This window comes from Solitalea longa (assembly GCF_002920915.1).
Taxonomy (GTDB): Bacteria; Bacteroidota; Bacteroidia; order Sphingobacteriales; family Sphingobacteriaceae; genus Solitalea; species Solitalea longa.
Genome location: NZ_PQVF01000005.1, coordinates 115,344 through 230,686, shown reverse-complemented (window position 1 = coordinate 230,686; position 115,343 = coordinate 115,344). Strand labels below are relative to the sequence as shown.

86 protein-coding genes (2 of these 86 cut by a window edge) are annotated in these 115,343 nt (G+C 38.7%); 41 read left to right on the top strand and 45 right to left on the bottom strand.

From position 1 onward, the window contains the following. The 17 genes from C3K47_RS08455 to C3K47_RS08375 all read left to right on the top strand — a co-directional run. Positions 1-734, top strand: partial view of a 2Fe-2S iron-sulfur cluster-binding protein gene (locus C3K47_RS08455; protein ID WP_103788687.1) — the 3' portion only. 226 nt of this gene lie to the left of the window's left edge; the window shows 734 of its 960 coding nt (coding positions 227-960); its start codon lies beyond the left edge, outside the window; it ends in the stop codon at positions 732-734. Positions 735-814: 80 nt separating this feature from the next. After that, positions 815-1,888 (top strand): NADH-quinone oxidoreductase subunit NuoH, encoded by a 1,074-nt coding sequence (gene nuoH / locus C3K47_RS08450; protein ID WP_103788686.1) that lies wholly within the window; start codon positions 815-817, stop codon positions 1,886-1,888. Between the two features lie 51 nt (positions 1,889-1,939). Further along, positions 1,940-2,437, top strand: a complete 498-nt coding sequence (locus C3K47_RS08445) for a NuoI/complex I 23 kDa subunit family protein (RefSeq protein ID WP_103788685.1) — start codon at positions 1,940-1,942, stop codon at positions 2,435-2,437. Between the two features lie 30 nt (positions 2,438-2,467). Then, positions 2,468-2,971, top strand: coding sequence for an NADH-quinone oxidoreductase subunit J family protein (locus C3K47_RS08440; protein WP_207765261.1), 504 nt, complete (start codon positions 2,468-2,470; stop codon positions 2,969-2,971). A 4-nt stretch (positions 2,972-2,975) separates the two neighbouring features. Continuing rightward, positions 2,976-3,305: an NADH-quinone oxidoreductase subunit NuoK gene (gene nuoK / locus C3K47_RS08435; protein WP_103788684.1), complete on the top strand. Its 330-nt coding sequence runs from the start codon at positions 2,976-2,978 to the stop codon at positions 3,303-3,305. A gap of 60 nt (positions 3,306-3,365) precedes the next feature. Then, on the top strand, positions 3,366-5,270 hold the full coding sequence (gene nuoL, locus C3K47_RS08430; protein ID WP_103788683.1) for an NADH-quinone oxidoreductase subunit L: 1,905 nt from the start codon (positions 3,366-3,368) through the stop codon (positions 5,268-5,270). A 6-nt stretch (positions 5,271-5,276) separates the two neighbouring features. Then, positions 5,277-6,743 (top strand): complex I subunit 4 family protein, encoded by a 1,467-nt coding sequence (locus tag C3K47_RS08425; protein ID WP_103788682.1) that lies wholly within the window; start codon positions 5,277-5,279, stop codon positions 6,741-6,743. Between the two features lie 74 nt (positions 6,744-6,817). Then, positions 6,818-8,185, top strand: coding sequence for an NADH-quinone oxidoreductase subunit N (locus tag C3K47_RS08420; RefSeq protein ID WP_103788681.1), 1,368 nt, complete (start codon positions 6,818-6,820; stop codon positions 8,183-8,185). A gap of 52 nt (positions 8,186-8,237) precedes the next feature. Further along, on the top strand, positions 8,238-8,909 hold the full coding sequence (locus C3K47_RS08415; protein ID WP_103788680.1) for a DedA family protein: 672 nt from the start codon (positions 8,238-8,240) through the stop codon (positions 8,907-8,909). 28 nt (positions 8,910-8,937) lie between these two features. Then, the gene (locus C3K47_RS08410; protein ID WP_103788679.1) at positions 8,938-9,480 is read left to right on the top strand and encodes an inorganic diphosphatase; all 543 of its coding nucleotides are present in this window, start codon (positions 8,938-8,940) and stop codon (positions 9,478-9,480) included. Between the two features lie 5 nt (positions 9,481-9,485). Then, positions 9,486-10,826, top strand: a complete 1,341-nt coding sequence (locus C3K47_RS08405) for a hemolysin family protein (protein ID WP_103788678.1) — start codon at positions 9,486-9,488, stop codon at positions 10,824-10,826. A gap of 29 nt (positions 10,827-10,855) precedes the next feature. Next, positions 10,856-11,557, top strand: coding sequence for a 16S rRNA (uracil(1498)-N(3))-methyltransferase (locus C3K47_RS08400; RefSeq protein WP_103788677.1), 702 nt, complete (start codon positions 10,856-10,858; stop codon positions 11,555-11,557). Positions 11,558-11,603: 46 nt separating this feature from the next. Continuing rightward, positions 11,604-12,329 (top strand): DUF4159 domain-containing protein, encoded by a 726-nt coding sequence (locus C3K47_RS08395; RefSeq protein WP_103788676.1) that lies wholly within the window; start codon positions 11,604-11,606, stop codon positions 12,327-12,329. Between the two features lie 48 nt (positions 12,330-12,377). Next, entirely contained in the window at positions 12,378-12,881 is a 504-nt protein-coding gene (locus tag C3K47_RS08390) for an acetyl-CoA carboxylase biotin carboxyl carrier protein subunit (protein ID WP_103788675.1), read from the top strand. A 479-nt stretch (positions 12,882-13,360) separates the two neighbouring features. Then, positions 13,361-16,324, top strand: a complete 2,964-nt coding sequence (locus C3K47_RS08385; protein ID WP_103788674.1) for a SusC/RagA family TonB-linked outer membrane protein — start codon at positions 13,361-13,363, stop codon at positions 16,322-16,324. Between the two features lie 22 nt (positions 16,325-16,346). Next, the gene (locus C3K47_RS08380; protein ID WP_103788820.1) at positions 16,347-17,738 is read left to right on the top strand and encodes a RagB/SusD family nutrient uptake outer membrane protein; all 1,392 of its coding nucleotides are present in this window, start codon (positions 16,347-16,349) and stop codon (positions 17,736-17,738) included. Positions 17,739-17,854: 116 nt separating this feature from the next. Continuing rightward, positions 17,855-20,371: a M14 family metallopeptidase gene (locus tag C3K47_RS08375; protein ID WP_103788673.1), complete on the top strand. Its 2,517-nt coding sequence runs from the start codon at positions 17,855-17,857 to the stop codon at positions 20,369-20,371. Between the two features lie 76 nt (positions 20,372-20,447). Here C3K47_RS08375 and C3K47_RS08370 read toward each other — a convergent pair whose 3' ends face one another. The 3 genes from C3K47_RS08370 to C3K47_RS08360 form a co-directional block, all read right to left on the bottom strand. Continuing rightward, complete coding sequence (locus C3K47_RS08370; protein ID WP_103788672.1) at positions 20,448-20,810, bottom strand: hypothetical protein; 363 nt, start codon at positions 20,808-20,810, stop codon at positions 20,448-20,450. Positions 20,811-20,994: 184 nt separating this feature from the next. Next, positions 20,995-22,866, bottom strand: a complete 1,872-nt coding sequence (locus C3K47_RS08365; protein ID WP_103788671.1) for a PspC domain-containing protein — start codon at positions 22,864-22,866, stop codon at positions 20,995-20,997. A 10-nt stretch (positions 22,867-22,876) separates the two neighbouring features. Next, positions 22,877-23,269: a PadR family transcriptional regulator gene (locus C3K47_RS08360; RefSeq protein ID WP_103788670.1), complete on the bottom strand. Its 393-nt coding sequence runs from the start codon at positions 23,267-23,269 to the stop codon at positions 22,877-22,879. A gap of 412 nt (positions 23,270-23,681) precedes the next feature. Here C3K47_RS08360 and C3K47_RS08355 point away from each other — a divergent pair, with 412 nt between their 5' ends. The 7 genes from C3K47_RS08355 (at position 23,682) to C3K47_RS08325 (ending at position 39,251) form a co-directional block, all read left to right on the top strand. Next, positions 23,682-26,747 carry a SusC/RagA family TonB-linked outer membrane protein gene (locus C3K47_RS08355; RefSeq protein ID WP_103788669.1) on the top strand — a complete coding sequence of 1,022 codons (3,066 nt, stop codon included), beginning with the start codon at positions 23,682-23,684 and terminating at the stop codon, positions 26,745-26,747. Between the two features lie 34 nt (positions 26,748-26,781). Next, the gene (locus tag C3K47_RS08350; protein ID WP_103788668.1) at positions 26,782-28,314 is read left to right on the top strand and encodes a SusD/RagB family nutrient-binding outer membrane lipoprotein; all 1,533 of its coding nucleotides are present in this window, start codon (positions 26,782-26,784) and stop codon (positions 28,312-28,314) included. Between the two features lie 380 nt (positions 28,315-28,694). Continuing rightward, the gene (locus tag C3K47_RS08345; RefSeq protein WP_103788667.1) at positions 28,695-31,820 is read left to right on the top strand and encodes a SusC/RagA family TonB-linked outer membrane protein; all 3,126 of its coding nucleotides are present in this window, start codon (positions 28,695-28,697) and stop codon (positions 31,818-31,820) included. A gap of 13 nt (positions 31,821-31,833) precedes the next feature. Beyond that, positions 31,834-33,450, top strand: a complete 1,617-nt coding sequence (locus C3K47_RS08340) for a SusD/RagB family nutrient-binding outer membrane lipoprotein (protein ID WP_103788666.1) — start codon at positions 31,834-31,836, stop codon at positions 33,448-33,450. Positions 33,451-34,059: 609 nt separating this feature from the next. Then, complete coding sequence (locus C3K47_RS08335; protein WP_103788665.1) at positions 34,060-37,224, top strand: SusC/RagA family TonB-linked outer membrane protein; 3,165 nt, start codon at positions 34,060-34,062, stop codon at positions 37,222-37,224. A gap of 26 nt (positions 37,225-37,250) precedes the next feature. Beyond that, complete coding sequence (locus C3K47_RS08330) at positions 37,251-38,723, top strand: SusD/RagB family nutrient-binding outer membrane lipoprotein (protein ID WP_103788664.1); 1,473 nt, start codon at positions 37,251-37,253, stop codon at positions 38,721-38,723. Positions 38,724-38,756: 33 nt separating this feature from the next. Beyond that, complete coding sequence (locus tag C3K47_RS08325) at positions 38,757-39,251, top strand: hypothetical protein (protein WP_103788663.1); 495 nt, start codon at positions 38,757-38,759, stop codon at positions 39,249-39,251. 239 nt (positions 39,252-39,490) lie between these two features. Here the strand turns inward: C3K47_RS08325 and groL are convergent, their stop codons facing one another. The 9 genes from groL to C3K47_RS08280 form a co-directional block, all read right to left on the bottom strand. Beyond that, the gene (gene groL, locus C3K47_RS08320; RefSeq protein ID WP_103788662.1) at positions 39,491-41,131 is read right to left on the bottom strand and encodes a chaperonin GroEL; all 1,641 of its coding nucleotides are present in this window, start codon (positions 41,129-41,131) and stop codon (positions 39,491-39,493) included. 117 nt (positions 41,132-41,248) lie between these two features. Further along, the gene (locus C3K47_RS08315) at positions 41,249-41,524 is read right to left on the bottom strand and encodes a co-chaperone GroES (protein ID WP_103788661.1); all 276 of its coding nucleotides are present in this window, start codon (positions 41,522-41,524) and stop codon (positions 41,249-41,251) included. A 198-nt stretch (positions 41,525-41,722) separates the two neighbouring features. Next, positions 41,723-42,619: a DUF6263 family protein gene (locus C3K47_RS08310; protein WP_103788660.1), complete on the bottom strand. Its 897-nt coding sequence runs from the start codon at positions 42,617-42,619 to the stop codon at positions 41,723-41,725. Between the two features lie 46 nt (positions 42,620-42,665). Continuing rightward, positions 42,666-43,166, bottom strand: coding sequence for a hypothetical protein (locus C3K47_RS08305; RefSeq protein WP_103788659.1), 501 nt, complete (start codon positions 43,164-43,166; stop codon positions 42,666-42,668). 104 nt (positions 43,167-43,270) lie between these two features. Next, positions 43,271-43,729, bottom strand: coding sequence for a YciI family protein (locus C3K47_RS08300; RefSeq protein ID WP_103788658.1), 459 nt, complete (start codon positions 43,727-43,729; stop codon positions 43,271-43,273). A 168-nt stretch (positions 43,730-43,897) separates the two neighbouring features. Next, positions 43,898-44,971 (bottom strand): 3-isopropylmalate dehydrogenase, encoded by a 1,074-nt coding sequence (gene leuB, locus C3K47_RS08295; RefSeq protein ID WP_103788657.1) that lies wholly within the window; start codon positions 44,969-44,971, stop codon positions 43,898-43,900. Positions 44,972-45,119: 148 nt separating this feature from the next. Next, positions 45,120-45,716, bottom strand: a complete 597-nt coding sequence (gene leuD, locus C3K47_RS08290; protein WP_103788656.1) for a 3-isopropylmalate dehydratase small subunit — start codon at positions 45,714-45,716, stop codon at positions 45,120-45,122. An 11-nt stretch (positions 45,717-45,727) separates the two neighbouring features. Beyond that, positions 45,728-47,122 (bottom strand): 3-isopropylmalate dehydratase large subunit, encoded by a 1,395-nt coding sequence (leuC, locus tag C3K47_RS08285; protein ID WP_103788655.1) that lies wholly within the window; start codon positions 47,120-47,122, stop codon positions 45,728-45,730. An 87-nt stretch (positions 47,123-47,209) separates the two neighbouring features. Next, positions 47,210-48,376: a 2-isopropylmalate synthase gene (locus tag C3K47_RS08280; protein ID WP_103788654.1), complete on the bottom strand. Its 1,167-nt coding sequence runs from the start codon at positions 48,374-48,376 to the stop codon at positions 47,210-47,212. Between the two features lie 144 nt (positions 48,377-48,520). On the opposite strand from C3K47_RS08280, the gene C3K47_RS08275 reads away from it, so the two are divergent. Then, positions 48,521-50,065 carry a hypothetical protein gene (locus C3K47_RS08275; protein WP_103788653.1) on the top strand — a complete coding sequence of 515 codons (1,545 nt, stop codon included), beginning with the start codon at positions 48,521-48,523 and terminating at the stop codon, positions 50,063-50,065. Between the two features lie 79 nt (positions 50,066-50,144). Here C3K47_RS08275 and C3K47_RS08270 read toward each other — a convergent pair whose 3' ends face one another. The 3 genes from C3K47_RS08270 to C3K47_RS08260 all read right to left on the bottom strand — a co-directional run bounded on the left by C3K47_RS08270 (position 50,145) and on the right by C3K47_RS08260 (position 54,488). Beyond that, positions 50,145-51,056, bottom strand: coding sequence for a carboxypeptidase-like regulatory domain-containing protein (locus C3K47_RS08270; protein ID WP_103788652.1), 912 nt, complete (start codon positions 51,054-51,056; stop codon positions 50,145-50,147). Positions 51,057-51,143: 87 nt separating this feature from the next. Continuing rightward, positions 51,144-53,261, bottom strand: coding sequence for a biosynthetic peptidoglycan transglycosylase (locus tag C3K47_RS08265; RefSeq protein WP_103788651.1), 2,118 nt, complete (start codon positions 53,259-53,261; stop codon positions 51,144-51,146). A 3-nt stretch (positions 53,262-53,264) separates the two neighbouring features. Next, entirely contained in the window at positions 53,265-54,488 is a 1,224-nt protein-coding gene (locus tag C3K47_RS08260) for a phage integrase SAM-like domain-containing protein (protein ID WP_103788650.1), read from the bottom strand. A 98-nt stretch (positions 54,489-54,586) separates the two neighbouring features. Between C3K47_RS08260 and C3K47_RS08255 the strand changes: the two genes are divergently transcribed. The 3 genes from C3K47_RS08255 to C3K47_RS08245 all read left to right on the top strand — a co-directional run bounded on the left by C3K47_RS08255 (position 54,587) and on the right by C3K47_RS08245 (position 56,706). Next, the gene (locus C3K47_RS08255; protein ID WP_103788649.1) at positions 54,587-55,663 is read left to right on the top strand and encodes an Mrp/NBP35 family ATP-binding protein; all 1,077 of its coding nucleotides are present in this window, start codon (positions 54,587-54,589) and stop codon (positions 55,661-55,663) included. Positions 55,664-55,706: 43 nt separating this feature from the next. Continuing rightward, a complete protein-coding gene (locus C3K47_RS08250; protein WP_103788648.1) occupies positions 55,707-55,997 on the top strand; it encodes a NifU family protein in 291 nt (96 codons plus the stop codon). Positions 55,998-56,133: 136 nt separating this feature from the next. Beyond that, positions 56,134-56,706 carry a hypothetical protein gene (locus C3K47_RS08245; RefSeq protein WP_103788647.1) on the top strand — a complete coding sequence of 191 codons (573 nt, stop codon included), beginning with the start codon at positions 56,134-56,136 and terminating at the stop codon, positions 56,704-56,706. Positions 56,707-56,709: 3 nt separating this feature from the next. Here C3K47_RS08245 and lepB read toward each other — a convergent pair whose 3' ends face one another. After that, complete coding sequence (lepB, locus tag C3K47_RS08240) at positions 56,710-57,876, bottom strand: signal peptidase I (protein WP_103788646.1); 1,167 nt, start codon at positions 57,874-57,876, stop codon at positions 56,710-56,712. 109 nt (positions 57,877-57,985) lie between these two features. Between lepB and C3K47_RS08235 the strand changes: the two genes are divergently transcribed. Beyond that, a complete protein-coding gene (locus C3K47_RS08235) occupies positions 57,986-59,263 on the top strand; it encodes a nicotinamide mononucleotide adenylyltransferase (RefSeq protein ID WP_103788645.1) in 1,278 nt (425 codons plus the stop codon). 49 nt (positions 59,264-59,312) lie between these two features. On the opposite strand, the gene C3K47_RS08230 is transcribed toward C3K47_RS08235, so the two are convergent. Both C3K47_RS08230 and C3K47_RS08225 read right to left on the bottom strand, forming a co-directional pair. Next, a complete protein-coding gene (locus tag C3K47_RS08230; RefSeq protein WP_103788644.1) occupies positions 59,313-63,446 on the bottom strand; it encodes a T9SS type B sorting domain-containing protein in 4,134 nt (1,377 codons plus the stop codon). A 128-nt stretch (positions 63,447-63,574) separates the two neighbouring features. Then, entirely contained in the window at positions 63,575-64,723 is a 1,149-nt protein-coding gene (locus C3K47_RS08225) for a galactokinase (protein ID WP_103788819.1), read from the bottom strand. A gap of 65 nt (positions 64,724-64,788) precedes the next feature. On the opposite strand from C3K47_RS08225, the gene C3K47_RS08220 reads away from it, so the two are divergent. Together C3K47_RS08220 and C3K47_RS08215 are read left to right on the top strand one after the other, a co-directional pair. After that, positions 64,789-65,841 carry an aldose epimerase family protein gene (locus tag C3K47_RS08220; RefSeq protein ID WP_103788643.1) on the top strand — a complete coding sequence of 351 codons (1,053 nt, stop codon included), beginning with the start codon at positions 64,789-64,791 and terminating at the stop codon, positions 65,839-65,841. Positions 65,842-66,029: 188 nt separating this feature from the next. Further along, entirely contained in the window at positions 66,030-66,944 is a 915-nt protein-coding gene (locus C3K47_RS08215) for a phosphotransferase (RefSeq protein WP_207765260.1), read from the top strand. A 1-nt stretch (position 66,945) separates the two neighbouring features. Here C3K47_RS08215 and C3K47_RS08210 read toward each other — a convergent pair whose 3' ends face one another. Genes C3K47_RS08210 through C3K47_RS08200 form a run of 3 tightly spaced genes read right to left on the bottom strand, consistent with a single transcriptional unit; the run spans position 66,946 to position 70,190 of the window. After that, entirely contained in the window at positions 66,946-68,022 is a 1,077-nt protein-coding gene (locus C3K47_RS08210; protein ID WP_103788641.1) for a winged helix DNA-binding domain-containing protein, read from the bottom strand. Further along, positions 68,022-68,969 carry a helix-turn-helix transcriptional regulator gene (locus C3K47_RS08205; protein ID WP_103788640.1) on the bottom strand — a complete coding sequence of 316 codons (948 nt, stop codon included), beginning with the start codon at positions 68,967-68,969 and terminating at the stop codon, positions 68,022-68,024. The genes C3K47_RS08210 and C3K47_RS08205 overlap by 1 nt, the downstream gene beginning before the upstream one ends. Before the next feature lie 9 nt (positions 68,970-68,978). Then, positions 68,979-70,190 (bottom strand): helix-turn-helix domain-containing protein, encoded by a 1,212-nt coding sequence (locus C3K47_RS08200; RefSeq protein ID WP_103788639.1) that lies wholly within the window; start codon positions 70,188-70,190, stop codon positions 68,979-68,981. A gap of 91 nt (positions 70,191-70,281) precedes the next feature. On the opposite strand from C3K47_RS08200, the gene C3K47_RS08195 reads away from it, so the two are divergent. The 4 genes from C3K47_RS08195 to C3K47_RS08180 all read left to right on the top strand — a co-directional run bounded on the left by C3K47_RS08195 (position 70,282) and on the right by C3K47_RS08180 (position 76,759). Beyond that, the gene (locus C3K47_RS08195) at positions 70,282-71,739 is read left to right on the top strand and encodes a S41 family peptidase (RefSeq protein WP_103788638.1); all 1,458 of its coding nucleotides are present in this window, start codon (positions 70,282-70,284) and stop codon (positions 71,737-71,739) included. A 297-nt stretch (positions 71,740-72,036) separates the two neighbouring features. Next, positions 72,037-72,732, top strand: coding sequence for a hypothetical protein (locus C3K47_RS08190; RefSeq protein WP_103788637.1), 696 nt, complete (start codon positions 72,037-72,039; stop codon positions 72,730-72,732). A 144-nt stretch (positions 72,733-72,876) separates the two neighbouring features. Beyond that, positions 72,877-75,810, top strand: a complete 2,934-nt coding sequence (locus C3K47_RS08185; protein ID WP_103788636.1) for a DEAD/DEAH box helicase — start codon at positions 72,877-72,879, stop codon at positions 75,808-75,810. A gap of 22 nt (positions 75,811-75,832) precedes the next feature. Further along, on the top strand, positions 75,833-76,759 hold the full coding sequence (locus C3K47_RS08180) for a hypothetical protein (protein WP_103788635.1): 927 nt from the start codon (positions 75,833-75,835) through the stop codon (positions 76,757-76,759). A 4-nt stretch (positions 76,760-76,763) separates the two neighbouring features. Here the strand turns inward: C3K47_RS08180 and C3K47_RS08175 are convergent, their stop codons facing one another. After that, positions 76,764-76,964 carry a YwbE family protein gene (locus C3K47_RS08175; RefSeq protein ID WP_103788634.1) on the bottom strand — a complete coding sequence of 67 codons (201 nt, stop codon included), beginning with the start codon at positions 76,962-76,964 and terminating at the stop codon, positions 76,764-76,766. A 131-nt stretch (positions 76,965-77,095) separates the two neighbouring features. Here C3K47_RS08175 and C3K47_RS08170 point away from each other — a divergent pair, with 131 nt between their 5' ends. Beyond that, complete coding sequence (locus C3K47_RS08170; protein WP_103788633.1) at positions 77,096-78,991, top strand: YfbK domain-containing protein; 1,896 nt, start codon at positions 77,096-77,098, stop codon at positions 78,989-78,991. A 188-nt stretch (positions 78,992-79,179) separates the two neighbouring features. Here C3K47_RS08170 and C3K47_RS08165 read toward each other — a convergent pair whose 3' ends face one another. From C3K47_RS08165 to C3K47_RS08145, 5 genes are all read right to left on the bottom strand, one after another. Beyond that, positions 79,180-80,610: an efflux transporter outer membrane subunit gene (locus C3K47_RS08165; RefSeq protein ID WP_103788632.1), complete on the bottom strand. Its 1,431-nt coding sequence runs from the start codon at positions 80,608-80,610 to the stop codon at positions 79,180-79,182. A gap of 17 nt (positions 80,611-80,627) precedes the next feature. Then, a complete protein-coding gene (locus tag C3K47_RS08160; protein WP_103788631.1) occupies positions 80,628-83,804 on the bottom strand; it encodes an efflux RND transporter permease subunit in 3,177 nt (1,058 codons plus the stop codon). 46 nt (positions 83,805-83,850) lie between these two features. Next, complete coding sequence (locus tag C3K47_RS08155; protein WP_243392519.1) at positions 83,851-85,023, bottom strand: efflux RND transporter periplasmic adaptor subunit; 1,173 nt, start codon at positions 85,021-85,023, stop codon at positions 83,851-83,853. A gap of 326 nt (positions 85,024-85,349) precedes the next feature. Then, positions 85,350-85,808 carry a hypothetical protein gene (locus C3K47_RS08150; RefSeq protein ID WP_103788629.1) on the bottom strand — a complete coding sequence of 153 codons (459 nt, stop codon included), beginning with the start codon at positions 85,806-85,808 and terminating at the stop codon, positions 85,350-85,352. Between the two features lie 88 nt (positions 85,809-85,896). Continuing rightward, positions 85,897-87,453: a helicase HerA-like domain-containing protein gene (locus C3K47_RS08145; RefSeq protein WP_103788628.1), complete on the bottom strand. Its 1,557-nt coding sequence runs from the start codon at positions 87,451-87,453 to the stop codon at positions 85,897-85,899. Positions 87,454-87,541: 88 nt separating this feature from the next. Here C3K47_RS08145 and C3K47_RS08140 point away from each other — a divergent pair, with 88 nt between their 5' ends. Next, a complete protein-coding gene (locus tag C3K47_RS08140; RefSeq protein ID WP_103788627.1) occupies positions 87,542-88,594 on the top strand; it encodes a WD40/YVTN/BNR-like repeat-containing protein in 1,053 nt (350 codons plus the stop codon). A 1-nt stretch (position 88,595) separates the two neighbouring features. Here the strand turns inward: C3K47_RS08140 and C3K47_RS08135 are convergent, their stop codons facing one another. Together C3K47_RS08135 and C3K47_RS08130 are read right to left on the bottom strand one after the other, a co-directional pair. Further along, positions 88,596-88,817 (bottom strand): DUF3820 family protein, encoded by a 222-nt coding sequence (locus C3K47_RS08135; protein ID WP_103788626.1) that lies wholly within the window; start codon positions 88,815-88,817, stop codon positions 88,596-88,598. 119 nt (positions 88,818-88,936) lie between these two features. After that, entirely contained in the window at positions 88,937-89,860 is a 924-nt protein-coding gene (locus C3K47_RS08130) for a hypothetical protein (protein WP_103788625.1), read from the bottom strand. Between the two features lie 306 nt (positions 89,861-90,166). Here C3K47_RS08130 and C3K47_RS08125 point away from each other — a divergent pair, with 306 nt between their 5' ends. After that, the gene (locus C3K47_RS08125) at positions 90,167-91,696 is read left to right on the top strand and encodes a glycoside hydrolase family 10 protein (RefSeq protein WP_103788624.1); all 1,530 of its coding nucleotides are present in this window, start codon (positions 90,167-90,169) and stop codon (positions 91,694-91,696) included. On the opposite strand, the gene C3K47_RS08120 is transcribed toward C3K47_RS08125, so the two are convergent. The 3 genes from C3K47_RS08120 to nagB form a co-directional block, all read right to left on the bottom strand. Next, complete coding sequence (locus tag C3K47_RS08120; RefSeq protein ID WP_103788623.1) at positions 91,689-92,909, bottom strand: carboxypeptidase-like regulatory domain-containing protein; 1,221 nt, start codon at positions 92,907-92,909, stop codon at positions 91,689-91,691. The two genes, C3K47_RS08125 and C3K47_RS08120, sit on opposite strands and share 8 nt — an antisense overlap. Before the next feature lie 109 nt (positions 92,910-93,018). Next, complete coding sequence (locus C3K47_RS08115; protein WP_103788622.1) at positions 93,019-94,149, bottom strand: acyltransferase family protein; 1,131 nt, start codon at positions 94,147-94,149, stop codon at positions 93,019-93,021. Positions 94,150-94,269: 120 nt separating this feature from the next. Beyond that, positions 94,270-96,201, bottom strand: coding sequence for a glucosamine-6-phosphate deaminase (gene nagB, locus C3K47_RS08110; protein ID WP_103788621.1), 1,932 nt, complete (start codon positions 96,199-96,201; stop codon positions 94,270-94,272). A gap of 233 nt (positions 96,202-96,434) precedes the next feature. Between nagB and C3K47_RS08105 the strand changes: the two genes are divergently transcribed. Next, positions 96,435-97,637 carry an anhydro-N-acetylmuramic acid kinase gene (locus C3K47_RS08105; protein WP_103788620.1) on the top strand — a complete coding sequence of 401 codons (1,203 nt, stop codon included), beginning with the start codon at positions 96,435-96,437 and terminating at the stop codon, positions 97,635-97,637. A 68-nt stretch (positions 97,638-97,705) separates the two neighbouring features. On the opposite strand, the gene C3K47_RS08100 is transcribed toward C3K47_RS08105, so the two are convergent. The 4 genes from C3K47_RS08100 to C3K47_RS08080 all read right to left on the bottom strand — a co-directional run bounded on the left by C3K47_RS08100 (position 97,706) and on the right by C3K47_RS08080 (position 106,761). Continuing rightward, entirely contained in the window at positions 97,706-100,195 is a 2,490-nt protein-coding gene (locus C3K47_RS08100) for a zinc-dependent metalloprotease (protein ID WP_165784657.1), read from the bottom strand. A gap of 103 nt (positions 100,196-100,298) precedes the next feature. Then, on the bottom strand, positions 100,299-101,555 hold the full coding sequence (locus C3K47_RS08095; protein WP_103788619.1) for an aspartyl protease family protein: 1,257 nt from the start codon (positions 101,553-101,555) through the stop codon (positions 100,299-100,301). A 273-nt stretch (positions 101,556-101,828) separates the two neighbouring features. Further along, positions 101,829-104,123, bottom strand: a complete 2,295-nt coding sequence (locus C3K47_RS08090; protein WP_243392518.1) for a TonB-dependent receptor — start codon at positions 104,121-104,123, stop codon at positions 101,829-101,831. Between the two features lie 637 nt (positions 104,124-104,760). Further along, positions 104,761-106,761 carry a urocanate hydratase gene (locus C3K47_RS08080; protein ID WP_103788617.1) on the bottom strand — a complete coding sequence of 667 codons (2,001 nt, stop codon included), beginning with the start codon at positions 106,759-106,761 and terminating at the stop codon, positions 104,761-104,763. A gap of 280 nt (positions 106,762-107,041) precedes the next feature. Between C3K47_RS08080 and C3K47_RS08075 the strand changes: the two genes are divergently transcribed. Continuing rightward, entirely contained in the window at positions 107,042-108,988 is a 1,947-nt protein-coding gene (locus C3K47_RS08075; RefSeq protein ID WP_133159352.1) for a hypothetical protein, read from the top strand. A 73-nt stretch (positions 108,989-109,061) separates the two neighbouring features. Here C3K47_RS08075 and C3K47_RS08070 read toward each other — a convergent pair whose 3' ends face one another. Beyond that, positions 109,062-109,259 carry a hypothetical protein gene (locus tag C3K47_RS08070; protein ID WP_103788615.1) on the bottom strand — a complete coding sequence of 66 codons (198 nt, stop codon included), beginning with the start codon at positions 109,257-109,259 and terminating at the stop codon, positions 109,062-109,064. A 95-nt stretch (positions 109,260-109,354) separates the two neighbouring features. On the opposite strand from C3K47_RS08070, the gene C3K47_RS08065 reads away from it, so the two are divergent. After that, positions 109,355-110,242: a LysR family transcriptional regulator gene (locus C3K47_RS08065; protein ID WP_103788614.1), complete on the top strand. Its 888-nt coding sequence runs from the start codon at positions 109,355-109,357 to the stop codon at positions 110,240-110,242. A gap of 15 nt (positions 110,243-110,257) precedes the next feature. On the opposite strand, the gene C3K47_RS08060 is transcribed toward C3K47_RS08065, so the two are convergent. The 8 genes from C3K47_RS08060 to C3K47_RS08025 all read right to left on the bottom strand — a co-directional run. Next, positions 110,258-110,623 (bottom strand): RDD family protein, encoded by a 366-nt coding sequence (locus tag C3K47_RS08060; protein WP_103788613.1) that lies wholly within the window; start codon positions 110,621-110,623, stop codon positions 110,258-110,260. 105 nt (positions 110,624-110,728) lie between these two features. Further along, entirely contained in the window at positions 110,729-111,412 is a 684-nt protein-coding gene (locus tag C3K47_RS08055) for a TIGR00266 family protein (RefSeq protein ID WP_103788612.1), read from the bottom strand. Then, the gene (locus C3K47_RS08050; RefSeq protein ID WP_103788611.1) at positions 111,413-112,129 is read right to left on the bottom strand and encodes a TIGR00266 family protein; all 717 of its coding nucleotides are present in this window, start codon (positions 112,127-112,129) and stop codon (positions 111,413-111,415) included. Between the two features lie 10 nt (positions 112,130-112,139). After that, the gene (locus C3K47_RS08045; RefSeq protein ID WP_103788610.1) at positions 112,140-112,799 is read right to left on the bottom strand and encodes a TIGR00266 family protein; all 660 of its coding nucleotides are present in this window, start codon (positions 112,797-112,799) and stop codon (positions 112,140-112,142) included. Between the two features lie 25 nt (positions 112,800-112,824). Then, positions 112,825-113,973, bottom strand: a complete 1,149-nt coding sequence (locus C3K47_RS08040) for a M48 family metallopeptidase (RefSeq protein WP_103788609.1) — start codon at positions 113,971-113,973, stop codon at positions 112,825-112,827. A 240-nt stretch (positions 113,974-114,213) separates the two neighbouring features. Then, positions 114,214-114,570, bottom strand: a complete 357-nt coding sequence (locus C3K47_RS08035) for a nuclear transport factor 2 family protein (RefSeq protein WP_103788608.1) — start codon at positions 114,568-114,570, stop codon at positions 114,214-114,216. Between the two features lie 11 nt (positions 114,571-114,581). Next, positions 114,582-114,977: a DoxX family protein gene (locus tag C3K47_RS08030; RefSeq protein ID WP_103788607.1), complete on the bottom strand. Its 396-nt coding sequence runs from the start codon at positions 114,975-114,977 to the stop codon at positions 114,582-114,584. A gap of 35 nt (positions 114,978-115,012) precedes the next feature. Next, positions 115,013-115,343 carry the 3' portion of a VOC family protein gene (locus C3K47_RS08025; protein WP_103788606.1) on the bottom strand. It continues 101 nt past the right edge of the window, so 331 of the gene's 432 nt are visible here — the last part of the coding sequence; its start codon lies off the right edge, out of view; the stop codon is at positions 115,013-115,015.

Here is a 115,343-nt window from a genome sequence, read left to right as displayed (position 1 = left end):
GCCGTACAACAGTAATGGACGGAATGGTGGTTCAAAATATCACCTCACCCGAAGTTGTTGAGGCTCGTAAAGGAGTTGTTGAGTTTTTGTTGATCAATCATCCGCTTGATTGTCCGGTATGTGACCAAGCCGGAGAGTGTCATTTGCAAGACCTTTCATTTGAACACGGAAAAGACCAAAGCCGTTACGAATTTAAGCGTCGTACGTTTGAAATGGTTGATATTGGCGATAAGATCAAGTTACACATGAACCGTTGCATCCTTTGCTACCGTTGTGTGTTTACAGCTGATCAGATTACTGACAATCGTGTTCACGGTATATTAGGTCGTGGGGATGCTTCAGAGATTGGAACCTATATCTCAAAAGCTATCGATAATGATTTTTCAGGAAACGTGATTGATGTTTGTCCGGTAGGTGCTTTAACAGATAAAACATTCCGTTTTAAAAACCGTGTTTGGTTTACCAAGCCCGTTGATGCTCATCGCGATTGTGATAAGTGTTGCGGTAAAGTAACCTTATGGTATAAAGGTGAAGAGGTTATTCGTGTAACTGGTCGTAAAGATCAATACGGAGAGGTTGATGAGTTTATCTGTAATACCTGTCGTTTTGACAAAAAGAAAACCAGCGACTGGACGATTGAAGGTCCTACGAAAGTTGACCGCCACTCGGTAATTTCTTCAAACCATTACGACGAGAAAGAGTTATTACCGGTTATCGATAGAAAGATTTTTTAAAGAACACGACTTGCGTAAATGATCAGTAGCAATCAATTATAGGCTAAAGGTTATCTCGCATCGTTCGATATAAAACGAAAATGGAATCAGCATTAATAATAGAAAAGTTTTTATTGATTACAATTGTGTTAGTGGTTAGCCTTGTGGTGGCCATGTACATGACTCTGGTTGAGCGCAGATTTGCAGCTTTCTTCCAGGACCGTTTAGGCCCTAATCGTGCAGGACCTTTTGGTATCCTTCAGCCACTTGCTGATGGTGTTAAGTTGTTTACCAAGGAAGAGATTCTTCCTGAAAATGCCAATAAATTGCTTTTCATCATGGGGCCATCATTGGCCATGTTTACTGCAACCATTAGTTCAGCAGTTATTCCATGGGGACGTGATCTGGTGTTTGGGGATAAAGTTATTTCTCTTCAGGTTGCAGATATTAATGTAGGTCTTTTATACATATTTGGAGTAGTTTCACTAGGAGTATATGGTATGATGGTTGGAGGCTGGGCCTCAAACAACAAATACTCTTTATTAGGTACTATCCGTGCGGCCTCTCAAAGTATCAGTTACGAAATTGCAATGGGTATGGCGATCATAGCCTTGTTAATGGTTACGGGTACCTTAAGTATGCGTGGAATTGTTGATGGACAAGGCTCTACTTTATATGGATTAAAAGGAACGGAAGGTCTTGGATGGAATGTTTTCTATCAGCCGGTGGCTTTCCTGATTTACCTGATCTGCATGTTTGCTGAATGTAACCGCACGCCATTCGATTTACCTGAATGTGAATCGGAACTGGTTGCAGGTTATCACACTGAGCACTCAAGTATGAAATTAGGGTTTTACCTGTTTGCAGAGTATATCAATATGTTCGTATCATCGGCAGTGATATCAGCTTTATTCTTCGGAGGATATAACTTCCCTGGACAAGAAGCCTTGGCAAATGCAGGTGTTGCTTCATATTGGATCACACTTATCGGTGTAGGCGCTTTCTTCTGTAAAATAGCCTTCTTCCTGTTCTTCTTTGTTTGGGTGCGCTGGACAATCCCTCGTTTCCGCTACGATCAGCTGATGCGTTTAGGCTGGAACATGTTAGTGCCTTTGGCAATTGCCAACATCGGAATTACAGGTGTGGTAATGTATTTAACAGGACATATTAACTAATTGAACATCCTCATTTGATCAGTTTGATTAAATGTGAGTATAAAAGATAAAATGGAATCATTAACCAATAGAAAAAAAGTACTTGAGCAAAAACCAATGACCTTTGCAGAAAGGATGTATTTGCCGGCTATTTTGTCGGGGTTGACTATTACGCTTAAGCACTTTTTTAAGAAAAAAGCTACTATTCGATATCCTGAGGTAAAGCGTGAGTACTCTACTAACTTCAGAGGGATTCATTCATTGAAGCGTGACGAAGAAGGACGGGAGCGTTGCACAGCTTGTGGTTTGTGTGCATTATCCTGCCCAGCCGAAGCCATTACAATGATTGCCGCTGAACGTAAGCCAGGAGAAGAGGGTTTATATCGTGAGGAGAAATATGCAGCTACTTACGAGATCAATATGTTACGCTGTATTTTCTGTGGTTTTTGTGAAGAAGCCTGCCCTAAGGAAGCGATCTATCTTGATGGAGATATTCCACCTGCTAGCTTCGACCGTGAGAATTTCGTATATGGTAAGGACAAATTAGTTGAACCTATCCATAAAAAATAACTATTTGATTAAATTCGCGGCGTTTTTATCATGACAATAACTCAATCATTATTTTACTTTCTGGCATTTGTAGCCATTTTCAGCTCACTGCTGGTAGTTACGGCTAAAAATCCCATCCACAGTGTTCTATACCTGATCTTAACATTCTTCACTTTAACGGGTGAGTATATTCTTTTGAATGCCCAGTTTATTGGAATTGTAAATATCATCGTTTATGCAGGCGCAATCATGGTACTGTTCTTATTCGTTATCATGTTGCTTAACCTTAACGTTGAATCCGAGCCTCAGAAAACTAATCTTATGAAATTCATAGGTATTATTACAGGAGGAATAGGATTGGTGGTATTAACAGCAGCTTTGAAAAGCACTGATCCGTCTAACACGGTTGTTATTCAAGAAGTGGATATGGGCTTAGTAAAGAATCTGGGTCAAGTATTATTTAAAGAGTTCCTTTTACCGTTTGAAATTGTATCTATTCTATTCCTTTCGGCAATGGTTGGAGCAGTTCTGCTAGCCAGAAAGGAGACAAAATAAGGATATGGAAAATATAACGAATGCCATTACACTGGTTCCGCTTAATCATTACATTTTATTAAGCTCTATTATTTTCTTCATTGGAATTATAGGAGTGTTGACCCGCAGAAATGCGATTATCGTTTTCATGTCTATTGAGCTGATGTTAAACGCTGTAAACTTATTATTAACAGCTTTTTCAGCGTATCGTGGAGATGCAGCAGGACAAGTATTTGTGTTTTTCATTATGGCGGTGGCTGCAGCAGAGGTTGCTGTAGGTTTGGCCATCATTGTAATGATCTACAGAAATAACAATTCAATTGACATTGACCTGTTAAATAAATTAAAGAATTAAAATTATTTAGGTGGATGATCTATTCATCTAACCAAACAAATACGCAAACTGAACTAAGAAATGACGGAACAATTAGCCTGGCTGATACCTGTACTTCCCTTAATTGGTTTCCTGATCAATGGATTGGGATATAAGAAAAATCCTAAAGGTTTAGTTGGCCTTGTTGGCTGCGCAACTGTTTTAGGATCGTTTATCCTAAGCATTCTGGTGTTTTTTGATATCAAAGCAAACGGTGCAAAAACCATCGATCTTTATGAGTGGATTTCCGTAGGAACATTAAAAATTCCTTTCTCTTTCCTTATCGATCAGTTAACATCAATCATGTTGTTGATCATTACCGGCGTAGGATTTTTAATTCACGTATACTCTACCGGGTATATGCATGATGATGAAGGTTACGGTAAATACTTTGCTTACTTAAACTTGTTCGTATTCTTCATGTTATTGCTTGTTTTGGGCTCTAACTATGTGATCATGTTTATTGGATGGGAAGGCGTAGGTTTATGTTCTTATTTACTGATCGGTTTCTGGTTTAAGAAAACGGAATATGCAAATGCAGCGAAAAAGGCCTTTGTAATGAACCGTATTGGTGACTTAGGATTCCTGATCGGTATTTTCATGTTGTTCTCAACTTTTGGCAGCATTAGTTATGCCGATATATTTCCTCAAGCACAAACCGCAAGCACGGCTGTCTTAACAACGATAACTTTACTGTTATTTGTAGGTGCTATGGGTAAAAGTGCTCAATTGCCTTTATATACTTGGTTACCTGACGCAATGGCCGGTCCAACACCAGTTTCAGCGCTTATCCACGCTGCTACCATGGTTACAGCCGGTATTTATATGATTGCCCGCTCAAACATCTTATATGTATTGTCTCCAATTTCTATGGCTGTAGTAGCAGGTATTGGTTTGGCAACGGCAATTTTTGCAGCGGTGATCGCATTAACTCAAAACGACATTAAGAAAGTATTGGCTTATTCAACAGTAAGCCAGTTAGGTTATATGTTCTTGGGACTGGGTGTTGGTGCCTTCACCGGTGCTTTCTTCCACGTAATGACCCACGCATTTTTCAAAGCATTATTGTTCTTAGGCGCGGGTAGTGTTATTCATGCTATGGGCGGTGAACAGGACATGCGTCAAATGGGTGGTTTAAAGAAACACCTTCCAATTACTTGGTTTACCATGTTAATGGGTACGTTAGCTATTGCCGGAATTCCTCCATTCTCTGGTTTCTTCTCCAAAGATGAGATCTTGGCCCATGCATTCGAAGTAAGTCCTACTATTTGGGCGATTGGTGTTGGGGGCGCTTTATTAACAGCCTTCTACATGTTCCGTATGTTCTTCTTAACCTTTAATGGCAAATTCAGGGGAACTGAAGAGCAACATCATCATTTGCATGAATCTCCAGCTTCGATGACCATTCCTTTAATTGTATTAGCCGTATTATCGGTATTTGGCGGTTTTGTAGGAGTTCCTGAAGCATTACACGGCTCGCATTTGCTTAATGAATATTTATCACCGGTATTTGGTCAATCGACCCAGATTTTAAACGCTGCTCATCATGGTCATTTGTCTCATGAAACTGAGTATGCTTTGATGGGTGCTTCTGTCTTAGGTGTATTAATATCAATTTTCTACGCGTATACTGTTTATGTTAGAAAAGAAGTTGTTCCAGCTGCTGAAACCGCTCCTCGTTCAGGTCTTGAAAAGGCATCTTACAATAAGTTTTATATCGATGAGATTTACAATGCCGTATTCACACGTCCTTTAGATAGTTTGTCACAATTGTTCTATCGAATTCTTGATAAGTCTATTATTGATGGAGTTGTGAATGGTTTCGGCCAATTAACGCAATGGAGCGCGGATAAATTCCGTCGTATTCAAACCGGCTACATCGGAAACTATTTATTTATGATGGTAGTGGGTATTATTTTAATTCTTGTATTTAACTTTTTGTTTTAGAGAGAGATGATCAATTATATTACAGTATTACTGGTTTTATTCCCTCTTCTTGGTTCGGTAATAGTTGCGTTTATCCGCGGTGAACAGGCTAAGAATATTGCTCTTGGATTTTCATTGATTGAGCTGGCGATGGCAATATTAGCCTGGACTAAGTTTGATTACGCTAATCCAGATTCTCAGTTTATTTATAATCAACCTTGGATTGAATCATTGGGCATTCACTTCAAAGTAGGTATGGATGGAATTAGCTTCCTGTTGGTTTTATTAACCACGGTATTGGTTCCATTAATTATTCTTTCTTCGTTTCGTAAAGAGTTCCGTAAACCACACGCGTTGTATGCTTTGATTTTGTTTATGCAAACAGGCTTAGTTGGTGTGTTTACTTCACTTGATGCGTTTTTATTTTATGTAGCATGGGAAGCCGCATTAATTCCTATCTACTTTATCTCAGCTATTTGGGGTGGTGAAGATCGCATTCGTGTTACCTTCAAGTTCTTTGTTTATACCATGTTTGGTAGTTTGTTTATGTTAATAGGAATTATCTACCTGTTCATTCAAACTCCGGGTCATAGTTTTGATATCAATCAGTTTTATCAGGTGGCGCTCGATAAAGGAACGCAATCATGGTTATTCTGGTGCTTCTTTTTAGCTTTCGCTATCAAAATGCCAATTTTCCCTTTCCATACCTGGCAGCCTGATACTTATACTAGCGCTCCAACAGTTGGAACCATGTTGCTATCAGGGATTATGCTGAAAATGGGTATTTATGGAGTGATGCGTTGGTTATTGCCTGTATTGCCGTTAGGCTTAATGCAATGGGGTCAAACAGCCTTAATCTTATCTATCATTGGTGTTGTTTATGCCTCAATTATAGCATTTACTCAAAAAGATATTAAACGATTAATTGCCTATTCTTCAATTGCTCACGTAGGCTTAATCTCCGCAGGGATTTTCGCGTTGAATGTGCAAGGGATGCAAGGTGCCATGATTCAAATGATCAGCCATGGTATTAACGTTGTGGGTTTATTCTTTGTGGTTGAGATCATTTTTGATCGCACGAAAGCTCGTGAAAGTTATTTATTAGGCGGAATCGCTTCGAAAGCACCTGTATTGGCAGCTACCTTCCTGATCATTCTGTTGGGAGCTGTGGCGTTACCATTAACCAACGGTTTTGTGGGTGAGTTTCTTCTTCTAAATAGTATTTATGAGTATGGTGTTTGGTATGCGATTGTTGCCGGGCTAACGATCATTTTCGGTGCAGTTTATATGTTGCGCATGTACGGAAATGTAATGTTTGGAAAAGAAGGAACTGCAAGTGCAAATTTCACTGATGTCATAGGTGCTGAAAAATTGGTATTGTATGCTATTTGTGCAATGGTGATTTTCTTCGGATTTAAGCCGCAATACCTGCTTCATATTTCTGAAGCCTCAGTAAATAATTTACTTGAGATCATTAAACTAAAAATGCAGTAATAATTATTTCATTGATTTAACTGCCCAATTAAATTAAGCAGCTTGAATTAATGCAATCAAAATAATAACAAAGAATGAGTTCAATTATCATTATAGCGATTACCGCGATTGTAGTTCTTTACTTGGGCTTATATAAGGTTAAAAGTGCCTTATTGCCGGTTTCTGTTTTGGGACTTTTGGGTGCTGCCGCATCTCTTGTTTGTGTTTGGGATAAAAATATATCCTATTTCAACGATATGCTGGTGTTTAACAATTATGCTATTGCATTCAGCATCCTTTTAATCGCTACAACCATTCTTATTTTTCTTTTATCAGGCAATTATTTTGAGAAGATCAGTTCGAATGTTGCTGAATACTATACTATTTTGCTGTTCGCATTGTCAGGTGGAGTGGTAATGGTATCGTTCCAGAATATGTCAATGCTTTTCATTGGTATCGAAATTCTGTCGGTTAGCATGTACATCATGGCCGGTATTAAAAAAACGGATAGTGCGTCGAATGAAGCCGCATTGAAGTATTTTTTAATGGGTTCATTCGCAACTGGTATTTTATTGTTTGGTATTGCTTTAATATACGGTGCAACCGGAAGCTTTAACCTGGTGCAAATTGCAGGTAAGGCTTCAGAGCAACCTCTATTATTTTATGCAGGGGTAATTTTCATGCTTATTGCTATGACATTTAAAGTAGGGGTGGCTCCATTCCACTTCTGGACTCCGGATGTTTACCAGGGAGCACCAACTTTAGTTAGCTCCTTCATGTCTACTGTAGTTAAAACAGCTGGATTTGCAGCATTCCTGCGTTTATTTGGATCAGCATTTACATCTGTACCTGCTATCTGGACTGTTACACTTGTAGTAATGGTGGTGCTCACACTTTTGATAGGTAACATTACCGCAGCATTCCAGCAGAATGTAAAACGGATGCTAGCCTATTCAAGTATTTCTCATGCTGGATACATGCTTATAGCTATCTTGTTGTTGGGTCAGGCTTCTCCAAATGCAATTTTAATCTATTCAGTAGCTTATTCAATTGCTTCGGTTGCCTCTTTTGGTGTTATGGTTGCTGTTAAAGAGCAAAAGGGTTCGGATGATCTCTCGGCTTTTAACGGTTTAGGTCGCACTAATCCTGTTTTGGCATTTGTAATGACAGTAGCTCTATGTTCATTGGGTGGTATTCCATTAACAGCAGGCTTTTTTGGTAAGTTTTATATCTTCGGAGTGGCAATTGCCGCTAATTATACATGGTTGATTGCTATTGCAGTTTTGATGGCTGCTGTAGGTATTTATTACTATTTTAAAGTAATAATTGCTATGTATTTAAGGGAGTCAGAAAACAGTGAATCGATTCAATTGAGCCTCGCCTATAAATTTGTTCTTATCTTTTGTATAATGATTACTATCTTGCTAGGAATTGCCCCTGCCTTAATTACAAATATTTTGTAGGTAGTGAGGTAAACCCTTACTTTTATATTATAAAGGAGCGCTTTCAATCATTATGCAGGAAATCCTCGAGTTTTTTAGACATATAATAGATCCTAATTGGATCTTAGCCCAACCGTTTGCATTCTGGATATTGTTGTTTATCATTTTTGCAGAAACAGGTTTATTTGTAGGATTTTTCTTACCTGGCGACTCATTGCTTTTTATTACCGGTTTGCATTTGGCCGAATATCCAATGAAAGCAATTGATAATGTTGAAGTAGGTGTGGTTGCGGTTACTGTTACCGTAATAATAGCCGGTATTTTAGGTAATATGGTCGGGTATTGGTTCGGCGTAAAGGCCGGGCCGTCTTTATTTAAAAAGAAGGACACTTTCTTCTTCAAGCAAAAGCATTTGCATGCCGCAAAGGAGTTTTATGAAAAACGCGGTGCAGGCATGATCGTTCTGGCTCGTTTTCTTCCTATCATTCGTACGTTTGCACCTATTGTTGCCGGAATAGTTCAGATGGATTCTAAAAAGTTTGTTTTTTATAACGTTTTAGGGTGTATTGGCTGGGTGGTATCTATGGTTATGGGTGGTTATTTTTTAGGTCAGGCTTTTCCTTGGCTTCGTAACCATCTCGAAATCATTGTAATTGGTTTAGTGGTAATTACTACTACTCCTGTGATTATAGGATATTTGAAAACAAGAACAAAAGTTAATAGTAGCACCGAAGCTGAAGCTTAATCAAAATTTTAATATATAATAAATTAATATGGGAGTTGATCCGTGGCACTCGGTTGATCCGGGAAGCAAAAGACCGGAACTTGTAGATGCAATTATTGAGATCCCTAAGGGGTCTAAAGCTAAATATGAAGTTGATAAAAAAACAGGGCTGTTGAAATTAGACAGGGTTCTGTTTTCTTCTGTTATGTATCCAGCAAACTATGGATTTATTCCTCAAACGTATTGTGATGATAATGATCCGTTGGATATTTTAGTGCTTTGTTCAGAAGAAGTAATTCCACTTTCAATTATAGAAGCCAAAGTAATTGGCGTTATGCATATGATTGATGGTGATGAGCGTGATGATAAAATTATTGCTGTTGCAAATAATGATATGTCCGTAAATCACATTAACGATTTATCTGAATTGCCTCCGCATACAGAGAAAGAAATTGCAAGATTCTTTTCTGATTATAAAGCGTTGGAACACAAAGACGTAAAAGTGGAGCACTTTTTAGGCAAGCGTTATGCATATAAGGTGATTAACGAAGCTTTAGAGCTTTACGATAAAACTTTTAGGAATAAGAACTAAACCATATGGCGACAGATCCCGTCACGATATTCGATATTTTTCTTATCCTATTTTTGGTATTTCTGAACGGATTTTTCGTTGCAGCCGAGTTTGCAATTGTGAAGGTCCGTTCTTCTCAAATAGACTTAAAGGCCAAAGAGGGGAGCGCCCCTGCAAAAATGGCCAAACATATTATCCGTCATTTAGATGGGTATTTAGCTGCCACACAGTTAGGAATAACCTTAGCCAGTTTAGGCTTAGGTTGGTTTGGTGAAAAAACAATGTCATTAATAACAATTAAGGCATTTAATTTACTAGACATCCATTTTGCAAACCCCGAATTAGTTAGTCATTCAATTGCTGCTCCAGTAGCGTTTTCCGTTATTACAATTTTACATATTGTATTTGGGGAGCTAGCACCAAAATCAATGGCAATTCAGCGACCTATTGCAATCTCAATAGCTATTTCTTACCCACTGCATTTCTTTTACATTGTTGCACGTCCGGTAATATGGTTGTTGAATGGTTTTGCAAATTTGGTTTTAAAGGCGTTTGGAATAAATCCAGCTCATAGCCACGAGGCTCATAGTTCAGAAGAACTTCAATTGATTTTGGAACAAGGAAAACAAAGTGGAGTGCTAGAGGAATCAGAACACGACCTCATCCAAAATGTATTCGACTTCCAGGAACGTATTGTTAAGAATATCATGATTCCGCGTACTCAAATTGCCGCTATTGACATTAGTATGCCACCCGTGGAAGTGGTGAAGACAGTGGTTCATGAAGGGTACACACGATTACCGGTTTACGACAAAACAATTGATAATATTATTGGAATTCTTCACGCCAAAGATGTACTTGCCAAAGTTGCCAATAAGCAAGAAATTGTTTTAAGGGATATGTTGCGCGAGCCACTTTACACTCCTGAATCAAAAAAAATAAGCGATTTGCTTACAGAGCTTCGTCAGCAGAAAAAGCCTATTATGGCTATTGTGCTTGATGAATTTGGTGGTACAGCAGGCATGGTTACACTTGAAGACATAGTTGAAGAACTGGTGGGTGAAATTCAGGATGAGTATGATGAGGAAGTACCTGTAGTTGAGGAAGTAGCCGATAACGAATGGATAGTTAATGCATCTGCGCCTATTACAGACGTGAATGAGTTTCTTCCTAGTGAGTTGCCTGAAGATGATGATTATGATTCAGTGGCCGGATTAATGAACGTTATTTTTGAGCGCATTCCGGATGTTGGCGACAGCATGGATGCTTACGGATATAACTTTACCATACTGAAGAAATCCAACAGAATGGTTGAATCGGTGCGTATTGTAATGCATAGTCAGGAACCCGGTGAACCTAACGTATAGCTTCTGCTTTTAATATTAAAATTTCGCTCATGCATTTGTTCTTTACACCTGATATAATCGGTGATTTTTACCAGTTGAACGAAGAAGAAAGTAAACATTGTGTAAGGGTTTTGCGCCTTGTTAATGGTGATATTATTTACTTGATTGACGGTAAAGGCGGATTTTATAAAACTGAAATTGTTGATGCGCATCCGAAACGATGCGCATTAAAAGTTTTAGAGGTTGAACAACAATATGGCAAGCGTAATTTCTATCTGCATATTGCTATTGCTCCCACAAAAAATATAGAACGGATCGAATGGTTTTTGGAGAAGGTGACTGAAATGGGAGTTGACGAAATTACTCCCATCATCTGCCAACGTTCTGAAAGAAAAGATGTAAAAACAGACCGTCTGAACAAGATCATTATTTCGGCCATGAAGCAAAGCTTAAAGGCCTACCAGCCGAAACTTAATGACAGCATCGATTTTAAACGTTTTATAGTTCAGTCAAACGAAAAAGTAAAATTTATAGCCCATTGTCTCGACACCGATCGTAAATCTCTGGGCCAGTCGTACCATAAAGAAACAGAGGTTCTTGTTTTAATAGGGCCTGAAGGGGATTTTTCGGAAGAGGAGATTACCTTAGCAATGAATAACGGTTTTGCCCCAATTACGCTTGGCGAAAGCCGTCTCCGAACAGAAACTGCCGGAGTAGTTGCTTGCGCCCAGTTGAATTTTATGAATGAATAGGTTATTTTAGGAATCGGAATTTAAATCCGCCCTGAGATCAATATAAATGAACACTAATAACTATACGGCTGCAGTAAATTTTGGGAGAGGACACTCTTTTTCAATTTTCCTCCTAAAGGCATTTCTTTCCTTACTTTTCATCCTGTCTTTCTTTATCCTAACAGCTTTTTTGCCGCCATCCTATAAAATTGCCAGATTGAAATATAACGGCGGCGGCGATTGGTATGGAGACCGCACGGCTTTACCTAATTTGGTTAAATTTTGTAATGATAACATTGGCACTAACTTTTATCCTGATGAAGCTATTGTTGAGCCGGGAAGCGCGGAGCTGTTTAACTACCCTTATGTATTTGTAACCGGGCACGGTAATATTATATTTTCGCAGCAGGAAGCGCAAAATCTTCGGAGCTATTTAGTTGGAGGAGGTTTTCTTCATATATGTGATAATTATGGATTCGATAAGTTTATCCGCTTAGAAATGAAGAAGGTATTTCCAGAGCTCGACTTTGTTGAACTACCTGCCAGTCACCCTATTTTTAATCAGAAATATAAGTTTCCAAACGGGCTGCCTAAAGTGCATGAGCATGAAGGAAAAAGGGCACAGGGATTTGCTTTAATCTACCAGGGGCGTGTAGTTTGCTTCTATGACTTTGAAACGGATTTAGGAAACGGCTGGGAGGATCTGGGTGTTTATTCAGCTGATTCGCCGGAAATTCATCAGAAAGCCTTGCAGATGGGAGCCAATCTGGTTCAATATGCAATGAGCAATTGATCATTATCAATGAATTTTAATTAAGTTTGAGTCCTCATAAACCTTAATATGTATAAAGCCACGGTCAATAAAAAAGAAACATTTTCAGTTTCAACTACTAAGGATACTGTTTTAGTTAAGGATAAAGCACTCAATGTAGATATTAAAGAAATATCGAACGATAACTACCATATTTTAAATGCCGACGGAAAGTCTTTCAATGCCGAAGTACTGGAACATAATGTGGAACTAAAAACAGCAACCGTACTGATTAATGGCAATAAGTATAATATTGAACTAAAGGATAAGTTTGACGAGCTTTTGCATAGCCTTGGTATGGACGCGGGCAGTGCTCATAAAATGAACGATCTTAAAGCACCAATGCCTGGTTTGGTATTGAAGGTTCTGGTAAATGAAGGCGATGAAGTTAAAAAAGATGATGCATTGCTGGTTTTGGAGGCGATGAAGATGGAGAACATTATAAAAGCGTCGGCCGATGGCATTATTAAAACCATAAAAATTAAAGAGAGAGAAACGGTTGAAAAAAATCAGATACTCATCGCCTTTAAATAAATAGATATATCAAAAACTAAAAAGGGTCAATTTCGTCTTTACGAAATTGACCCTTTTTTTATTAAAGGCATTTTTATCCTAGGGATGCTTTTTATGGCAAGGAGAAATAAGTACATAGTAAGTTTAACGATTTAATGCTTTTATAAGCTGTTTGACCCAGAAGTATATCTCTTATAACTGATACAAACGATATCAAGGGCATTTCTATTTCAATTTGAAAGTGCCAACATCTTTTAAGGATAAATTGTAACATTTTAAATAGAAATTCGAGTTGAATCGGCCTGTATTCGGATGTTTTTCACTATTTAATATCGTTTTTTAAAATTTTAGCTTATTTTTTGAGTTAAAATCGTCTAAATTTAAAATATAGTTTTATCTTGTTTTTAGAAATGTCTCTATCATGAAATTGTCGGCTACTGTAAAGACAATTCTAATTTACCTTATGTCTATTAAAACTTGAAAATCCAAAAATTACATATATGAGGAAAGTTTTACTATTTCTACTATTTAATTGCTTTTGCCTATTAGGTTGGGCGCAAATAAAGCAGGTAAGCGGTACGGTTACATCTAAGGAAGATGGTTCACCAGTACCTGGCGCAAATGTTTTAGTGAAAGGGACTTCGAATGGCGCTCAAACAGATGGAAACGGAAAGTTTTCAATTAAAGTTGATGCCTCGGCAACTTTGGTTTTTCAAGCCGTAGGTTTTGCCGGTCAGGAAATTAAAGTAGCGGGTAGAGAGGTTATAAATGTCTCACTACTAGCGGATCAGAAACAACTGCAAGAAGTAGTCGTGGTTGGTTATGGTACTCAATTAAAGAGAGATTTAACCGGATCAATTGGGAAAGTAACCTCGAAAGAGTTTAAAGAACAGCCGTTGAGCTCTTTTGAGAGTGCGTTGCAGGGGCGTACCACAGGTGTTTACATTAACTCGGGGAGTGGTAAGCTAGGCCAGGGTGTAAATATTCGTGTTAGGGGGATATCTTCAATATCTGCAAGTAATCAACCGTTGTTTGTTATTGATGGCATTCCGGTAGTATCTGAAGATTTAGGCTCTCAAGGAGAACCTATGAACCCTATGGCAGACATTAATCCGGATGATATAGAATCGATAGAGGTGTTGAAGGATGCTGCTTCTGCAGCCATTTACGGATCCAGAGCTTCTAACGGTGTAATTATGGTTTCAACAAAAAAAGGTAAAGTTGGTAAAACCAAAGTTTCATTTAGTGCTTCTGGCGGTGTTAGTGATGCCACTCATTTACGTCAATTCTTAAATCCAGCACAATACCGCGAGTTATTTACTGCAGCTGCTGAGAATATGGGCTATGATATTGCCGAAGAGTTTGAAGCAGAATCAAGAAGTGATGACTGGAACAAATCATTTGAGACAGATTGGAACAATTCGGCATTTCAAAAAGGTGCTGTTCAGCAATATTCAGCATCTGTAACAGGTGGCGATGCTAAAACAACCTTCTTTGTAAGCTCGACTTTAAATGATCAAAAGGGCGTAATTCTTGGGAATAATTTTAAAAGGATGAGTGGCCGCTTGAATTTAGATCATGGAATAAGCAAAAGTGTTAAAATAGGTACTTCAATTAACCTGGTGAAATCTATAAACGATCGTATATCAGCCGATAACGAATTCGCCAACCCTGTACAGTTGAATGCAATTCCCCCAATTCAGCCAATGTATGATGCTGGTGGGGAATACAATAATGCAACACTTTACTATAATAACCTGATTAACCTCGACAATGCATTTAATACACAAACCAATTTCAGAACATTAGGAAATGCTTATTTAAGTTGGAACCTTATTCCTGAATTGACATTCCGTTCGGAGTTTGGTTTGGATTATCTGAATCTCGAGGAAAGTGTATGGAATGGACGGAAAACATTAGATGGAGGTCCGCAAGGCTTCTCGAGCGACAATCAAGTTCGTTCAAGCAACTGGGTGTTCAAAAATAACCTGACGTGGGATAAAACCCTTAATCAATTCCATAACTTACAAGTGTTGGCTGGTTTTGATTACCAGGAAAGCACGCTATTAGGAACTTCTGTTTCAGGGAAAAACTTCGCGAGCGATACATTCAAAAAAATTCAGAATGCAGCGGTGATTTCGGCAGGATCAACTACCGAAACTGGCTATAGCTTTGTTTCTTATATCTTACGTGGTAATTATAAATTTAAGGATCGCTACTTGTTTGGGGCCACTCTACGTGTCGATGGTTCTTCAAGATTTGGTAAGGATAATCGTTATGGAGCGTTTCCATCAATTTCAGCCGGATGGCTTGCCAGTGAAGAAAACTTCTTGGCAAATAATAGTACAATTAGTTTCTTAAAACTTCGTGCAAGTTATGGTGTTACCGGAAACTCAGAGATCGGAAACTTTGCGTCTCACTCTTTATATAACTCTGTTTTCTATGCGGATCAGGCAGGTATAACTCCCGCTACTTTAGGCGCCCCTGATTTGAGCTGGGAAAGAACGGCTCAGGGAAATATAGGTGTTGATTATGGCTTGTTTAATAATCGTATTTCCGGCGAGATAGATGTATATCAAAAGAGAACTAACGATTTATTGTTATTTCTACCAACACAAGCTTCAAATGGCTTCACGGGTATAACCAAAAACATTGGTGACTTAACAAACCGTGGGATAGAGTTTAGCATAAACACTCAAAATTTAATTCACGAATTTAAATGGTCAACCAGCTTTAATATTTCATTTAACCGAAATAAGGTTACCAACATGAATGGAGCTGTAATTACTGGAGGGTCAAGAACCTTAAGTCGTATCGAAGAGGGTCAGCCATATGGTATCTTTTACGGAAAGAAGTATGCCGGAGTTGATCCGGAGAATGGAGATGCACTTTATATGAATAAAGACGGATCTAAGACCAATGATTACGATGCTGCTGATGAAATGATTTTGGGTGATCCTAACCCAGCCTTCTCAGGCGGTTTAGGCAACAAGTTCTCTTATCATAATTTTGATCTGGATATTCAAACACAGTTTGTTTCAGGTAACGACCTTTACAATATTGCAGGTTTCTTCCAATCAGTTAACGGTGATTATTTCGACAATCAGACAGTTGATCAAATGAATTATTGGAAAAGTCCTGGTCAGATCACCAATATTCCTCAGCCTCGTTTATATGAAGGAAACGGTGCAGGTAAATCATCACGTTGGGTTGAAGACGGTTCTTATTTGCGTTTTAAAGCGGTAACCTTAGGGTATAACATCCCTCTGGCAACTACTAAACGTTTAGGTATTGATAATCTTCGTGTTTATCTATCGGCTCAAAATTTATTCACTTTCACAAATTACACAGGATATGATCCTGAGGTAAACGCAAGCTATACCGGTAATGTGAACCTGGGGCATGATTTCTATACTCCTCCTCAGTCACGAACAATTATTTTAGGTGTAAATGTAGGTTTTTAATGTGATGCTAAAATTAACACAGATGAAATTAACAGCTATAAAGAAATACGGACTGCTTTTATTTCTTGGTGCCACGTTGGCAGCATGCGATAAAAACTTAAATATACAACCCAAACAAGGCGTGGATGCGGCTGTAGCCATTGAAACTGCCGAAGATCTGGAAGCGGCACGAATTGGCTGCTATGGTATGTTGGCAGAAGGCGCATTGTATGGAACAAATCTGAACCTGGTTCCTGAACTTTTGGGCGGAGATGATTATTTGACCTGGCGGGGAACTTTTCAAAGTTACCGTCAGATGGCCAGAAGAAGAATACTTACTGACAATGCAGATGTTGAACGAACCTGGATTGAAGCTTATCAGGCTATTGAATTAGCGAATGTTATTTTAGATAAATATAATTTAGCGCCTTCGCCAGAGGATAAAGACCGTGCAAAAGGTACTGCATTAATGGTGCGGGGTATGATGCATTTTGAACTGGTTCGCTTGTATGCTAAGCAATACGATGCAGCAACAGCTGCAACAAATGATGGAGTGCCATTATCCTTAAAAGCTGTTTATGACGAAGAAGGAGCTTCGGTTTTTAATCAAAGAGAAAAAGTAAATGCTGTATATAATCAGGTTATTTCTGACTTAAAAGACGCGGCTTCGTTGTTGCCTGAGCATGATTCTTATTATTTTACAAAGTTTACAGCTATAGCAATGCTTTCAAGGGTTTATTTGCAAATGGGTGATTATGCTAAAGCAAGAGACGCTGCAAACGAGGTCATTGAGAGTAAAAATTATAGTTTGAATCCGGTAGTTACTATTGTTTTTAACAACCGTAACTCAAGTGAAAGCATTTTTGAGATTCAACAAAATGATCAGAATAATGCCGGAACCGCTAACGATGGATTAACCACGTTTTATGCAAGTAAGGCAGGAAGTGTTGGAAGAGGGGATGCTCAGGTAAATCCGGACTTTGTTGATTCTTACGAAGCAAATGATACTCGAAGCAGCAGCTTGATCTATAATGCTGAAGAAGGTTCAGCGAGATCGACAAGTGTTTTATGTACCGGCAAGTTCACTTCTTTTGGTCAAAACATTCCTGTTATTCGGTTGGCTGAAATGTATCTGACTCGTGCTGAGTGTAATTTGCGTTTAGGCACAAGCATTGGGGATACTCCTGCGAATGACCTAAACAGAATTCGTAAACGTGCCGGAGTAATTGATATAGCTAGTCCGACCGTCGATAATATTTTGCATGAGCGACAAATGGAGTTTGCTTATGAAGGCTTTCGCATTCATGACATTCGTCGTGTTAAGGGTAGTACAGGTGATTTTTCATGGAATGCAGCAGAATTGGTTTTACCAATCCCAAAACGTGAAATAGATGCAACTAAAGGCAGCCTGATACAAAATGAAGGCTATAATTAATTAACTTGAATTTGATTATCAACCCACCGCTTTATCCGACGCGGTGGGTTTTTTTCATTAAAACGCTACCTGTCGGTAGTTTTTCTTATTTTTCAACATCAATTAATAATTCTAAAATGAATAAAAGGATACCTGTTGTTTTTTTGTTTTTGTTGATGGTTGTGAGCTTACGGGCTCAATCCATACAATCTCCCGATGCGTTTTTAGGATATCCCCTAGGCTCTCGGTTTACGCCACATTATAAAGTGCTGGCTTACTTTGATTACATCTCAAAAGCAACCTCAAATGTTAAAATTCAGCAGTATGGTGAAACATATGAACATCGGCCTTTAGAGATTGCCATTGTTTCATCAAACGAGAACAGTTCGAAACTGGAAGATATCCGGAATAATAATCTAAAACTTGCCGGAATACAGCAAGGACAAGGGTCGGAGATTCAACCTGTAATTGTTTGGTTGAGTTATAATGTACATGGTAATGAAGCGGTTTCTACCGAAACTTCCATGCAGGTTCTATACGAATTAGTAAATCCTTCAAATGCCAAAGCCAAGCAATGGCTAAAAAATACAATTGTTATTATTGATCCTTGTTTAAATCCGGATGGTAGAGAACGATATGTGAATTTTTATACCGAGCGTGTTGGCAAAACACCGAATGTGAATGCTGCTACGCGTGAACATCAGGAACCATGGCCGGGAGGACGTCCAAACCATTACCTGTTTGATTTGAACCGCGATTGGGCTTGGCAAACACAACAAGAAACCCAATACCGCATGGCTTTGTATAATAAGTGGCTACCACAAATTCACGTGGATTTTCATGAAATGGGTATGAATGAACCTTATTTCTTTGCGCCGGCTGCAGCTCCTTATCATGAGGCGCTTACGCAATGGCAACGTGATTTTCAAATACAGATTGGCAAAAATAATGCGATGTACTTTGACCAGAATAGCTGGTTATATTTTACAAAGGAGGTGTTCGATCTATTTTACCCAAGCTATGGCGACACCTACCCAATGTTTAATGGAGCAATAGGGATGACTTATGAACAAGGGGGATCTGGAAGAGCCGGGTTGGGAGTAGTTACCCGTGAAGGTGATACTCTTACGCTTAAAAATCGCATTGATCATCATTTTACCACTAGCTTATCTACGATTGAAGTGGCATCGCTTAATGCGGATAAAGCTGTTAAAGAGTTTAAAAACTATTTTGCTTCGGGAAAGACAAACCCCAAAGGACCTTATAAATCGTACGTAATTAAAGGAAATAATGCCGCAAAAATTAGCGACTTCGCTAAACTGTTAAATAAAAATGGCATTGAATACGGATATGGTTCAGCTACCAAATCAGCTACCGGCTTTAATTATCTTACCGGAAAAAGCGAGTCGTTTTCAATTGATAAGGCCGATCTTGTAATCAGCACTTATCAGCCTAAATCAGTTTTTCTAAATGTATTGTTTGATCCGCAGCCAAAACTGGTCGATTCAATTACATATGATCTTACCTCTTGGGCTTTGCCTTACTCATGGGGTCTTGATGCTTATGCTTCTACAGCTAGTTTAAAGCCATTGACTTCTAGTCTTTCGGGTGAAGATCCGGTTATTTTAACTGTGCAACCAGTTGCTTATTTATGCGAATGGAACAGTGTTGCTTCTGCAAAGTTTCTTACTGCTTTATTACAGAAAAAGGTGAATGTTCGATTTGCTGAAACCACCTTCGAAATTAATAATAAGCAGTATGCGCCAGGGACATTAATTGTAACGCGATCAGGCAACTACCTTACCGGTAATAATTTTGATCAGATGGTGAAAGCTGCTGCTCAAAGTACAGGTGTAAAAATTGACATGGCCTTAACCGGTTTTGTGAATAAGGGAGCCGATTTTGGATCGTCATCGGTTCATATAATTAAGGCACCTAAAATTGCGGTATTAATGGGTGATGATGTTTCGGAAAATGCCTTTGGAGAAGTTTGGCATTTCTTTGATCAACAGCTTAGTTATCCAATGGACATTATTCAGGCTGAACGATTTGATCGCACCAGACTCGCTGACTATGATGTGTTGATTTTGCCAAATGGAAGTTATTCATTTATTTCTTCAGATAAGGATCTGACGAAACTACGTGATTGGGTAAAGGGTGGAGGAAGAGTGATCGCCTTAGAAAGTGCTGTAGCTCAATTTGCAGGAAAACCGGGTTTTATCTTAAAGCAGAAATCAGATACAAACGATAATGCCACAGCTGAAAATACCAGTGTGCTTAGTTATAGCAGCCGCTCACGTAACGATTTATCAGAGAACAGCATTGGAAGTATTTACAAGTTGAAGATTGATAATACGCATCCCTTGGGTTTTGGATATAAGGACACTTATTATTCACTTCGCCAGGATGTAAATACCTATCAGCTTTTGCCTAAGGGTAATTGGAATGTAGGAGTTATTGGTGACAACGGATTGGTAAGCGGCTTTGTTGGCTATAAAGCAAAACAAAAGCTAAAAAACACCCTGGTCTTTGGAGTGGAAGAGGTAGGTAATGGGCAATTTATCTACATGGCCGATAACCCATTATTCAGAAGCTTTTGGGAAAATGGCAAGCTGCTGTTTAGTAATGCTGTTTTTTTGGTTGGACAAGAATAAGATCTCAGTTTATTATATATACGAAAAGGGGCTCGCCACAAGCCCCTTTTTTATTGAATATATATGAAGAAATAAGTTACTTTTCAATCCGTCTAAAGCTGTCGATAACTGAGTTTGCATAATCGTCATCGGTATAGTGAAGACTTATTTCATAGGTTAAGCGTTCGGGTATTGCATTGTAGGCAATATCAACCTGAACTAAAATTTTATAGTAACCGTTGCCCAAGCTGGTAATGGTCATTTTTTCCAACGGAACAATTAGCTTTGTTGTAAAGGGTTTTAGTTTTTCAATAGTATATCGTTGCGCAATTGTTTTTGCCGCAACTTCATTTGTTTGCGTATATTTTGTGTGCCTGATTAGCTGCGAACCTGAAACATATACACCAAATACGCCTAGCATCAGCAAGTAAGAGAGTTTATAAATAAGATAAGTTTTCATGAGGTACTTTATTTATAAGTTTCAATTAAGGTTCTTTATCAGTCATCATTAATTTCTCTTTCTTCACTTATGACGCAGTGTTTACTCGTCATGTTGCATCTTGAATGGATATTTTTTAATATGGCCGAAGAGCGAACAAGTAAACTCATTCGGCCATTGCATATATAGAGATGTGCCTTATCAGTTAGAAATCTTCACCACTTGATTTGTAAGAACGTTCTATTTTCCAGCTTTCCTTGTTATAGGGATCTCTGGCATCTTTTTTCCTTCTGATTATGATTTGATAAGGCTCAGAATTTACATTGTTGCCATCTTTAATGGTAACTTGAGTTGATATTTTGTAATCTCCATTGTCTTCCTGGTTAATATCCTGATTATTTGAATCAATGGTAACTACTGCATTTAATGAGTTTAGTTTGATACTTATTTCATCGCGAGCAATTTTCTTTAAAAGATCATCTAGATCATCTGAACGGCTGAAAGCACTTGGATTAAAGCCATTTCTGCATTTTACGCCATTTTCGGTAACCAACCAGGTTTGCGTTGATCTGTGATTGTCTGAATCATTGTCTTCACATTCATAATAATAAGGATCTCTCATTATCGAGTTCATTCTTTCATCAATAATAACTTTGCTGTTAACAGGTAGCTGGAGAATTAACTCAACCTCCTGAACTCGCCATAAACCATTATTTTTTAATTCATAATGACGGTTAAAAGTCATTGTGGAATCTTTTTGAATAAAGTTGTAAAGGATATTCTGCGCATTTTCAATCGCGTTGTCAAAATTCTTTCCTTTTGACTTATAGATCTTTATTAAGTGGGGTTTATTATCTGCACTTTTCTCAATCTTTAGGTTTACCTCATCCATGTCAAAGTCTTCGCTGAGGTGAGAAATGGTTTTACCACTTTTAATTGTAATGTTATAGCGTAAGCTGTCTTCTTGAGTCAACCACTTTTTATCGTCGGCAAATATGTACCAGGTATTGTTTTTAACCGGTGAAAGGTCAATTGATTGACGAATAGTAGCCTCTTCTTTAAAGCTTGCTGCTGAACGACCTGCATACAATGCAAACATAAATAAGGAAACCACCCATACGGCCAACATAATAAAGGCAGCTGTTTTGGTTAACGGGCTTCTGTTGAATATAATTTTGGCTCCTAATGAGATAATGAACAAAGCCGGAACCATTATCAATACAAACAATGAAAGCAGTAACGGAAGTCTGAACGTAGGATCAATAAAGTTTAAAGGTGGGAAGTTCTTTAATCCAAAGGATTCAGAGAATACAAGAGCTGTTGAGCCGGTGAAAATGGCCAATAGTGCTGCAACTGCGGCTAAAATGATTACGACTCCGATGAAACCGATGAACACTTTCAATGTCACCTTGAGAATATTGCCAACTATTTCAAAAAGGCGCTCGAAAAAAGATTTTAAGCCTGAATTATGCTGAACTTCATTCAGCTTTTCATTGGCCACTTTTTTTATGGAAGCCAGTGTTGCCGCTTCGCCTTTCATCGCCATTTTATCTGCAACAGTTTTAGCTTCTGGTACCGCTACCCATAAAATAAGGTAAACAACTAACCCGAAGCCCCAGGTAAGGGTAAGTAAGGCCCAAATAAGGCGAATCCATGTTGGGTCTATTTCTAAATAATTGGCAACACCCGAACAAACGCCACCAACAATTTGGTTGTCACTATCTCTAAATAAGCGACGTTTAACCTTTGTATCGTCATCTGTGAATCCTTTTGTGGAAGCAGACTGAAAAGTTGTGGCTTGTTCTTCAACATCTAACTCAAAATCACTCACCTTACCCATTTTTGAAATCACCTCTTGCACATCACTTAAAAAGATAACCTGTCTGTTTTCTTTGGCAAGTATTTCTGTTAGTAATTCAGCAATACGATTCTCAATATCTGTGATTATCTCAAAATTGTCTTCTGATGAGGAAAAATGGCGCTTTACATCATTTATATACGATTTAAGCACCTCGTAAGCATCTTCTTCAATGTGAAAAATGATACCACTTATGTTTATAATAATTGTCTTGTTCATTGCAGTAGATTTATTGGTTATGCTCTTCGTTGTTCTCTTGTGTATTTGTCGAAAGATCTATTGGTTGTTCAGTATCGTGGTTAGTAGTGGCTGCAGAAACTGCATAAACAAGTTCTTGCCAAGTGACATTTAATTGCTCAAGTACCTTTTTGCCATCTTCAGATAGTTTATAATACTTACGAGGGGGGCCTGAAGCCGACTCCACCCAATTATAAACTAAGAGGCCATTATTTTTTAATCTTGTTAACAGAGGATAGAGTGTGCCTTCAACTACCAAAAGCCGGGCATTACGCAATTCCTCCATAATATCTGAGGCATAAATCTCCCCTCGGGAAATAATTGAAAGAATACAATACTCAAGTATTCCTTTCCTCATTTGGGTTTGCGTGTTTTCGATTATCATAATACAAAGATATATGCTTTTAATAATACCATGCAATACATAGTACTAAATGTAACAAGTGTTTTACATGGATTATTGTTATTGGGATAAGAAGTTTAATCTCACAGAATTATTATAGTCTTATTAATCTATTGCTATTGTTGCTAAAATGGTATTATGTGCTACAATAGTTTAAAAATTTGCATTCCAGCTTCATTTATAATAAATCATTATTTGGGAATACTAATTCGGATTAATTTAATTCACCTGGTTTGATATTGTAGTAAACTATCAATGTATTTGTTATCAATAATTTATTTATTTATTATAAACAATTAACAATTGATATAATCTGTTTGTCGTTAGTTAATTTTTTAAAAATTTTTAAAATCAGATAATTATATTAAATTAGATATATCTAAATGCTCTCTATATGAAAAAGTATCTACGCATTCTGCTGTTGGTGCTACTCTCGGGTATTTCCGCCACAGCTCTTTCCCAACAAAGAACAATCACAGGAACAGTTACTTCTGAAGACGACAAACAACCAATGCCGTCGGTGACTGTTGTGGTTAAGGGAACCGCTACTGCCACTCAAACCGATTTGGATGGCAAGTACAGCATCAAAGCTTCAGATGGAGCCACGCTAGCGTTCACATACGTTGGCTATGTAACCAAAGAAGTAAAACTTGGCTCCAGCAATGTTATCAATGTCACTTTGTCGCTCAACTCCAAGCAATTGGGGGAGGTGGTAGTAACGGCCTTGGGTATTAAAAAGGAAGCCCGAAGCGTGGGTTATGCCACAGGCCAGGTTAAGGGGGATGAACTTACACAAGCCCGGGAAGTTAACGTGGCAAATGCATTAGCCGGAAAAGTTGCCGGTGTAAGTGTTGCAACTCCTGCTTCAGGTCCTGGAGGTGCAGCAAACGTAATTATTAGGGGCTCTTCTTCATTAACCGGTTCATCACAACCATTATATGTGTTGAATGGGGTTCCCATGAATAATAGCAATTCAGGTAGTGCCATAATCACCGGTACCGCTAGCACTGAAGGTTCTGCGGGGCAATATGGCGGTGCGGATTTAGGGGATGGTATTTCAAACATTAACCCTGATGATATCGAATCAATTAGTGTGCTGAAAGGTGCTGCTGCCGCTGCCTTGTATGGGTCAAGAGCCGGTGCAGGAGTAATTATGATCACTACCAAAAGCGGAAAGGCTCAAAAAGGTATTGGTGTTGATTTCAATACAACTTATCAGGTTGATGAAATTAATGATTTTACTAATTATCAATATGTTTATGGTTCTGGTCATCAAGGCTTAAAACCTACTTCAGTCGAGCAGGCACTTAATGATGGAGCATCAAGTTGGGGTGCCCGGCTTGATGGTTCAAGTGTTATCCAATTGGATGGAGTTTCTAGACCTTATGTTGCCCAAAAAAATAATATAAAGGATTTTTATAGGACAGGAGGAACATTTACCAATACACTCGCTTTAAACGGCGGTACTGAAACAGCTGCTTTCCGCTTCTCTGCCAGCAAATTGGATAATAATGGAGTTATTCCTAATTCTTCTTTAGACAGATGGAGTTTTAATCTTGGATCAACAGCTAAACTAGGTAAAAAAGTAACAGCAAACGTAGTTGTAAATTATACAATTGAGGATGCAAAAAATAGACCAAGCCTCTCTGATGCACCGGGTAACTCTAACTTCGGTATTGCTTTCGTTGCTAACAGTATTCAGGCAAGTCAGGTTCTTGCACCAGGATACCATCCTGACGGCAGTGAAATTCAATTCACAGGAAATACCTTTACAACTAACCCTTACTTTGCATCGGCAAAATTTGTGAATGACACTCATCGTAACCGTATTATTGCTAACGCAAGTTTACGTTATAACATATTTGATTGGTTGTTTGTTCAGGGTCGTGTAGTACAGGATGCCTATAATGATCGGTTTACTAGTGTAACTCCAACGGGTACAGCCTATCGTGATTTGGGTGATATGAGAGACAATAGTTCGCGCTTCTCAGAGTTAAATGCTGATGTATTGGTAGGAGTAAGTCGTGCGATAGCTAAAGATCTAACACTTGATGCTAATATCGGTGCAAATATGATGAAGCGCGACAATGAAATTACTAATATTTCCGGTTCGTCATTTTCAATTCCGTTCTTATATACTATACCTAATACAGCTAATAAAACCAATTCTTACTTTGATTTTAGATCCAGAATAAATTCTATTTATGCTACGGCAGATTTGGGATACAGAAATTTCCTCTACTTGAACCTTTCATTACGTAATGATTGGTATTCAACACTGGCATCGCCTAGTTCTGATAAAGTATCTTATTTATATCCTGCGGTAAGCAGCTCATTCGTCTTCTCAGAATTCTTAAAGTCAAATACACTTAGTTATGGTAAAGTGAGGGTTGGCTATGCCGAAGTTGGTGGAGGAGGAGATTCTCCGTATCAAACAACATTAAACTATAATATTGCTGGTACTATCAACGGAATCCCGATCGGACAAATAACCAATGGTTCAATTCCTAATGCCGAATTGAAACCAAGAGCGATCACGGAATTTGAAGCTGGAACGGAAGTTAAATTTTTCCAAAACAGATTAGGAATCGATCTTACTTATTATAATAAAAAGATCAATGATGACATTGTGCCAGTTACAACCTCAGTTGCAACTGGTTACCCTTCAGCAGTATTGAATGTTGGTAGGTTAACGAACTCAGGATGGGAGTTGCTATTAACGGGAACACCAATTAGAAATAATGATTTCACCTGGAATGTTTCACTTAACGGATCAGTGAATAAAAGTAAAGTTGAAAGTCTTGCCGGCGATTTAACTAGTATACAAATTGGCATTGGGCGTACTGAAACAGCCTTTATTCAGCAAATAGTTGGTAAGGAAGCCTCCCAGGTCATGGCTTTTGATTATAGCAGGGACGAAAGTGGAAATATCTTAAAGGGTCCAAATGGCGTACCATTACGCGGAAATTTAATTGCTTATGGTTCGGGTAACTACAAGTATAACACTGGTTTAAGCAATGAATTCAAATACAAAAACTTTAATTTATCATTCCTGATAGATGGAAAATGGGGAGCTAAAATCTTTTCCGGCACCAATGCGTACGCAACAGGAGCAGGATTAACCCAGGAAACATTAGTTGACAGGGATAAAGCAGGATTTGATGCTCAAAGCTATTATGCCAACTTCGGCTCAAACGTATCTGGCCAGTTTGTAGAAGATGCAAGCTTTATCAAATTACGTCAGCTAGTTCTTGGTTATGATTTTCCTCTTTCTATGTTCAACAATAAGATTCAGGGGTTAAAGATAAGTTTCGTGGCACGTAACCTGGCCGTATTAATGAAGCATACCACTAATATCGATCCTGAATCAAATTACAACAATACAGCAGCTCAGGGTTTGGAGCTCGGAGGAGTTCCCTCAACCAGAAGTTTTGGTTTAAACTTAAACTTCAAATTCTAACATCGGATGATGATTTATTTAAATTGAAATTCTCATGAAAAAGATATATAGAAAACTGCTCTTTATAGTCGGTGCCATTACTGTTGTAACGGCTAGTTGTACCGGTGATTTCGTAGATCTAAATACAGATCCTACAGGAGCATCAAGTCAAACTATTGATCCGAATTTACTGCTATCAAATTCTCAGGTAACCTATACGGGGTCAACAGACTTTTCATATGAAACATGGCGAGCCAATCTGATCTATTGCTCCATGATGACCCAACAGCTTGCCTCGGTAAATGGTTATTGGGTAGGCGATAAAAGCAGAAGAAATGATGCATATTTATCAGCCTATTGGGAAAAATCATATTCAGAGCAAGTTAAAGCGGTTGTTGATTTACTAGCATTATCTAAAGATAAACCTCAATATGCTAACCTTTACCAGGTTGCCAGAATAATGAAAGTGTTTACTTTTCATCGTATAACCGACTTGTATGGTGATGTCCCTTATTTTCAGGCCGGCCGAGGCTATTATGATCAGGTTCTGACACCAGTTTATGATAAACAGCAAGATATCTACATGGATATGTTGAAGGAGCTTGATGAGGCTGCTCAAGCCTTGGATGCAGCTAACGGTGGAGTCGTAAATAATGACCTGGTTTACAATGGAAATATCGAAAATTGGAAAAAGCTTGCTAATTCACTGGAACTGCGTTTAGCTATGCGTTTAATTAAGGTGGATGCTACAAATGCAAAGACGTATGCAGCAAAGGCAATTGGGAGAGGGATTTTAGACAATGAAAATCAGGATGCCATTGTTTTTGGAGATGAATCAGGTGATCGATTAACTAAAAACAGAGTATCGCAAGTAATATTACAAGGTTATGAACGAAGTGCAGACCGTGTTTCAGCTACTTTTGTAAATTGGTTAAAAGCGAAAGGAGATCCAAGATTAGCCCTATTTGCAGAAAACCCTGCAACTGGTGCTGCGGCAACAGCTTCTTCAATAGGTATGCCTAACGGATATGATTTGGGAGGTGTTCAGAGTATTGAAACTGCGCCAGGATACCCAGGCTCATTAGATGGCTATGTTCAACCTGCCACCAAAACCTTATTGTATGAAAGTCCAACTTTTTTTATGACGGCATCAGAAGCACAACTTCTAGCCGCAGATGCAGTTCAACGTGGTTTTATTTCAGGCGATGCAGCCACCTATTTCAAGAAAGGTGTTGCTTTAGGAATTCGTTCATTTGTTCATTATGGTATTGCTGTTGACTTAGCTGGCGCAGATGCTTATGCTAATGGTTTATCATTAAGTAATCCGGAACAAGACATCAATGAACAAATTTGGGCCACTTGCGGAGGAACTTATAATTTCTATGAGTCATATGCTAACTGGAGGAGAACCGGTTTTCCTGTTTTGGTTCCAACAAATTACCCAACTTCTGTTATTGGAGCCACCATTCCAAGGCGATTTACCTATCCAGTTGCAGAGCAGTCTGTAAATAAGGCTAATTATGATGGTGCAGTTGCTGCTTTATCTGGCGGAGATGCATTAACAAGTAGAGTTTGGTGGGATAAATAAGTTTTCTGATAACTATAGAAAAGGCTGGTTTAAATAACCGGCCTTTTTTATAGTAATAGTTAAAATAAGCGGCCAGTTTGCTCTATTAGAAATTATGCAGGTCTAAAAAAATTTACTTTTTAAGCATTTTAGGTGCCAGTTAGTTTAGCTAAGCTTCAATAAAACAAAGAATTAGGGCTCATTTTAGAGAAAGTCAAAGGTGTAATTTCTACACATCAATTTCGGGTTCAAACACCATTATTTCTTGTAATAGAAATAGTTATAAGCATATTGTTTAATAAAATATTTAACTGGATTGGGAACATTTGCAAAAAATTTAATTTTTTTTTGTTGTTTATAAAAAAAATATAATTTTACGAGTAATAAATATTTCCAATCGTATGAAACAATTGCTACTTAAACTCATGTCTCTATTGTTGCTTATCACAACAGTAGCGTCAGCCCAGAATCGTACCATAACGGGTACGGTTACTTCGGCCGAAGACAATCAGCCGCTGCCTTCGGTTACCATCATGGTAAAAGGCACAACTATGGCTGCCCAAACTGATATTGATGGTAAGTACTCCATCTCTGCAGCTACTGGCAGCACCTTAGTTTTTTCATTTGTGGGATATGCCATAAAAGAAGTTAAGCTTGGTACCCAAGCTACTGTAAACGTTGCCTTGGTTTCAGATTCAAAACAACTTGGTGAAGTTGTTGTGGCGGCGTTAGGTATTAAAAGAGAGAAAAAAGCTTTAGGTTATTCTGTATCTGAAGTTAAAGGTGATGATTTAACCCGTGTTAAAGATCCAAATGTGGTAAGTACACTTTCTGGTAAAGTTGCAGGTTTGCAAATTAAACAGAATGGTAACGGTCCAACCGGTTCTTCAAGAATCGTTCTTCGTGGAAATAGTTCTTTGGGAAGTAACAATCAGCCGCTAATTGTTGTTGATGGAGTTCCTATTGATAACTTTTCAGGCGCTACAGCAGATTTCTGGGGTAATAAATCAATTGATAAAGGATCTGGTATCAATGATGTATCCAGTGATGATATCGAATCAGTGTCTGTTTTAAAAGGACCTGCTGCGGCCGCTCTTTACGGTTCTCGTGCTGGTAACGGTGTAATTATGTTTACCACTAAAAAGGGTAAAAAAGGCGGTGTTTCTTTAGCTTATAATGCAAACCTGACCTTTGATAACCCTATGCAAACTCCTGAATACCAGAATGTTTACGGACAAGGTGTTAGCGGAGCGTTTGATAAAAATGCAGCGGCAAGCTGGGGTGGTAAAATGGATGGTCAGAAAGTGACTGATTACACTGGTAAAAGTGTAGCTTATTCTCCAGGAGCCAATAATCTTTCTGATTTTATTCAAACCGGTACTACGTTAACCAATTCATTTGAAATGGCAACAGGGAATGAGAATACAACCTTCCGTGCTGCGTTAACAAGAAATGATAACAAAGGTATCGTTCCAAACAGTGGCTTTAACAAGACCTCATTTACCTTAAGAGGAACAGGCAAATTGAATGAAAAGTTCTCTGTAGATGCTAAAATTTCATTCTCAAATCAGAAAACAGAAAACAGAACAAAAGTTGCTGCCGATCCAGATAATATTTTTAGAAATTATCTGATCATGCCTCGTTCAGTACATTTTACTGATTTAAAATCTACAGCGAATTATGCTTTCCCTTCAGGTACAAGTGTTGACGGAGCAGATGTTTCTGGTAAACCTTTATCTTGGACGTCTAATTATAGCGGATTAGTAAGAAATCCATACTGGGCGGCTTACAATAATACAAACGACGACCGTCGTAACCGTTCAATGGGCTTTGTATCGTTTAAATACGATTTCACACAATGGTTCAACGTTCAGGTTCGTCAAGGCTTGGATATGTATACTGGACAGTATAATTTACGTCAGGCAACTAATACTCCATATTGGGAACAGTCGGGTACATACAATGTTACTGATGATAAGTATAGCGAATCAAACACGGATGTACTTTTCTCAGTTAACAAGCCTATTTCTTCATCAGTTAGCTTTAATGCAACAGCAGGTGGTAACACCATGTACCAAAGAACTGACCTTTTGTTTTCTAACTCAAACGGGTTACTTATTCCAAATTTCTTCAACCTTACTAATAGCCTTGTTCCAACCGTTAATGATGCTCATACTTTAAAACGTATTAACTCATTATACGGAACAGCTTCATTCGGCTATAAAAACTTCCTTTATTTGGATTTATCAGGAAGAAATGACTGGACTTCAACCCTTTCTCCGGAAAATCGTTCATTCTTCTATCCATCTCTAAGTTCAAGTTGGGTTTTCTCAGAAATGCTTGAACGTAACGGCAAAAACTTAGGCCCAATATCATATGGTAAATTACGTGCATCATGGGCTCAGGTTGGTAACGATGCAGCTGCTTACCAGTTGATGAATTACATGAACATTACTGTAAAGAATGTAACTGATCAAAACGGAAACATTATCCAAATCATAAACTCTAATGCTTCAAATACAAAAGCATTGTATGATCTTAAAAATGAGCTTGTTGAATCTTATGAGTTTGGTTTAGAGTTAAAGGCTTTACATAACAGAATTGGTCTTGATTTAGGATACTATAATAAAGATTCTAAAAATCAAATCTTAAAAGTTCAGAGTTCAGGTTCTGATGGATATGAATTCCATTACAAGAATGCTGGTTTAGTTAACAACAAAGGTATTGAGGTTGTTCTTTCTGCTAACCCGGTTAAAACTGAAAAACTGGATTGGAACGTGGCTCTTAATTTCGCGAAGAATACTAATAAAATCGTGAAATTGACAGAAGATACTAAAGTTCAATTGCTAAACGACAATAGTACTAATGGCTTCTTGCAAATTACAGCTAAAGAAGGTGGCGCTTATGGTGACCTTTATGGACGTAAATATGTAAGAGATGATAAAAACAACATTGTTGTAGACGATAAAGGATTACCAACATTCGGTACTGAATTTGAAAAATTAGGCAATTTCAATCCTAAGTGGATGGCCGGATTAAATAACAACTTTACTTATGGCAACTTTGATTTGGGCTTCCAAGTAGATATGCGTTATGGTGGTGAAGTGTATATGGGTTCTATAAATAATGGGATGACTGCTGGAACTTTGAAGGAAACTTTAGAGGGACGTGATAAAATGTTGGTAAAAGGTGTAACTGCTGGGGGGACCCCGAACACAGTTGAGACAAAAGCAGAACTTTATTGGGGCAGATTAGGCAATGGAACTGAACCTTGGATCTATGATGCTACGAATGTTCGTTTACGTGAAGTTTCTTTAGGTTATTCTTTACCAAAAGGCCTAATGAGCAAATCTCCTTTTTCTTCAGCTAAATTGAGTCTGGTAGCACGTAATGCATTCATGATCTATAGCAAAACTAAAGGCTTTGATCCTGAGGCAGGATACTCAAATAGTAATGCGCAAGGTATTGAGTTTGGTAGTATGCCAACTTTACGCAGCGTTGGTTTTAATCTTAACGTGATATTCTAATAAGTAAACTAATATGAAAAAATATATATTATCATCATGGATTCTTGCTGGTGTTGTCCTTTTGACGGGTTGCGAGCAAGGTCTGGATGGGTTAAATGATAACCCTAACCAGCCAACGGCTGACATGTATGATTTTAACAAGTCAACAATTGGTACCGTTTTACGTTATGGTGTTGACATGAATTTTACATTAAACGGAGGTTTAGTTGGCGCTGCTCACTTGCATGAGCGTATTAAAAATTTGAACATCGACTTTTATTCTCAATACATTAATCCATCTGGCGGCTGGACAACCCGAAACTATACGCCTAATGGAGGATGGAATGGTGACTATTGGAAAGCTCATTACCAATGGTTGAGTACATTAAATACAGTTATTGCTCAAGGTAAGGATAATCCAATGGCTCAGAACGGTGTTGCCTTGGCGAGAGTTTGGAGAGTTTATATTCAGTCTCAAGCTACTGACTTTTTTGGTCCAATTCCTTTTCCAAAGAGTCCTGCCGAAGCAAATCCTGCTTACGAATCTTTGGAAGCGCAGTATAACTTTTTCTTTGCTGAGTTGGATGCCGCAGTAAAACAGTTTAGCCCTGGAAAGGATTTCTTAACAGCAGAAGATCCTATCTATTTCGGAGATATTACTAAATGGAAACAGTTTGCAAACTCGTTGCGTTTACGTTTGGCTTTGAAAGTATCTGAGGTAAATCCGCAATTATGTAAGGCTCAAGCTGAAGCTGCTTTTGCCGCCGGAGTAATGCAACAAGGCAATGACGCCAAAATTGCTGGTACCACAGGTTGGGGTAATGCTTATAATTACTATATGTACCAGGTTGGTTGGGGTGAGAAAATGGTAATGACCAGTTCTTTCCAAAAAATTCTTACCGGAATTGGTGGTGTGGCATATGCAGGATCTGCGGAAACCCATCCTTCTGATGTCGATCCTCGTGGTTCGATCTATTTTGATCCGAGTGTGACTGGAAAAAAATGGGTAGGGGTTTATCCAGGTTTGCCAACAGGTGAGCATGTTAATATCGGCTCAACTAATGCCTATATGAGTGAAGTTAATATACTTTCAAGTGATAAACGTAAAATTGATTTATTCCTTTATCCTGAAGTGTGTTTTATGTTAGCCGAAGCAGCTGAGCGCGGTTTTATAGCGACAGATGCAAAAACTTGGTATGAAAACGGTGTGAAAGCCTCTTTTGCTGCTTGGAATGCAGGGAATGTTAATTCATATTTAGCTTCAAATGCAAAAAATGCATGGGGTACTTCTGCTAGTTATGATGATGCTACCGGAGCAGGAAATACAAAGTTGGAGAAGATCATCACTCAAAAGTATATTGCTAATTTCCCTGACGTTTCTTTACAGGCTTGGAACGATAAACGCAGATTAAATTTACCTGCTTTTGATGTGCCAAAAGAGCGTGATCCGGGTGCGGGTACTTTCCCTGCAACATTTGATATTAAAGATCCAAAGAACTTTATAAGTCGTCAGATTTTTCCTCAAAGCGAGTCTCTGAACAACCAAACTAATTATAATGCTGGTGTTCAATTGTTAGGAGGGGCTGATAAAGTTTCTACCAATGTATGGTGGGATAAAGACAAAAACTATTGTACTTCTTCAGTTCAATAATTAGAAATAAAAAATGTTAGTAAAAGGAGTGTCGGGGTACGGCACTCCTTTTCTTATTTAGGAATGGTAGGTCGAGATTAGTGCTTTCAATAAGGGAATGGGCAGGATGTTCCCAGGCTTTAAGATGGCTTTGATTGTGGAGCTATTTAAGACAAATCAGGCCATTCTTGGGTTGCTGTTCTGGTAAAGATTAACCGGTGCAATTGGAGACGATTTACAGAAAAAAGTTTGGTTTGCTAAATAGTTTTCTATTAAGTTTTTACCATAATTAATTGAGTCCCCTCAGTCAACTGAGGGGATTTTTTTTGCTCGTTTTTTAGACAAGTGCGGGAGGCTTTCTGGCTTATTGTATAGTAACAAAAGTATTACAATTGTTTTTAAATTGTAACAAAAAGATGGGTCAGTATTCTGAATTAAACAAAAAAGTTCTTCGAATAAAAATTTCCAATTATCAAAAAAACAGCTCTTTGTACACTAATTGTTGGTTTTTAAGCATGTTTTCAAAATTTTATTTTGAATTTATTCGACAGCCATTCTGTAACAGACCTGCTACTCGGTATTTGCAATGCTGTATTTAATATATAGTTTAGGGAACTAAAATTTAGTTATATGAAGAAAAGGTTACTCTATTTCATTGCTGTATTTCTCTTTGTGGCAAGTACGGTCATGGCTCAGAATCGAACCATTACCGGTACGGTTACTGACAAATCAGACGGGGGGCCAATCCCCGGAGTAAGCGTCCTTGTTAAAGGAAGCTCAATTGGTGCACAAACAGATATTGAGGGTAAATACTCAATTGCTGCACCTGCAAATTCTACATTAGTATTCAAGTTTGTAGGTTATTCTACAAAAGAGGTTACTGTAGGTGCTACTTCAACTGTTAACATTTCGCTAGAGCAAGATGCTAAGCAGTTAGGTGAAGTTGTTGTTACCGCCTTAGGTGTTACCAAGGTAAAAAGAGATTTAGGTTATGCTACTCAAACCGTTAAAGGAGACCAGCTTGCTGACAAAGGAGATGTAAACATTATTAATACTTTACAAGGTAAAGTTGCAGGTGTTGACATCACTGGTGCTAGTGGTAATGCAGGTTCTTCTTCAAACATTATTTTGCGTGGTATCTCTTCATTTACCGGTAACAACTCGCCATTATTTGTAGTTGACGGTGTTCCGGTTAGCAATGACTTGGATCAATCTACCACTACTTTATACGGTAATCAACCAGCAAACAGAGCGTTGGATTTGAACTTGAACAACATTGAATCAATGAACATTCTTCAAGGTCCTGCTGCTGCTGCACTGTATGGCTCAAGAGCTTCAAATGGTGCAATCATCATTACTACTAAAAGAGGTAGTGGAGTAAAAGGTAAAACTGCAGTTACATTCTCCTCTTCTTATGGTGTTCAGAATGTTTACGGTTTTGCTGATTTGCAAAATAAGTATGGACAAGGTGCCGGCGGTGCTTTCAACAGTGTTTCAGGTAATTCATGGGGACCTGCATTTGGTAGCACCCCATCATTAGCTAATGGTTTAGTTGTTGCCACTGGAACTACTCCAAACGTAAACGGTGTTGTTTATCAGCCAGGTAGTTCAATTGCTTACAATAACTACAAAAACAACTTGATTGATTACTTTAATCAAGGTACCAGCTTTGAAAACAACTTGTCAATTAATAGCGGTGATGCTAAAAACAATTATGGTTTGACATTAGGAAATACTAACCAAACAGGTATTCTTCCAACCTCTGAGTTTAAGAAATTAAATGCTCAGTTTACAGCAAACTTATCTTTAACTGATAAGCTCACCTTAGGAACAAGCATTAACTATTTTAACACCATCCAAAATGGAGCAACAACTCAGGGTAATGGTGCAAACAGTTCAATGTTCGGTATTTGGGGTGTAACCAGATCTACAGACTTTAATTATTACAAAAATAATTATATAAATGCTGATGGTTCAAACAATTGGTTTATAGCAGGAAGAGATAATCCTTATTTCGCAGCAAATTCAAACTCATTAACAAGTAACTTATCGCGTGTTATGGGTAATGTAAACCTTGGTTATGATGTATTTAGCTGGTTAAATGTAGGTTATCGTTTAGGTTTAGATACTTATACCGACAGACGTAAACGTTCAGTTGCAATTGGTTCTACTCAAGCTGCAAGTTCTGCAGGTAGTGTAATGAACGATCAATTCTTCAGAAGTGAGTTCAACGGCGATTTATTAATTACTGCTAAGAAAAGCAACATTTTTGTTGATGGCTTAAATGCTTCAGTATTATTAGGTCAAAACATTAACCAACGTGTTTATCAAAATGCAACTGTTAAAGCCACCGGTTTGTCAATTCCTGGTTACTGGAATGTTGCTAACGGTTCTTCGTTTACTGAATCTGGCGAAGCTTCGTCAAAAAGAAGATTGATAGGTTACTACGCACAGATGTCATTAGGGTATAAAAACTATTTGTTCCTTGAGTTAACTGGCCGTGTTGATCAATCATCTACATTACCAACAGAGAATAACACATTCTTCTATCCATCGGTATCAAGTAGCTTTGTTTTCACTGATGCATTCAATATCCAATCAGATATTTTAAGCATGGGTAAAGTTCGCGCTTCGTACGCTAAAGTGGGTAAGGATGCAAACCCTTATGTATTATCAAATACTTATAGCTCATGGAGCTTTGGTAATAACGTAGCTACTTATAACTTCCCAAGTGGTAGTATTTTAGGTTACGGTGCCGATGCAACTATTGCAAACCCTCTTTTAAGTCCTGAATTTACTTCTTCTTATGAGTTTGGTACAAACCTATCATTCTTAAAAGACAGAATTAACTTAGATCTTACTTATTATAACCAGTCGAGTAAAAATCAAATTATTGCAGTAGGTCTTCCTGCCTCTTCTGGCTATGATAGCCGTTATACTAATATTGGTGAAATTACCAATAAAGGTATTGAAGCTACTTTAGGAGTAACAGCAATTGGCAAAGGAGGCTTCAGATGGGATGTATCAGCAAATTTTGCTAAAAACAATAATAAAGTAGTTTCTATTGCAGAAGGTGTCCCTTCATTTGCGGTTCCTGGCAGCGCTTTTGGTGGTGTTATTCCATCAGTTGTTGTAGGTCAGCCTTATGGTGTGATCATGGGTAGTACGTACAATCGCAATGAAAATGGTGATTTGTTAATTGATCCTAAAACTGGTCTTTATGCAGGAACTACTCCTAACCAAGTTGTAGCAAATCCTAACAGAGATTGGACGGCCGGTTTAACCAATACCTTTAAATACAAAAACTTCACTTTATCTGCTCTTGTTGACTACAAAAAAGGTGGTCAGTTAGTTTCATGGACCATTGCTACGTTAAGAGGAAATGGATCATTAGCTGAAACGGGTGTTGATCGTGAGATGCCACACATTTTACCAGGTGTAATTGCAAATTCCGATGGCTCATTTGTTCCTAACAACATTCAAATTCCTGCACAAACTTACTGGAACTCAGGTTTCGGAGGTATTGGAGGTGGTGAGTTTGCTGTATTTGATGCAACAACATTCCGTATGAGAGAGCTTACTTTAAGCTATGATTTAAAAGGAAGTATGATTAAAACGAGCGCGATTAACAACATTCGTTTCACAGTTTATGGAAGAAACTTATTTTACTATGCGCCTAACAGCCCAATCGATCCAGAGGTTAACACCCAAGGAGCAGGAAATATTCGTGGTTTAGAGTTGCAAAGTGCTCCTAATACCAGAAATTTTGGTGCTAGTATTAAAGTGTCATTCTAATAAGCTAATAATAGATAAAGAAAAGTATGAAAAAGACGATATTATTGGCATCATGTGCATTTGTTTTAGCATCATGTCAAAACTATTTGGATGTAAATCAGGACCCTAATAAACCAACGGATGTTCCGGTGAAGATTTTACTGCCTACTACTACCATTGGTATGGCATGGGCTAGCGGTAATGAGCTTGGCCGCGCTGCAGGTATCCTAGTGCAGTATAATGCAGGTCTTTCAAACTCTGCGTTAAACTATGATAACTATTTGCTTCCGGGTTTATTAAATAATCAATGGGATTATGAAATTTACAATGGTACAGTAAATAATCTTGTCAAGATTATTAAAGCCTCTGAAGCTACTAGTCCAGCTTATTCAGGTATAGCTAAAATCCAATTAGCATATACAATGGCTATGGCTACCGACTTATGGGGTGATGTGCCTTATTCAGAAGCTGGTAAAGGTCTTGACTTTCCTCAGCCTCGTTATGATGCTCAAAAGGATATATACTTAGGAAACACTGAAAAAGGAATCACTAGTTTGTTTGACCTTGTAAAAAGCGGTATTGCTGATTTAGATAAGCAGTCTGCTTTAAAACCAAGCGTTGATGACCTTTCTTACGGTGGTGATTTGGCTAAATGGAAAAGAGCTGCTAATACCTTGCTTTTAAAATTAGCAATTCAGCTGACTAATGTTGATAAAGTTAAAGCAACAGCTGTTATTAATGAGGTAATTGCAAGTTCAAATGGTTTTATTGACAATAATGCCGTGGATCTTGAAGTGAAATTTAGTACTGCAATTGGTAATCAAAACCCTTACTATCAACAAGATATTTCGGGTTCATTTAAAAACAACCAAATGTTAAGTGCTCGTTTCTTAACATTGGCAAAAAGTTTAAATGATACCGTAAGGTTAGCTAAATACTATACGAAACCAATTCCATCAGGTAAAACTATTCCGCAGTTTGTCGCTTATGATAACGGTGCAAACGTAGCAGCTCCTGCTGTTGGCTTCCGCTCAATGTATAATACTTATGTAGTTGGTGCTACAGGAGAGGCTCCGGTTCGTTTATTAACAAACTTCCAAAGCCAGTTTATTTTAGCTGAAGCAGTGCTTTCATTGGGAGTAACAACTGGTAAAACAGCTAACGAACACTTCCAGGCTGGAATTAAAGCGTCAATGGCTAAAGTAGGTATGACTGTTGATGAGATCAATCAATACTTCAGCAGCAACCCAACAATCGTTAATTTAAGCGGTACTCCAGATAATCAACTTCAGCAAATTATCACTCAAAAATACATGTCATTGGTGGGTAATGCTATTGAAGCTTATAACGATTATAGAAGAACTGGATATCCTAATCTACAAGTGTCTTTAAATGCAGGTGGCGACAATCCTTCTGTCGTTCCATTGCGTTTATCTTATACAGATAACGAAGGCAATGCAAACCCTAATCAACCTAAACCTCGCCCAAAAACGGATGTAAAAGTTTGGTGGGGTAAATAATCCGTTTGATGATTTATTAACACTTAATAAAATATGAAATTTAATATAAAATCGCTTCTAATAGTAGGTTTAGCAGCAACACTCGGCTTAAGTTCATGTGAAAAGGATGATCCGATTGCATTAAGAAATGGTGTTCCTGAAATTCCGGTAACAGTATCAAACATATATGGACAGTTTGTCGCACCAACTGTAAGTGCATCTGTAGCTAATAATGAGATTAAAGTTGTCTTAAGTATTCCGGCATCATCTGGACGGACAATTAAGGAGATCACTCGTGTAGCTTCTGGAACAGCTTATGGCTCAGTTCAAGTTACAACGGGATTGTATAATACAGCTCCAATCCCTGGTCAAGGAACTACCGCAACTTTTGTAACCAGTTTAACTGAGTACAAAACTAAAACCGGTAAAACAGTACCTGCACCTGATTTAAATACTAGTTTTTTAGCTAATAACTTTTACTTTATGATTACATTGGATAATGGTCAAACCATCGTTCCTACATATGTAAGAGTATACGTAACCAAATAGTAGCTATTAACTTTTGGTAAATAATGAAAAGGTGTTCTTTATGAACACCTTTTTTATTGACACGATGTGCCCTCCTGAAATAACGATTTAACAAAAAGAAGAATCGTTATGGCAGAAACAAGTATGGTAAGCGTTTAAGAATAGTATAAATCGATATTGATCGCAAAAAAAACTCCCTTTCAGCTTATCACCGAAAGGGAGTTTTTTATTTAAGTCCTTTTTTAAGAGGTCTAATGATATTACATCATACCGCCCATGCCGCCCATACCTGGAGCGCCTCCGTGAGCATGACCGCCGTCTTCTGAAGGCTCATCTGCTAACACACACTCGGTAGTTAACAACATAGAAGCGATAGAAGCTGCGTTTTCTAAAGCAACGCGAGCTACTTTAGTAGGGTCAATTACACCTGCAGCGATCAGGTTTTCGTAACGGTTTTCACGAGCGTTATAACCGAAATCAGCAGTACCTTCTTTTACTTTCTGAACTACGATAGAACCTTCAATTCCTGCGTTTTCACAGATTTGACGTAAAGGCTCTTCGATAGCGCGTTTAATGATAGCGATACCGGTAGTTTCATCGTCATTATGGCCTTTTAACTCTTCTAATGCAGAGATCGCACGAATAAATGCAACACCACCACCTGCAACGATACCTTCTTCTACAGCTGCGCGAGTAGCGTGTAATGCATCGTCAACACGGTCTTTTTTCTCTTTCATTTCAACCTCAGTAGCTGCACCTACGTAAAGAACTGCAACACCACCAGCTAATTTAGCTAAGCGCTCTTGTAATTTTTCTTTATCGTAATCAGATGTGGTTGACTCGATTTGAGCTTTAATTTGATTAACGCGAGCTAAGATGTCTTCTTTTTTACCAGCACCATTAATTACAGTGGTGTTGTCTTTGTCGATAACTACTTTCTCAGCCTGACCTAAGTAAGTTAAATCAGCGTTCTCTAATTTGTAACCACGCTCTTCAGAAATAACTGTACCGCCAGTTAAGATGGCGATGTCTTCTAACATTGCTTTACGACGATCGCCAAAGCCAGGAGCTTTAACAGCAGCCACTTTTAAACGGCCCTGGATTTTGTTTACTACCAATGTAGCTAATGCTTCGCCTTCTAAGTCTTCAGCAATAATTAATAAAGGACGACCAGTTTGAACTTGTTTTTCTAAAACAGGAAGTAATTCTTTCATTGAAGAGATCTTCTTGTCGTAGATTAAAATGTAAGGGTTTTCTAATTCCGCTTCCATTTTATCAGCATTGGTAACAAAGTATGGAGAAAGGTAACCACGGTCAAACTGCATACCCTCAACCACTTCAACAGTAGTGTCAGTACCTTTAGCTTCTTCCACAGTGATAACACCTTCTTTTTTCACTTTATCCATAGCTTCAGCGATCAATGAACCGATAACTTCGTCATTGTTTGCTGAAATAGCAGCTACTTGTTTGATCTTATTGTTGTCATCGCCAACTGATTGTGATTGTTGTTTTAAGTTAGCAACAACAGCAGCAACAGCTTTGTCAATACCGCGTTTTAAATCCATTGGATTTGCACCGGCAGCAACATTTTTAACACCTGCAGTAACAATAGCCTGAGCTAAAACGGTAGCAGTGGTAGTTCCGTCACCTGCAATGTCAGCAGTTTTAGAAGCAACTTCTTTTACCATTTGAGCGCCCATGTTCTCTAAAGAATCTTTTAATTCGATTTCTTTAGCAACAGAAACACCGTCTTTAGTGATTGATGGAGCACCAAATTTCTTATCGATAATTACGTTACGGCCTTTAGGACCTAAAGTTACTTTAACCGCATTAGCTAAAATGTCAACACCGCGCTTTAGAGCGTCGCGTGCTTCAACGTTGTATTTTACTTGTTTTGCCATTTTCTTTTTAATTCTTAAATGATTTGATGAGAGATTAGGATAAAAATGAATGAGTGATAGAAGGACTGAATGAGTGAATGCTCTAGTCTATCATTCTATAATTCGCTCATTTTTTCATTAAATAACCGCGTAGATATCAGATTCGCGCATAATTAAATACTCTTTACCTTCAACAGTAATTTCAGTACCAGCGTATTTACCATACAGAACGGTATCGCCAACTTTAACAGTCATAGGTTCATCTTTTTTGCCAGCACCAACTGCTACAATTGTACCTTGTTGAGGTTTTTCTTTAGCAGTATCAGGGATAATGATACCTCCAGCGGTAGTCGTTTCTGCAGGAGCAGCTTCTACTACTACTCTGTCTGCGATAGGTTTAATATTTAATGCCATAGTTCTATGATAATTTTTTTAAATGATATGCCCTTTTTTAACAGAGATTGTGCCAAACAAATTTGAGGGGGTAATCAACCGGTATTTGGCAGATTAACTGTCAACTAGTGTTAATTTATAAATAAATGAGGTGAAATTTTGGCAGTTTATAGCTGTTAAAGCCTGAAGCCCAAACTCTTGCTAGTTCCTCTTACCATTTTACAATTCTTTGCCAATTACTTTATTTGCCCCATTGATTTTCATTTTAATATTTTGGCCCATTGCACTCATAGTACCGTCAATTTCAACCTTAACCTGATAATCTAAAGCTACGCCGGTTTTTATGTCGAGCACCATATTTCCATTATTCTGTCCGTTTAAATTGGTTTGAAGCGTTAGTCCCATGATTTCTGCAGGACCGTTTGCACTTATAACGCTGTTAACCGTGATATAAGCTTTATTGTCTTTTACTTCATTAAGTGTATAAGTCGATTTGATATTCATTGGAAGCATGCTTTGAACAGAGCTTTCAATCATCCATGATTCACCCACTTTAACCGGTTTGTCGGGATAGATTTTCAGTGAAGATTCCATGGTTGATTTTAAGGCTTCATTGCCAAACTGTTTACCCAGCATTTCTTTAACTTTTTCCACTGTCGCAGAGTCTGAACTCGATTTCTGCGCCATTTTCTCCATCATTTCATCCGCGCCTTTAACAGATTTTACTTCTCCTTTAGGCGAAACAACCATTGTAAATCCTGCTCCTTTTAATGCACTTAACGGATTGTTGCCGGTTCCGTCATCTTTGGCCGAATCGTACTCTGTTGAAGCACCCATTGCTTCGGTTAGCGAATAAATTTTATCATAAACCACCTTTATGTTTTTATCCTGTTTGATTGCATTAACAATATCAAAACTGTAAGTGATGTTCAACAATTGCTTCATATCAATTTGCTGGCCCATAACATCCTGATTGATATTTTGGTCAACATTCATTTCATAGGTGTATTTTTTGCCGAGCGTTAAATTTTGTTTTAAAGTGATTGCTTTTTGCGCCCAAAGGTTAGTGAAAGTTATGGTCCCGATTAATACCAGGACAAGGGTTTTCTTATTCATGATCTATGTTTTTATTTCTAAAGGATAGTTTTCTAAATGGATAATGCTAATTGTTAATGGCCGAAATATAATAGTTGCCATTTGACTCGATGAACCATATCGCTCCGCTTCCCATCATCGCACCCTGTTGATTTCTGAAAATCTGGTTGAGATGCTGGTCCTCAATGGCTCGTTTCAAAGGTTCATCAAAAAGTTTAGGATAGTTATTTTTGAACTCCTCAGCCGTTTTAATCTTCCCTAACGGAAATTTAATATGAGCAGCAATGCTATCCGTTTGATCATTCTTCACCCAATCCTTAAATGAAACCACAAAGAGTTTAAATTTGACAGGGTCACTGAATCCAGCAGTACTCCAGGAAGTGGGAATGCTACCATCATTAAACAAGGTGTCTTGCGCATTGATTTCTTTAGCATAAGGTGTTTCCGAAACTGCCGAATCCGTTTCTTTTAAGCTTGCAAGTGAATCAGCAGATTGTTGGGCCTCCTTTTTTCCGGGCTGGCAGCCAACCATAAGAGCTATCAGTACCACCCAATATTTTTTTACCATAGCAGCGTTGTTGAAAGAGGCTGCAATTTACAGCTTAAACTTTATTCCCGATTATCTTATTAGGAGTATTAATGTGGATTACAAATGGGGTTAATTAAACTATATCAAGGCTTGGTTTTTTCTATTTTCTCACTAAATGGAAGATACATAGGTAAAGCGGCCGAACCATACCATTGGTACAATTCAAAATCAAGTACACCAGATGAAACAGCAGGGTCGGTATTTAAAACAGGCTTGGCCTCATCAATTGTTTTGAAGTTAAGAATAAATATTCCACGGTAGGTTTTATCATTCTTTTTTAATGGACCGGCTACAATTAGATCCCCTTTTTGGGCCAGTCGAACTATATTATTCAGGTGCCCTCTGAAAATACTGTCTAGTTTCTTCTTATCATCGATCTTTGTTGTTCCGGTTTTTAATATCACCAAAACATAGGGCTTCATGCCATATTCATCCGCTCCAAGTGAATCAGCCAGTGCCTTATTGTAGTTGATGTTCACATTTTGAGCTTTGGTTATTAAAACCATGCAAATCAATGTTAGCAGAAGAAGAGGTTTTTTCATAGTTCAATTTAACATTTCTGGATCAAGGCTCAAACCATTCTTTTTGCAGTTGATAGAAATTTAGCTAATCCGTGAGTTTTCATTTATCACTTAAATTCTGAAATAAAAAATCCTGCCCTTGGTTGAGGAGGCAGGATCAGGTTTCAAAAAATAAATCAGTAAAAATAGTTATGCAGTAACTACTGACTCAGCAATATAGTTAGCCACTATATCGCCTACGGCAGTTGTACTTAAAGGATTTTCAGGGTTAATATCAATTGTCGATAAGCCTTTATCGATGCCGTTTTGTACAGCTTCTCTGATCAGGTTAGCTTCATCAAATAGTTTGAAGTAATCCAACATCATTGCAGCTGATAAAATGGTTGCTGCTGGGTTAGCAATATTTTTACCGGCAGCTTGTGGGTAAGAACCATGACAAGGTTCAAACATAGCTGTTTTAGCACCAATTGAAGCGGATGCCAACAGACCTAATGAGCCGGTAATTACACTGGCCTCATCAGAGATGATATCACCAAACATGTTTTCGGTTAAAATAACGTCAAACTGTGTTGGCGCAACAATCATTTGCATAGCCGCATTGTCAACAAACAAAAAGTCAACTTCTACATCAGGATATTGAGATGCCATTTTCTTCACCACATCTCTCCATAAACGCGAAGTTTCTAAAACGTTGGCTTTATCAACCAGGGTTAGTTTTTTGCGGCGTGCTTGCGCAGCCTCAAACGCAAGCTTGGCAATACGTTCGATTTCGCCTACAGAATATTCACAGTTATCGAAAGCCACTGATCCATCGCCTTTGCGGCCTTTTTCTCCAAAGTAAATACCTCCCGTTAATTCTCGGTAAACCACCAGATCAGCACCTTTAATTCGTTCTTCTTTTAGAGGAGATTTTCCTATTAATGATTCGTAAGTAGTAACCGGGCGAATATTGCAAAACAAGCCCATCTCTTTACGAATTTTTAATAATCCTTGCTCCGGACGAACTTTTGCATTTGGATCATTATCGTATTTAGGGTCGCCGATTGCGCCAAAAAGAATAGCATCCGATTCTAAGCAAACCTGTAAGGTTTCGTCAGGCATCGGATTACCTGTTTTATCAATAGCAATGGCTCCAGCCAAAGCATTTGTATATTCAAATTGATGATTAAATTTTTGTGCTACTGCGTCCAGTACTTTTATTGCCTGGGCAATTACTTCCGGTCCAATTCCATCGCCTGAGAGAACGGCTATTTTCTTATTCATTTTATTAATGATTACACATATTAAAAGGGAAGATTAATTTATAGCTGAGATCGGAATTATTCTTTTCCCCTTTAGGGGATAGGGGTAACCCCGAAGGGCAGCCGGGGCTTCCCCCCGGCCTATCAATTAACCTTATGATGATGCTTTTTTAGAATTTAACGGCTTGTTGCTCGTAAGCTTCGATTTTATCCTGCAAACTCAATAAATAATCAATGTCGTCGAAGCCGTTGATCAAACACATTTTTTTGTATCCGTCAATTGCGAATGTTTCTGATTTACCGCTTCCAACCAATTCAATGGTTTGGCTCGGCACATCAACTTTTAGTTCAGTAGCCGGATTGGCAATTACAGCAGCTAAAATCTCCTGCAAGAACTCTTCAGATACCTGAACTGGTAGTAAAAAGTTGTTTAGCGCATTGCCTTTAAAAATATCGGCAAAGAAGCTTGATACAACCACCTTGAATCCGAAATCATGGATCGACCAGGCGGCGTGCTCGCGACTGGAGCCGCACCCGAAGTTTCTTCCTGCTACTAATATTTTTCCACTATAACGATTATCATTTAATACGAAATCAGCTTTAGGATTTCCTTGTGCATCAAATCGCCAGTCGCGGAATAAGTTATCACCAAATCCTTCACGGCTGGTTGCTTTAAGGAAACGTGCCGGTATAATTTGGTCTGTATCTATATTTTCAATCGGCAATGGAACTGCCGTTGCTGTTAATTCTTTAAACTCCTTTTTCATCTCTCCTCCAATTAATTCAAGTAAGGTTTAACATCTGCAATTTTGCCTTCTAATGCGGCCACAGCTGCTACCAGCGGACTAGCCAGGAACGTACGCGCACCAGGTCCTTGTCGGCCTTCGAAGTTGCGGTTTGAAGTGGAAACACAGTATTCTCCGGCTGGGATTTTATCATCGTTCATCGCTAAGCATGCCGAACAGCCTGGTTCACGAAGCTGGAATCCGGCTTCTTCAAAGATTCTGTCCAATCCTTCGGCTTTAGCTTGTGCCTGCACTTGCTTAGAACCGGGAACTATAAACGCGTGAACATTGTCGGCTTTTTTATGACCTTTTACTACCTGTGCCGCTAACCTTAAGTCTTCGATACGTGAGTTGGTACAACTGCCAATGAACACATAGTTGATCTGTTTGCCGATCATGCTTTCGCCGGCTTCCAAACCCATATAGGCAAGTGCCTTGTTAAAGCTTTCCTGACCTGAGAATGCATCTTCTGAAGGCACCGCATCCGTAACCTTGATACCCATTCCCGGATTGGTTCCATAGGTGATCATCGGATCAATATCTTCGGCATTGTATGAATATTCTGCATCAAAAACACCATCGGCATCAGTTGCCAATGATCTCCAATAAGCGGCGGCTTTTTCAAAGGTTTCCCCTTTAGGGGCAAACTCACGTCCGCGAACGTACTCAATGGTAATGTCATCAGGGGCAATCATGCCTCCACGTGCACCCATTTCAATGCTCATGTTACAAACGGTCATACGTCCTTCCATGCTCATTTCACGGAAAACATTGCCAGCAAATTCAACAAAATAGCCGGTACCGCCGTTTGCACTCAGCTTAGCGATGATATATAAAACAACGTCTTTTGGTAAAACACCGTTTTTAAGTTTACCATTAACATTGATGCGCATCTTTTTCGGCTTTTGTTGAAGCAAACACTGGCTTGCCATCACCATGGCTACCTGGCTGGTTCCAATACCAAAGGCAATGGAGCCAAAAGCACCATGAGTTGAAGTATGGCTATCGCCACAAACAATGGTCATGCCCGGCTGAGTAATTCCTAACTCAGGGCCAATTACGTGAACAATACCCTGATATTGATGGCCTAAACCATAAAGTTCAACGCCAAACTTATCACAGTTTTCGGTTAGTTTATTTACCTGAAAACGAGATAAATCATCTTTGATTGGCAGGTGCTGATCAATTGTTGGAACGTTATGATCGGCGGTTGCTACCATTTTAGCAGCGCGAAATAATTTGATCCCACGGTTTTCAAGTTCTGAAAATGCCTGCGGACTGGTTACTTCGTGAATTAAATGTTTGTCGATATAAAGTACATCGATGCCTCCTTCAGCAGTTGTTACCACATGTGCATCCCATACTTTGTCAAATAAGGTCTTTCCCATTTTTTCTTCCCCGCATCCCCTAAAAAGAGGGCTCCGAACTTAATCGGCTAATTTTATAATTTGTTGGTTATAGTTTATCTGAAAGAATTAAGCTGAAAGTTCAATTTTAACATCTTTCATCATTTCATGAATATCCTGGTCGTAAACTTCTTTTTTACGGTCGGCAATGGCTAAAAAGCGCTCATAAACCTCATCAAGTGCATCCTTAGTTAACTGATACCCGATTTTATGTGCACGGTAAGCTAAAGCGGCACGTCCACTGCGAGCGGTTAAAACAATTAACGATTGGTCAACTCCTACATCCGAAGGGTCCATGATCTCATACGTTTCACGGTTTTTGATCACACCATCCTGATGAATACCCGAAGAGTGTGCGAATGCATTTGAACCTACGATGGCTTTGTTGGGCTGAACAAACATCTGCATTTTCTCTGAAACTAACTGGCTAATCGGATAAAGCATTTTAGCTTCAACGCCAGTAATCAAATTCAAATAAGGATGCTGACGCATGATCATTACTACCTCTTCCAATGAAGTGTTTCCTGCGCGTTCTCCAATACCATTAATGGTACACTCAATTTGGCCTGCGCCATGAATTACCCCCTCAATAGAGTTTGCTGTAGCCAAACCTAAATCGTTATGACAGTGGGTTGATAAGATCGCTTTATCAATACCTTTTACATTTTCTTTCAGATACTTGATTTTTGCTCCGTACTCATGTGGAAGGCAATAACCTGTGGTATCAGGAATATTAAGAACTGTAGCCCCAGCAGCAACAACAGCTTCACATACGCGAGCAAGGTATTCATTATCCGTACGGCCCGCATCTTCGGCATAAAACTCTACATCTTCTACAAAACGCTTAGCATACTTTACGGCAGCTACGGCACGTTCAATAATCTCTTCGCGTGTTGAATTAAATTTATGAAGGATGTGTGAGTCGGAAGTACCAATACCAGTATGAATGCGAGGACGTTTTGCGTATTTGAGAGCTTCTGCGGCGGTTTCAATATCTTTAACAACAGCGCGGGATAAGCCACAAACAATAGGCTCAGTCACCGCTTTGGAAATTTCCACGACGGACTTAAAATCTCCAGGACTGGAGATAGGAAAACCGGCTTCGATCACATCCACGCCCAGCTTCTCCAAGTTACGCGCAATTTCTACTTTTTCGGGTGTATTTAATTTACAGCCCGGCACTTGTTCACCATCACGTAAGGTTGTGTCGAATATCTGAATCTTTCTTGTTGACATTATTAGATTTGTATTTGGAATTTCTAAAGTATTCACTAAGATTAGCTTTGGGAAACCATTATCAACTATATTGTACTACTTTCAATTTTAGTATAAATTTTATAACTAGCAGATTACCAGGAAGTTAAAGGAGGTGTATATACAATGGCTAATGGAAAGAACGAGCCAGTATTTGAATTAATTAAATCAATGTCGAAATCAGAGAAGCGTAACTTTAAGTTATTTGCTACTCGTTTACAAGGTAATCAGGATGCAAAATTCATTGCTTTGTTCGATGCTATTGACGGCATAGATGATTATGATGAAGAAAAAATTCTTAAAAAAGCTCCTGTAAAAAAGGTGCAGCTTTCTAATATGAAAGCACATTTATATAAGCAAATACTTATCAGTTTGCGTTTGATGAATGTGCAGCATTATCCTGATCTGCAATTGCGCGAGCAGGTTGACTTTGCCAAGATCCTGTATAACAAAGGACTTTATCGTCAGAGCCTTAAAATATTAGACAAGGCAAAGCAAATGGCTTTGCAGCTAATGCAAAATACGATTGCTTTGGAGATTGTTGAATTCGAAAAAATGATCGAATCGCAATACATTACCCGCAGTATTTCTAACCGTGCCGATATTTTAACCAGCGAGGCCGTCGGTTTGAATTCGAGCATACAAACTGCCAATGAATTTTCGAACCTGGCTCTTCAACTGTATGGTTTGTATTTGAAAGTTGGTTATGCCCGTAACAGCAAAGACGTGGCGTATGTACAAACATTTTTTGAGCATAACTTGCCTAAATATGACGCTAATAATCTGGGCTTTTCTGAAAAAATGTATTTGTACCAGTCGTATGTTTGGTATTATTCCATCATTCAGGATTTTGTCTCTTGCTATAGGTACGCACAACGTTGGGTAGACCTGTTCAATGAGCATCCTCAAATGAAGCAGAGCATGGTAAGCTTTTATATTAAAGCATATAATTACCTGCTCGAGTCGTTATTTTACCTGCGCTATTATTCAAAATTTTGGGAAGTGTTAACTACTCTTCAAAAGGATGTAGAGAACAACAAAGAGTTTTTTGATGACAATGCCGATATGCTTGTGCAGTCGTGTATTCTTGCGCACAAGGTGAACCTTCATTTCATGGAAGGTAGCTTTACGAAGGGATTGTCAGTTATTCCTGAACTTAAATCCTTTTTAAGCCATCATACCGACAGGATAGATGAGCATCATGTATTGGTGTTTTACTATAAGATAGCTTGCTTGTATTTCGGTAGTGGAGATAACAAGAATGCAATTATTTATCTGAATAAAATCATTAGTACCCGTGATTCGGATGTACGTTCAGATATCCAATGCTTTGCCCGTATTTTAAATCTAATTGCTAATTATGAGGCCGGTAATGATGCTAATTTGGAATATCAAATTAAATCGGTTTACCGCTTTTTAGTTAAAATGGATGATTTGCATAAAGTGCAGGTTGAGATCATCAACTTCCTTAAAAACCTGGGGAATATTTATGCAACAGATATTAAACGGGAGTTTAAACGCTTGCATGACCGATTGATCCAGTATGAAAACCATCCGTATGAAAAACGTCCTTTTTTATATCTCGACATCATTTCATGGCTCGAAAGCAAGATCAATAATAAGCCGGTTCAGCAGATAATTCAGGATAAGTTTTTAACCCTGAATAGATAATGGTTTAATTGATCCAAAATAAAGCGTACAAAAAAAGCGGACTTATAAGGTCCGCTTTTTCTATGTAAAGAGTTTTGAATTAGTCTGAAGTAATGTTGGCACCCATCATATAGTTGTATTGCTCAACTTTTTCCCATTTATTGATACCATAACGTCTCCATGATCTGGCTACAGCGCCCTCTTCCAGCTTTTCGTACCCGATTGCCGGAGCTGCATAGTGCATCACGGTAATTTTGTTACCATCGTAAGTGGTTTCGGTACTGGTGGTTTCAGTTGAATAATATTGTAAAGGGAGAATTTCCAATACTGCAAAGAAGCCATCATACGGAACTTCAACATTGTACTGAGAAAGGTCAACCGATAGCCACTCGTTATTTTTTTGTGCACGGGCAATGATCGCATCTTGGATCAACTCAGCACCTGGAAATTCTCGCATATCTGCTTTTCCATATAAACGAACACGGAATGGAGCGTCAATTACACCATTCTCACATTCACGGATGAAAAAGCGAAGTGAACGGATAATACCGGTTGTGTTGTTGTTGTTTGGAATGTAAAAGGCATGCTGAAGTTCAGGGAACGGGCAGTATTTTCCAAAGCTCGATTTCTTTTCGCTGCCAATGTAAATCTTTTGAGCCTTTTTAGCATTTACCACAATATCATCTAACTGCATGTAGGCAGATTTTAATTTTACCGTGTTAAATTGATTTTTAAGCAGGATAGCGATGCTTATGGTTTTAGCTTTATAACCTAAGGAGGTTACCACCAGGCTATCTACTTTATTTTTCTCCGGAATGCTAATCGAAAATTCCCCATTCTTGTTAGCCGAATAAATCAGCTTGGTGTTTGAAATGGTTATTGTTGCATTTGGAATAGGGTAGGCTTCAGGTACATCTTCAACGATTTTACCCTTTAAAGTAATTGTTTGGGCATTTACGGAAATGCACGAAACCAATAGAAGCAAAAAGATAAGTTGTAAATATCTCTTCATACGGTTAGGAATTTGGTTAAATTTAAAAATTGGTTGTATTAAAAAATCGGTTGTATACTATATTTGAATGTATCCCCTTTTGAAGAACTAATTTTCTTGTTCCTCTTTACGTCTTTTACGACGTTCTTCTCGTTCTTGTTTCCTTATTTCTGCTTTACTTTTTTCAGGAGCCACCGCTTCCTGAACTTCGGCAGGTTTTACCTCTTCTTTTATTGTTGAAGGCTCCGTTGTCGGGTGATCTTCAATTAGTTGTTGAGGCGCAAATTCTTCATTTTCTTCAAAAGTGGTATCTACAGAGGTTGTGTCGGTAATTACATATTTACGTGCCGGACCTCTCAGTGTTACATTATACATCGAAAGACGGTCTTCTTCGGTAATCATTCCACGTTTAAGCATTAATCCGCTTATCAAATTAAAATAGTAGCCACTAATTCGCTGCTTAAGCGCTCCATCGGGGTAAAACTGATACCTATAACGCTTAGGGCTAGGAATAATACTAGCCAAAAACATAGATTCACCCAAATTTAGCTCCGAAGGATGTTTGGCAAAATAAAAACGCGCCGCTTCTCCTACACCATAAACATTTGGAGCCCACTCAATAAGGTTTAAATAAACCTCAAACATTCGTTCTTTACTGGTTAATCGGTTATTTTCAATCAGCCAAACAATGAGCATTTCCTCGAATTTACGCGCCATTGTTTTTTGCCGGCTCAAATAAACATTCTTAACCAACTGCATTGAGATGGTACTACCACCTCTTTTAAAGCTTCTTGCCTTATAATTAGTTGCTATCGATTTACGGATAGCTTCCTCAAAGAACCCTTTATGCCTGAAGAACGCATTGTCTTCGGCGGTTAAGATAGCATTTTTTAAGAAATTACAAATCTGATCGTAAGGAGTAAAATTCGGGTTACTTGGGCCAATAGTGATATTACGCATTGGTTTGCCATATTCATAGGGCGTGTAAACAAAAGGACCATTGATTTTTTGAAGGTTTACAACCCCAAATTTCAATATTTTAAAGTCCTTTTTATCTAAGTGAGAATCAAAGCGACAAGCATCCGGATCCTTATCTTCCAAATAAAAATCGAGTCCGTATTTTAATTTGCCCGTTACTTTTATACCTTCTAATGATTCAAACATTCCCTGCGGAAACGCATCAAAAAAATCTTGTGCATTAAGCCAGTCGGTACCCAGTTTAAGTTCATAAACCTTTTCAGGCTTTAATGTGTACTTGATGAAGGGGTGAATATCCAACTTGCGTAAGTGAACGGTTGAAGCACTATCCAGTTGCAGAAATTTTTTACCAATAACCACAGTGGCATCTATCGAGCCATTATCAACAATTACGTCTTTGGATGCAATTTTGGGATGATTGATCAGCAGGTTTCTAATGCCACAGGCACCCTTAATGCTTAATTCATCTCCATGGTAGCTGGTTCCGTCCATTCGGGCCGAAACTGTATCAAAACTAACCTTTAAGTTGTATTTGGCTTGAAGAAAGGGGAAGTCTACCTTTCCTTTTTCGGCATAAAACTTTACATCAAGTTCTTTATCACCGCCATCAACCATGCCTTTACAATGCCAAACTGCTTCACCATTGTTTAAAATAAAAGTTGAACTAAGTTTTTGGTTATCAATTAATACTTCTTTGGCTAAAATGCTGGTGGTTTTAAGGCTATCAGTTTCGGTATAAGTAGTTTCAAAATTCCGGAGTTCAAGATTATCAGGAATCTTATAAAGAACTTTGTTAATAAGCTTATTGGCCAGTTTGGCAAGATCAAGCTCTGTTTTTTCAGTCGTATCGCGTCTACGCTCCTTTAAAAGGAAGTCGAAATTTTTTACACCGTGTCGATTAACCAATGTAAGCCTGCTATCCAGCAGCTGCATTTGAGCAAGTTTTACATCGCCAAAAAGTAAGGGTAAAATTTTAACCTGAACCTCAAAGTTCCGGATGGTAAGGAGCGTGTCCTTTTGGATTGGAACGATTGAAATCTTATCAAAACGAACGGTAGCAATGCCTGTAAAATGGGCATTTTCAATTTTAATATCGAGCTGATTTTCTTTGCGTTGAGTGTTAATGATCTTTGCCAGGGTGCTACTCAGAATTTGCTCGCGCTTAGCAAACAAAACGGTGAGGGCAATACCCAACCCAACCAAAACAATGGCAAAAATCCACCAATACTTTCTTAGAAATATTTTCAAAACCTAAAAGAATTTTTTATTCCAACAATCAACCATCTCGAAATCATTCATTGGGCTGCTGAAATAGCTATATTCTAACAAGGCATTAATTGTTTTCTGACCAAGTACCTGAATAAGCAATTCGGGGCGCATACCTGCCCTCAAAGATAAGGCAGCATAGGTATATCTGGCAGTATCGGTAGTAATTAATTCGTATTTAGGTTTTTGTTTCTCAATGATCTTATCGCCTTTATGAATACTCACCTTTATAGGGGTTTCAATGCCAGCCATTTTACCAAGGGTTTTCAGGTGTTTATTGGCATAAACATTTTGCACAAATGGGAAACAGTAACCTTTTTCACCCATGTATTTCTTCAGAATAAAACGTGCATAATTATTCATCGGAATACGGGTCTTTATATAGGTATATTGATTGATGATCAGCAATTTATCTTCTGTTACATCATCCACTTTCAGTTTAATAATATCTGAATACTTTAATCCGGTTACGCATCCAAACATAAAAATGTCGCGAATTATAGCCAGGTCCTTGTTTAAGCTAAGGTTTAAGGTATACAAACGTTCAACTTCGGCATCTGTTAACGAAAGCTTAGGCGTTTCAATGGTTTTAGTGCCAAAACCTTCGAAATCGGCGGTTTGCATCAACTTTTTATCCGAAGCATAATGAAGAAAAGCTTTTAGCGCCTTTATTTTTTTGCTGATCGTATTATTAGTGTTGTTCAGGGTTTTTTCGAGAAACCCGGTAAACTGAACATAAAAATCCGAATTAAGATTATGAAAACTGATCAGGTAATCGTCGGCGTCTTCAAAGAGCTTTAGGTCTTTAATAAGCGTTTCGTAAACAAACACAGTGCTTTCTTTCTTGGTTTGCCGCGATTCTTCGATAAAAGTGGCCAGCTCAGCAAAAAATTCACTCCCACATTTAAACAGATCTTTATAAAATGCTTCTTTTATTTCCTGAACATCGGCATCCTTATGCTCTTTTAAAATTTGCTGGGTAGCATTTAACAGCTGAATCTTTTGCTTAGTTAATGTGTTATTCCATCTGGCGGTATTGCCGTTAAGTTCAATTACCTCTTGCTTTTTAACATCCCAGTTTTGTTCCTGAATCTTTAATCCTGTGAAATGCTTAAATCGCTTCCCCCTGTGCTGAAAAATCATGTAAATAGGTAAAAGCCCGTTATTGTCTTTCATATCAGGTCTTACACAAAGATTGACGGTAGCCATTTTCTTATACTTAATAATGCTGTGTAACTAAACAAAAGCCTAATAATCCTGTTTTTTTAATTAATTTTGATCGATTTTTTTTAACATATTAACACTAAATGATAACTACAGAACAAGTATTGGCGGCGTTAAGCAACGTTGAGGAGCCTGATCTTAAAAAAGATTTAGTAACTCTAAAAATGGTTGAAGATGTGAAGGTGGATGGAAAAAAAATTAGCTTTTCTGTAATTCTTACTACTCCGGCTTGCCCCCTTAAAGATTTAATAAAAAATGCTTGTGTAAATGCGATAAAGCATTTTGTTGATAAGGAAGCGGAGGTTGAAATTAACATGACATCGAGAGTTACAACAAAAAGCACCAATACATTCAGCAATATTAAAAACATTATCGCCGTTGCATCAGGAAAAGGGGGCGTTGGTAAATCTACAGTAGCGGTTAATCTAGCCATCTCTTTGGCCAAAAAAGGCGCAAAAGTAGGCTTAATTGATGGCGATATATATGGTCCTTCTATTCCAATAATGTTTAATCTGCAAGACGCTAAACCATTTATGGTTCAGGTAAATGGGCAGAATAAAATTCAACCTATCGAAAAATACGGCATCAAATTACTTTCAATAGGTTTTTTCACCGACCCCAACCAGGCAATTCCATGGAGAGGCCCAATGGTATCGTCGGCGATTAAGCAACTATTCAATGATGCTGACTGGGGTGATCTAGATTATTTATTGGTTGACACTCCTCCGGGAACAGGTGACGTTCACATTACCCTTGCTCAAGGATTTCCGGTTGCAGGCGTGGTAATAGTAACCACACCCCAAGATGTGGCTTTGGCTGACGCTAAAAAGGGAGCCGGTATGTTTAGAATGGAAGGCGTCAAAGTGCCTATCCTAGGTGTAGTTGAGAATATGTCGTACTTTACACCTGCTGAGTTACCTGATAATAAATACTATGTGTTTGGAAAAGGAGGTGGCAAGACATTAGCCGAGCAATTTGAAGTGCCGCTTTTGGGAGAAATTCCTTTAGTAATGGCAGTTAGTGAGGGAGGAGATAATGGAGAACCGGTGGCTCTACAAAATGAGCATCCGGTGAGTTTGGCATTTGCTGATATTGCTGAGAAAGTAGCGCAGCAAGTGGCTATCCAAAACGCGTTGGCTAACAAAGAGTTAGTTGTTTAATTATTTTCCTATCTTTGCAAAGAGAGTAAAAATTGATTTTAGCATGAGTAACGCAGAATTATTGTCAAAAGTTGAGCGCGCATTAGATCAGATTCGCCCCTATTTGGAGGCCGATGGAGGAAATGTGGAAGTGTTGGAGGTTACCGACGACAGTATACTTAAATTAAAGCTATTAGGTTCATGCGGTTCTTGCCCAATGAGCATTATGACTTTAAAAGCAGGTTTGGAACAAGCTGTTAAACGAGAGGTTCCTGAAATCGTAGCGGTTGAAGCAGTGAATCTAACTGATATGGACGACCCGAATGCAGTATTACCCGAGCGTTTACAGGGTTAATATAAGCTTATAATATTTTCAGAGCCTCTTGCATAACAGCAAGAGGCTCTGCTGTTTTAACGGGATTTTGTTGGGAAAGAGTAGTTATTAAATCGATGATTATCAGTAGATTTAGTCATGCTTAAAATTTTGCGCCATGGAAAAGAAATATCTGCTGATGACTATCTGCCTGTTTATTGTCCAACAGTTGTTTGCCCAAGCCGAGTTGACAAGGGGAGCTTCCGTTTTATTTAATAATGTTAAAACAAAACTTTCTATTGGGGAGAAGAATCAGGTTTTCGAACTGTGCAAACTTACCTTGAGTAGTGATGAGAAAGGGTTTTTAATTGATACTTATCCGGTCAGTGTTGCAGTTTACCCAGCTGATTTGAATAAAGATAGTAAAGAGGAAGTGTTCGTAATTCTTAGTAGCGGAGCTCTTTATGGCAATACGGGACAAAGCTTTAATCTTTTTATAAAATCATCTTTGGCCGGTTATAAAGCCGACCCTAATTTGTCGGGGGGAATACCGATTTTGCTTTCCTCTACATACAAGGGTTTTCCGGATATTGTTATAGGAGGCCCGGGCTTTAAATTTCCGGTTTACAGGTGGAATGGAAATCAATATAATTTATTAAAAACCATTTCAGATGCTGAATTACAAAAGCTTGAAACCACCGAGGTGGAGACGGTAAGTAAAACCTACCAGCAGAGCCTCCCTGAAAATTGACTACTATTCTATTTTCTTAAAAAACCGGTCCCATCTTACTCCATCAAAGAAATTACCCCGATCGTTACTCGACCAATAAATGAATAAGGGTTTACCTACTATGTGATCTTCCGGAACAAAGCCCCAGCTTCTCGAGTCGAGAGAGTTATGCCTATTATCACCCATCATAAAATAATAGTTTAATTTAAATGTGTATGAGGAGGCTTTCTGCCCATTAATATAAATTAACCCATTTTCAACCTTTAACTGATTCTCCTCATAAATCGAGATGATATTTTGATACAAAGGAAGGTTTTCTAAAGTAAGTTCTACGGTTGCTCCTTTCGATGGAATTGTAAGTGGACCATAATTATCGATGTTCCAATTGGTATTTGAAGGCTGAAAAACGTCATCTTCTCTTGTATTCCAAGGTAAAATATACTCAGTTATTGATATTACAACCGGGTTTTTGGCCACCAGTTCGGCTTGTTTCTTCGATAGGAACATTAAATATTGATTATCGGCTACCGGTAAAATATCGTTGTTGGCATTTGCCTCGGTACTAAATTCCCGAACTCCCAATTCTTTCAGAAAATCTTTGTTAAAGGTGTTTCCATTGGTAGCGATCAAATAACTCGATTGATCTTGGTCATGCATTGGAGTGGCTATATTATTAACATATAACTTACCTTGTTTTACTTCTAAAATATCATTAGGTAACGCAACACAACGTTTTACATAATGCTCTTTCATATCAACCGGGCGGAAGTTTCCTTTAGCGTCCTTATCAACCGGCCAGTTGAATACCACTATCTCCCCTCGATCGAGTGTTTCTGTGCCGGGAATTCGATAATAACTTAATTTGATCAGCTCGCTGTAGGCATTTACAGGTGATGAAAATATTGAGTTATTGTCGGTAAACGGAACGGTATTGTGCACCAAGGGAAGAGCAACAGGAGTCATGGGTAAGCGTGGGCCATAATTCAGTTTGCTTACATACAAGTGATCGCCTATCATGATATTCTTTTCCATTGATCCGGTTGGAACGGCAAACAACTGCATGAAAAAGGTATGAATTATACCTGCCATAACCAGGGCAAACATAAACGCACCAAACCATTCTTTTACAACCGATTTTTTTTGAACTTCGGCAGTTTTCTTTTTGCCGAATAACTTTGGAAGAAGTTTCATAGACGAGGTTTTTGTAAATAACTTTTATTTACAACATTTATTGTAAGAAAGCGCCTCAAACTTTGCCTATAATCGTACTTTAACTCCTTATGCTTACATTTGAGCTACCATGAGAGAAATCTTAGATACCAAGCGAAAAGCGCTTAAAATAAATTTAGATGAAGCCATTTACGGCACATTTGCCGAGATCGGTGCCGGACAGGAGGTGGCACGTAATTTCTTTACAGCCGGAGCAGCTTCTGGCACAGTAGCTAAAAGTATGTCAGCTTACGATATGGCTTTTAGCGATGCCATTTACGGTGCGGAAGACTCGGGCAGATATGTATCGCAGTCGCGGTTGGAAAAAATGCTCGATCATGAGCACGATCTACTACTTGAACGTTTAACAAGTGAAAAATATAACAAGCGTACCTTTTTTGCTTTTGCCAATACTGTTACTACCCTTAATTACGCTAAAACCAATGAAGCGCATGGTTGGATCGGTCTTCGATTTCAACTAACGCCCAATGGAGAAGCTAACGAAATATTGTTTCACATAAGGCTGCTTGACAGCGATGCCGGTTTGCAGCAACGTGTTTTGGGGATAATTGGAGTTAATCTGGTGTACGCGGCGTATTATTACAGTAACGATCCAAAATCAATGATTGAATCACTGGCCGATAACTTATCTGTGGGTTCAGTTGAAATAGACATGATAAGCGTTAAAGGCCCAGACTTTAAGCATTTCAATAACATTTTGCTAAATATGTTCCTGATTGCAAAAGGGTATTCGGCGGCAGCTATTTTTAGCCATGACGGGGAAGTTTATCAGGCTAAAGACCTGCTTTACAAAAAAGATGTGATCCTTTACAGAAGGCGTTACAATCAGAAAGCCCCTATCGACAAGGAAAAGCTTACCTCGGCGATCGAATACATCAAGAAAAACGAAAATATTAAGGATGAGAACCTGGTGGTTTTAACAGAAATTACGCTTAATGATACTATTCATGATGTAGAAGGAACCGTTAATCTAGATGAATTTGTAAAGCGAGCCGAAGAATTAATAGCCCGTAAAAGAACGGTGATCGTTTCTAACTTCAGCCGCCATAATTTACTGGCCCAATACATAGCACGTTGCAAAGCTCGTAAGGTTACCATGCTGTTAAATATCGCCAACCTGGTAAACATTTTTGATTCATCAAACTTTGGGGAAGGTTACAGCGGTCAGCTGTTGAGTTATATCGGAAATTTATTCCGAAAAAACATTCAGGTTTATGCGTTTCCGCATTATTTAGGAAAAGAGCAGAAAATGATCACAACGGAGAACATGCCAACTTCACCCGAAGCCAAACCGTTGTTTGATTTCCTTATAGCCAACAGGTATATTATTGATGTGAAGGTGCAATAATTAATAAAGAAAAAGGGATTGATAATACAAATCAATCCCCTTTTCTTTATTAATAAATGATAGTAACAGATCCTGTAATAGTGGGAAATTCCTGCTTATTGGGTTTAATCACATAATAATAGGTAGAAGGAGGTAAATACTTGTTATTTACTGTTCCCGTCCAAGGTTTGGAATACCCATTAGAACTAAAAACTAAACCTCCAAATCTATTATAAACAAAAACTTGTACGGAAGGAAAGCTTTCCAAACCCTTGATAACCCATAAGTCATTAATTCCGTCATTATTAGGTGTGAAGACATTCGGGATGACAATTTTCTCCAATACCTTAACTTCTATATCGCAAGAAGCTGAACATCCTTCCGGGGAGGTAACGGTTATTGTATAACTTGTATTTGAGGTAGGATGAAGTATAGGGTTTTTAATATTAGGATTACTTAGTCCAATCTCTGGACTCCATTTATATGTAAAGTTTTTATAGTTCTGCCTATTTAAAAGTTCAACATCTAATGAAACGTCAACGTCTTTAATAACTGTGTAGTCTTTACAAACAATTTGCGGTAATTGCGTTACAGAGATGGTTTGTTCAACACTTCCTTCGCATCCATTATTATCAACTATTTTATATGTAATTAGATGGTCACCAGATCCGGCACTCATGGGATCAAAAGAGTTATTTGTCACTCCATCGCCTTCATAACTAAAGTCACTTGTTTGTGGTTGTCCTTCTGTAAAAGTGTAAACACCGGAGTTAATACATACGACAGGAAATGGGGCTTTGAACGAAACTTCAGGTGATGGGAAAATGGTAATTGCCTTAACAATAGAGTTATAACAATTACCGGTTCCAGCCGTAAGCTTGATTTTATATTGTTGAATATTGGGAAGCTTAGGGGCGGTGAATTCAATTTCATCTTTTGATGTTGAAGTGTAGATCACCTTTCCGTTTGAATCAGTTATTTCCCATTTGTTTGAATCAATTATGCCAAACAACACTTTAGAGTCATTGATGAATTTAATTGGCTCTTTAGAGCAGTAAGGTTCCTGCGATTGAATAAGAAACGAGGCACTTACCCCTGCGCCTAAAATATTAAATGATTGTGAAATCGTATCAACACAGTCGTTGTTTGATGTAACTGTTAATAACACCTTTTTTACTCCAGGGGATGAATATGTATGTACAGCGTTGGGAGATATAGAATTATTCGATGAGCTTCCCGTATCTCCAAAGTTCCAATAGTAGGTTAATGAGCTCTTATCAGAAATTTCACTTTGATTGGTGAAATTAAAGGATCCATCACAATTAGATGTTACCATAAATTTAGCCACCGGCTTAGGCGTTGTTTTTATGGTGATAATTTTTGAATCTCTTGAACAATTATCATCTTGATATACACGCAAGAAATAATCTCCAGCTTTAGTGACTTTTAGAGTATCATTTATAGCTCCATTTAAAGGTGTATTATTTTCAAACCATTGGTAGGTTCTACCTTTTGTTGAATTTAAACGTAATACTGTACTTGAGCCAATGCAAATTGGTTTTACATCATCAACAGTAATTTCAGGATTAGTATTAACAATTAACCTAATTGTGTTTGAAATAAGCTTACAATTTTCTAGTGGGTCAGATGAAACAGAATTCGATCCGGTAAGTAATCTATAATATTTAGAATCACTGGTCTTGGGATTCTTAAATTCAATTGATTCTTTAGTTTCTCCTGTCAAATCGGTCCATGCTAAACTATCAACACTCGATTGCCAAAGAAAAGCAGGATTTTTTAAATCAGAGTTTAGATTTGAGTTTACAAGTACATCAGTTCCCTCACATACAATGACCTCATTTTTTCCAGGGTTTACAGTTGAATTCAATGTAAGAGAACCACATACTGAAATAGAGATATCGTCAATAGCCAGGTCGTTTCCACAATCACCTTTGCCATTGTTTTTTATTATCAGTGTCGCTTCTGACTGGCCACTGAAGTTTACCCCATATTCACTCCACGAGATTTTATTTGATGATGTAATGTCGCCTGTATTGGAGCTAGCAATAATCTTATTGTATTTATCTAGTACTTCAAATCTGAGATTAACCGGATTTCCATTAGTACATTCATTTGATTTGTCTACAATATTTGCAACAAAAGCAGAAAATCTATACACCGACTCCGGACATAAATTGGGAAATGGAATTCGAACAAGTTCACCGGCTTTTTCAGATGCGTTGTAAATGGCCATACGTCCCGAATTATCTCCGGAAGAATGGTCAGGTCCTATTAGCCATTGTGGGTTTGTATGAGTGGGAATGGTCGAGTAAAATCCATATGATTCAACAGGATTATTACTTTGATTGATTGTATAGGTTGTGGAGCCGGACAATAGTTTTGGATTACCTTCAGTTCCAAAATCGATTATTTGTATTGGCGTAAATTGATATGAGCAGCTTACAACCGGCAGATCATCGAATATTACATAAACGGTCCATGTTTTTGATTGGTTGAACTTATCTGTGACCACATATTTTACAGGAGCACTAAAGTTCTGAGAAACTCCGGAGTTAGGGTTAATAACTGAGCAAGAAGGAATTGTTATTGTAGGAGTTAAAGAACTAACATTTGTTCCAGTTTTAACTTTTAATGTAACTGTTTGCGTAGAAGAATTTATTATAGCTGGTTCTACTTGTTCAGGAACTGAAAATGTAAGGATATTAGCTAAGTCGTTATTGTTTTGGGTATACTTTGCAAAGAAAATATCACCGTAGTAATTGGTTGAGCTTACATTAAAAACACAATTAGAGGGATCAAGGTCAATTGTGCTATTAAAGTTTCCAATCATGGAGATATTACCTGCCTGATCAACATCCATACTATAGCTAAAATCGTAATCACTAGAGCCGTTAATTACTCTGTTCCAAATAAATTTGCCATCCTTATCATATTTAATTAGAAAAACATCATAGCCATAATTTGGATTGACACCTTTTGAAACGCCTGGTCCAGCATCAAAATCAACGGTTCCAGAAAAGCCTCCTGCTCCATAAAAGTTACCATCTTTATCTAATCGTGCATTATGCAGGTAGGTTTTACCTGATCCACCAAATGATTTTGCCCAAATAAACTTACCATTCGGATCATACTTAACTATGTAGCTATCAAACTCCCCACTTGCTGTTAAATTGTAAATTGAGGAAGAAGGATCAAAATCAACAGTTCCTGTATATAATCCACTTAAATATATATTACCATCCAAATCATAATCAAAGCTGGCACAACGATCAAGGCTGGAACCTCCAATAGAATGGCTCCATAAATAATTGCCATTTTTGTCATATTTAGAAATGAATCCATCAACATCACCATTGCTGCTTTTAATGTCAACGCCTGTAGGAGAAGGGTCAAAATCAGCAGAACCTCTTAAATCGCCGGTAATGCTAACATTTCCATTTAAATCAGTTCTAATTCTTACAGCCTGATTTGTATTATAGTTTTCACCAATATTATGCGCCCAAAGAACATTACCTTTTGAATCGAACTTGGCTATAAAAGCATCTTGAGAACTTTTAGAATCACCCAATATTAATGTTCCGGATGAAGGATTAAAATCAACCTGACCAGAGAATAATCCTGCTAAATAAACATTGCCTTCCTTATCGGTTGTAATATTTTGCCCCATATCCAAGCTTGAATTACCGATGAGGTGTGCCCATAAATAATTCCCCTGATTATCATAAGCTGCGATAAAGATATCAGGACTACCAGATGCTGCTGATAAAATTGAGGTACTCGGCCCAGGATCAAAATCTGCCGTTTCACGCATAAATCCTGATATGTAAACATTACCCTCTTTTCCAATGGCAATAGTATGGCCCTCATCCCAATCATATGAACCTATGCTTTTTGCCCAAACAAGGTTTCCATTTATATCATACTTTGCAAAGTAAACATCAGCGTCACCATTTGATGTAAGTGTTCCATTATTTGGAGGAACCCCAAAATTCACAACATCCCTAAATGATCCGCAGATATAAGTATTTCCATATTGATCATTGGTTAAACTGCTTCCCGCATCGTTATAGATTCCTCCTAAACTTCTTCCCCAAAGTAAATCGGGTTGTTGTGCATAAACATTTGACCAAATAAGTACAAGAGTGAAAATAAGGAAATGAATAAAGTATCGTGTAGAATGCATAAATAGTAGCTAACGCAAATATTTGGGGGCAAAAATACTAAAATCAATGAACGATTTTGGTTTAAGTTATTAAAGAAAGAAGCCTGAGAATTTATTCCCCGGCTTCTTTCTTTAATAATGTTTTTATGTTAAACCTTTCTTACACCCTCTTCAGCACCACTTTTAAAGATGTTAGCGCGGTAACCAACTTTTTCCAGGTAATATTTATCCAGTTCCTCAGCAAATTGATCGTATTTATTGGCCTTTACCAATGCAATTGCGCAACCTCCAAAACCGGCTCCGGTCATGCGGGCGCCTAATACATTAGGGTTTTTCTTGCAATAATCTACAACGGTATCGAGTTCCACGCCGGTAACCTCATATAGGTTCTTTAATGAATCATGCGAACCGTACATAAGCTTTCCGAAGGTTTCAAGATCATTATTTGCCATGGCTTTAACTGATTCCTGAACGCGTTCATTTTCGCTAACAACGTGTTTTGCACGCTTAGCAACAGTGAAATTCTTAATTAAATCGAGGTTGGTTTCGAGCATTGCTGAGTTTAGATCACATAAATGCTCAATCTTCAGCTCTTTTTGTAATTCGGCCAATGCAGTTCTGCATTCAGTGAAGCGTTCGTTGTACTTCGAGTCAGCCAGTTTGCGAGGTTTATTCGTGTTGATAATAGCCAACAAGTAATCGCCGAGCTTAAACGGAACAGCAGTATATTCAACTGTATCACAATTCAATTCAAGAGCTTTATCTTTTTCTCCAAAGGCCACAGCAAACTGGTCCATTATGCCACAATTCACACCAATAAATTCATTCTCGGCGCGTTTCGCAATTTTAACCAGATCAAGTTTGTTAGTTCCCAGATTGAAGATCTGGTCAATGGCAAAGGCAGTAAGCACTTCAATTGAAGCAGATGATGAAAGCCCTGAGCCGGTAGGTAAATTTCCGTAGAATAACAGATCCAAACCTTGCAATTCATTGTTCTCCAAAAAAAAGTTAATCACGCCCAGCGGGTAGTTAAACCAATCTTTTCCTTGTTTTGTATAACCTTTTGCTAAAATAATATCAGCTTTTTCGCTAAAGTTTAAGCTTCTGAATCGGAACAATCCATCATTGTTCTTTCTAACTAAAAGATGAGTTCCCAGAGAAATGGCGCAAGGCAATACTTTGCCACCATTGTAGTCGATGTGCTCACCGATAAGATTTACTCTTCCTGGGCAGAAAAAATGGTATTCAGCGGTGCTTCCGTAAACTTTTTCGAATTCGAGATTGAGATTATTTTCCATTAATTTTTTATTAGTTAGCTTAGGTTGCGAATCTAAAGTAGAAATTTTTTTCAAAATAAAGCATCATGCAAATTACACGCGAAGACAACGGGAAGGCTAATAACGGACAAAAATTAGAGTGTATAACACTTGAAAACGATCATAAAACAAAGTTAAAAGTTACTAACTATGGCGCCATTATCATGTCGATAGTGGTTAATGATAAAAATCAACATCCGGTGGATGTAGTGCTAGGCTTTGATAAAGTGGAAGATTATTTCACTGATTCTTACCTGAAAAATGATTATCCGTATTTTGGAGCAGTAATAGGACGATACGCCAACCGAATAAAAGATGGCAAGTTTACGTTGCAGGGTAAAGATTATCAGCTGGCACAAACACTTGGCAATGATTGTCTGCATGGGGGAGTGGAAGGGTTCGATAAAAAGGTGTGGGAAATAGTTGAAGTTAAGCATGAACCCTACCCGTCGGTTACTATGAAATACGTGAGTCCTGATGGCGAAGAGAACTTTCCAGGGAATTTAACGGTTCTGCTTACTTTCTCGCTAAATAATGATAATGAGGTTGGTCTTGAATATGAAACCACTACCGATAAAACAACCATTTTCAATCTTACCCATCACGAGTACTTCAATTTAAACGATGGTGAAGGAATTGTTGACGATTATTTACTCAACATAAATGCGAGTAGTTATTTAGCGCAGGATGAAAACTTGGTAACTAATGGCAATTTGGTTCAAACTGCGGGTACTGTGCACGACTTTAAAATGGAGAAACCAATTGGCCGTGATATGGACAAGAAACTCGGTTATGACCAAAGCTTTGTGATTCAAAAACCAGAAAGGGAATACGGATTTGCTGCCGGAGCGAAATCGCTCAAATCGGGTATTGGTATAGAAATACTTACCACCGATCCAATTGTGCACTTATATACCGCCACCTTCGTTCCTAAAATGACGGGGAAAAACCATCGCCAATATGGGCCCTATTCGGCATTTTGTCTCGAAACTCAGTATCATCCCAATGCGATAAATATTACTTCTTTCCCTTGCACCGTTATAAATCCCGGTGAAAAGAAGTATAGCAAAACCGTTTATAAGTTCAGAGTTGAAAAGTAAGTTTATTGAGTGAATATCAAATTTTGTCAGCATGGGCGAAGTTAAAGGCATATTGCCACAAGCGCTTCGATTTCGCTCAGCCCGACAATTCAATAATTAAATAACAAATGTCGGTTTTTCCAGTATCCAGTTCCAATCTTTCTGCTCCACACCTTAGCCTTTTTTTACAAGAAAAATATGGGTTGAGCATGAATACTCAATGTCGAATCATTAAAGCAGGGATTAATCATACTTATCGGGTTACTGATCAATCAACTCAGTACGCTTTCAGGGTGTACAGCCTGAACTGGAGAACAATTAAAGAGATTGAAGAAGAAATCAGCTTGTTGAATCTGCTTAAAGAGGAAGGGGTGTCTGTTTCTTATCCAATTGCTGATAAGGATTCGAATTTTATTCAAACCTTAAATGCACCGGAAGGCCCCCGCTTGGGAGTGTTGTTTTCTTATGCAAACGGACAAAAGATCCATAGTTATTCCAAAGAAATTCACTTTCAGGCCGGCCAGCTCATGGCCAACGTTCATCGTCTTACAGTAAATAAAAAGCTCGAACGGGTAAATTATTCACCCGCAGTTCTGTTGGAAGAATCATTAAAAAAGTTGGGAGAGTTTTTATCAGCTGATTCGCAAGAAATGGCTTTTATGAAGTCGTTACAGCATTATTTATTGACATCCTTGTCATCAGCAAATCACAATGATCTGCGACAGGGAATTGTACATCTTGATATCTGGTTCGACAACTTCAATATCAACGCTGAAAATGAAATTACCCTTTTCGACTTTGACTTTTGTGGCAATGGTTGGCTGGCTTTGGACTTGGCTTACTACATTATGCAGCTGCATAATATGGAGCGCTATGAGGAGAAAAATTATCAGCCCAAAATAGAAAGCTTTTTAAAGGGTTACGAATCAATTGTAAAAACTAGCGAAGAGGAACGGCGACTTCTTCCAATGCTGGGTTTATGTGTGTATTTTTTCTATTTGGGAGTTCAATGCCAACGGTACGATAACTGGTCCAATTCATTCTTAAGTGAAGATTATTTAAAGCGATTTATTAACGGATTGATAAAACGCTACGCTGGTATTTATAACCTGGCAGAAGCATAAACTAAAAAATCACCTCAACATTTACTTCTAAATGTTTTCCATATTTTGTTGCTTCCACTTGAATCAGCTCTTTTTGCTGCATGGTTAACACAGAAAATGGATTAAGCTCGACAATTACTTTATCCTTTTTTAGAGCACGTTTCCAGGTTCCAATTACACCTCCGTTAAATAAAATGAGCGGATTAAAAATGCCATTAACGGTAGCTACTTTAGGCATAAAGCTTTTTTCGATTACCAGCTCACGGTTTCGATAACCTAAAAAATACTGATCGAATGCAGCGACCAGGAACAATGAGTTTTTGTTATTTTCAATTGCTGGTAAATCGGGTTGAAACCAATAGGTTTCAGTATTAATGACTTGACTTGCTAATAAAGGCTTTACTATTTCTAATCCTTTTTTAGCATCAGTAAGGTTTAATCCGCTCCACCATACAAAGTCGGCTAATGTTGCCGGACCATGGCTAAAGAAATAGCGTTTTGCAAGTTCAGCTAAGCATTCTTCTTTTGTTAAACTAGTTTGATCTTGTAATAAAGGGCTTAATAATCGATAAGTGAACTGCTTTTCATTCATTGCCCCATGACAAATGATCTTCTGAAATGACGCCCAATACAAAATATGGATACCTCTTAAGCTTTTGGTAGAAATGTGGTTCTTTTCCAATTCGGCAAATAGATCTTTGCGACTAACCTGAATTCCATCAGTCATTAAATGTTCCATGATCTTTTCCGCCTTGGCAAGAACGGTGTCTGTAAGCTCTAATGATTTGAAATGGCTTTTACTTCTCGAAAGCGCGCCCGGTTTAAGCAAGTCGATCATCCATCCAATATCTTTAGTAGTTACCAGGTGAAGAGTACCCCTTAATGCCCAGGTTCTAACGATTGTTCCTTTGTTTACTGTTTCTTCAATTTGGGAATTGGTACAATCCTTCCATCTTGTAGACAAAGCCCACTTAGCTGCCGGATAATCTTGTGCCTGTAAAGCTCCCATCCATTCCACGGTTTCTTCAATCGTATTAAAAGGCTTACGGGTTAAAAGCTGATTATGTAATCGGTAGTTGATGAGTGAGTCGAGAGTCATTAGGCTAATTTTTTTAATACCCGATTAATATGATCTTTCAAATGTTGATTGAGCGATTGCGGCGATACGACCGTTGCCCGATCGGCAAAGGTGGAAAACCAACGGGTAAATATCTCCAATTGCGAAGTCAGAAAACTCATTTCTATCGAATCTTCAAGTTCAACCTCATTTAAAAAACCATAATAATATTTTACATCGCTTAAATAACGGGCGGTCTGTTTATCAACCGTAATAATTACCTTCTCAAGATTCTCTTCACGGGTGAATTGTTCAAAATAGGCTTTAAGTGTGGGATGGGAAGAATTAAACAACTCATCGGTAATTGTTATTTTCAGCATCCTGTCCGCTCTAAAATCGCGATAATCAGTTCTTAATTGGCAATAGGCAATGGTATGCCAGTACCCGCTTGAATAGAAAATGCCAACAGGTTCAATTTTTCGGCTGGTTTTTTCGGTTGTGGCAAAGGCCCTGTATTCGAGTTGAATCACTTTTTTCTCGGAAATACTCTTTAAAAGAGTTTGCAGCGTATTGCCAAGTGATGACGAATGAAAAGGAGAGTACTTGCGCAATACTTCAATATGGTCTTCCATGTTTTCGAGCATATCCTTTTCGGTAGATTTCAGTACTGAGCGGATCTTGAACATGGCCGATTTGTAAACCGAATCAGTTGAACTATCTGTAAATTTTTCGATCAGCTTCTCCGCAGTTAAAAAAGCGGTGGCTTCTTCCTTGGTGAACATTACCGGAGGTAATCGGTAACCATCAACAATGCTATAACCCACACCAGCTTCACCAATTATTGGAACGCCGGCTTCTTCAAGGGTTTTAACATCGCGGTAAACTGTCCGCAAGCTAATACCAAAGCGGTCGGCAATATCCTGAGCTTTTACAATTTTTCGCGACTGAAGTTGAATAAGGATGGCAGAGATACGATCGATTCGGTTCATAAAGCTAATTTATAAAGAAGCTTTGCTGTCAGGTTGAGAAATGATGATTTCCGATTCTGTTTTTTTGATGTATTCCGAAGGCGTTATTCCTTGCGACTTTTTAAATGCCATATTAAAAGTGGCTTTTGAATTAAAGCCACAATTCAGGGCAATTCCCAATATAGAGAACTGATTGTTGGCTTTCAATTCAATTTGTTTTTTGAATTCATCAATTCGATATTCATTTATTAACTCAAAAAAATTCTTTCCAAACTCGGCATTAATCGTTTGTGAAAGTTGGTGACGTTTTACACGCAGCGTTTCACATAAATCATTAATTGTCAAGTTCGAATTCAGATAAGGCTGTTGCTCTTTCATATAATGGATTAACGTTTCAGCAAGCAGCTTCTGGTCTGATTCTTCAAACCCGCTTTTTTGGTATTTTACTGTAGTTTCTGAAGCCTGAGCGATAATCGGTATTTCAGGTGCAGTACTTACTGTTTCGAGTTCCCTAAGTTCTTCGGTAGTTAATAAGGTAGGGTCTTGTAATAGTCTAAACCCGATCCAATATATTAAAGCTACTGCCAATAAAAAATGATAGGGATAGATCTCTGGAACATGCTTAACCTCATATTTCTTCAGGTAAAAAGTTGAAATAGACAAGAAAATGATGCTTAGCATAGCCACAAGGAACTGCTTCAGCCATTGTAAATTCACCCTTCCCGGATCAGAATAAAAACCAATAAGCGCTTGCTTGTTCCTGTAAAATATAACCAATGCAGTTAGTAGAAAGCTTACATGCATTAAATTGGTAAACTGGTTGATGAACCCAAAATCATCTTGCAGTACGCCTGATACATTTGACAGGTAGGCAATCTTTTCTGCTGCTGATTTTAAGTAATAGGGCAGCAGTACACATAAGTAAACCAAAAAGGGTAGTAACAGCAACAAGTGTTTTTTGCTAAACCTGAAGTTTATACTCACAATACTTTGCGTAATAACAATGATCATGGGCCCATACAAAACAGGCAGTAACCAGGTTAATTTGCTTAAATGGGGGGCTTTTAAAAAGTTATTATCGAGTTCAATAACAATTAACGAAAGATGGACCACTACTAGCAGGATGAAAAACGCCAGCAAACGGTTGGGTAAATGATTGGTTTCTTTTTTTAGTAGCAGAATAATAAGAATTAAGCCCTGGATGATACCGGCAATTAAAACACCTGCGGCTAGTACGTTCATAGATCCTAAAATACAAGAAAAAAGGTATTAACTTGTCGGTAAAGACGACAACACCGGCTTAAACAACCAATTTTGATGAAAATTTACGAACATGAAGTGGATACGATTAATCTTTCTGATACAACTGGGTTGGGTTAGTATCAGCAATGCACAAACTGCCGACACCAGTTTAGGCACCTCGACTTTGCGCGAAGAATTGAAAATGATAATGACTACCCTAAAGGAAACTCATCCGGGGATGAATGTGTTTGGCCAGCAAAAGGAATTCGTTAGTAACTATCATAAGGTCGACTCTCTGCTATCATTAAAAGATCAAATCAGCAATATTCAATATTACCGTTTGGTGAACGAATGGTTGGTTAATCTTCAGGATGGACATTTTAAGTTTCTTCCTCAGCATAAGAATTATCCATTCTATTTTAATGATACAAATGTTCTTCCCTTAATTGTAAGATTCGATGACAAGGGGCAGCTAATTGTTGCCAATATGGAGAATGCCCGGTACCGGGGGATGATCCTCTCGTGTATTAATGGACAAAAAGCCGAACATTTTATTCCACAGCTTTTAAAAAATATGATTGTTGACGGAAGAAGTGAAGCGGGAGCCTATAGTCAGCTGGAACAATATTTTAGTGCCTGGTATTCCGATTATATCGATAACCCTAATAGTTTTACTGTTGAGTTGACTGATGCCGAGAGTGGAGTGGTTCACCTGGCAAACCTTACAGGAATTAATTATGATAAATGGAAAGAACTGGATAAAAAGGTTGGTTTTTTATCTACTCAACAGGCTCACACAATTATTCATGATTCAATAGCCGTTTTGCGTATCCCAGGGTTTAGTTCTGATAAAAAAGAGATGAGAAAGTTCTTTGAATCAGCATTCACTGATTTTAAAGAACTTAAAATTAAGCATCTTTTAATTGATGTTCGCGGAAATGAGGGTGGCTATGATCGTTTAGGTAAGGACCTGTATAGCTACATTGCACTAGCCGACTTTGAATACTATAAACACATTGAAATCGCATTCAAAAAGTCATCGGAGTTTACATATAAACAGCACGTGTGGGTGCCAAAGTACTTATCGCTTTTAAAAATGTTTATAAAACCAAATGATAAGGGTACATACTATTTCACTAAGCATAATAATTTCGGTACCCACAAGCCACAAAAGAATGGTTTTAAAGGCAATGTTTGGTTTTTACAGGATGGACTAAGTTTTTCGGCAACCACCGAAATGCTTAGCAGGGCTAAAGGTGATAAGCGAGGACAATTTGCAGGAACCGAAACCGGAGGAAGTTATAAATATGATTGCAGCGGAACATTTGTGTTTCTTAACCTGCCTACCAGTAAATTCACAATTGGCATACCCATAGGCGAGTATCAAATGGCTGTGCCCGATGATGATAATCCGATGGGTAGGGGGATAATGCCCGACTTGAAAGTTCTACCAACTGTAAATGATATTATTGAAAATAAGGATGTAGTGCTCGAAAAGGTCTTAAAGCAAATAGAAAGCAAAAGTTTAAAAGTTGTTGACAGCAGATAGCTTTGGGGGATTTTCAGGTTATTACCAGCAAATAAAAGCCAGCGGTCCGTTGTCGCTGGCTTAAGAGGGGGCTATAATTAATACAGCCGGAAAACTAAACTATGTTGTATTGTATTGTGTCAACAAACTTGCAAATGCTAAATGAAGAAATGGTGAAGAATTGAAAAACCAGTGGTAAATAGTTAAGCGTTATAATTCTTAAAATAACTAATTGCTATAACCAATAACTGTTTCCTCGATTTTATAAAACAGTTTTTTGTTCTTAAATTATAGGTTAAACCACTAGCCTATACTATCATGAAAAAGCTCTCTTTAAGTATTATCTTTTTTTTCATAGTTGTTTCAAATAGCTTTGCTCAAATTGAATACAATCGTTTTAGCGTTGAAGGATTCGGTGGAGTTACGATGGCGTTTACGGACGCACTTAACGATAACATTAGCCATGTATTTGGTGGCGCCTTTCATTATAATACTTCCCCATTCAGTTATTTTGCGTTTGATATTCAGTCGGGGCAATTACAGGGGGGAATGGAAGGTAATCTTCGGAAATTCACCAATAAGTATTCTTCGTTTGCAGTAACATATAATTTAGGTTTAGGCGACCTGCTTAACGTGACCGGCAATAGAATTCGCCAAAAGGTGAATGATATTTATTTTGGAGCTGGTGTAAGTTTAATTAGAAATAATGTTAAAGAGGTAACGCCGTATGAGTATTCGGGTGATGGAGGAACTTTTACTGAGGGGATTAAATTCAAAGGTTCTGAATTCGTGTTTCCTTTGCAAATAGGGGCCAATATTAAATATCGAACCAAAACAGAAAAAACACCTTTTGCATTCAATCTCCAATACCAGTTTAACCTGTCATTCAGCGATTTGCTCGATGGCTATGAAGGAGCCCCCGGCAACAAAAAGAATGACCTTTATAGCACCATTTGGATTGGTGTAAAGTATTTCTTTGGACCAACCGCCATCTATTATCGAACTCCGCGATAATGATTGAGTCGGCTTAATATAAATTTATCTTTTTGAAAATCTTCAAGTAAAAGACCAAACCTACTTTTGCCTTTGTGCTAACTAAAACTCTGTGTAGTTTTACCCTCTTTATTTCGTTTGAATAAACGCACGAAGCAGCCTTTTATGACTGATCAAACCTTTGCACAGCAACTTGTTTTTACTTTAAATCGTCACCCTCAGTTTGGCTTTTTAGTTGAACCTTATCTTGTTCAACTCGAAACGGATGGAAGCTATGGGTATAGTTACCGTGGAATTACATCCAAAAACCTTCAACAATTTTTTGCCGCAGCTGATGCAGCAGATTTAGAATTGGTTGTATTGTCGGAGGCGATGAACCCTGCGGAAGTGTTCAAAAAGTTTAAGGATAAGGACGCAAAGAATTTGCAGCAGTTCATTGCCAAATATTATGAAACGGGCAAGACCAACAAAACACTCGATCCTGTTCGTACGCACATTCGCCAGCATCTCGATCGTTTGCGACTAAAGTTTCTGGAGCTGGCTGCCCAAAAAGCCATATGCCTGCTTACTAAAGAGGGGCCGCCAATGTGGCCAAAGCTGATTTTTTCAGCCAATAATGCAGAAATTAACTATTCGTTTAAGCGTAGTGAAGAAGGGCTTTCGTATTCGTTAAATGTTATCAGTTGTCAAAAAACGCTTGATTTAAGTGCGGCTCAAACATATTTATTTAACCTGGAGCCAACGGTTTTGCTTCATCAAAATACATTCTATTATTTTGATCAAAATGTTGATGGTAAAAAGCTTCAGCCATTTTTAAGTAAATCGTCTATTTCAATTCCTAAGGAAAAAGAGAAAGAATATTTCGAACAGTTTGTGATGAAAGTGATCAGTGCAGGTGATATTGAATCTGAAGGCTTTGAGGTGATCTATTCTTCAACAGTTCCTGAAGTACTACTGCAGTTGACCGAAGAAACAAGCCAGGTTCAGCAAAACTTATTTGAACAAAGTGCTGCTGCAACTGAAGACTCTAAAATGGTTTTTGAGCTGTATTTTAATTACGAGCGTTTTCAGTTTAGAGCCGGCTTAGGTGGCAATACCGTGAAACTGGATTACAATGAAACTCTGCCGGTATTTTATAAGGTAAAGAGAAACGAGTTTTTTGAAAGGGAGTTGATCAATTGGTTTTCAACCCGTGGACTAATTTTGGGCGCTCAAAAACTGGCACTTTCAAAAGATAAAGCATTTGATTGGATCGATAAGTATAATGCTGAATTGCTCGAACGAAACATTCGTTTGCAACAACCGCAGAACATGAAGGCTGGTGCTAAAAAGTATTTTCTGGGCGAATCGGTTATCAATTTATCAATCAATGAAAGTCGTGATTGGTTTGAAGTAAAAGCCCTGGTTCGTTTTGGTGAATACGAGATAGCATTTAGAAAAATATATAACCTGATTGTAAGCGGTAAAACTGAATTCGCATTACCAAATGGTGAAATCGCTGTTATCCCCGAAAAATGGATTGAGCATTATTCAGGTTTAATGAACTTTATGCAGGAAGATGAGCAGGAGCGGATTATTCTTCAGAAACATCATTATGCACTAGTAAAAGAGATGCAGCATAATGAATTGCTTCAAGCTGATTTGAATGAGCGTTTGGAGAAATTGCTCGATCTTACTCAAATTGATGATTACCCAATGCCACAACAGTTTAAAGGCGAGCTGCGACCTTATCAAAAGGCTGGTTATAATTGGATGCGTTTTTTAAATGAGTATGGTTTAGGAGGCTGTTTGGCTGATGATATGGGCTTGGGTAAAACGGTTCAAACTTTGGCTTTACTTCAAAGCGTAAAGGAAAATTCAGACCAGCATGTGTCGTTATTGGTATTGCCAAAATCATTGATTTATAACTGGCATTTGGAAGCTTATAAGTTTGCCCCTGAGCTAAAGATCTTATTGCATGCCGGTAACGAACGTTCTAAAACCAACAAGCGATTTGCTTCTTATGACCTTGTGATCACCTCTTATCCGATACTTTTGCGTGACATCGAGCTGTTCGAGTCGTTTTACTTTAATTACATTGTTTTAGATGAGGCTCAAGCCATAAAAAATCCTTCATCGGCAGTAACAAAATCGGTAAGTTCTTTAAAATCAAAACATAAGCTGGTGTTAAGCGGTACGCCAGTGGAGAACTCAACGATGGATTTATGGTCCCAGATGAACTTTATAAACCCTGGTTTGCTGGGTTCTCAGACTTTTTTCAAGCAAAATTTCCTTCAGGCAATTGAGAAACGTGGTGATGAACAAAAAGCGCGGAAGTTACAAGGCATGATCAGTCCGTTTATTCTACGCCGATTGAAAACGCAGGTGGCCACTGAGCTTCCGGAGAAAACGATCAATGTTCATTATGTGGAGATGAGCGAAGAGCAGCAAAATGCTTACGAGAAAATTAAAGCCGATTGCCGGAAAATGGTGTTCGACAGCATTGACGAAGTGGGCTTTGACAAATCGAAATTCATGTTGTTAAAAGGGTTGATGAAATTGAGGCAAATGGCCAACCATCCACTCTTGGCCGATTCTTCATACGAAGGCGATTCGGGTAAGTTGGAAGAAGTAAAAGAAATGCTGTTGAATGTAACCAGTGAAGGTAACAAAGTGCTGGTGTTTAGTTCTTTTGTTCAGCATTTGCAACTGGTCAAAGAATTCCTGATAAAGGAAAAAATTGCGTTTTCATATCTCGATGGCCAAACAAACGACCGTCAGTACCAGGTCGACCGTTTCCAAAACGATGATTCGGTAAAGGTATTCCTTATTTCATTAAAAGCCGGAGGAACCGGGTTGAACCTAACAAAAGCAGGTTATGTATTCTTGCTTGACCCTTGGTGGAACCCAGCTGCCGAAGCGCAGGCAATTGACCGCGCTCACCGTATCGGACAGAAAAATCAGGTGATGGTTTATAAGTTCATTACCCGCGATACAGTTGAAGAAAAGATTCTGGATTTGCAGCAAAGCAAAACCCAGCTTTCAGATTCGTTGATAGTTGCCGAGGATCAATTTATAAAACAATTGGACGCAACCATTGTAAAGGATTTATTGTTGTAGTTTTTAAACCCGATTAGTGTGAATGGTCAAGTCTTTTTTTAAAATCTCCAGCCTGATTGTAGTATTAGGCATGATGGCTTGTAGCAGTCCTCGGCTCGATTTGGCTGGGATGCCAACATGGGGTCAGCTTAAAGGCAATACGGAGTTTAAGTTTGATTGCAAAACCAAAATAGAAAACAGCCATTTAACGGAAATATCAGGAGTGGTGAACGGATATGCTAATCCCGGGTTTTTATACGTTCAGGAAGACAGTTTTAGTCCGAATAGGGTTTACATTCTTGATACTATCGGCCATTATTATGGCTCTTTAAATATTAGGGGTTGTCGTAATTTCGATTGGGAAGATCTGGCCATTGGTCCGGGGCCGGAAAATGGCAAAAACTATATTTATGTTGCTGATATTGGGGATAACCTTAATGTGAGAAATAAAGTACTTGTGTTTCGATTTGAAGAACCAGATTTGACAAAGGTTGATTTCCCGGTTCAGATGCAGATAAAAAAAGCGGCAAGATTACGACTGAAATATCCGAAAGGCCGGTTTAATGCCGAAACCATTCTATTAGACCCTATTTCCAAAGATGTTTTTGTGATCACTAAAGGTGAGCAGGCTGGTGTTTTTAAGGCTGAATATCCTCAAAATCCGAAAAGGGCTTCTAAACTAAAATACCTGGGAGCCTTACCAATTCAAATGGCAGCCGGAGGCAGTATTTCAGCCAATGGAACCGAGATCGCTATTAAGAACTATACCCATATTTATTATTGGAAACGACAGTTGAATGAACCGATTGATCAGGCATTAAAACGAACTCCTGACCTACTTCCTTATACCGTAGAGCCCCAAGGCGAAGCCATAAGTTTTACTAAAGATGGTCGTGGCTACTATACAATAAGCGAGGTGCAAAAAAAATCGGGATTAGGCCCGATGCTGTATTTTTATAAAAGGAAATGATCCTTTAATCTTCTTCAAAAATCTCAATTACACGCCCAATTTGCCCGTCTTCTAATCGCACTTTAATTCCGCGATGGTGAAATGGCGCCTTTGTTAACAGGTCCTTAACAAAGCCTCGGGTTCTTTCTCCACTTCGCTGGTCCTTCTTTAAAATAATATCTACTTCCAATCCCGGATAAATATCGCTTCTGGTTTTGCCGTCCATTTTTAAATCAATTTAAGGTCAAAGATAGCTATTCTGTCTTAAGCGCAACCTTTCAATGATTTCAAACTAAAATTTATCTGGTCTTATGGATTTTAAATGCAGCCTGCATCTTAATAGAAAATTGATTCACTATGAAAGCACGTATCAATCTTCTTCTGCTGGTTTTGTTAGTTGTTATGAATGCCTGCAGCCAGCCAAAAGTTATTCAGGGTCGGATAAAGGCCGCTGATTCAGGAGCGCCGTTAAAAAATGCGGAGATCGTTTTAAAAGGAACCAAGATCAAGTCACATAGCAACTCACGAGGCGTTTTCAATATTCATTTAACTGATTCGAACAATGTGCTGATCATTTCTGCTAAAGGATACGAATCCAAAGAAATAAAACTCAACGACTCCGATCCTTTCCAGGTAATGTTGGTTCCCAAAGGGCAGGTGATGTACGATGTTAATATGCCGGTTAAGGAGGAAAAACTCCTGGAAGAAGATAAAACAATGATACGGGCATCGGAGGATATAGTAGTGCCACAAATGAATGAATCATTTGCTATGGCTCCGGCAGCATCTTTTAATACCGAGGATTATTCGGCTTTAAAAGAAAACGGATTTAAGCAAGTGTCAAAAGCACCGCTTTCAACTTTCTCAACTGATGTTGATCGGGCCTCTTATACAAATGTTCGTCGTTTTATAAACATGGGGCAAATGCCGCCTATTGATGCTGTTAGAGTCGAAGAAATGATTAATTATTTCGATTATGATTATGCTCAGCCCACCGGTAATGAGCCGGTTGTTATACATACCGAAGTAGCCGTTTGTCCTTGGAATAACCTCCATAAACTGGCCCGCATAGGCGTTCAGGCAAAACGCTTGGAGACTAAAAATCTGCCTGCATCTAACATTGTATTTCTGATTGATGTTTCTGGATCGATGGAAGATCCGAATAAACTTCCATTGGTGAAATCAGCTTTCAAACTTTTAACGGATCAGCTTCGTGCAAATGATAAAGTAGCAATTGTGGTGTATGCAGGAGCTGCCGGGGTTGTACTGCCTTCTACAAAGGGCGACGAGAAAACGACTATAAAAGATGCACTCAATCAATTGGAAGCAGGCGGTTCAACAGCGGGAGGAGAAGGTATTGAACTCGCTTATAAAATCGCTACCCAAAACTTTATAACCAATGGTAACAACCGAGTAATTATAGCTACCGACGGCGATTTTAATGTAGGGGCATCAAGCGATGGTGAGTTGCAGCGATTAATTGAAGAGAAAAGAAAACGCGGAGTGTTCCTTTCGGTTTTAGGCTTTGGAATGGGTAACTATAAAGACAATAAACTTGAACTTTTAGCTGATAAGGGAAATGGTAACTATGCCTATATCGATAATTTTTCTGAAGCCAAACGGGTATTTGTTAATGAGTTCGGCGGAACCCTATTTACACTGGCTAAAGATGTAAAGCTTCAGGTAGAATTTAATCCTGCTACTGTTCAATCCTATCGTTTGGTGGGTTATGAGAACAGGTTATTAAATGATGAAGATTTTAATGATGATAAAGTAGATGCCGGAGAAATAGGCAGCGGACAAACCGTTACTGCTCTATATGAAATTATTCCGGTTGGCGTTAAGAGTCCGTTTTTGCCTGCTTCCATTGATCCATTAAAATATCAAAACGAGCGTTCTTCTGGCCCGGTGAATACCAATGAATTGATGACGGTTAAATTGAGATATAAAGAACCTGTAGATAGCAGCAGTAAGCTGATTAGCGTAGTGGCAAATAATGCGAATCCAAGTATTGAAACAGCTAGTGCAAGTTTCCGTTTTGCAGCGGCTGTAGCAGAGTTTGGAATGTTGCTTCGCAATTCGGTTTACAAAAATCAATCAAATTATGAGCAAGTGGTCGCTCTTGCTTCAACCTCGCTTCAAAACGATCCTGAGGGATATAAACATGAGTTTGTAAAACTGGTTAAAACGGCAAAAGCCTTAAGTCAAGCCAGCGATAAAAATGTAGTTGGAAGCATTTTAGACCTTCCATAACTCCAATTATTAGATAATAACTGCAGCATGAAAATAAAAACTATGGTAAAACAGCTTGGTGCTCATCCGCCTCCCTTAGGGGTTGTACAGCATTACCTATCTGCTTGTTTGCCGGGCCAAACAAAACGATGAGAATTTATAGAGCTTGTTCAAAACCCCGGGTTAATCGCCCGGGGTTTGGTGTTCTATTATTTCCAGCCTCCGCCCAATGAACGATAAAGCTCAACAATAAGGCTTAATCGTTGGCGCTGAATGTCAGCAAGATTTAACTCTCCTTGTAAAGCAGATCCTTGTGCTATTAACACCTCCAGGTAATTAGCCATTCCACTATTGAACAAAAGCTTTGAGTTTTTTATGGCTAGCTTCAATGTTTCCACCCGTGTTTTCTCAAGGGTTTCCTGTTCCTTGATCTTGTCAATTCCAACCAATGCATCTGAAACTTCTCCAACTGCAAACAGTACTGATCGCCTAAAGTCCAGCGCCGATTGATCTCGTTCTATTTTAGAAATTTCGTATTGTGTTCGTAATTGTTTTCTTAAAAAGATAGGCTGAGTGAGTCCTCCCGCTGCGGTAGCAAACAATGAACCTGGGATATTGAACCAATTGCTGGCCTGAAAAGTATTTAACCCACCTGAAGCAGAAATAGTTAATGACGGGTACATTTCAGCTTTGGTTACTCCCACACGGGCATTTGCCGCAACTAACGCTAATTCACTTGATTTAACATCAGGCCGGTTACTCAATAAGTTTGCCGGCACACCAGAGTTATATTGGTCAGGCAAATCAATTAAGAAAATGCTTTGTCTGCGTTGAATTACTTTAGGCATTTCACCAGTTAATATGCTAAGTGCATTCTCTTGTACAGCAATACTTTCTTCGAGTTGAGGAATGAGTAAGGCAGAGTTTAAGCGTTGTGCTTCGGTTTGCTGAATGGCGAGAGATGTTACTTGCCCGGCATCGTATTGTAAACGAACGATAGTAAGGGTGCTGTCATTTAAAGCAACATTGTTTTTAGCAATTCGAAGTTGTTCGTCAAACATCAGCAAGTTAAAATAACCTTGAGCAACGCTGGCAACTACCTGCGTTTGAACAGCCTTTGCCGCTTCTTCAGTTTGCAGGTAATTAGCTAAGGCTGCTTCTTTTTGTGATCGAATTTTTCCCCAGATATCGGCTTCCCACGAAAGGTTCAATGCTGCCTGATAATCTTTTACATATTTAGAACCTAAGAACTGCCCTGCACTTATTCCACTTAAACTGTTATCCGAAGGACGATTTATAGATGCTCCAATTTGAGCCGATAGCTCAGGAATATTACCAAGCTTTGCCTGACTTAAAATCCGTTGAGCGCTTTCTATATTTTTAATAGCTATTTGAAGACTGATGTTATTGTGAACGGCGCTATCGATTAATGTGATCAGCTCCTGGTCTTTAAATAATGATCGCCACTCTAGTGTCCCTATTGATGAGGCGGTATCTGCTAATGCTGTTGTATGTTCCCTGAATTGTTCGGGCATGTGTTGTTCAGGACGAGCGTATTTCTCACTAATTCTGCAGGAACTTACTGCTACTGTAAAAGTGAGAAAAACACTGAGCTGAACTTTATATTTAAAGTTTGTCATAGTTGTTTGATTAAAATTTAACGTAATGCCGGTTCTTCTTTTTCATCGTCAGCAAACTTGTTGATGTAGGCCTTCCCGGTAATTTTTTCCTGAATAAACTGGAACACAATAAACAATACCGGAATGATGAATAAACCCAGAACAACACCTGCTAGCATACCTCCAGCGGCACTAATACTTATGGAGTGATTACCAATGGCCGATGGTCCGGTAGCGCGCATTAATGGAATTAAGCCAACCACAAAAGCTATGGAAGTCATAATAATTGGACGTAAGCGTAGCTGGGCAGCCTCAATGGCCGAACCCATTAAGCTCATACCCGCCCTGCGTCGCTGAATAGCATATTCCACAATTAGGATCGCGTTTTTCGCCAGCAAACCGATGAGCATGATAAGTCCTACCTGAACGTAAATATTGTTTTGGATACCGGTTAAGTTGATGGCCACAAATACACCAAGCATACCGGTTGGGATAGACAGAATTACAGCAAGAGGCACGATATAGCTTTCGTACTGGGCGCAGAGCAAGAAATAAACAAATAATACGCACAGTGAAAAAATAAGCACCGATTGTCCTCCAGAGTTTTTTTCTTCTTTACTCATACCTGTCCATTCAAAAGAGTAACCTCTCGGAAGCTTTCTGGACGCAACTTCTTCAACTCTGTTTAATGCATCTCCGGTACTAAAACCCGGTTTTGGCATTATGTTAACCGTAATGGAGTTGAACATGTTGTAGCGATCCAATGATTCTGGACCGTAAACACGTTTTAGTTTAGCAATCGTATTCAGGGGAACCATTTCGTCTTTGTCATTCTTAACGAACGCATTTGTTAATGATCCTTCAGTTTGACGATAAGGAGCATCAGCCTGCATCATCACCCGGTAATATTTCCCAAAACGATTAAAATCTGAAGCCATCATACCTCCGTAGAAAGCCTGCATCACTGCCATCAGGTCTTTTACATTTACGCCCAGCTGTTTTGCTTTTACCTGGTCAACTTCTAATTCAAATTGAGGATAATCATTTTTAAAAGTAGTATACGCAACAGCGATCTCTTTTTGCTGCATCAGCTCCATATTAAAGGCAAAAGCTGTTTGAGAAAATTTATTCAAATCGCCACCCGTTCTATCTTGCAGGACCATTTCCAACCCATCAACATTCCCAAAGCCGGGCACTGTTGGAAAAGTAAATACGAAGCATGAGGCTTCTTTAATTTGAGCAAGCTGCTGGTTCATGAGTCCAACGATTCCGTTTATATCGCTTACCTCTCCACGGTCTTTCATGTCCCGAAGATTGGCAAAGGCCATTCCGAACGAAGGGCTTGCGGAGTTGCTTAATAAGTTAAAACCACTTATCGCAATCACATCACTTACCGCAGGGATAACTCTCAAAACGCTATCGGCTTTTTTCAAAACTTCATTGGTTCGTTCCAGAGATGAGCCGGCAGGCAGGGCAATCGCTACTGCCGCAAAACCGTTGTCTTCATTCGGAATAAATCCTTTTGGAGTGGAGATCATAAACCAGATAGTGGCGATTGTAATTATAGCAAGTCCGCCTAGGGAGATCCATTTATGACGAATCAGGAACTGAAGGCTTTTAACATATTTAGTCGTCATGGCGCCAAACCCGGCATTAAAAGCCGAGAAAAACCTACCTGAAAAGTTCTGTTTATGTTGAACACCATTGCCATTAGCATGTACATTCTTTAGAAATAAAGCGGATAGTGCAGGACTTAGTGTTAAAGCGTTTACTGCGGAAATCAGGATTGCAATAGCAAGGGTAAAGGCAAATTGTCGGTAGAAAACGCCTGTTGGTCCGGTGAAGAATCCAACAGGTAAAAACACCGCGGACATAACCAGGGTAATGGAAACGATAGCGCCTGAAATTTCGCTCATGGCAGCAAAAGTGGCTTTACGCGCCGGCCAATGGGTTTGTTCCATTTTTACGTGTACGGCCTCCACTACAACTATGGCGTCATCCACCACGATACCTATGGCAAGTACGAGCGCAAATAGAGTAAGGAGGTTGATCGAAAATCCGAAAAGCAGCATGAAAAAGAATGTTCCAATAATAGCTACGGGAACAGCAATGGCAGGAATCAGCGTTGATCTGAAATCTTGCAAAAACAAGAACACCACCAGAAATACAAGGATGAAAGCCTCAATCAAGGTGCTTTTTACTTGTGAAATCGACTCGTCTAATTGTTCCTTTGTGCTGTAAATAGTATCGTAATGAACTCCTTTCGGGAATGCTTTGGCAGCCTTTGCAATCAATTCATTGATTTGCGTTTGAACTTCATTCGCGTTTGATCCGGCAGTTTGAAAAATTGCCACCATCGTGCTTTGGCGACCATTATTAAGTGTATTACCCGAATAACTGCTTGAGCCAAATTCTACTCTTGCAACATCTTTTAAGCGCAATATTGATCCATCATTATTCGACCGGATAACAATGTTCTCATAGTCGAGCGGCTGACTTAACTTTCCTTTGTACTTGATAACGTATTCAAAAGATTCTTTGCTGCCTTCACCAAATTTACCAGGTGCCGCTTCCAGGTTTTGGTCTTGAATGGCGTCTAAAACTTCCTTAGGAGATAGTTTATAGGAAGCTAACTGTTGTGGATTCAGCCAGATACGCATTGAATAATCCTTATTTCCAAAAATGATGGCCTGACCTACACCCGGAACACGTTTAATTTCTGGGATAATATTGATCTTGCCATAATTCTGTAAAAAGGTTTCATCATAAAGTTTATCATTATCAGAATATAAACTGATCAGCATAATGAAACTATTCAGCTGTTTTACAGTTGTAATTCCCGATTGAACTACCTCAACAGGCAACTGATTGGTTACCCCGGAAACACGGTTTTGTACATTAACGGCAGCTTCATCAGCATTAGTGCCAAGTTTAAAAAACACACTGACAGAAACCGATCCGTCATTACTGGCGGTCGACTTAATGTAAGTCATATTTTCAACACCGTTGATAGCTTCCTCGAGTGGGATTACTACTGAACGCAATACAGTTTCGGCATTAGCGCCCGGGTAGCTGGCCGTAACTTGTACACTTGGCGGCGCTATATCAGGAAACTGGGTAATTGGTAGGGTATATAAACCGATGGCGCCGAGCATCACTAATATCACCGATATTACTGTTGCCAGAACGGGCCGTTCTATGAATTTCTTTAACATGCAAATAAATTTTAAGCGACTAAAGAGCGGTTAATGCAACTGTTTACTATTTCATCGAAAGCTGAACTTTCAAGGTGCTATCAGCATTCATTGGTTTGGGAACGATCTTCATTCCATCTTGTAAATTGCCGATGCCGGTAAACACTACTTTATCACCTTGTTTAATTCCCGAAGTAACCACGTAGGTAGTGCCGCTTTTTCCCGAAACAGTGATGGGAGTTGCTTTCACCTTGTTGCTGTCGGCCAGCAAGTAAACAAAGATCTTATCCTGCATTTCAACAGTCGATTCTTGGGGAACCACTAAAGCCTCATTTACCGTTTGAACAAGCCTGATTTTTCCGGTATTGCCTGAACGAAGAATGCCGCCACTATTTGGGAATGTTGCTCTTAAACTGATCGATCCGGTGGCTTTGTCAAACTGGCCTTCACCCATCTGAACTTTTCCTTTTTGTGGATATTCACTGCCATCAGCCAAAATCAGGGTTACACCCGGCACATTACGCAGTTTCTCTTCCAATGTATTTCCCTGGTAACGCTCTTTGAAACGCATGAAATCGGCCTCTCCAACAGAAAAATAACCATAGATCTCACTTACATCTGATAAAATGGTTAACGGATCGGTTGTCGTTTTGCCAACTAAACTTCCTACGCGTTGTGTAAGTCTGCCGATATAGCCACTAACAGGGGCTGTAATGGTTGAATACCCAACATTTATTTGCGCTGAGGCCACCATTGCTTTTGCCGACTCAACATTGGCTTTTGCAGTTTGATAGCTGGCCTTCGCTGTTTTGAGCTGAACCTCAGAAACCACCTTGTTCTGAACAAGCGGAGTAAGCTTATCAATTTCTAATTGCGCATTAGAAAGATTAGCCTCAGCTGAGTGTAAAGCGGCAGTTGCTGTGTTCACCTGTTCCCGGTAAACCCGGTCATCAATCTTAAATAAAGGCTGGCCGGCTTTTACAAATTGTCCTTCATCCACGTATACTTTTTGGAGATATCCATCTACCTGTGGTCTTACCTCTACGTTTACCTTACCCTGGAGTGAAGTGGTAAACTCCGTAAAAGTAGTAGCGGTAGTAGGAGTTATAGTTAGCACCGGTAATTGCTGTGGCGGCATTTCTTTCTGCTGATCTTGTTGCCCGGATGATTTACAGCTAAAAAGCAAAACCCCTCCAAGTAAAAATGTTGAAGAGAAAAGGGCTGCTTTTGATATTTTCATATCCATAAGTTATATGTAGTTTATAGTTTATATATAGTTAGAATGAGATGTTTGTCACGTGTTTGTGTCGAATATTAACACGTGTTTTTTAAAAAAGTTTATAACTCTTTTTGCTTTTGCAGGTTTAAGTTACAAAATGCCTTTAAAATCAAAGTTTTTCGGAGTTACTATATGCGAAAACGAATAGAAAAGTTACTTGGGGTGCGATCGTAAGAGCTATAAACCTTATTTAAAAAGTACAGCTTAATAGAATTGTTTAAAAAAGCGAAAGCCATGTCTGCTTTAGGCAATTCATGGCTTCCAGTTTTGTTTTAACTTCAGAGAAATTATCCGAACATGTTTCCGAAGAAACCACCAATACCTCCTGAAACTGATTTAAGAATATTTTTATCGATTCCGATAAACGCTGCAAATCCATCTAAATCTGCAGTATGTCCTGATTCTTTAAACTTCTCAACGATTTTTTCAACGGCAAATGGTACAGTGAAATCAGTGATCCGTTGAGCTTCTCCGGCTTCCATTTCCATGCGAGAAGTGAAGCTTTCCACTAGTCCGCCTGTAAGAGCTGACATAATAGGATTGCTTGCTTCGGCAGGGTTATTTCCTGTTAAAAGCTCAATAACCTCGTTTAGCTTGCCGCCAAAAACTTGTTTTTTAATAGTATCAACCAATGAACCACTCACACACTTTAATGTAGGTTCCACCTTGGCTTCCTCTAAACCCAATACTGATTGAGCTTTCTCCGCAAATTCGCCTTTTATCGCGTTTACAATTGGTTCAAACATTTTTATAAAATTATTCGGGCTGAAAGTAGAAAAATTTCAGTAATAAACTATGCACGCATCTAACTAAAAATTGGCAATCTAAATTTAATTAAAACCAACCGCTTTTTTTTCTTCTTGTTGAAGTCGATAAACCTAAAACACCTAATAATCCACGGGTAACTTCTTTAATGATAGTTTGTCCCGCGCGACTATTTATCGCTTCTTCAATCATGCTGGGTTCTTCCGATGCCTTTTTCTGTTCTTTAGCTTCTTGTTTGGCCTGCTCCTCAGCTTGCTGTTGATTTTTAGACTCTTCTAATTTTTTAGTTAGAATTTCGAATGCGCTTTCACGGTCAATGTCCTGATTGTACTCCCTCGCAAGGCTCGATTTATCTACCAATGCATCCATTTCAATCGGTGATAAAACATCCATTCGCGATTGTGGCGGACAAAGAAGTGTATGAGCCAATGGCGTTGGAATTCCTTTTTCGTTTAACACCGTAATTAAGGCTTCGCCAATACCCATTTGGGTTAAAAGATCTTCGGTTTTGTAGAATTCGGTTTCCGGATAGTTTTCAGCGGTTAACTTAATTGCTTTCCGGTCAACAGCGGTAAATGCACGCAAAGCATGCTGCACTTTCATACCCAGCTGGCCAAGCACCTCATTAGGTATGTCGGTAGGTGTTTGGGTTACAAAAAACAAGCCCACGCCTTTTGAACGGATAAGCTTTACCATTGCTGTTATCTCCTCGAGCAGGGCCTTGCTTGCCTGGTCAAAGATGAGGTGCGCCTCATCAATAAAAATTACCAGTTCCGGCATATCTGCATCTCCGCGTTCAGGGAACTTTTGGTAGATCTCGGCCAGTAAACAAAGCATAAAAGTAGAGAATAGTCGAGGCTTAGTTTGCAAATCAACCAAACGGATAATGTTTACATAACCTCTTCCATTATCATCTTTTCTCAGCAGGTCTTCTACTTCAAATGACTTCTCTCCAAAAAACTTATCCGCTCCCTGCTCTTCAAGGGCTATTAGCTGACGCAAAATGGTTCCAACTGATGCAGGGCTTACTGATCCATAAGCAGATTCAATTTCTGCTTTACCTTCAGCAGTGACATATTGAAGCACCTTGCGTAGGTCCTTTATGTCTAGCAACGGGAGGCTTTTATCATCGGCATATTTAAAAACAAGAGAAAGTACACCTGATTGTGTATCATTTAAATCGAGGATACGCGACAACAAAACCGGGCCAAATTCTGAAATAGTGGCTCTTAATCTAACTCCTTTTTCATCTGAGATCGACATTAATTCTGTTGGAGTTCCTAATGGTTTCCATTCAACGCCTATTTTTTGGGCTCTTTCAGTGGCTTTTGTATTATTTGGGTCGCCAGCCTGACTGATACCGCTTAAGTCGCCCTTAATATCCATGGCTAAAATAGAAACACCTTTATCGGCGAGTTTTTCACAAATTACCTGTAAGGTTTTGGTTTTTCCGGTACCTGTGGCCCCTGCAATAAGTCCATGGCGGTTAAAGGTTTTTAATGGGGCCTTTACCTGGTTGTTTTCCAGAATTTCTCCATTTAAAATAGAGGTTCCTAAAATGATGCTGTCGCCCGAAAAGGTATATCCGGAGCTAATAACTTCGCGAAATTTTTCTTTATTATCCATCAGGAAAACGTATTATTAACTGGTTGTTTAAATTGTTAAGCAGCTAAATTTACACGAATTTACGCGACAAAAAAACCTACTTACCTCGATGATCAGAATTAAAATAATCTCCACATTACTATTAATGGGAGCAGGTCAGCTGGCCTATTCTCAGCAGGTAGCTATTCAGATTTTTAAACCAGATACTTCAACGAGTATCAGGGCTATAGCAGTGCCAAATGATTCAACAGTTTGGTTTGGTGGAAGCAAAGGTAAATATGGTTTCACAATCGATAATGATAACAGTTGGACGGTTATTCAAAAAGGAAATGATTTACGGAATGCCGAATTCAGGAGTATTGCAGCCTTGCCTTCAGGAGCCGTTTTTATGACTAATATTGGCTCGCCCGGTTACATACTTCAATTAAGCGATGATGGGTTTAACTGGCAGCAACGGTATAAAAATGAAGCTAAAGATCAGTTCTTTGACGCATTAGTTTTCGTGTCGGATGAAGTTGGATATGCTTTGGGAGATCCACTGAGTGGATGTATTCAATTATTGAAAACCAACGATGCCGGTAAAAACTGGAACCCGATAAACTGTAATGATTTGCCTGCGCTTGATAGCGGCGAAGCATTTTTTGCCTCCTCTAATACTTCTATGGATGCATTAGGTAAACATATTTGGATTGCCACTGGAGGGCCAAAAGCGCGTGTGGTTTATTCTGGTGATAATGGAGCTTCATGGAAGTTGTTTAAAACACCCATTCAACAAGGTTCAAAAATGACTGGGATCTTTTCACTTGATATGTATAATGAGAAGATCGGTGTTGTTGCAGGAGGTGATTACGACAATAAAGCTGAAACTAAAAACACCATTGCTTTTACCAAAGACGGTGGACGTACATGGAAAGTAAAAGCCAATCAACTGCCATTTGTTTCATGCGTTCAATTTATTCCAGGATCAAAAGGTAAAAAACTATTAGCGGCATGTTTGCCCGGCGTTTATTATTCAAATAATGCCGGACTTACCTGGCTAAAAATAAGTGATGAAAGTTTTTATACGCTCCGCATAACCCCATCAGGGAAAATTGCCTGGTTTGCAGGAGCGAAAGGGTTGATCGGCAAAATGAATTTAACAGATATAGGGGCAAACAACTAAGTTAAAACTTCCCTTTTTTAAGGGGATCAAGTAAATATTCTAAACCATTTAGTTTTATTTCGTAAATGGTATGCAGTAGCATACCCAGTTTACCTTGGGGGAAACCTTTTGAATGGTACCAAACAAGATATGGCTCAGGTAAATTACAGATTAAAACGCCTTTGTATTTGCCGTAGGGCATTTTCAGTGTGGTGAGTTCTTTTAATATCTCCGGATTCAAAATTTATAGGGTTATTTAGAGCGAAGATAGGATAGTAAAGAGAAACAGTATAAAACTTTGTAAAAACTAGAACGGCTCGATATTAAATCGAGCCGTTCTGCGTCAGTATGTATCGGAATAAATTATTTTAGCATAAAGGTTGATGTACCTAATTTAGAACCTTCGGTAAATAAATTTACTGTATAAGTTCCTGCAGCCCATCCTTCGCTGTTTAACCATTCAATTGCATAGTTAGGGTTGTTTTTAGCGTATACCATTGTTGTTGAAGTGGTATACTCAACTTTTTCTCCGCCTATTACTAAATCTTTAGGTGCCTCAGAAGCCGAAGTTGATGAAATTGTTTTACCACTTGGGTCAACAATTTGCATAAATACCATGTAAGGACCTTCTTGAGCAAGCTCGTTTGGAGCTACTGCAAACTCAGCAACCAATTTGTCAATGTTTTTAGCTTTAACATTGTCGATAAATTTACCGCTGTTTTTGCGTTTAAAGGTTTTAGCTGTTACCGAAGAAGCTTTAAGCATTGAAGCCAAGGTAACTTTATTGCTCAATTCAGTATTTTGAGACGATAAATCAGCGTTTTTCTTGTTAGACTCCTCAACATTTGTTTTTAGCGTGGTGTTTTCGGCAGTCAACTGCTCTTTCTCCTGCTTTAATGTTTCAATTTCAGCAAGATATTGATTGATGGTTTCTTTTAAAGTAGCAATTTCTTTTTTGGTTTTTGAAAGTTGAGCAGCTGATAACTTTCCGTTACGTAATGCTACCTCAAGTTCTTCAATTTTAGAAGTAAGTTCTTTTTCTTTTGTTTCTAAATCGGCTGTTAAAGTTTGGTTAGAAGATTTAACAGAGTTTAATTCTGTTTTAAGTTTTTCAAGTTCTAACTGAAGGGAAAGCTTCTCATCAGTAATGGTGATGAGTTTTGCTTCTTTTTCGTTCTTATTTAACCATAGGTAAGCATTTGCCCCTAATAATAGAACTATAATTCCTGCAAGAATGTAAATCCAATTCTTAGATTTTGATTCGTCTGTGGTCATGGTGTCTTCCATTGTTAATTGCTTTTGTGGTTCCTCTTTCTTTATTATGTTAACTATTTCTCTTTATGACAATACATTAACAGGTTTGATTAAAAACTCGTAATGTTTTTATCTACTTTTGCGCCCTGACAATATTTTAAGCAGAATAGAGTTAGGCTTAAATTGAATTCGAGTAACAAATACAAGTTTAATGCCAGCGCATTATAGGCATTTATACTGAGGTTTGTAAGCAATGTTACAGAAATATGTGCAATTATTTCTACGCATTGAGAAGATGAATGTTTTACCATTAGGTAAAACAAAATCGTAAAAGATATTATGAAGAAGAGATTAAGTTTGTATTTAGCGTTTATAGTTACCCTTTTATATATATATCCTGCCAGTGCTCAGCAAAATTATCCTCCAAAAAGAGAGTTGAGAGGAGTTTGGATTGCAACGGTTGCCAATATTGATTGGCCAAGCACTCCTTACCTTAGCTCCAATGAGCAAAAAGATGAGTTTAAATATATCCTCGACCAGCATTATCGCACCGGTATTAATACTGTTTTCGGGCAGGTGAGACCCAACGCTGATGCATTTTATGCTAAAAGCCGGGAGCCTTGGTCATATTGGTTAACAGGTCAGCAGGGCCGTTCTCCTTATCCTGAGTATGATCCTATGCAGTTTATGATAGAAGAGTGTCATAAGCGTGGAATGGAGTTTCATGCATGGTTTAATCCTTATCGGGCCACCCATAGAGGAGCCAAAGGTGCCGCTGCCCCTAACCACATTACCAAAAAGAAGCCGGAATGGTTCTTTAATTACGGGGGACAAATGCTTTTTAATCCAGGATTACCTGAGGTTAGAGAGTACATTGTTTCGGTGATTATGGATGTAGTACGAAACTATGATGTTGACGGTGTGCATTTTGATGATTATTTCTATCCTTATCCAGAGCCGGGACAATATATAGCCGATTGGGCCACTTTTAAAAAATATCCGAATGGTTTTACGACCATTGAAGACTGGCGCAGAAACAATGTCGATATTTTAGTGAAAATGGTGCACGACAGCATTGTTGCGGCAAAGCCAAAGGTGAAATTCGGCATCAGTCCTTTTGGTATTTGGAAAAACAGTTACCAGGATCCGGATGGATCGGAAACACGCGGAGGTGCTTCTTACTATAATCAGTATGCCGACACACGTAAATGGCTGGAAGAAGGCTGGGTTGATTATATGTTGCCTCAGGTTTATTTCAATATTGGTCATCCTAAAGCCGATTTTGAGACCTTAACCGATTGGTGGGCCAATAATTCATTCGGACGCCATATTTATATTGGAATGGGAGCTTATCGTATAGGAACTGATCCGTCGTGGCGCAATCCAAAACATATGTCCGATCAGATTAAGTTCACTCGTGCTTATTCAGAAGTTTCAGGTCAGGTTTATTTCAGCTCCAAATCTCTAACCCGTAATATTATGGGTTTTACAGATACACTTAAGAATAATTATTATCGATATAAGTCATTGCCACCAACAATGCCGTGGATTGATAGTATTCCTCCAAATGCTCCAGGACATATTACGGCAGAGCAAACTAATCCGGGTGTGGTTAAGCTTAGTTGGACCCAGCCTGAATTAGCTTCAGACGGAGATGCTGCCCGTGCTTACGTAATATATCGACTGGCGGAGGGAGAGATATTTGATATTAACGATCCACGGAAGATCATTGCAGTAGTGTATAACGAAACTTCATTTGTGGATACAGAGGCAAAAACCAAGCAAGTGTACACCTATGTCGTAACAAGCCTGGATCGTATGCAAAACGAAAGCATTGACCAATGCTTAATTTCGATTCCTGTTAATTAAGAAGGTTTCCAATAATATTTTCTCGCTCAAACTCGGTTATTAAACGCTGCTGAATAGGATTGCGTTTAATAATCGGGTTGTTGAACCAAAATACCGGGTCGTAAGGCAAATTCTTTACATTTTCATAATCATTTACCTCGGGGCTCATGTCATTCACGCTCAATTCTGGATCGTATTCATACACATAGAAAAAGCTGTCGGAGGTAAGGGTGATCTTCCTTTTTTTATAGATAGTGAACAATGAAACCTTAGTTTTAATATAGTCCACGGTAACCACATCTTCTGCCAGCTTTTTAAATCGTATTTCATAGTCCAACTTTGTTTTTTCTATCGTTTCCACATTTTGTCGCTCCCAGCCGCTGGGTGTAATTAATCGATTGTCTTTATCGACATATGTTCCCTGAACTTTTAAAATATCGAATGTTTTTTCATCAATATAGATATGACCGTATGTACTGTCATGTTTGTTTTTGGCACTTCGGAATAAAAGTTCAACTATCTGCTGACCAGAACTGGGATCTTCATACTGATTGGCCATTTCATAATAGACCCGTTGTTTACGAGGTTGATTTACAATTGCTTGTGATATGTCCAAGCCGGGTGTGGCATCAGCATAAACCTTTAAAAAACGGGTTATTACCGATTGATTATAGATATACACGCGGTTGCCCGTGTCAACATCTTTTATTCCGTAGCGAGCTTGCGTTAAATCCCAGCTTTTTATGCCATTATTATTACTGCAGATATCATAAAATGACTCCAGCACTTCGGTACAAACCGAATCATTATTGTTGAACTGGCGGTAAAAGGCGCGTCCGGTCAATTGATTTCTCCTCGATTTGATAGCCTTATTTCTGGTTTGCTCCACCAGTTTGGCTATGTCATCTTGGTATTTAACCTGCACCTCTCTCAAAGGGATTATTGTTGGATGAAGGGCTATAGATAGAAAGGTGGTATCCGGAATAGGAACCATTTTAGTTTCGTAACCCAAACACGATACTTTAATTAAAGCAGGTAGGCTGTCGAGATGAAGTTCGAAATAACCATTGTCGTTGGTCAACGTTCCGCGGCTTTTATCAAACAGTTCAATACTTGTGTAGGCTATGGGCGTTTTATCTTTCTGATTATAGGTATATCCCTGAACTATCACCTGCGCATGAACAAGGTTGAAGCCAAGAATCAGCAGTAGTAGAGCGTGCGTAAATCGATTCATAACCAATGAAATGCTATTAAAATATAGTCATAAATCGGCATAAATAAAACAAAAAAAAGCTGATAATAGTCTAATTATCAGCTTTTATAGGTTTATTAAAATAAGGAGTTTAAACCTTGATAATAATTTTTTTGCGCTGCATAAACATCATTATGCCTGTAAATACCAAAACCCAAACCAAGGCATGAATTAACGATGCATTGTTTGGAGAAAAGTAAGGTACTACAAACTGATTGTAAAGATAGGTCACTACGTTTTCCTGCTCTCCCACAGCATTTGTTACTTGTATTAATGCCAATGTTTTAACAAAAAATGCCGAAAGGAAGAATGCCGTTATGGCATTTAAACCAAAGGCCACAAATGGTTTGGTAAACCGCTTATAACCATAAACATCAATCAACCAATAGCAGCATCCAAACACCATTGACCCAAGTCCGGCAGTATAAAGCACAAAAGAGCTGGTCCATAACGATTTATTGATCGGAAAAACAAAGTTCCAAATTAAGCCGGCTATAACACCTGCAAAACCCAAAACAAACAGCCAGGCTATCTTTTTGCCATTATCGTTTTCTTTTTTCATCCAAATTCCACATAACACACCAAATAATCCAGTTGAAATTGATGGAAGGGTACTTAAGATACCTTCAGGGTCCCAGGTTTTTGATTGTTTCCAGGTATGGTCGGTTGTTAAAATTAAACGATCTATCCAGGCAGCTAAATTGGTTTCGGGTTCCATATTTGGATATCCAATTTCAGGAACCGGAACAAAATTCATTAATATATAATAGATCACCAACAGGCTGCCTGCGGTAATAGCAATGGTTTTTGGTTTTGCCTTTAAGAAAATAAAGGCAGAAATAAAGAAAACGATTCCTATGCGTTGTAAAACTCCTAAAATGCGGACTGTTGAAAAGTCGAATTTTGGATAAAGCGCCAAAAACAAACCCAGTCCAAATAGCTTAAGCGCTCGAATAGATATGCTTTTTATGGCTTTACTCTGATCTTCCAGTTCTTTCTGGCTCGTTAAAGCAAAGGCTATGGAGATACCCACAATAAATAAGAAAAAGGGAAAGATAAGGTCGGTTGGGGTGCAGCCGTTCCAATGAGCATGTTCTAAAGGTGGGTAAATGTGTGACCAGCTGCCGGGGTTGTTAACCAAAATCATGGCCGCAACGGTAATTCCCCTGAAAAAGTCTAATGATAATAGTCGCGGTTTAGCGACAACTGTGCTTGCTGTCATTTTTGGCTATATGGTTTGCGTTTTTTTTATTGAAGCTAGAAGTGCTATTTAATAAAATTTAAGATAAAAACAAAAATGCCGGCATTGCCGGCATTTGTTAACAAACCAATTTACCAATTATTAATAATGCCATCTTACAAAGGCCTCCATGGCTGCGTAATCAGCTAAGCCTAGCTGGTTATAAAGTTGGGCTGTGCCACTATTCCGTTCTTCGGCACGTTGCCAGAACTCACGGGCATCTTGACCCTGAAACACCACACCGTCTTTTTGCGATTGATGTTTCCATACTCCAAATCGTTTAATTAAAATTTGTTCAGGACTCATTGGAACTGCCATTTCAATTTCATGAATGTCCCATTCAGCCCATGCTCCGCGATATAACCATAACCAACAATCCCCAATCCAATCAGCATTTGCAGGGTCTGCTTTCAGTCGTTTCAAAGCTTCGAAAACTACATCCAGACAAACTTTGTGAGTACCATGCGGGTCTGCCAAATCTCCGGCAGCAAAGATCTGATGAGGTTTAATTTCCTTGATCAGGTCCATTGTAATCTGAATATCTTTATCTGTAGGCGGATTTTTTTGAACAGCTCCGGTTTCATAGAACGGGAGGTTCATAAAATGCGCATTTTGTTCAGGTATGCCCACAAAGCGGCAGGTTGCTTTCGCTTCTCCAACGCGCATCATTCCTTTGATCTGGCGAAGAGCACTGGTATCTATCTGACTGGTTTTCTTTGTTTTTACGAAAGAAATGATGTCTGAATAAATTTTTGATGCGTCCGCATTATCAAACCCAAATTTCGAGTTAAAACTTACCACGAACTCAGCAAAACGAATGGCTTCATCATCTGCAACCGCAATGTTTCCGGAAGTTTGATAACCTACGTGCACATCATGTCCCTGATCATGTAAACGCTGGAATGTACCACCCATCGAAATAATATCATCATCAGGGTGTGGAGAGAAGATAATAACACGCTTTTTAGAAGGCTGTGCGCGCTCTGGACGAGTAGAATCATCCGCGTTCGGTTTTCCTCCAGGCCAACCGGTAATAGTATGCTGTAACTGATTGAACACATCAATATTCAAATCGTGAGCGTGACCATATTTAGAAAGCAGGTCGCCCATACCATTATCGTTATAATCTTTATTTGTAAGCTTTAAGATCGATTTATCAAGAGTTAATGCCAGGTGACAAACTGCCTTTTTGGTCATGGCGTTATCCCAAACTACTGAATCAACTGCCCAAGGTGTTTTGATCTTGGTTAATTCGCTCGAACAACTCTCGTCAATTACATAAGTAGTATTCGAATGTAATTGCAAGTAAGAAGCCGGAACCTGATCAGTTATAGGACCTTCAACGGCAGTGGCGACAATTTTAGACTTACCCTCGCCCCAACCCATTAATACTATCCGTTTGGCTTTCATAATAGTCGAAACACCAACAGTAACAGCCTTGCGAGGAACATTCTGAATTCCCTGGAATTCTCCTGCAGCTGCAGCTCTTGTTACTTGGTCCAGTGTAATTAAACGGGTTCTTGAGTTTTGCAATGACCCAGGTTCGTTAAAACCAATGTGGCCGTTACCTCCAATTCCTAACAGTTGAAAATCGATACCTCCCAGATTCTCAATTTTTTGCTCATATTCAACGCAAAAAGCAGCTATCTCGTCCTGTGGTAAAGTTCCAGATGGGATGAAATAATTCGATTTAGGAATATCAATATGATTGAACAACTGTTCTTCCATGAAACGGACATAACTCTGCAACGAATCAGGCTGCATTGGATAGTACTCGTCAAGGTTGAACGAATAAACATTCGAAAAGCTCAGTCCTTCTTCTTTGTGTAGTCGAATTAATTCTTTGTAAACTTTAATAGGGGTGGAGCCTGTTGCCAATCCCAATACTACATGCTTTCCATCTTGCTGACGCTCGCGAATTAATTCTGAAATTTCTTTTGCAACGGCAATTGATGCCAGTGAAGAGTTGCTGTAAATTTTGGTCGGAATTCGCTCAAAGCGTGCTCTCCCTTGTTTTTCTGAACTGTAGCCCATATTTAAAGTTTCATTAAAAAAATACCCTGAGAATATATTTTTAGCAAACCATCATTTGCTTTTTTGCTTCGACTCAAAAATAGAATTTTAATTTTATTTTTTTGTCAATGGTAGTTAAAAAAAATTTTTATAAATAATAAACGAGAATTACGAAATGGATAATTGGTCAAACTTTTACAAGGCCGATATTAAATGCTTGAATTTACTACTTTTAAAAACTATTTTACAGTTACATGAAACAACAAATTGCTCGTTTAAATGCTATTTCTAATAAAAGTGAACGTTTAATAGTTGGCCTTATGTCAGGTACATCAATGGATGGACTTGATATTGCACTTTGTTCAGTTAAAGGGGCAGGCCCCTCAACGGGGGTGAAAATTATTCAATTTGAAACCATTCCATTTGACGAAAAATTTAAACTGGAAATAAGAAAAATCTTTGCTAAAGAAGAGGTCAAATTTGAGCAATTATGCGTTTTAAACCCCTTTATAGCAACCATCCATGCGAAATTAATAAATGATTGCTTAAAGAAATGGGGTTTTGAAACGCAATCGATTGACCTAATTGCAAGTCATGGTCAAACGGTCTTTCATGCACCCAAAAGACTGCATCGGAATGAGAAATTTGGAAATGCGACCCTGCAAATTGGAGATGGGGATCATTTGGCGGTGAATACTGGTATTATTACTATCAGCGATTTCAGGCAAAAGCATATTGCCGCCGGAGGCGAAGGGGCTCCGCTCGCAGTTTATGGTGATTATTTGATATTCTCTGAAAAGGGCGAAGATCGAATTATGCTAAATATAGGTGGTATTGCCAATTTTACCTACCTGCCAGCTGATTTGGATCCGACAAAGGTGTTTTCTACAGATGTGGGAACAGGAAATACACTCATTGACGCATACATTCATAAATTTTATCCGGGAATGGCGTATGATGAAGATGGAAAGATTGCCAGATCGGGAAAAATGAATGAAGCATTGCTGAGTGTACTTAAAGAACATTCGTTTTTTAAAGAAGCGTTTCCTAAATCAACCGGACCAGAGCTTTTTAACTCCAATTATGTTGATGAAGTATTAAAAAAAGTTGGTAAAAAAGACATATCTCCGGAAGACCTGATCAGGACATTAACTCGATTCAGTGCCGATGGCATTGTGGAGGCAATTAAAAGTTGTTTTTCAAAAGGTATTAAACTTCATGTTTACGGAAGTGGAGGGGGGATTCATAATCCGTGTATGATGGAAGATATTAAAAGCCAGTTACCTGAGTGTGTTTTTCATACCACAGAGGAGTTGGGCATTATTCCCGATGCAAAAGAAGCTGTATTATTCGCTGTACTAGCCAATGAGTTAGTAGCTGGAGAAGAATCTGAATTGTTTGGAAATGAAGAAAAGGGAACGCCTAAAGTTACGATGGGAAAAATTTCACTTCCTTAAGAAATGCATTAATTCATTCAATCTATAAAATAAAGAGCCGGAAGTAAATGCTTCCGGCTCTTCTAGTTTTATGATTTTGGATTCAAAATATCTTTGATACGTTGTGAAAGGTCTTCAAGGTGAGCCCTGTTGATACCAGTATATTTTGGAGTTGCTGCTGAAATTTGTGCCTGCAGAACTTTTAATTCGGTTTTAGCCAATGGACGAATGTCTGTTTGCGTTTGATCAGGACGACGCTGTGCCGGAGGCAGGTTGTCTTGATTTGGTGGAGGCGTTAATAAATTGGCTAAACGCTCAACATACGCACGCTGTAAATTACGACGATAAGTGTCGATGTTTTTGCCGGCAGCTAATTCATTCCAAACACCACCTCTAACGTCTTTAAATAATTCGGTAACCGTGTACGAATTAGTAGGGCTGGTGGTTTCAAACTCAATTAAACGAGATAGTTTGTCGACATTAAAAATTGAATTTAAAATACTGCTCTGAAATGCTCTGATGCGATCAACAACACTTGATTGGTCGAATTTGCGCAGAATATTTTGATCAATTAACCAAGTTGGAGTCGCTAATGCCTGTTCATTTAAAAACGCAACAGCTTTTTTCTGCATTTCTTTTGAAACCGGAGTGTAAACATCGCCAGGTTGATCGTATGATTTCGGAGTTTCATATACACCGCCGATGTTTTTAGCCACATGGCCCATATAACGATTCCACTGATTGGTTAATTCAGTATACATAGTTTTTAAGTCGCTGTAATCCTTACCTTCTTCATAGGTCCATGTTGCCAGATTAGGAAGCACGCGCTTAAGATTTTTAACACCGTAGGTACTTGCTTTCACGGCATCATTACCTAGGTCTTCGTTTTGTGAACGAGGATCAGCAGGATTCATCTCTGTTCCAAAGAAATACAAAGGGTCACCGGCATGTTTAACAATCATTTTGTTTAAAGTAGATTCCTCTTCTTTTGGTGTTTTAACACCCGGAACTACACGATATCCCCAGTCGATAGCGAATTTATCATAAATACCGATTGCAGGGTAGAGGTTAACACCTTTGTCTTCAGGTTGAGCAACGTAGTTGAATCGTGCATAATCCATAATTGAAGGAGCTGTACCCATTTTCTTTGTAAAGGATGCCGATCGCAATGAATCAACAGGGTAGGCAAAGCTCGAACCGTAATTATGACGAAGGCCCAGTGTATGACCAACTTCATGTGATGAAACGAAACGAATTAATTGTCCCATTACCTCATCTTTAAATTTGAGGGTCCGTGCATCTGGGTTTACTGCCGCAGTTTGAATAAAAAACCAGTTACGCACTAGTTTCATCACGTTGTGGTACCAACCAATGTGACTTTCAATTATTTCACCCGAGCGAGGGTCGGCAATATGCGGTCCATATGCATTAGGTATTTCTGAAGCAAAGTATCTGATTACAGAGTAGCGCGCATCTTCCGTGCTGAATTCGGGATCTTCAGCGGGTGATGGAGCTTCTTTACAAACAATTGCATTTTTAAAGCCAGCTTGTTCAAAAGCTTTATTCCAGTCGTTTACACCTGCAATAAGGTAAGGACGCCATTTTACCGGAGTGGCAGGGTCAATGTAATAAACAATCTGCTTTTTAGGTTCTACCAATTCACCACGCTTGTAGGCTTCTAAATCTTTAGGCTCCAGTCTCCAGCGACGAATAAAGGTGGTTTTTCCGGCCTGCTGCTCTTCAGCGCTGAAATCAACTTGTGTTTGAGCAAAGTAGCCCACACGATTATCAAAATAACGTGGCATCATCGGCTCTTTAGGCAACAGCAACATGGAGTTATTGATTTCAACAGTAGCAATTGAACCGTTTGCATCGGGAGTAGCTCCATTAACCCGGTAGGTGAAAACATTTTTAACCTCGATGTTTAACGGATAACTTTTTACACTGCTAAGGTATGAGCGGCTGTCATCTACTCCAGCAATGCGATATTTTTTACGCAGGTCTTCAGGAAATGTAAATGAAGGATTGTCTTTAGAAAACAGATCAGTCACGTCAACCACAACTCCTGTTGTATCTTTACTTAAAGATTTAATATCAAGGCTGGCAATAATAGGTTGAACGTTTGAGTTTTGTACCGATTGATACATTTCCGAGCTTTTATCTACCACAATGTCATAAGAGATTTCTCTCAAAAACACTTTTTTACTTTCGTATTTTTCAAAGCGAATAACCTTTGAGTTGAGCTCTTCACCACCATAGCCAAGGCCGTTAGCAGTTTTTGAAGTACGCGTAACCAATAACAGGTCGCGGTTCATTAATGAATCCGGGATCTCGTAAAAATAACGGTCATCCACTTTATGAACAGTAAAAAGGCCCTTGTCAGAAACAGCTTTCGCGGTTATCACTTCTGAATAAGGACGCATGCCTTGTTTTGCCTGCTGAGGCTGCATCATTGATGGCCCAGGGCCGTTGGGGGTTTTTGAAGGTTCAATTTTTTGCTGAGCCATTGCAGAGAATGCAATGCCGGAAGCAAGCATAATTGTTCCTAATAGCTTTCGCTTTGCTGAAAAATTAATCATGTACTCTTTCTTTTAGTAAGGTTAAAGCAAAGCTACATCTTCAACTTATAAGATGGCCAAAAAAGGGAAGCACAACAGAGATTTTACAGAGGGGTAAGAAGTGTTAAACTCTGCGTTTTAAGGTAAGCACAACATAATTGGTGCTATTTTTACGGTGGAATTGAATAAGGATTCCACGGTTGTCTTTTGATCGTAGCAGGTTATCTATTTCAGAAACAGGCATTTCAGAGACAGGTTTCAGGTTGATCGATATAATCTCATCGTCTTTTTGCAATCCGGCTACATCAGCTGGGGAACCAGGCTGTACTAACGAAATAAAATACCGGCGGGTTGTGTTATCTGAAACAAGTTCCAATCCGCTCATATCATGTTCAAAAGGCAAATTGAAATAAGAGTTTGGTTTAAGGAACATCCTTGATTTTTGATAATCGAAGATAACAGTGAATCGTTTTAGCAGGTCATTGCCAATGTTTCCATTCCTGTTACTTACCACTTTGTCAGTCACATCATCATGATTAGGAAATGAGGTAATGATATTGTTTACTTCAATATCGCTGAATGCCAGGTGTTTAATACGGCCAATAAAACCATCAATAGGGCCACTTAAACCGCGACCTAAAAATGCATTTAATGTAGAGTCAGGCACTTTAATATCTGGATTGGTGGAAGGTTCGAGCGAAACCGGGTGTCCGGCTCCTGTATCAATGATCAGTTTTGTTTTTATGGTTTTTGTATCTGTAATTTTAACATCAGCAAAAACATAGGCACGTTGATTTTCTATTAAAAGAGGTACGGGTTTACATTTCTTAGAAGGCTTAAACTGATTAGCGGTAAAAATGGTAATTACCTGGTTAACATAATTGATCTTAACCACAAAGCTATTAAAGAAATCATAGCCAATAATGCCGGCTACAGGCATTCCTACATATGACGAGAGATCGAGCACATCTTTTGGAATAACAGCACCTGCCATGTTCGAGCATTCGGCCTTACCTATGGTCATACGCATACCGGTAACTATTGTCGCCCGCAGATCGGCTCCTTCTCCCAAGCCTTTGATGATAACTTCCCTTCCGGTATTCAAATTAAGAGAATCTTGTATTTCAGGATTAGTGATAAGCATTATACTTACGCCACTATCTAAAATAAAGTTGTACGGCCCATGTCCATTAATATAAACCGGCAGGATAATAAGGTTACGCTGAAACTCAAAAGGAATACTAACCTGTTCCTTTTTATTGGGAAGCAGAAATTGATATTGGGCAAACGAACTAAAACTGAAAAACAATAATAGTATGCTTAGCAGAAATCTTCTGAAAAGTGCCTGATGGATAAATGATATGTTATAGCAACAAATCATTTTTTAGGGATTAAATTTTTCGACAAATAGATAAATTGGTTTGTGTCGAGAGTCGTAAATTAAATATACTAAAAAATGCCCTTCGAGCCTAGCTTTATATGTAATATTTTTAATGGATAATTAAGTATTGATTTAAACGTAGGGAGTATTGTGTGAAAAAGAGAAGTCTAACTAAACTAATAGGCATATTCTATGCAAATAGATTAATTCGAGATAGAATAAAAAAGGCGGGATTTTCTATAGAGAATCCCCCCTTTCGATTAAGTAGTCCGTTTATTTTTGGTTAGAAAATGGAATGGAAAATCCGAGAGTAATATTTCTCCCCATTCCTAAGATTCCAATTTCTTTAAAGCGACTTAAATGGTCAATGTAATTGGTATTACCAAGATTAACGCCGGCGAGGTACATCGAAAAGAGTTCTTTACCCGAAGCAGAACGAATAGTGGTTCCTGTTGTGGCGTTTAAAACGGAATAACCATTTGATGTGGTTTCAAAAGGATCAACTTTGTCTTGTTTAAAACTAGTTTCCAGCCCTAATGAAATAAACACATTGGAAACTTTTGCATTTTTCTTTCCGTTGAAATTATAACGAATGCTATTGATCAATTTGGCTTGAGGGATAAACGGAAGATTGGTGTTTGTATTATTATTTGTACCCCTGGTATAAGCAAAGGAATTTTCGAAATGGAGCTGATCAACAGGGTGGATATCGAATCTGAATTCAAAACCACGAAGTGAGGAGTTTCCCTGGATATAATGATATACCGGGAATAACTGACCGTCAATATCTATTTGTTCATTGTTAATGTTTTGGTAATAAATATAATCGTTAATGAAATTATAATAGCCGTTTAACTCCACACTAAGGTATTTGTCCTCCCAATTAAGAGCCGCGTCAAATTGTAAACTGGTTTCCTGTTTCAAATTGGGCTCTCCTTTTTCGTAACGGAAAGTACCTTCGTGAATCCCATCGGCACTCAATTCGGCGATGTTGGGCGCTCGAAAACCACGGCCAACATTGGCCTTAAATCCAAGTTTTTCTGTTAATTGCCAGGTTAGTCCAATCGAACCCGACAGGTTTGAAAAGCTGCTGTTAAAAGAGTTGAACTGATACTCTTGTTTTCCATTAATTTTACGCGCATCAAATCGTAAACCGGCATCCAAAGTAACTTTATCCCAAGCTTTTTTAACATAAGCAAAGGCTCCTCCGGTAAACATATCGTAAGCAGGAATAAGGGCCTCTTCTCCTTTATTGCTATTGTTTTGAACTGTACCCGAAAGACCTAATACCGGCGCCCAGCCATCATACTCTTCGAAATAATATTTAGTATCTAATGAATAGGTGTTTAAATAGAAATAAGTGGCAGGATCAGTAGCCGTTTCCTCCAGTTCCCTGCGCTGGTTATTTTGAAAGCCAATGGTGGTTTTTAAGAAACCGGAGCCTAGCGTAACATTGGAGTTGAACGTTAATTTTTGGTGTGTTACATGCTGAAAAGGCAGAAACATCGAACGACTTTTCAAATCACTTTCGCTAACCGGATTTCCATCAATATCAACAAAACTCCCATTTTCGTTCCGTTCCCCTTCTGTTAAGCCAATTTTGGTGTTAAACAGCGTATAAGTTAAATGGGCAAAGCCCCACGATTTGTTAAAACCTAACATCGCCGAAAGGTCGCTTTCATTAAAAGCACTGTTATAAACTCGTTCAGTAGGTGTTTTAAAGGACATGGCGTTTTTATAAGTTCCATTTAGCCGATACACAAAGCCATCCGTATTGCCCTGAAATTGGAGATTGCTGGCCGTTAAGCCATTGTTGGTTGAATAGTTTGAAGTCAGTTGGCCGTTATGCTCTCCCGGAGCCGAAACAACCGGATCAATAATATTGATCACTCCGCCCAAGGCATCAGAGCCGTAAAATAAACTGGCAGGGCCTCTAAGCACTTCAACCTTTGATGCCGAATATTGATCGATCTCAATCCCGTGTTCATCTCCCCATTGTTGGCCTTCCTGCTTTACGTCATTGCTAAGCGTTACAATACGGTTGTAGCCTAATCCTCGGATTACCGGTTTTGAAATAGCACCTCCAGTTGTTATTTGTGAAACTCCCGGAACGGTTTTAAGTGCATCAATAATATTGGTAGCACCTGATTGCGTCAATTCACTCTTTGAAATGGTTTCGATTGTGGTACTGTTCTTAGAATTCTTTCCCAAAATGGGCGACCCTGTCACTACCACTTCATCGGCTTCAATTACTGAAATCTCCAGCTGAAAATCGGCTTTTGAAGTTTTGCTGAAATCAACCAATTGGGATATGGTTTTATAGCCCAACCGGCTTACTGCTATTAATAGTTTCGCCTTTGGCACGTTGATCAACGTATATTCTCCCTCACTATTAGTAGTAGATCCTAGTTTTAAGTTCGAAATACTTACAATAGCACCTTGTAAAGGTTCACCGGTTTGTTTATCTGTAACCCGACCGCTAACGCTGGTTATAGAATTGGCATAAGCTGATGTGGTGTTCGCCATTAAGCCGGCCAGTAATAAAATCAATAGATAACTGCGAAGCATAAAAAATATATTGTCGAAGACCCAACACGAATGGTTGTTCTTCTGCGAGAAATAATTTTGATTAATAAGTATGGGTAAACCCTTGGGTATTTGCTGCAAGCAGGCCTGGGTTAAACGAAAGCAACCACAGTGTTTTTGTGTGCCTTAAAGAAGATTTAACTAAGGGAAGGAGGGCCTCTTAGCTGTTTTAAAGCAATGTTAAAGAGTTGAGGCTGTAAGTTTTCAGAATGGTAAATTTTGTAACTAAAGATATTGAATGGGATGGGAGAAGTGCTTTCGGTTAGGAAGTCTTTAACAAAATGGTAACTGCAGATCAAACATTGGCCCGAGTTGTCTTTTATTTTAATTACGTGTTGCGTAGACTCAGCCGATTCTTTACTGCTATGATTGTGGAAGGCGGCAAATGGAACCAAAGTTATTAGGAAAATAGCTAATAGCCAACCTGATAACAGTTTTTTTAAAGTTCGTTTTTTTGCACTGTGAATCACGGCTCAAATATACCTCAGGCATCAACCTAAAACAAGCCACAACAAGTAACAAAGTCTTTATTAATGGAAAAGATAAATGGGCTTATGTGCACTATAAAACGCTGCAATAAATAAATCACAGCGTTTCACGGAAGCACAGAGTAATTAACTTAAAATAAATTGTTCAACGTTTCATCATCCACCAGGTTTGGCAGGGTAATTTTTAATGAAGGCGTTCTGTCCATTTCTCGTTCAATGGCAAAACGAGCTTCTTTATTGCGAGCCCAGCTTCGGCGCGCTATACCATTGTTCACATCATAAAACAACATGTTTTGCAGCTTTTGGGCAGCAGCTTCGGTTCCATCGAGTAACATTCCGAAGCCTCCGTTAATTACTTCACCCCATCCAACGCCTCCGCCGTTATGGATTGACACCCAGGTAGCGCCTCTGAAACTGTCGCCGATCACATTTTGTATAGCCATATCGGCGGTAAATCGGCTGCCATCATAAATGTTGCTGGTTTCTCTGAATGGAGAATCTGTTCCACTTACATCATGATGATCCCTGCCTAGCACCACTGGTGCTGATAATTCACCCGATTTTATAGCCTCATTGAATTTCAAAGCAATTTTAGCACGACCTTCTGCATCAGCATAAAGAATACGAGCCTGCGAACCCACCACCAGCTTGTTCTCTTCCGCGTTTTCAATCCAAATGATGTTATCCTGCATTTGTTGCTGTATTTCAGCAGGTGCTGTTGTTTTGATTTCAGCTAAAACTTCTTTGGCGATACGATCAGTTATTTGCAGATCTTTAGGATTAGCGGAAGTACAAACCCAACGGAATGGCCCAAAACCATAATCAAAGCACATAGGCCCGAGAATATCCTGAACATAAGAAGGATATTTAAAGTCGATGCCGTTTTCAGCCATTACATCGGCCCCTGCTCGGCTACATTCGAGCAAGAAGGCATTCCCGTAGTCAAAGAAATAAGATCCTTTTGCACAATGACGATTTACAGCCGCGGCATGACGTCTTAATGACTCCTGAACTTTTTGTTTGAATAACTCAGGATTGATTGCTATCAGTTGATTAGACTCTTCAAAACTAAGTCCGACCGGATAATAACCTCCAGACCATGGATTATGAAGTGAGGTTTGGTCCGACCCGATTTCAATAAAGATTCCTTCCTTGTCAAAACGTTCCCACACATCCACCACATTACCAAGGTAGGCCAGTGAAACTACTTCCTGCTTTTCTTTTGCATCTTTTACGCGTTCCACCAATAAACTTAAATCTTCTATTAATTCATCTACCCAGCCCTGCGCATGCCTTTTTCTGGCAGCGGCCGGATTAACTTCGGCACAAATAGTTATGCAGCCTGCAATATTACCGGCTTTAGGCTGAGCTCCACTCATGCCTCCTAAACCGGCTGTCAAGAAAATCTTTCCTTTTGAACTTTCACCTGTTTTCAGTTGCTTTCTGAAAGCGTTCATTACAGTAATGGTTGTACCGTGCACAATTCCCTGAGGACCTATGTACATGTATGAACCAGCGGTCATTTGTCCGTATTGGGTAACACCGAGGGCGTTAAATTTCTCCCAATCATCAGGTGTTGAGTAATTCGGAATCATCATTCCATTGGTTACTACTACGCGCGGAGCAGTTGCACCTGAAGGAAACAATCCCTGTGGATGCCCGCTGTAGATATTAAGGGTCTGCTCATCGGTCATTATAGCAAGGTATTGCATGGTGAGCAGGTATTGCGCCCAGTTTTGGAAAACGGCGCCATTTCCGCCATAAGTGATCAGTTCGTGTGGATGCTGTGCAACTGCAGGATCCAGGTTATTCTGGATCATCAGCATGATTGCCGCGGCATGAATACTCTTGTGGGGGTATTCATGAATTGGGCGAGCGTACATTGCATAATCAGGGCGGAAGCGATGCATATAAATCCGGCCATATTTTTCCAGCTCTTCCAAAAACTCTGCAGCTAACTCTTGGTGCCACTGCTCCGGAAAGTAACGCAGCGCATTACGCAGGCTGAGTTTCTTTTCTTCTTTACGTAGCACCTGCTTTCTGATAGGTGCATGGCTAACAGTAGTATCGTATGGTTTTCTTACAGGTAATTGAGCCGGAATTCCCTGAAGTATTTCTTCTTTAAATGTCATAACAGTATTGATGGGTTTTTAATCTGATTATTAACGAATTAACATCAATGGTTTAATGCAAAAATAAGCGCTACTTTTGATACCTATAAATACCAATTTTGTCACTTGTTAATAACTATGAGTTATCAAATAGAGTTGCGTCATCTGAAATATTTTCAGGTATTAGCGGAGGAATTAAAATACAGAAAAGCTGCTGAAAGGGAATGAGCAAGTTTTACAAATACTAATTTATAGGTATTTTTTACTGAAATTTAAATATGTTTCTTTGAAAGAAAAAACCATGAATAAAAAGCTAGTGTATTCTCTTTTTAGTGCGCTAAGCGCCTTGCTATTATGCTCCATTATTTTTCAGGCTTGTAAAAAAGACGAATCCCAAGATCCCAATGTTTCTCTAGCACTTGTCAGTTCTGATACAGAAATTATGCCTTATCAGTTTGTAAGATTTGAGTTGCCTGAGGGAGTAACGCCCGAAAACATCAATGCAGAGTCTGTAACGGTAACTATAGGAAACGTAACAGCCAACGCTTACCCTGATAAAGAGGAATTTGCAAAAAAGATTTACGCGTATTATTTGATGGTACCTGAGTTGCCGGCAGGTGAGCATAAATTTTTAATCAATGTTGCAGGAAACAAGACCGCTGAAGTCAATATCAAGGTGAACTCATTTACAAAAATAGCCGACCCGGATGCTTATATTCAGGCTCGTCAAACGGCATTTGAACAAGAAGTTGCGTCAGCCTTACAGCAATATGACGCACTAGTAGTGGCCGGAAAAATTAGTTCAGCAAAGGCCGAGAGCTTAAAAAGCTTTGTTAAGTCATGCAATGAAAGCAACAAAGCCGAAATTGCAGCATTATCTGCTGAAGAACGGAAAATTTATGTGCAGCTTATAGAGGCAAACAAATCATGGTTGAATGAATTTAAACAAATAGCTGCTCAAAACCCGGCTACTAACTTTTATAATAAGAGTGTAGCAACTAATAGTATACGTGCTACTGAAAGTGAGGGAACTTACACTTGTGAGCAAAAAAGAGTTTTGGCAAATCAAAACCAAGGAACTCCGTATGGTGATTACTATAACAAACAAGCCGCCGTATGTGAAGCGGAACAGCAGGCTGCCCAGGTAGAAGCTAATAAAAAATTTACAGGCAAAATGCAGAATGCATATAATGCAGCTAAGGAAGACTGGAAAAATACGAATGGTGTATTTAAAGGCTCTAAAGCATTTGTAAGTACGTTTATGAAGGAGGCCGGTAAAGGCATGCTTGAGTTAGCATTTGGTGAAGATAACCTCTCCGATCCTTTTGCTGCCTTTAGTATGGATAATTTGTTTAAGGGAAATGAGACGAGTAGTAGGGTTATAGAATCTTCGTCTTTATATAAAATTCAAGAAAGTGCGAGTGATAACATTTTCGAATTAGATAAAGAATATAACTATAGTGCTGAAATAAGCTTTGTTAATGCAAGTAGACAAAATGCATCGTATCTTCCAGCGATTACAGAAATTGTTAATGGGATCGATGCATATAATAGTGCGATGGTTGATTTAGGACAGTTTTTACCATATGCTCCAACAATAGAAGTACCTGTTTCTAAGTCTGAAAAGGTAGCTGTTGCAGGATATACCATTGATCAAATTAGTGATGCTCGAATCGTTCTTAGTAAGAACAAAGTTGGTAATAATGATGTGGTTAAATTTTCATTAAAGGCCCCTGTTGTTCAGGAAAACATTAACTTCAGTTTCAGGGTAAACTATCAATCAGGTTATGGAACGGTTTCAAAAGTTGTTCAAGCCACTTTACATCAGTCAATTGATAAAATTTTAGTGAATGCCAGCCCTTGGAAGGCAACTGAGTATGTTGAAAATGGCGTTGATCAATTTACAATGCATGAATATCACAAATGGAAAGGGTGTAATGATATTGAATATATCAACAAGGAGCAGTTTTTAGAGGGTAGCTATACGTTTGCCTTAAACGGAACATCCACTTCTTCCGAAAAATATCATGAGATTTATTTTGAATCTCCTCAGGGGAATTGTGTGGTTAATAAAGTAGACCGTGTTCAAGCATATAACAGTACATTTACATGGAGCTATAATTCAACAGGAAGCACTATAACGTATTATATGAATGGTCAAGTCGTGAATACTTTTACTGTTTCTATCCAAAATGGAGCTCTTAAAGTTACTGGCAACGGGATCAATATAACGATGCAAAAAAAGTAATAAAGCGAATTACTACATTTAGTTAAGTTCAAATAAAAAGGTGATTCCATTAAATCACCTTTTTATTTTCAACCTAGGATTCAATAGGCTGAACAATATCGCCGCGTTGTTTAAGGCCATTCTTCAACATTCTATCAAATTCCGCCGGTAAATTGCATCGCGCTTTATGCATATTCATTTTTTCTTCTCCAAATTCAAAATTAGCTAGTGAACCAAGGTAAAACTCATCAGGGTTTATAGACTGCTTTTTATCAGGCAGTTGAAGCACCATTTTATTAGATCAGGGCTTTCTGCCACTATGGTCGGTAAAAAATAAACACTACTTTTGATGCTTAACAATATCAATTTCGCTGCTAATTAATAACCATGAGTTATCATATAGAGTTGCGCCATCTGAAATATTTTCAGGTTTTGGCCGAGGAATTAAAATACAGAAAAGCTGCTGAAAGATTATTTATTTCTCAGCCAGGCCTCAGTCGGCAAATTAAACAAATGGAAGAGCGGTACAACGTTAGTCTGTTCGACCGGACCAAAAAGAAGGTGGAATTAACCGAAGCCGGTAACTATCTGAAAAAAGAAGTTGACTTTATTTTCAATCACCTGGAAACCATTCAACAGCAATTAGAGAATATTAGTTTAGGGAAGGAAACCGAAATTCGGATCGGCTTTTTAGGTTCGGCGGCGCAAAGGGTCATTCCAGATTTGTTGCTAAACTTAAACAAAGAATACCCGGGAATCAGAACAGTTTTAGAAGAACTACCCAATAAATTACAAGTAGAACTCATCGAAAAAGACAAGCTTGATTTGGGTTTTGTGCGCACACATCAATTTAAGGAAGGAATTGCTAAGCACCTTGTTCATCAGGACACCTTTTCACTGGTCTTGCCGGTTAGCCATCCGATCAATAAATCGAGCTACGAATCGGTAAAATCACTCGGCGCCTCGCCTTTTATTTTTTTCTCAAGTGATGATAGTCCTTTTTACCACGATTTAATTATGAGCATTTGTGAAGACCATGGATTCAGGCCTCAGGTTTTTCATAAATCAGTAAATGCCCTTACCATTTTTAAACTGGTGGAAGAAGGTTTGGGTATTGCCATCGTACCAACAGCACTTCAATATGGTTTCAACTTGAATGTTAAGTTTTTAGAGCTCAATTATATCCCACAACGCACTCAACTATTTGCCATTTGGAAGGAAAATAACCGAAAGCCAGCATTGGGAAATGTTACGAAATTGTTGATCGGAAAATGAGTATTGGGTATGAAATTATTTATCGTAATAACGAACGTCATTTATTAATAAGAAGAAAGCTGCATTTATTATTTCTTGTTTAGACAAAGGTAGAAGGTCTTTATTTAAAAGAATCAATTTGCAGATCTTCATTCCTAAAGTGCCATTAAACAGGAAGAGAGAGATTAAACGGTATAAGGCTAAAAAAAGAAAGGGGATAATTGGAAAAAGTAAAATGAATGAAGGAGGAAAGCCTTCATTTGGAAGAATTTCTGAAATTAATATTAAGAGAATGAATGCAATAATTAGTGCTCCATCAATCAGTCCTGCAACAATTCTCTTTAAATAATCCGCTTTGTAAAAAACATTGTCAATTTCATTATTAGATGGCAGCTGTATCATTTAATTCAGAATTTATCTGACCGAATATAGAAAATCCTTTAACCATTGCAAAAAAAGGTGATAAACGATAACGCCTATCACCTTCACTTTTATTTCTATAAGTCCTTAGTTACTTTTTGCCGGTCTAAATGGATTCACCCAGCTTATGAAAGGTGCAATTTTGCGTGTTTGAATCCAAACCCTGCCTTTTCCGCTGAAGCGACAAACCAAGCCTTCTCCTGAGAAAAACAACGATTTGTAACCGCCAACTTTTGAAATCTCGTACTGCAAGCCTTCAGTAAAGGCAACAATATGTCCGGTGTCAACCACATAGCCATCTTCCACATCAATAGGAATAATACCTCCGTAAGAGTTAAACCATAAGTCTCCCTGACCCGAACATTTGATCAAAAAGAAACTTTCTCCAGAGAAGAAGCCCCTCATTAAACCCTGAAATTTAGTTTCAACATTGATGCTATCTGCAGAAGCCAAGAAAGCGGTGTTTTGCAAATAAATAGTTTCGTTATTCAGGTAGATATGTTCAACATCTCCTGGGCATGCAGGAGCTAATTGTATATCGCCACTGCCATTTTTTGCTGAAAATTCATTAATAAATAATGATTCACCGGTTAAGAAACGTGAAAATCCACCTTTTAATTTGGTTTTCATTTCAATGTTGGTGTCCATGGTAGCCATCGCTGCAGCTTCTACTTTAAGCTTTTGTCCGGCCGGTATATTTACGGTTACAAAGCCATAATCAGGTTTGCAATCCATTTTAAAATCAAATCCTTTTTTATCCTGAGTTTCCATCTATTTTCTAGGTTTTAATTTTACTCCCAAAATATTTCCAAATGAGGTGGTATTGTGCGATTGTATCCACACCGTTCCCTGACCTTTAAATTTACAAACCAAGCCTTCGCCGCCCAAAATGGAGCTGATCCAGCTTTTTCCGGCTTTCGTAAGTGAAAAGTTTAAGCTTTCTTCAAAAGCCACAATGTGACCGGTATCAACAATGTATTCACCATTCACCTGAATCGGATAAATGGCGCCAAATGAATTTACCACTACGGTTCCTTTTCCCCTGATTCCCAGCCAGAACAAACCTTCTTTAGAGATCAGCGATTTAAAGCCCTGCCAGCTCATGTCAATATCAATATCAGGAGTACTGGCAACATATGAACCGCCTTGTACAATAATCCCTTCGCCGTTCAATTCTTTCACCAACATATCGCCGGCGTGGGTAGCACCCAGCCATACGGTTCCGCCCTGGTTACCTGCAGTGTAATGGTTCAGGAAAAAGCTTTCGCCGCCAAGCATTCTTTTTAAGCCTTTTATAATGCCACCCGATGATTTCTTGTGGGTGGTGGTGGTCATGTGAACCGAAGGGCTCATGGCAATCATGGCTCCTGCTTCGGCAGTGAACTCCTGGCCGGGAGCAAGGCTAATCTCTGCTGCCGTCGACCCGGGACGCATTTTTAGCGTAACGTTTAATTTATTACTGGTTATATCTGTAATTAGTGATTCCATTTTGTTGATTTTATAAGTGTCTGTTTACCCAAGATGCCAGGCCGGCAATGTTGCGGGTTTGTAAATAAATTTTACCTTGTCCTTCCACACGGGTAACAAAACCTTCTCCTCCAAAAAGACTTGAAAAAATACCGCCCGCTAATTGAGGCTTAAGTTTCATACCAGGCTCGTAAGCCACCAAGTGTCCTGAGTCAACAATATATTCACCGTTAATTTCTTTTTCGATGATACCTCCGTAAGCGCCAAACACCACTTTCCCTTTGCCCGAAGCTACCAGTTTAAAAAGACCTTCGCCGCCGATAAAGGAACCAATGCCGGCCCATTTTACTCCCAGTTTTACACCTGGTTCAGAGGCAATGTAAGAGCCTTGCTGAATACAATAACTTTCACCATCCAGCTCTTTAACGGTGATGTCGCCCGGGGTTGGTTGGGTAAGGTGCAGGCTCAGCGTTTTGTTGGTGTTATTGGTAAAATGATTAATAAATAGGCTTTCTCCTCCGAAAAATTTGCGAATTAATCCGCCAAGGAGGCCTCCGTTAAATTTTGCATTCATATCTAACTCTGCCGACATGCTCGACATGGCGTCAGATTCTGCAATGAATGTTTCGCCGGGATGCAACTCCACTATCACGTGGGCAAAAACCGGTTTTCCTTCTACTGTTAAGTTCATTGTAAAGTTTGATTAGAATTAATAGTTAGTTGACGTTTAGTAATGCCTCTTTAAATGCGTTGAAATTAGCAGGCAGAGGAATATATGTTTGGTGTATGTTTTTGATTTTTTGCTTCAGGTGTTCAATACGGTCCTGAGTATTTGGATGGGTTGATAAAAAAGAAAGATCAACCTTTTCCTCCACTTTTTTATTCAGTTCGGTTTGCTGCTCTTTTTTTAGGGTTTCAAAAAAAGAGATTAATCCCTGCGGATTCATTTTAGCCGAAATAAGCATATCTAAACCTGATTCATCAGCCTCATTTTCGAACGAACGGCTGTTGGCAAGTGAGGCCAGATCGCCACCAAGATTTGCAAAAGTTCCGGCCAACGCGCTAACATCGCCAAGGGTTGCAGCTAAAATGGTGAAGATGCCAATGTTGTTGATCACACTTCTTATATGATGACGGCGAGTAACATGCGCAAGTTCATGACCTAAAACACCCATTACCTCTTCCCACGATTTTGCATTTTTGATCAATCCTGTTTGCACAACTACTTTTCCACCCGGTAAGGCAAAGGCGTTAATGGTTGGGTCATCAACAAAATATAAATCGATTTTATACCCTTCTTTTTCTACCTGTTTAAATAGGGGAGCCGCTACGGTTAAAAACTCCTTTTTCAACGAATCATTTTTAATGATTTTATATTGAAGAGAAAGCGCAGTGAAAAGTTTATCCCCAGCTTCCTTCTCCCAGCTGACAGGCACCTGTTTGGCCAAACCTTCAACCATTCGGTCTTTTACCAGGTAAAGGCCTCCAATTATCGCAACTATTATCGCAACAAGTGTTAACGAACCCAGCAACAGCTTGTTTAGCAGTTTTTTGGCACTAACAATATCCTTTTGGAAATTAGGATTGGTGGTAATCACCGGATCTTTTAACACTTGCTTGTCGGAAGTGTAAACCGTTATCTCTTGATGGTTCTTATCCGTAAAAAAGATAAATCGGTTGCCGGCGCCTCCGGCTCTAATGTTCAGATCTCTTAAATTAAGGCTATGATTAATTTCTTCGGATTGAAAAAATACACCTTCACGACTTAAATACAGGATGCCGGAACATCTTCCTCCTGAAATACCTGGATGAATAAGAACAGCAGAATAGGATTGTTTTTTTGTTTGGTTTTCAAGAACTGGCATAAACTATTAAAGGGAGCGGATGTTATAAATTTTAGTTCGATATTAATGATTATTCGTCATGTTTGTTAGGTAGAGCTTAGTTGAGATGCGTTGAAAATAATCCAGTTATATTGAATTTGCAAATACTTATTTCAACATAAATAAAAAGAGTACGAATTTGTAGTTAAAAACTTAAAATGCAGCCCTAATAATTATAACAAGAGCTGCATTTTAAGAATAAATTAAGGTTGAATCTAACGGCTATTTCAGCGTAACCATGTAGGTGGTGAGTTCAACGATCTTGCCATCAGCAAATTGGTAAACGTCGCAATAAGCCATGTTGGTAATTGTTCCGTCTTTCTTCTTCATACTCAACGTTCCGTCCGACATTACCATATCGCCATCGGCAATTACATGATTTGGCACTATATGAGGTGGTTCCGGATATTCATCCGATTTCATTTCCTTTCGTATCGCTTCTTTTCCCTCTAAGGCAAGGCTGCCCACCATGCCCCATTTAACGTTGTCGGAGCAGTAGTCTAAAAAGGTTTGGGTATCGCCTTCAGCAAACAAGGCGTTCACCTTATTTACAATTTCTTTGTTTGATGCAGTTGACATGTTACTTAGATTTAAACTGATAACAATAATCGTTTTGGGTTTAATAGCCCCTCATAGTTCCTTCTGTGCGCATAAGCTAGAAAAAGATCGCCAATTAATAATGCAATTGCAACTGGCAGACCCTTGGGTTCAATACTCAAATGAAATAAAAAGATGTTGAGTATATCCGGAAAAATAACCACCGTTGCCAGCGGAACAAACCTGCCTGATAAAAAAGCAATGGCGCAAACCAATTCGGTTATTTTAATAAGCATAAGTAAATAACCTGATGCAACCATGCCTTCCATAAAGATTTTCACTTTTCCATGAAGTTCGGGCTGTGGTACTAAATTGAAAAGAACAACAACCGATGCGTACAAAAACATAAGTCCCATTAAAATACGGACGATAATAACAGCAGTTTTCATGATTCTTACGGTTTGGAGTAAAAGTAAATTTGTGTTTATTGTGCCCGTGCCTGTTCGAAGCTAATCATCCATTGCACACCAAACTTATCTTTGAGCATACCAAAGTAAGCACCCCAAAACGTGTCTTGCATTGGCATTTGTTCTTGTCCGTCAGTTGAAAGTCCACTGAAAACACGATCAGCATCGACTTTGCTATCGGCATGTACAGACAGGTAGAAGTTATTACCTTGCTGCAAACTTTGGCCCATAGACCCTAATGCATCAGTACCCATTAAAATATTGCCGTTCCCAATGGGCAGGGCCATGTGCATAATTTTGTCTTTGTCTTCTTCTTGCACTTCACCGGCTTCGGGCGTATCACGATAA

What these genes read in the sequence shown, in the direction of transcription:
- lepB (WP_103788646.1), bottom strand. Translation starts at nt 57,876, where the DNA reads ATGAAACTTCTTCCAAAGTTATTCGGCAAAAAGAAAACTGCCGAAGTT.
- C3K47_RS08160 (WP_103788631.1), bottom strand. Translation starts at nt 83,804, where the DNA reads ATGTTAAAGAAATTCATAGAACGGCCCGTTCTGGCAACAGTAATATCG.
- C3K47_RS08370 (WP_103788672.1), bottom strand. Translation starts at nt 20,810, where the DNA reads ATGAAAACTTATCTTATTTATAAACTCTCTTACTTGCTGATGCTAGGC.
- C3K47_RS08275 (WP_103788653.1), top strand. Translation starts at nt 48,521, where the DNA reads ATGGCTAATGGAAAGAACGAGCCAGTATTTGAATTAATTAAATCAATG.
- C3K47_RS08195 (WP_103788638.1), top strand. Translation starts at nt 70,282, where the DNA reads ATGAAGTGGATACGATTAATCTTTCTGATACAACTGGGTTGGGTTAGT.
- C3K47_RS08330 (WP_103788664.1), top strand. Translation starts at nt 37,251, where the DNA reads ATGAAAAAGACGATATTATTGGCATCATGTGCATTTGTTTTAGCATCA.
- C3K47_RS08230 (WP_103788644.1), bottom strand. Translation starts at nt 63,446, where the DNA reads ATGCATTCTACACGATACTTTATTCATTTCCTTATTTTCACTCTTGTA.
- leuD (WP_103788656.1), bottom strand. Translation starts at nt 45,716, where the DNA reads ATGAAAAAGGAGTTTAAAGAATTAACAGCAACGGCAGTTCCATTGCCG.
- C3K47_RS08060 (WP_103788613.1), bottom strand. Translation starts at nt 110,623, where the DNA reads ATGATACAGCTGCCATCTAATAATGAAATTGACAATGTTTTTTACAAA.
- C3K47_RS08045 (WP_103788610.1), bottom strand. Translation starts at nt 112,799, where the DNA reads ATGAACTTAACAGTAGAAGGAAAACCGGTTTTTGCCCACGTGATAGTG.
- C3K47_RS08080 (WP_103788617.1), bottom strand. Translation starts at nt 106,761, where the DNA reads ATGACATTTAAAGAAGAAATACTTCAGGGAATTCCGGCTCAATTACCT.
- C3K47_RS08335 (WP_103788665.1), top strand. Translation starts at nt 34,060, where the DNA reads ATGAAGAAAAGGTTACTCTATTTCATTGCTGTATTTCTCTTTGTGGCA.
- C3K47_RS08095 (WP_103788619.1), bottom strand. Translation starts at nt 101,555, where the DNA reads ATGATTTGTTGCTATAACATATCATTTATCCATCAGGCACTTTTCAGA.
- C3K47_RS08165 (WP_103788632.1), bottom strand. Translation starts at nt 80,610, where the DNA reads ATGACAAACTTTAAATATAAAGTTCAGCTCAGTGTTTTTCTCACTTTT.
- C3K47_RS08090 (WP_243392518.1), bottom strand. Translation starts at nt 104,123, where the DNA reads ATGCTTCGCAGTTATCTATTGATTTTATTACTGGCCGGCTTAATGGCG.
- C3K47_RS08225 (WP_103788819.1), bottom strand. Translation starts at nt 64,723, where the DNA reads ATGGAAAATAATCTCAATCTCGAATTCGAAAAAGTTTACGGAAGCACC.
- nuoL (WP_103788683.1), top strand. Translation starts at nt 3,366, where the DNA reads ATGACGGAACAATTAGCCTGGCTGATACCTGTACTTCCCTTAATTGGT.
- C3K47_RS08300 (WP_103788658.1), bottom strand. Translation starts at nt 43,729, where the DNA reads ATGAAAAAACCTCTTCTTCTGCTAACATTGATTTGCATGGTTTTAATA.
- nuoH (WP_103788686.1), top strand. Translation starts at nt 815, where the DNA reads ATGGAATCAGCATTAATAATAGAAAAGTTTTTATTGATTACAATTGTG.
- C3K47_RS08145 (WP_103788628.1), bottom strand. Translation starts at nt 87,453, where the DNA reads ATGGATAATAAAGAAAAATTTCGCGAAGTTATTAGCTCCGGATATACC.
- C3K47_RS08340 (WP_103788666.1), top strand. Translation starts at nt 31,834, where the DNA reads ATGAAAAAATATATATTATCATCATGGATTCTTGCTGGTGTTGTCCTT.
- nagB (WP_103788621.1), bottom strand. Translation starts at nt 96,201, where the DNA reads ATGGGCTACAGTTCAGAAAAACAAGGGAGAGCACGCTTTGAGCGAATT.
- C3K47_RS08220 (WP_103788643.1), top strand. Translation starts at nt 64,789, where the DNA reads ATGCAAATTACACGCGAAGACAACGGGAAGGCTAATAACGGACAAAAA.
- C3K47_RS08355 (WP_103788669.1), top strand. Translation starts at nt 23,682, where the DNA reads ATGAAAAAGTATCTACGCATTCTGCTGTTGGTGCTACTCTCGGGTATT.
- C3K47_RS08115 (WP_103788622.1), bottom strand. Translation starts at nt 94,149, where the DNA reads ATGACAGCAAGCACAGTTGTCGCTAAACCGCGACTATTATCATTAGAC.
- C3K47_RS08425 (WP_103788682.1), top strand. Translation starts at nt 5,277, where the DNA reads ATGATCAATTATATTACAGTATTACTGGTTTTATTCCCTCTTCTTGGT.
- C3K47_RS08155 (WP_243392519.1), bottom strand. Translation starts at nt 85,023, where the DNA reads ATGAAAATATCAAAAGCAGCCCTTTTCTCTTCAACATTTTTACTTGGA.
- leuC (WP_103788655.1), bottom strand. Translation starts at nt 47,122, where the DNA reads ATGGGAAAGACCTTATTTGACAAAGTATGGGATGCACATGTGGTAACA.
- C3K47_RS08130 (WP_103788625.1), bottom strand. Translation starts at nt 89,860, where the DNA reads ATGGAAGACACCATGACCACAGACGAATCAAAATCTAAGAATTGGATT.
- C3K47_RS08170 (WP_103788633.1), top strand. Translation starts at nt 77,096, where the DNA reads ATGAAAGCACGTATCAATCTTCTTCTGCTGGTTTTGTTAGTTGTTATG.
- C3K47_RS08405 (WP_103788678.1), top strand. Translation starts at nt 9,486, where the DNA reads ATGGCGACAGATCCCGTCACGATATTCGATATTTTTCTTATCCTATTT.
- C3K47_RS08395 (WP_103788676.1), top strand. Translation starts at nt 11,604, where the DNA reads ATGAACACTAATAACTATACGGCTGCAGTAAATTTTGGGAGAGGACAC.
- C3K47_RS08120 (WP_103788623.1), bottom strand. Translation starts at nt 92,909, where the DNA reads ATGAATCGATTTACGCACGCTCTACTACTGCTGATTCTTGGCTTCAAC.
- C3K47_RS08325 (WP_103788663.1), top strand. Translation starts at nt 38,757, where the DNA reads ATGAAATTTAATATAAAATCGCTTCTAATAGTAGGTTTAGCAGCAACA.
- C3K47_RS08205 (WP_103788640.1), bottom strand. Translation starts at nt 68,969, where the DNA reads ATGAACCGAATCGATCGTATCTCTGCCATCCTTATTCAACTTCAGTCG.
- C3K47_RS08200 (WP_103788639.1), bottom strand. Translation starts at nt 70,190, where the DNA reads ATGAACGTACTAGCCGCAGGTGTTTTAATTGCCGGTATCATCCAGGGC.
- C3K47_RS08410 (WP_103788679.1), top strand. Translation starts at nt 8,938, where the DNA reads ATGGGAGTTGATCCGTGGCACTCGGTTGATCCGGGAAGCAAAAGACCG.
- C3K47_RS08035 (WP_103788608.1), bottom strand. Translation starts at nt 114,570, where the DNA reads ATGTCAACTGCATCAAACAAAGAAATTGTAAATAAGGTGAACGCCTTG.
- C3K47_RS08070 (WP_103788615.1), bottom strand. Translation starts at nt 109,259, where the DNA reads ATGGTGCTTCAACTGCCTGATAAAAAGCAGTCTATAAACCCTGATGAG.
- C3K47_RS08100 (WP_165784657.1), bottom strand. Translation starts at nt 100,195, where the DNA reads ATGATTAATTTTTCAGCAAAGCGAAAGCTATTAGGAACAATTATGCTT.
- C3K47_RS08190 (WP_103788637.1), top strand. Translation starts at nt 72,037, where the DNA reads ATGAAAAAGCTCTCTTTAAGTATTATCTTTTTTTTCATAGTTGTTTCA.
- C3K47_RS08105 (WP_103788620.1), top strand. Translation starts at nt 96,435, where the DNA reads ATGAAACAACAAATTGCTCGTTTAAATGCTATTTCTAATAAAAGTGAA.
- C3K47_RS08345 (WP_103788667.1), top strand. Translation starts at nt 28,695, where the DNA reads ATGAAACAATTGCTACTTAAACTCATGTCTCTATTGTTGCTTATCACA.
- C3K47_RS08315 (WP_103788661.1), bottom strand. Translation starts at nt 41,524, where the DNA reads ATGGCATTAAATATTAAACCTATCGCAGACAGAGTAGTAGTAGAAGCT.
- C3K47_RS08385 (WP_103788674.1), top strand. Translation starts at nt 13,361, where the DNA reads ATGAGGAAAGTTTTACTATTTCTACTATTTAATTGCTTTTGCCTATTA.
- C3K47_RS08445 (WP_103788685.1), top strand. Translation starts at nt 1,940, where the DNA reads ATGGAATCATTAACCAATAGAAAAAAAGTACTTGAGCAAAAACCAATG.
- C3K47_RS08210 (WP_103788641.1), bottom strand. Translation starts at nt 68,022, where the DNA reads ATGACTCTCGACTCACTCATCAACTACCGATTACATAATCAGCTTTTA.
- groL (WP_103788662.1), bottom strand. Translation starts at nt 41,131, where the DNA reads ATGGCAAAACAAGTAAAATACAACGTTGAAGCACGCGACGCTCTAAAG.
- C3K47_RS08040 (WP_103788609.1), bottom strand. Translation starts at nt 113,973, where the DNA reads ATGCCAGTTCTTGAAAACCAAACAAAAAAACAATCCTATTCTGCTGTT.
- C3K47_RS08270 (WP_103788652.1), bottom strand. Translation starts at nt 51,056, where the DNA reads ATGAAGAGATATTTACAACTTATCTTTTTGCTTCTATTGGTTTCGTGC.
- C3K47_RS08380 (WP_103788820.1), top strand. Translation starts at nt 16,347, where the DNA reads ATGAAATTAACAGCTATAAAGAAATACGGACTGCTTTTATTTCTTGGT.
- C3K47_RS08185 (WP_103788636.1), top strand. Translation starts at nt 72,877, where the DNA reads ATGACTGATCAAACCTTTGCACAGCAACTTGTTTTTACTTTAAATCGT.
- C3K47_RS08365 (WP_103788671.1), bottom strand. Translation starts at nt 22,866, where the DNA reads ATGAACAAGACAATTATTATAAACATAAGTGGTATCATTTTTCACATT.
- C3K47_RS08055 (WP_103788612.1), bottom strand. Translation starts at nt 111,412, where the DNA reads ATGGAAACTCAGGATAAAAAAGGATTTGATTTTAAAATGGATTGCAAA.
- leuB (WP_103788657.1), bottom strand. Translation starts at nt 44,971, where the DNA reads ATGAATAAGAAAATAGCCGTTCTCTCAGGCGATGGAATTGGACCGGAA.
- C3K47_RS08360 (WP_103788670.1), bottom strand. Translation starts at nt 23,269, where the DNA reads ATGATAATCGAAAACACGCAAACCCAAATGAGGAAAGGAATACTTGAG.
- C3K47_RS08420 (WP_103788681.1), top strand. Translation starts at nt 6,818, where the DNA reads ATGAGTTCAATTATCATTATAGCGATTACCGCGATTGTAGTTCTTTAC.
- C3K47_RS08180 (WP_103788635.1), top strand. Translation starts at nt 75,833, where the DNA reads ATGGTCAAGTCTTTTTTTAAAATCTCCAGCCTGATTGTAGTATTAGGC.
- C3K47_RS08440 (WP_207765261.1), top strand. Translation starts at nt 2,468, where the DNA reads ATGACAATAACTCAATCATTATTTTACTTTCTGGCATTTGTAGCCATT.
- C3K47_RS08415 (WP_103788680.1), top strand. Translation starts at nt 8,238, where the DNA reads ATGCAGGAAATCCTCGAGTTTTTTAGACATATAATAGATCCTAATTGG.
- C3K47_RS08075 (WP_133159352.1), top strand. Translation starts at nt 107,042, where the DNA reads ATGAATAAAAAGCTAGTGTATTCTCTTTTTAGTGCGCTAAGCGCCTTG.
- C3K47_RS08255 (WP_103788649.1), top strand. Translation starts at nt 54,587, where the DNA reads ATGATAACTACAGAACAAGTATTGGCGGCGTTAAGCAACGTTGAGGAG.
- C3K47_RS08400 (WP_103788677.1), top strand. Translation starts at nt 10,856, where the DNA reads ATGCATTTGTTCTTTACACCTGATATAATCGGTGATTTTTACCAGTTG.
- C3K47_RS08175 (WP_103788634.1), bottom strand. Translation starts at nt 76,964, where the DNA reads ATGGACGGCAAAACCAGAAGCGATATTTATCCGGGATTGGAAGTAGAT.
- C3K47_RS08125 (WP_103788624.1), top strand. Translation starts at nt 90,167, where the DNA reads ATGAAGAAGAGATTAAGTTTGTATTTAGCGTTTATAGTTACCCTTTTA.
- C3K47_RS08390 (WP_103788675.1), top strand. Translation starts at nt 12,378, where the DNA reads ATGTATAAAGCCACGGTCAATAAAAAAGAAACATTTTCAGTTTCAACT.
- C3K47_RS08215 (WP_207765260.1), top strand. Translation starts at nt 66,030, where the DNA reads ATGAATACTCAATGTCGAATCATTAAAGCAGGGATTAATCATACTTAT.
- C3K47_RS08050 (WP_103788611.1), bottom strand. Translation starts at nt 112,129, where the DNA reads ATGGAATCACTAATTACAGATATAACCAGTAATAAATTAAACGTTACG.
- C3K47_RS08030 (WP_103788607.1), bottom strand. Translation starts at nt 114,977, where the DNA reads ATGAAAACTGCTGTTATTATCGTCCGTATTTTAATGGGACTTATGTTT.
- C3K47_RS08280 (WP_103788654.1), bottom strand. Translation starts at nt 48,376, where the DNA reads ATGTCAACAAGAAAGATTCAGATATTCGACACAACCTTACGTGATGGT.
- C3K47_RS08310 (WP_103788660.1), bottom strand. Translation starts at nt 42,619, where the DNA reads ATGAATAAGAAAACCCTTGTCCTGGTATTAATCGGGACCATAACTTTC.
- C3K47_RS08250 (WP_103788648.1), top strand. Translation starts at nt 55,707, where the DNA reads ATGAGTAACGCAGAATTATTGTCAAAAGTTGAGCGCGCATTAGATCAG.
- C3K47_RS08375 (WP_103788673.1), top strand. Translation starts at nt 17,855, where the DNA reads ATGAATAAAAGGATACCTGTTGTTTTTTTGTTTTTGTTGATGGTTGTG.
- C3K47_RS08350 (WP_103788668.1), top strand. Translation starts at nt 26,782, where the DNA reads ATGAAAAAGATATATAGAAAACTGCTCTTTATAGTCGGTGCCATTACT.
- C3K47_RS08150 (WP_103788629.1), bottom strand. Translation starts at nt 85,808, where the DNA reads ATGTTTGAACCAATTGTAAACGCGATAAAAGGCGAATTTGCGGAGAAA.
- C3K47_RS08260 (WP_103788650.1), bottom strand. Translation starts at nt 54,488, where the DNA reads ATGGCTACCGTCAATCTTTGTGTAAGACCTGATATGAAAGACAATAAC.
- C3K47_RS08305 (WP_103788659.1), bottom strand. Translation starts at nt 43,166, where the DNA reads ATGGTAAAAAAATATTGGGTGGTACTGATAGCTCTTATGGTTGGCTGC.
- C3K47_RS08245 (WP_103788647.1), top strand. Translation starts at nt 56,134, where the DNA reads ATGGAAAAGAAATATCTGCTGATGACTATCTGCCTGTTTATTGTCCAA.
- C3K47_RS08140 (WP_103788627.1), top strand. Translation starts at nt 87,542, where the DNA reads ATGATCAGAATTAAAATAATCTCCACATTACTATTAATGGGAGCAGGT.
- C3K47_RS08065 (WP_103788614.1), top strand. Translation starts at nt 109,355, where the DNA reads ATGAGTTATCATATAGAGTTGCGCCATCTGAAATATTTTCAGGTTTTG.
- C3K47_RS08235 (WP_103788645.1), top strand. Translation starts at nt 57,986, where the DNA reads ATGAGAGAAATCTTAGATACCAAGCGAAAAGCGCTTAAAATAAATTTA.
- nuoK (WP_103788684.1), top strand. Translation starts at nt 2,976, where the DNA reads ATGGAAAATATAACGAATGCCATTACACTGGTTCCGCTTAATCATTAC.